Origin of the sequence: Marinobacter adhaerens HP15 (assembly GCF_000166295.1) — a bacterium.
Classification (GTDB): domain Bacteria; phylum Pseudomonadota; class Gammaproteobacteria; order Pseudomonadales; family Oleiphilaceae; genus Marinobacter; species Marinobacter adhaerens.
Window position 1 is genome coordinate 453,343 of record NC_017506.1, and the last position, 115,343, is coordinate 568,685.

Consider the following 115,343-nt stretch of genomic DNA (forward strand, 5'->3'; position numbering starts at 1 on the left):
GTGGATGCATCCTGCGTTCTGGGCTCTGGTTTGGCCATGGTGTTCCGGCATGCATTGCCGGCCTCCGTATTGCCAGGGTTCTGCGTTACCGGCGTTTGTAGAAGCCGGGGTCATTCTCGTCCGGGCGGGTCTTGAATCGTCGATGCATCCAGAGATACTGATCCGGCGCTCGCCGAACCTCTCGCTCGATAGTCTGGTTGATCAGTGTTGCATCCTGAAGATCATCGCCGCTGGGAAAATTCTCGAGGACCGGGTGGAAGTAAATGTCGTAACCCGGCCCATCGTCACGCCGGAAATGGCTGAACGGAACCACCTTGCAGCCACTGCGTTCTGCAATCCGGGAGGTGGCGGTAATGGTGCCCGCCGGTATTCCGAAAAACGGAGCAAAGACAATATCCTTGCGACCGTAATCCTGGTCCGTGGCGTACCAGACTGCCCGGTTTTTCTTCAGGCTGCGGAACAGGCCTCGCAGGTCTCTGGCGCCGAGCACGGTGCCATAGCGGCGCTCCCTGGCCCTTGTCATGACTGCGTTCATCAACGGGTTGTTATGATCCCGTTGCATGACATCGGCTTCAATGAACTCGGTTACCAGGCTCCCGCCCAGATCCAGGGTGCTGTAATGCCCCCCCAGCAATAAGACGCCTCTGCCACCGGCCAGGGCATCCTCAAAATGCTCAAGGCCATGGACTCTCGTGATGCCCGTCAGTTTGGCCGGGTTACGAAACCAGGCAATACCAAGCTCCAGCAAGCCAATCCCATTGGCAATGAAGGCTTTCCGAACCAGAGCCGATTGCTGAGCACTGGTGAGCTCCGGGAAGCACAACCTGATGTTCACTTCCGCGATGTGCCGACGACTTCGGGCAAGGCGAAAGGCCAGCAGGCCTGCCATTTTTCCCAGCCACCACTGAACGCGTATCGGCAGCCGGGACACACACCACATCAGGAAAATGCCCAGCCAGGTAGGCCACCAGCGCGGGTGGCGGTACGCCGAGTAGTCTGTGTTTCGCGGTAATTTGCGATATTTCTTTTTCACGTAATGCAGGTCCTGCGATGTCTTGGTCGATTGATGCTGGCACCGTGGCACTGGCGATCAATCGGAAGCAAATCAATAGGTTTTGCGCTATGATAGCGCACTGTTTTGCCCGGAGTCCTGTGTGCTGCAATTTATCTATTCCCAGCTTATTAGGCTGTTCCTGCCGTTCATCCTCCTGCGTCTCTGGTGGCACGGGCGCCGAGCTCCGGAGCTGAGGCGCAACTGGTACCAGCGCCTGGGCATCGTGCCGCGGGCAAGCGGTACGGTCGTCTGGGTTCATGCTGTCTCGGTAGGTGAAACCATAGCGGCTGCGCCAATGGTGCGGCGTCTGCTGGCCCGCAACCCGGGCATTACTATCCTGATGACGGCCATGACAGACACCGGCCTGTCTCAAGCGCGCAAGATGTTCGGTGATCAAGTCCAGTACGCCTACGCTCCTTACGATACGCCAGGTTCGATTCGTCGCTTCCTCGACCGCGCCAATCCCCGGATTCTGGTTATCATGGAGACCGAAATCTGGCCGAACATGATTCGCCAGTGCCGGGCCCGCCGCGTTCCCGTATTTTTGATCAATGCCCGGCTGTCAGAGCGTTCCGCTCGCGGTTACGAGCGCGTCCGCGGCCTGGCTGCGCCTATCATGCGCAGCATCAGCTGGGTGGCTGCCCAGGCCGAAAAAGACGCCGAGAGGTTTCGCCGGATCGGAGTTGCCCCGGCGAAAGTGGCCGTTACGGGAAGCGTCAAATTTGATGTGGATATTCCGGAGAATGTGAGAGCGGCGGCCGCGGCGCTTCGACAGAAGCTTGCGGGTCGGCCGGTCTGGATTGCCGGCAGCACTCATGGCAGTGAGAATGATGAGTTGCTGACCGCCCATGGCAGGGTTCTGGCAGACCACCCCAAGGCGTTGTTGATTCTGGTTCCGCGACACCCCGACCGCTTTGATCCGGTGGCGGAAAGGGCGCTGAAGGAAGGGCTGGCACTGGCCCGTCGGTCTCGTGGAGAAGACCCGGTCAAGGCCCAGGTATATCTGGGAGATACCATGGGTGAGCTGATGATGCTCTACGGTGCCAGCGACCTGGCGTTCGTTGGCGGCTCGCTGATTGAGCGCGGTGGCCATAATCCCCTGGAACCCGCCGGATGGGGTATTCCGGTGTTTTCAGGCCCGCACATCTTCAATTTTGAAACCATTTACCAACGCCTGCTGGACGATCGGGGCGTTAAGCTGGTTGCCGATTCAGATGATCTGGCCGCGCACGTGTCGTCTCTCTTTAGTGACGATACGGAACGGCAAGCAATTGGTCAGCGAGCGCTGGCAGTTGTTAACAAGAACCGCGGCGCACTCGACAAGGTGGTTGACGGCATTATCGAACGGGTCTGACCCGTCTCCCGAAAAAACAGGGCGAGCCCGCAGACCCGCCCTCGCTGTTACCGGGTCGGGTCGTCCAGGGTCTCTTCTTCGTTGGCCAGTGCCTCAATTCCCGGGGCAGCCGCGCTCAGCCAGTTGTTCAGCTCGATAAGGTCCTGGGGGCTCAGGGTGCCGGCGGCCTGTTTAAGCTGAAGGGAGTTGATCACGTAGTCGTAGCGGGCGTTGGCGTAATCCCGCAGGGCAACGTAATAGGCTCTCTCGGCATCCAGCACTTCCACAATGTTCCGGGTTCCCACCTCATATCCTGCACGGGTCGCGTCGAGTGCGCTGCGGCGGGAGACAATGGTCTGCTCCAGTGCGGATGCGGTTTCAACGTTATTGTTGACGGTCAGAAACAGACTTCTCGTGTTTACACGAACATCCCGGCGAACGGTGTTCAGCGACTGCTCGGCAACGGTTACCAGTGAGCGCTGCTGGCGGACGCCTGCTTGAGTGCCACCGCCAGAGTAGAGGGGTACATTCAGGGTAAGCCCGATGGTTCCTCGAGTCGTGGTGCCGTCTTGCTGGCTTGTGATCGGTGCGTTGGCGCCGTCAATGCCGTTCAGGTCTGTTTTGCCGTAGGAGGCGTTGAGATCCAGTGTCGGATAGTGGCCGGCCTTGGCTTCACGAAGTCCGGCCTCGTTGGCGTTGAGCTCAAACAGAGCAGACTGGATTGACCAGTTCTGCTCCAGGGCGGTTGCTTCCCAGGCAGATGGATCCATCGGATCGGGGCGGCCCAGGGGGAAATTCTGGCGCAAATTGTCCAGTTCTTCGGCGTATTCGCCGGTCAGTCGCGCCAGTTGTTCACGGGCCACGTTCAGCTGGTTTTCGGCGGCAATACGCTGGCTCTTGCTGTCGTCGTAGCTGGCACGCGCCTCATAGACCTCGGTTATGGCAATCAGGCCCACGTCAAACCGTTCCTGAGCCTGCTCATACTGGCGCTGGATAGCGGCCTCGGTTGCCCGGGCGGTGGTGACTGTGTCCCGGGCCCGCAGAACGTTGAAGTACGCGGTTGCAACATCCAGGATCAGTTGCTGCTGGGCGAGGTTGTATTCGGCCCGGGCCGATTCGGTCTGGAACTTGCTGGCGTCATAGCGAAACCAGGCGTCAGCCCGGAACAGTGGCTGGGTTAACTGGACACCGTAATTCAGTTCCTGATAGCTGTTGTCCTGGCTCGGCCCGTCAACATCAATGTAGTTGCCCTCACCAAAGGCACCAATTTGCGGCAATAATGCGCTCTGGCTGACATCGCTGGCCGCCTGTTGAGCTTCAAAACTTGCTCGCGCGGCGGCAATGCCGGAGTCGTAGGACAGTGCTTTCTCATAGGTCTCGACCAGATCCATGGAAAGGGCGGGCTGGGCCGCCATGAGGCCAATAAGTCCTGAAAGCAATCGCTTCTTCATTATGTCTCCTGAATACGGTTACGCATCTTTGCCGGGTAAACGGGGTGCGTGTCGGATTCGCGGGCACGCGTGATCCCCGTTTTCATGGGCAGACGGGTCTGGTTGGCCATTATGGACAATAATTGCCCGCAGCTCTACACTTGCAAATGGCACCCATTCTGGGTGTCACGCATTACAGATTCGCGTCTTGACGGGGTGCTGGTCTGCTTTCCGAATCATGGGAGGTGACCGGCTGAGATTGCATCGCAGAACCCGCGACCTGATCCGGATAATACCGGCGTAGGGATTTAAGACCACAGTGCTGCCTGACCAGTGTTCCCCCCAGAGGGAATCCGTGTCGAAAGCTCCGTCATACGCGACCCGAAATCCAACAATTGTTCCGGGAGCGAATGATGACCAACTTGCCTGATTACCTCAGCGATTCCGCCCAGGTGGATTCCGCCGCGATCAAACCCCTGCCAAGTTCACGTAAAATCTACGTTCAGGGTAGCCGACCCGATCTGCGTGTGCCCATGCGGGAAATCACCGTGCAGGACACACCGACGGAGATGGGCGGTGAAAAGAATCCGCCGGTGGTGGTGTATGATACGTCCGGACCCTACACCGATCCGGAAGCGACCATTGACCTTCGCAAAGGACTCAAGCCTTTAAGGGCCCAGTGGATTGCAGAGCGTGGCGATGTGGAGCAACTTCCCGGTTACTCCTCAGAGTTCACCCGCCGTCGCATGAAAGATCCGCAGCTCGACCCGCTGCGCTTTATGAACGAGCGCAAACCCTTGCGCGCCAAACCTGGCCAGAACGTCTCCCAGATGCATTACGCCCGCCAGGGCATTGTCACTCCTGAAATGGAATACATCGCCATCCGGGAGAACATGAAGCTGCAGGAAGCTCGTGAGCAGGGGCTCCTTGACGATCAGCACCCGGGTCAGTCCTTCGGCGCCAACCTGCCAGCTGAAATCACACCGGAGTTTGTTCGCGACGAGGTTGCCCGAGGACGTGCGATTATCCCCGCAAATATCAACCACCCGGAAATCGAGCCGATGATCATCGGTCGAAATTTTCTGGTAAAGATCAACGGCAATATCGGCAACTCGGCCGTCAGCTCTTCCATCGAAGAGGAAGTGGAGAAGCTGACCTGGGGCATCCGCTGGGGTGCCGACACCATCATGGACCTGTCCACCGGCAAGAATATCCACGAAACCAGGGAGTGGATCATCCGAAACTCCCCGGTTCCCATCGGCACTGTGCCGATATACCAGGCACTGGAAAAAGTCGGCGGTGTGGCCGAGGACCTGACCTGGGAAATTTTCCGGGATACGCTGGTTGAGCAGGCCGAGCAGGGCGTGGATTACTTCACCATCCACGCGGGCGTTCGCCTGCATCATGTGCCCATGACGGCGAAGCGCACCACCGGCATCGTCTCCCGTGGCGGTTCCATCATGGCCAAATGGTGCCTGGCGCATCATAAGGAAAGTTTCCTGTACGAGCACTTCGAGGATATCTGCGAAATCATGAAGGCCTACGATGTGTCCTTCAGTCTTGGCGACGGCCTGCGCCCCGGTTCCATTGCCGATGCCAACGACGCAGCGCAGTTCGGCGAACTGGAAACCCTCGGTGAACTTACCAAGATTGCCTGGAAACACGATGTGCAGTGCATGATTGAAGGCCCCGGCCATGTGCCCATGCATCTGGTGAAAGAGAATATGGACAAGCAGCTCGAATGTTGCGACGAAGCGCCGTTCTACACCCTGGGCCCGCTGATTACCGATATTGCGCCGGGCTACGATCACATCACGTCCGGTATTGGTGCCGCCATGATCGGCTGGTATGGCTGCGCCATGCTTTGCTACGTCACACCCAAGGAACACCTGGGGCTGCCCAACAAGGACGATGTGAAAACCGGCATCATCACTTACAAGATTGCCGCCCACGCCGCGGACCTGGCGAAGGGGCACCCGGGTGCCCAGATTCGCGATAATGCGCTCTCCAAGGCCCGTTTCGAATTCCGTTGGGAAGACCAGTTCAACCTCGGTCTGGACCCGGATACGGCTCGCGCCTACCACGATGAGACTCTGCCAAAGGAATCCGCCAAGGTGGCGCATTTCTGTTCCATGTGCGGACCGAAGTTCTGCTCCATGCAGATTTCCCAGGAAGTTCGGGATTATGCGAAGGAGCATGGCCTGGACGAGGTGTCGGCAGTGGATGCCGGTATGCAGGAGAAATCTCGCGAGTTCGTGGAGTCCGGGAGTAAGCTTTACGACAAGGTTTGAACTTGAAGTAATACCCAACTAAAGGCTATCGTTCCAAGTCGATTCAACGACCGGACAAAAAATGGCCAAACTGTTCCAGTTCAACGCCGACGACGTCAACGTCGAAAAACGTGAAACCGTCTTCCAGGGCTTCTTCCGCATGGATAAGCTCTGGTTGACCCATCCGCGTTTTGACGGCCGGGACATGCCGGTGTTTACCCGAGAACTCTTCATTCGTGGCGATGCCACCTGTGTACTTCCCTACGACCCGGAACGGGACGAGGTAGTCCTTCTTGAGCAGTTCCGTCTTGGTGCCCTGGGCCGTGATCAGTCGCCGTGGCTGCTGGAGCTGGTAGCTGGTATGAACGAAGACGGCGAGAGCCCTGAAGAAGTCGCTCAACGCGAGGGCCAGGAAGAGGCCGGACTTACCTTTGCGCCGCTGGAAAAAATCTGCGATTACCTGGTGTCACCCGGCGGCAGCACGGAAATGATTCACCTTTACTGCGGGCGTGTCAGCACCGCAGATGCCGGTGGTCTGTATGGTATGGAACATGAGCATGAGGATATCCGTGCCCATGTGGTGTCATCCGACGACGCCATAGCGATGATCCACGATGGTCGCATCAACAACGCGGCAGCCATTATAGCCCTGCAGTGGCTCGAGCTGAATCGGGCCCGTTTGAGGAAAGGGTGGCAGTGATGGGCGAGTGGACCATGAAACCCAGGCGGTATGTTCCGGATCTCAGGCAGCTCGGTGCCCTGTGTGACGGAAACTATCAGCGGCTCCGTAAGCTGAGGCAGCTGGAAGTGGACGGCAAGCCCGTGTGCGAGTTCGAGCTGCATCGGGAGAATCACTACCTGGGACGAGTCCGGATTCAGGTGCTCCAGACAGCAAAGTTCACCGAAACCCTGTTGCTTGAGCAGGTCCATAATTCCGGTCGTTGGTTAAACAACCCGCAAATGACCGTACGGGTCTACCACGACGCCAGCATGGCGGAAGTGATCAGCTGCTACCGTGATCGCCAGATTGCGCCCGTCAACGATTACCCAAATCGCTTCATGCACCATCCGGATGAAAAGGTTCAGGTCAACGGCTTCCTCGCCGATTGGCTGGATTACTGTCTCAGGTTTGGTCACCTGCCCATGGAACATGCAGCCTGGTCTGCCGGCGAAGGCGTCGACTGACGAGGTCCTATATACGCTTATCCTGTACTAAAGTGGTGTGGCTATGGCGCACCGATGTGCCATAGTTGTCAAAAATTGCAATATATCGTCTAAGCCTTGCCAGAATGTGACCCGGGTTCGATTCGGAAGTGATAAATCTGTGAATCGGCGTCGTACACTTGTGATCAGACCACGTATTGCCAGCGAGTAAATCCAGAACGCCATGACCACGAAGGAAAAAAACCGGCCACTGCGGGTACTGCAGCTGACTGATCCGCACCTGATGGCGCGTGCCGACGGAGATCTGTTGGGCGTTAGAACCCGGGAAAGCCTGCAGGCGGTTATTGCAGAGGTATTGAAAGTGCACGGTCAGCCGGATCTGATTCTGGCTACCGGGGATCTCGCTCAAGACGGGTCGGTGGAAGCTTACCGAGTCTTTGGTGAGAGCCTGAAGTCTTTCTCCTGTCCCTCAGTCTGGATCGCTGGTAATCACGATCATATCGATAACCTGCTCCAGGTTTCTCGCGAGTACAACGCATCTGATCGTCACGTGATTCAGGGTGGCTGGCAGTTTGTGATGCTGGATTCTTCTGTACCCGGCAAGGTTTTCGGCGCTCTGGCTGAATCCGAACTGGCGTTCCTCTCGGAGACGCTTGAGCAACATCCGGACATACCGGCAGTGATTGCACTCCATCATCATCCGGTGGATATCGGCTCCGACTGGATGGAGAAAATTGGCCTCACCAATCGCGATGCGTTCTGGCAGGTGCTAGATCGATTTCCTCAGGTCAGGATCGTGTTGTGGGGGCATATCCATCAGGAGCACGAGCGCGAGCGCAACGGCGTGCAGCTGTTGGCCACGCCGTCCACCTGCATCCAGTTTACTTCCGGTTCCAGCAAGTTTTCGGTTGAGGATTTACCGCCCGGTTACCGCTGGCTCGAATTCCACGATTCCGGCGACTTCGCAACGGAAGTCCGCCGGGCCGAAGATTTCCAGTTCGAGCTGGATCAGAACAGTTCCGGTTACTGAATAGTTTCCCTGAGTTCCCGAGCGGCGGCGACCATGCTTTTCAGGGCAGGGCGGACCTCCTCCCACTGACGGGTCTTCAGGCCACAGTCCGGGTTCACCCATAGCCGCTCTGCCGGTATCCGCTCTGCCGCCTTTATCATCAATGATCGAATCTGCTCGCTGTCGGGAATATTCGGTGAGTGTATGTCATAGACACCGGGCCCGATGTCGTTCGGGTAATGGAAGCCACGGAAGGCATCGAGAAGCTCCATGTCCGACCGGGAGGTCTCGATGGTAATCACATCAGCGTCCATCCGGGCGATGGCTTCGATAATGTCGTTGAACTCCGAATAGCACATGTGGGTGTGGATCTGGGTTTCGTCTCGAACGCCGTTGGCAGATATCCGGAATGACTCGATGGCCCAGTCCAGATAGTTCTTCCAATCGGCTTGCCGCAGCGGCAAGCCCTCCCGAAGGGCGGCTTCATCGATCTGGATAATTCGGGCGCCCGAGGCCTCCAGATCAAGCACCTCCTCCCGGATGGCCAGTGCCAGTTGAAGGCAGGTCTCTCGCCGTGGCTGGTCGTCCCGCACGAACGACCAGTTGAGGATGGTGACAGGTCCGGTCAGCATGCCCTTCAGAGGCTTTTTCGTGAGCGACTGGGCATAGCGGATCCATTCGACGGTCATGGCTTTCGGGCGCGATATGTCTCCGAACAGGATGGGTGGTTTCACGCATCGGGAGCCGTAGGATTGAACCCACCCGAACTGACTGAAGGTATAGCCGTCCAGTTGTTCGCCGAAATATTCGACCATGTCGTTTCGTTCGGCTTCGCCGTGAACAAGCACATCGAGCCCCAGGGCCTCCTGCTCGACAATGCAGCGACGAACCTCTTCGCGAATCCGGGCGTTGTATTGCGGCTCCGTTAGCTCTCCCTTTCGGAACTGCAAGCGGGTCTGGCGGATATCCCGTGTTTGGGGAAAGGACCCGATGGTGGTTGTCGGGAAGCGGGGTAGGCCAAGCTTCCGTTGCTGTATGGCGATGCGGTCCGGGAAACGGCTTTGCCGCTGACCGAGTGCCGGGCTGACGTCGGCGAGACGGGCCTGCACAGAAGCACTATGAACCCGTTCGGATTTTGCCCGACTGTTGACGGCTACCGTCGATTCCGCCAGTTGTTTGCGAACGGCCGCTCTTCCATTATTCAACGCTGTGGCGAGAGTCTTCAGTTCATCCAGTTTCTGGACGGCGAATGCCAGCCAGCTGCGGATTTCCGGGTCCAGCTTGTCTTCACTCGTTAGATCAACAGGCACATGAATCAGTGAGCAGGATGGCGCGAGCCAGAGACGATTCCCCAACTTTTCATAGACCGGTTCGAGCCAGTCGAGGGTCTTCTCCAGATCCGATCGCCAGATATTCCGGCCATTGATGACGCCCAAAGAAAGTTGCTTGTGGGGCGGTAGCCAGTCGACCACACGGGGGACTTCCTGTGGGGCACTGATGGCATCGAGGTGCAATCCGGCCACGGGTAATTCGCAGGCCAGCTGCAGATTTTCACGCAATTCACCGAAGTAAGTGGTTACCAACAACTTCGGCGTGCTGGTCTTGAGGTGGTGATAAGCGAGGCTGAAGGCGTGGCGCCAGTCCGCGTCCAGGTCGGTCACAAGCGCGGGTTCGTCTACCTGAACCCACTCAACGCCACGGTCTGCTAACAGTTCCAGAAGCTCTGAGTACACGGGCAGTAACGACTCCAGCAGCAACAGTCGGTCGCTGTCGTCTTTGGCTTTGCCAAGCCAGAGATAGGTGACGGGGCCGATAATCACCGGCTTTGGTGTAACTCCTTGGGCTCGCGCCTCGTCGATCTGATCGATTAGTCGGTTGCCATTGAGTCGAAAGCGGGTGTTCTGGTGGAACTCGGGCACGATGTAGTGATAGTTGGTGTCGAACCATTTGGTCATTTCCCCTGCCTGAACACCGCAGCAGGCTGATTCCTGCCCGGAACGCCCCCGGGCTACCCGGAAATAACGGTCGAGTTCGCTGCCTTTGGTGTCGTTCACCCGCTCGGGCAGGTTGCCCAGGGTGACACTCATATCCAGTATCTGATCGTAAAAGGAGAAGTCTCCGACGGGCACCCGGTCCAGTGGGCGTTGGTTCTGCCAATGCCTGCGCCGGAGATCGGCACCGCTAATCTGCAGATCTTCCTCGCTTATCCGGCCTTTCCAGAAGGCTTCCTGGGCAAACTTCAGCTCACGGCGGGCCCCGATTCGTGGGAAGCCGAGATTGTGGGTGGTTACCATGGTGTGTCCTCTGCTTGATTCTGTGATTTTGAAGAAAGTGCAGAATATCCACCTGGCGGAATGAAAAATAATGGTATTATTTCAGAGATCAATGAATATTGTTCATGCTAAGGGTAATAATGATCGAGCGAAGCCATCTGGAAATTCTCCGGGCAGTGAATCAGCAGGGGTCTTTGACGGCGGCCGCCGAGTGCCTGCATTTGACGCAATCTGCCCTCAGCCATTCCATCCGTAAGCTGGAACACCAGTTTGGTACCGACATCTGGGTGCGGGAAGGGCGGCAGTTGCGACTGACACAGTCGGGGGAATACCTTCTTTCGCTGGCCAACAGGCTGCTGCCGCAGATGGAGCACGCGGAGATGCTGATCGGCCAGTTTGCCAGGGGGCAGCGTGGCACGCTGCGTATCGGAATGGAGTGCCATCCCTGCTATCAATGGCTGTTGAAAGTAGTCGGGCCCTATCTGGAGGGCTGGCCCGGGGTGGATGTGGATGTAAAACAGAAATTCCAGTTTGGCGGCATTGGCGCCCTGTTCGGTCACGACATCGACATGCTGGTAACTCCGGACCCCCTGCAGCGCCCGGGCCTGGTTTTCGAGCCGGTGTTCGACTACGAGCAGGTGTTGGTGGTGGCCGCGGACCATGCTCTGGCGGACAAGGCCTGGGCTGAACCCGGGGATCTGGAGAAAGAAACCCTGATCACCTACCCGGTGGAAATCGAACGTCTGGATATCTACACGCGGTTCCTGCTTCCGGCCCACGCCAGTCCCGCGCGGCACAAAACCATCGAGACCACCGATATCATGTTGCAAATGGTCGCGGCAGGGCGCGGGGTGGCCGCGCTCCCACGCTGGCTGGTCGAGGATTACGGTGCCCGGATTCCGGTTCGGCCGGTTCAGCTCGGGGAAACGGGGATTCCGAAACAGATCTTTTTAGGACTTCGTGAGCGGGATCGGGAGGTGGATTACCTGAATTCGTTCATGAAGCTGGCACGTGAGGTTCGCTGGAATTAACCTCTTCAGTTAAACTGCGCAAAAAATTCGTTCAGGAAACCAGACTATGAGTGAGATACCCGCAGACCTGAAATACATTGAGACCCATCAATGGGTTCGCGTGTCAGACGATGGCACGGCGACTGTCGGTATTACGGATTTTGCCCAGGAGCAACTGGGTGATGTGGTATACATCGGTGTTCCGGATGTGGGCGCAACGGTTAACGGAGGAGAGGAAGCCGGGGTCGCTGAGTCTGTGAAGTCGGCTTCGGATGTGTTCAGCCCGGTGACCGGTGAGGTTATCGAGGTGAATGAGAGCCTCGAGGACGAGCCGGAGAAGGTCAACGAAGATCCCTACGGTGACGGCTGGCTTTACAAGGTGCGTCTCGAGGATGCTGGTGAGCTGGATGGCCTGATGGATTCTACAGCTTATGCGGAGCATGTGGCGGCCGAGGAATAACACTTCCGCTTGGGAGGCTGGCCTGACGGGGCGGGCCTTCCAAAACACGCTGTGAATACGTCCCTGTACGCTTGGCTCCGCGATCCCTGGCTCCGCACAGTTTTGGAAGGCCCGCCCCGTCAGCCCGTCATACATCGGTATCAGTTTCAACTCATCTTGTATAATCCCTGTCTTTCCTTTCCAGGTGGTCTTTATGAATTTTCCGGTTCTGTATCTTCGAAAAGGCGCAGAGCGCCGTCTCCGTGCTGGCCATCTATGGGTTTACAGCAATGAGGTGGACACCCGCCGCAGTCCGCTGACGGAATTCGAGGCCGGTGTTCAGGCGGAGCTTCGGGCGTCGAACGACAAGCCTCTGGGTACAGTGTTCGTTAATCCCCATGCGCTGATTTGTGGTCGGCTGATCAGTCGGGATCCGGGCCACGGCATGACGCCCCAGCGGTTGACCCAGCGGATGGAGGCTGCGCTTGCGCTCAGAGAACGGCTTTTCGACAAGCCGTTTTACCGTTGGGTGTTTGGCGACAGTGACGGGCTTTCGGGGCTGGTGATTGACCGGTTTGATTCCACGGTGGTGGTGCAGATTTCCACGGCCGGTATGGAAGCGATGAAGGAGGCAGTTGTTCGGGCAGTCCAGCGGCTGGTGCACCCTGAGGCGATCATTCTCAAGAACGATGGCAAGATGCGCAAGGTGGAGGGGCTGGATACCTACGTGGAGCAGGCCCATGGCGCTGCGGTGAGTCTGCTGGAGGTGGAGGAGAACGGTGTCCGGTTCGAGGTGCCGTTGGAAGGCGGCCAGAAGACGGGCTGGTTTTACGATCATCGGATGAACCGTGCCCGTTTGCAGGCCTATGCGCCGGGCAAGCGGGTGCTGGATGTGTTCAGTTATGTCGGTGGCTGGGGCATTCAGGCCGCTTGTGCCGGGGCCACCCAAGTGACCTGTGTCGACAGTTCGGCCGGTGCCATTGATTCGGTTCACCACAACGCCAGGCTCAATGGCCTCGACAATGTGGAAACCATTGAGGGGGATGCCTTCGAGGCCCTGAAGGCGCTGGCGGATGAGAAGGAGAAGTTTGATGTGGTGGTTCTCGATCCGCCGGCACTGATTCCCCGGCGCAGGGACCAGAAGGCGGGTGAAGAGGCCTATGCCCGGCTGAACCAGCTCGGTCTGCGGTTGCTGGAGCGCGATGGGATACTGGTTTCCGCGTCCTGTTCGATGCATCTCTCGCAGGAGAAGCTGGTGGACATCATTCGAGGCAGCGGCCGCAAGATCGACCGCTTTGTCCAGTTGCTCGAGCAGGGGCATCAGGCTCCGGATCACCCGGTGATTCCGGGCATCCCCGAGACCGATTACATCAAATCCTGCTTTGTTCGTTCACTGACGGGGTTCTTTTAAACCTGCCATTAACCCCGAAGTGACATGACTTTCCAGCCGTTGTCCCGGGCATATTGCGCCAGGGTCGGGTCCGGGTCTACGGCTACCGGGTTGTCCACTTTTTTCAGCAGCGGCAAGTCATTGTGGGAGTCGCTGTAGAACCAGGCCCCCTCGAGTGTCCTGTTATGGGCACTCAGCCAGTCATCCAGTCGCGTGACCTTGCCATCCTGAAAGCTCGGAGTGCCGGCCACTTCGCCTGTATAACGGCCGTTGACAAGCTCGGGCTCGGTGGCGATCAGATGTTCGATGCCGAGGGCCTCGGCAATGGGTTCAGTCACAAAACGGTTGGTGGCGGTGATGATCATCAGGGTGTGACCCTGCTCCCGGTGGCTGTCCAGCAGCGTATTAGCAGTGGCCTGCATCATGGGGCGTACTTTTTTCTCCATAAAGGCTTCCCGCCACGCCAGTAGCTCTTCCATGTTGTGACTGGCCAAAGGCTGAAGGGCAAACCCCAGGTAGTGCAGAATATCCAGCTCGCCGTTCAGGTATTCCTGATAGAAGCGGTCGTTGGCAAGGCGGTATTCCTCGGCATCGACAATGCCTTCCTCCACCAGAAATTCGCCCCAGGCGTGGTCGCTGTCTCCGGCTAAAAGGGTGTTGTCGAGATCAAAAATTGCGAGCGTCAAGCGGCTACCTCCGGTGATCACAGGGCTTGCAGTAAAACGCCAAGTCTATCATGACCTGTCCCCAACGGCTCCGTTTGCCGAACCCTTGGGATTCTGTAAGAATGAGAGCAACTTGGACAAATCCGACCGGTGAATTTTTGTACCGGTCAACCGACTTTTGAGAGGACTGTGCCGTGATCGATTCAGACGGTTTCAGACCCAACGTCGGAATCATTCTGGCCAATCACAGAGGAGAAGTTCTCTGGGCAAGGCGAATAGGGCAGGACTCCTGGCAGTTTCCCCAGGGTGGCATCAAACATGATGAATCCCCCGAGGATGCGCTGTACCGGGAGCTTGGAGAGGAAATCGGCCTCTGTGCAAACGATGTGGAAATCATCAGCTGCACGCGAGGCTGGCTGAGGTATCGACTCCCGAGGAGGATGGTACGCCAAAACTCCCACCCCGTTTGTGTGGGCCAAAAACAGAAATGGTTCCTGCTGAGGATGTTATCGCCGGACGCGCAGGTTTGCGTGGACGGTACGGATTCACCGGAGTTCGACGGCTGGCAGTGGGTAAGCTACTGGTATCCGTTGGGGCAGGTGGTTTCATTCAAGCGAGAAGTGTATCGACGCGCGCTGAGAGAGCTTGCGCCGCGACTGTTCTACAACATGGAGCAGTGGCATAGGGCGGAGCAGAACCGGCGTTTACAGGAACACCAGAAATGACGGACTGACACCGCCATGCTGAGCATTCTGCGAAGTCTAGTACAAGAGGTAAACAGCGCCCGCGATCTGCAGGAGGCGCTGGATATCATTGTATCGCGGGTGCAGAAAGCCATGGGAACCGAGGTCTGTTCCGTCTACCTGCTTGACCCTGCCACCAACCGCTACATTTTGATGGCCACCGAAGGCCTTTACCGCAAGGCGGTTGGCCAGGTGAGCCTGGCCTATTCAGAGGGGCTTGTCGGCCTGGTGGGCTCTCGTGAGGAGCCTATCAACCTGGAGGATGCTCCCTCCCATCCGCGCTATCGTTACTTCCCCGAGACCGGTGAGGAGCGCTTCCGCTCGTTCCTGGGTGTTCCGATCATTCACCATCGCCGGGTGTTGGGTGTGCTCGTTGTCCAGCAGAGGGAGAGTTCCCGGTGCTTTGATGAGGGCGAAGAGGCATTCCTGGTAACCGTTTCCGCTCAGCTGGCGGGGGTCATAGCCCATAGTGAAGCCACCGGCGCCATCAGTGGCCTGTCCCTGACCGGTGAGGAGGCACACGATGTCAGTTTCAACGGCGTGCCGGGTGCTCCAGGTGTTGCCATCGGCAATGGCGTTGTCGTTTATCCATCCGCTGATCTTGATGTAGTTCCGGAAAAGCCGACTGACGATATTGATCAGGAGCTGGCCCTGTTCGGAGCGTCGGTTAAGGCGGTAAGGGAAGATATTGAGCGGGTTGCCAAGCGGTTGGCTTCGCAGCTGCGTCCTGAAGAGCAGGCCCTGTTCGATGTTTATCTGAGAATGCTGGGCGATGATGCCATGCCGGGTGAGGTGTCGAACAAGATCAGGGAAGGGATCTGGGCCCAGGGCGCTCTCAAGCAGGTGGTCCAGCAGTACATCCGTCATTTCGAGATGATGGACGATCACTACCTGCAGGAACGCGCTGTTGATATCCGGGACCTGGGCCGCCGTCTGCTGTCTCATCTGCAGGAAGGTGAGCAGAAGCACCTGAACTACCCCGAGCGCACGGTCCTGGTCAGCGAAGAGCTGACACCGGCCATGCTTGGCGAGGTCCCCAAGGGGCAGCTGGTGGGTCTGGTGTCGGTCAAAGGCTCCAGTAACTCTCATGTCGCCATCCTGGCACGTGCCATGGGCGTGCCCACGGTTATGGGACTTGTCGACATTCCGGTGAACCAGCTTGACGGCAAGGAGCTGATCGTAGACGGCTTTGAGGGCCAGATTTTTGCTTCGCCATCGGCAGACCTCCGCTCCTACTACCAGGCGATCTGCGACGAAGAAGACGAACTTATTCGCGGGCTTGAAGTTCTCAAGGACAAGCCCTGTGAAACCACCGATCACCATCGGGTCTCATTGCTGGTGAACACCGGGTTGATGACCGATGTGGTGCGCTCGCTCTCGCATGGTGCCGAGGGTATCGGTCTCTACCGGACCGAAGTGCCCTTCATGATCAAGGACCGCTTCCCCTCCGAGCAGGAGCAGCGAGAGTATTACCGGGAGCAGCTCGAAGCCTTTGCGCCGAGCCCCGTTACCATGCGTACGCTGGATATTGGCGGCGACAAGGCGCTGACCTATTTTCCGATCCAGGAGGAAAACCCGTTCCTGGGCTGGCGGGGTATCCGGGTTACCCTCGACCACCCGGAGATCTTCCTGGTTCAGGTTCGGGCCATGCTCAAGGCCAGCGAGGGATTGAACAACCTCCAGATCATGCTGCCGATGATCTCCAACATCTCGGAGGTGGAGGAGTCCCTGCACCTGATTTACCGGGTGTACCACGAGGTTCGGGAAGAGGGTTACGACATTCACATGCCCAAGGTGGGGGTGATGGTCGAAATCCCCGCTGCCGTTTACCAGATCCGGGAACTGGCGGACAGGGTGGACTTCCTCTCTGTTGGTTCCAACGACCTGACCCAGTATCTGCTGGCGGTGGATCGTAACAATCCCCGGGTTGCCCAGCTCTATCACTCGTATCACCCGGCGGTACTCCAGGCGCTGGTGCGAATCGCCCAGGACGCTCACTCGGTGGGCAAGCCCGTTGGCATCTGCGGTGAACTGGCGGGTGATCCCGGCGGTGCGCTGCTGTTGATGGCCATGGGTTACGATTCCCTGTCCATGAACGCCGCCAGCTTGCCCAAGGTCAAATCGGTGATTCGCAGTGTCAGCCGTGAGTGGGCCATTCAGCTATTGGAGGATGTGTTGTTGCTGGACTCGCCTCACGTGATCAAGAGCTGTGTCGACCTGGCGTTGCGTAATGCCGGCTTCGGCCGTTACCTGCGCCCAGGCAAGTCAACGGCCATGGCTGTTTCAGAGGCTGCCGTTTCCTGATCGCAGGTGCGGGTTTGGGCAATATAGGGTGCGCACTCTAAATACGGTTGTTATCTTGAGAATGGAATTATCCGGCGGTCTGCCTGACGGACCCGCATTCTTAATCCGGAAAAGGGAAGGCTATGAGCTCGCCAATTGACCATAAACCCGCTCCCCGCATCGGGCTTGCCCTTGGTGGCGGTGGTCCTCTGGGCGGCATTTATGAAATAGGAGCGCTCCGGGCGCTGGATGAGGCGCTTGATGGTCTCGATTTCAACAACATCGATGTCTATGTTGGTGTTAATGGCGGCTCTTTTGTGGCGGCGAATCTCGCTAACCAGATGACCACGGCGCAACTTTGCCGGATTTTCGTGCGCAACGAGGCGGAAGTACACCCGTTCCATCCGGAGGTATTCTATCGCCCGGCTTTCCGGGAGATTGGCAGTCGATTGCTGGCAATTCCCGGCCTGGTTTCCACGGCGGTAAGCCGCTTCGTCAACAACCCTTACGATCAGAGCCTGCTGGAAGCCATGACCATCCTGGCCCAGGCAGCGCCGGCCGGGCTGTTTGATAACGAAGGCCTGCATGAGTATCTCAAACGGGCCTTCACCATGCTCGGGCGCACCAATGATTTCCGTCAGCTCAAGCGCAGCCTCTACATCGTGGCTGCCGATGTTGAGAGTACCGAAGCGGTCTGTTTTGGCGCTCCCGGTTTTGACCATGTGCCCATTTCCAAGGCTATTCAGGCCAGCACTGCCTCACCGGGGTTGTATGTGCCAGTGGAAATCGATGGGCGGTATTATGTGGACGGTACGCTGCGCAAGGGTTTACACGCTTCCGTGGCTTTTGAGGATGGTGCCGACCTGGTTTTCGCCGTGAATCCCCAGGTGCCGATTGATGCCAGTGCAGCGGTCCGGGCCGGCTCCATGAAGCCGGGCGAACTGACCCGCTCAGGTATGCCAAACGTTCTGTCACAGACCTTCAGGACCATGGTGTACTCAAGGATGCAGTCGGGCATTGCCCAGTATGCCCGGGATTATCCCGACAAGGATATTCTGCTGTTTGAACCCACCCGAGACGACGCCAAGCTGTTCTTCTCCAACGTATTCAGCTTCCAGTCCCGAAGAATGGTGTGTGAGCACGCCTATCAGATGACACGGCGGGATCTTTTGAGTCGCGCAGACCAGTTGGAGCCCAAGCTGGCGAAATATGGCATCAAGCTTCGCCGGGATCGCCTTGAAGACGAGCAGCGCACGATCAGTACCAGTCTTTACGGCGAAATGCTGCCACTGTATGTGGCCAAGGGCAGGAAGAAAAAAGCCGAGAAGGGCCGGTTGGCGGGTGGCTTGACTAACGTGTCGCACCTCTTTTCAAAGGCGCAATAATGTTCAGTAGGTGAGGGTGCAGATGACTGTGTCATCTGCACCGTCTCGCTCACGCCTACAGAATGTACCGGCTCAGATCCTCGTCTTCGGACAACTCTCCAAGCTTTTCATCCACGTATTCGGCGGTTACCTCGAAGCCATCGGTAACCTTGTCACCGGCATCGAAGGAAAGGGTTTCAAGCAACCGCTCAAGGACGGTGTGCAGTCGCCGGGCACCGATGTTTTCAGTGCTCTCGTTCACCTTCCAGGCAACCTCGGCGATACGCGCAATGGCATCCTCCCGGAAGGTCAGTTTCACACCTTCGGTCAGCATAAGCGCTTCGTATTGCTGTACCAGGGAGGCATCCGGTTCTGTCAGGATGCGCTTGAAATCTTCGGGTGTCAGTGCCTGAAGCTCAACGCGGATCGGCAAGCGGCCCTGCAGCTCCGGAATCAGGTCCGAGGGCTTGGACAGGTGGAACGCGCCGGAAGCGATGAACAGAATATGATCGGTGCGCACAGAACCGTATTTCGTACTCACGGTGCTGCCCTCGATTAACGGGAGCAGATCGCGCTGGACGCCTTCGCGGGAAACATCCGACGAAGTATTCTCGGATCGCTTGGCGACCTTGTCGATCTCATCCACGAACACGATGCCATTCTGCTCGACGGCCTGAATGGCTTTCTGTTTGATCTCTTCTTCGTTGACCAGCTTCGCAGCTTCTTCTTCCTTGGCCCGCTTGAGGGCGTCCGAAACCTTCATCTTCCGTGTTTTGCGCTTGTCGGAAGACAGGTTGGAGAACATGCTCTGCAGCTGATTAGTCATCTCCTCCATGCCCGGAGGCGCCATAATTTCGACTCCGGCGCTGGAATTGCGCAGGTCGATCTCGATTTCCTTGTCATCCAGTTCGCCCTCCCGGAGTTTTTTCCGGAACAGCTGGCGAGTGGATGAGTCGGAACTGCGTTGCCTGTCCTCACCGAAATCCCGGGGCGGCGGGATCAGTGCATCCAGGATGCGCTCTTCCGCCGCGTCCAGTGCCCGTTCTTCGTGACGCTTCATTTCTGCTTCGCGGAGCATCTTGACGGCCATATCCGCCAGATCACGAATGATGGATTCCACGTCGCGGCCGACGTAGCCGACTTCGGTGAATTTGGTGGCCTCCACTTTCAGAAACGGGGCATCGGCCAATTTTGCGAGGCGCCGGGCAATCTCGGTTTTACCCACACCCGTGGGACCGATCATCAGGATGTTCTTGGGAGTGATCTCATCGCGCAGGCTGCTGTCCAGCTGCATCCGGCGCCAGCGATTTCTCAGGGCGATAGCCACCGCCCGCTTGGCTTCTTCCTGGCCCACGATGTGTTTGTTGAGCTCGTGGACAATCTCACGGGGAGTCATTGCAGACATGGTCGCTCCGGATCAGTCGTTTTTGGAGAGCACTTCAAGGGTGCGATTGTGGTTGGTGTAGATACAAATATCGGCGGCGATATCCAGACCTTTCTCGACTATCTCGTGGGCGGACAGGTCTGTGTTTTCCAGCAAGGCCCGGGCTGAAGCCTGGGCAAAGGGCCCGCCAGACCCGATGGCAATCAGGCCCTGTTCCGGCTCTATCACATCCCCGTTGCCGGTGATGATCAGCGAGGCGGTTTTGTCCGCTACAGCCAGCAAGGCCTCGAGCCGGCGCAGCGCACGGTCAGTTCGCCAGTCTTTCGCCAATTCCACCGCAGCCCTGGTGAGGTTGCCCTGGTGTTTTTCAAGCTGGGCTTCGAATCGCTCGAACAGGGTGAAGGCATCAGCGGTACCGCCCGCGAAGCCGGCGATCACCTGGCCATTGTAGAGGCGGCGAACCTTCCGGGCGTTGCCTTTCATTACGGTGTTGCCGAGGGAAACCTGGCCGTCGCCACCCATGGCAACTTCGTCATCGCGCCTGACGGAAAGAATGGTAGTCATTTGGGCTCCAATTGCCTGATTGAAATTGGTATCCCGTTGTTATGGAGGCTCCTGGTGCGAATTCAAGGTGTTCGCACCAGGCCCGAAAGATCAGCCTTCCTTGGGGATCTTCCGGACCAGTGGCTGGATATTCAGGGAAACCAGTTTGTCGATAGCGGAATTCATCTGGCTTCTGGATGTGAAAGGGCCAACGTTGACACGGTACCAGACGGAGCCGTTGTCCAGATCAATCCTCTGGGTGCTTGCCCGCAAACCCTGGAAAGCGATCTGGGCGCGCTGTCGTTCCGCGTCTTCCTTGCTGCGGAAGGAGCCGGACTGAAGCAGATAATTGAAATCCGTTTGCGTTGGTCCGGGCGTGTATTCTTCGACTTTGGGCGGTACCACCTCGGATTCCGGCAGCATCTCGTAGAAGCGGAACCCGGGCTTGTCTTCTTCCTTGGCTGTTTCAGCAGGCGTCTTAGAAGATTTCTGGGCCGGCTTCTCACTGACCGCCTGCGAACCCGGGTTTGCAGGCAGGGAGTTCAGATAAAAGATAAACCCGATGAAGCCGCCCACGGCCGCCAGGGACAGAATCCACTTGAGTGACAAACTGCCGTGCTGGGCACGGGCACTGGCCTTGGGTTTTGGGCGGGCCGCTTTTGGCTTTGTCTGCCTCGCCGGTTTCGTGCGCGACGTGGCCGACGTTTTGGCGGGCCTGTCCTTGCGGGCGTAATCTCGGGACATTCGTGTTACATCTCTTCCGGTGCGCTGACGCCCAACAGGTCCAGACCGTTGGCAATAACCTGCCGAATGGCAAGGTAGAGGCTGACCCTGGCATCACGAACGGCGGTATCTTCAATCAATACCTTGTGGGCGTTGTAATACGTATGGAACTGGCCCGCCAGGTCCCGCAGATAGTGCGTGAGATGGTGCGGCTCACGTTGCGCGGCGGAATTGGCAATGAGCTCCGGATACTTGGCCAGCTGGTTGGCCAGGTCCTTTTCCTCGTCAAGCGTCAGCAGTGAGAGGTCGCCAATACATTCGTTGCGACTGCGCTCTACACCTTCCTCGGCCAGTTTTCGAAGCACGCTGCAGATGCGCGCGTGGGCATACTGAACGTAATAGACCGGGTTTTCATTGGTCTGGGAGCGAGCCAGATCGATATCGAAGGTCAATTGTGAATCGACGCGGCGCGCGGCCAGGAAGAATCGGGTGGCATCGCGGCCCACTTCATCAATCAGGTCCCGGACTGTTACATAGCTGCCCGCGCGTTTGGAGATTTTTACCTCCTGGCCGGAGCGGGTCACCATCACCATCTGGTGCAGCACGTAATCAGGCCAGCCTTGAGGAATGCCGGCATTCAGTGCCTGCAAGCCGGCGCGGACGCGGGTAACGGTTGAGTGATGATCGGCACCCTGTTCGTTAATCACGGTGGTGAAGCCCCGTTGCCACTTGTCCAGATGATAGGCGACATCCGGCAGGAAGTAGGTGTAACCACCATCCTTCTTGCGCATGACCCGGTCCTTGTCATCGCCGAACTCGGTGGTCTTCAGCCACATGGCGCCATCCTGCTCGTAGGTGTAGCCATTTTCCTGCAGGCGCTTGACCGTCGCTTCGACCTTGCCGTCTTCGTACAGGGAGGATTCCAGGAAATAGACATCGAACTGAACCCCGAAGGCTTTCAGGTCCAGATCCTGCTCCCGCCGCAGGTAGGCGACGGCGAATTCGCGGATGGCATCGCGGTCCTCCGGATCCGCCTTGGCGGTCACTTCCCGATCGTCTGCAGTAACGGTGTCGCCGGCAAGGTAGGCCTTGGCAACATCAACAATGTAATCGCCCCGGTAGCCGTCCGCCGGCCAGCTCTCGTCGTCCGGCGTAAGACCTTTCACCCGCGACTGGACTGAGAGCGCCAGGTTATCAATCTGCGCCCCGGCGTCGTTGTAGTAGAACTCCCGGGTTACATCGTAACCGTTGGCTTCCAGCAGCCGGCAAAGGCAGTCGCCGATTGCCGCGCCCCGGCCGTGCCCAACGTGGAGGGGGCCTGTGGGGTTGGCCGAGACAAACTCCACCTGAACTTTTTCGCCCTGGCCCTGATTGTTGCGACCGAAACGATCGCCTTCATCCAGTATGGTATTGACCACTTCAAAGGCACTCGCAGTGCTCATAAAGAAGTTGATAAAACCGGGCCCGGCAATCTCCACCTTCTCCACCGCACTGCTCTCAGGCAGGTTCTCGACCAGCGCCTCCGCCAGTTTGCGGGGCGCGCAGCCAGCCGCTTTCGAGGCAACCAGGGCAATGTTGCAGGCATAATCGCCGTGGGACTTGTCCTTGGTATTGCCCACCTGTGGAGTGAAGGACTGGTCCGCAGGCAGCGTGCCATCGGCTTGGAGTGCTGCCAGTGCAGACTGGAGCAGATCGGAAACGGTCTCTTTCATGCTGTCAGATGACTCGGTTTACAGGAGAATTGGATTCGGGGCAGGAGGCCCATTGAAAACAGAAGGCGGGTATTATCGCGGAAAGGGGACCTATTCTCAAACTAAAGAGCCCGAGGATTCCTGTCCCCGGGCTCTTTGTTTTCGGAGTTTGCTATTAGTTCGGATCGGAGCAAATGGCTGCTGATCCATATTTGCTCTCTATTCCTCCTGGAGGCGAGGCTTCGATGTTGTTCAGGTCCGAAGCAGAGCAGGATAGCGTAAACTCTGCGGTTCCCTGGCTCTCAGAGCCTGCGACTTCAACGGTGGCCGTCAGGCGGAAATCAGCCCAGGAGCAGTTGCTCTGTGGATAAAGTAGAGAGAAATCCGCAGAACCATCTGCTGCCGTCGTCAGGGTAGCTGGCGAGAAGGTCGCATCGTTAGACGGATCCAGTTTGCCGTTGTTATTCAAGTCTTCGCCAGGATCAAGGATACCGTTACCATTGTTGATGTCCTCGGCATCACAAGTAGCCGAGCGGTTTGGAACCCATTGGTCTGGCTCGCCATCACCATCAATGTCGGTGGCGACATATACGCCTTTGCCGTAGGAGATAGGCAGGAGCTTCAGCTCAACGTTAGCCCCACTTACCGGTGCGCCTGTAACGTCAGTCACGAAAGCAACCCACTCCCGGTCATAACGGACGCTATCCGGTTCAATGATCTCATTGCCTGTACCGAGGGTGATCCTCAACGCTTGGCCTCCAACAGTCATTGAGATTGTCGAAGATGGCTGTGTTCCCGCGCTGGTCTGAGCCTGAATGACGACTCCGTCATTGCCTGTGCCGCTATTGCCAGCACGATAGGTGACTGTCGCACGACCCAGGGAGTCAGTGGTTGCCTGTGACTCAAGCAGTTGGCCATTGCTTTCATCGGTAACGATGCTGAAGACCACGGGCTGGCCCTTTACCAAGTTGCCCTGGGCGTCCCGCAACACTGCTGTGACCTCAGTTTCCTGTTGTGGGTTCAGTTGAGTGTCGTTTGCCTGAATAATAAGGCTGGTCGGGTTGGTCGCAACAAACTCGATCTGTCGGGTCGCAGTCAGTCCGTCAGTAGTCGTGGCGGAAATGATAGACGGTCCGGCAGTTGAAGAGCTGATATCAACAGAGGCTTCGCCATTGGCGGTCGAAACCTGTGTGGCGCTTAGCGTACCACGGGTCGCGGAGAAGGTAATGGTCTCGCCGTTGACGGGGGCGCCGCCAGATGTCAGCACGACAGTCACTGTTTCAGATGTGTTCAGGTTAACTGTTTCGATCTGAGTTGGATCCGGGTCGTTGAAAAGGAAGCTATCCTGGTCAACCTGAACATCGATAGAGGCTTGCACGGTGCTGCTGCCGCTGTAGGCGGACACGGTAATCGTATCGGTACCGCCAGTGTTGGCTGTGAAACCCAATGATACTGTCCCGGTAGCGCTTGTAGTCTGAGAGGCGCTGGTCAAGGTGTTCGAGCCGCTGCTGGAGACGCTGATGGCCTCACCGCTTATGCCGTTGCCGTTCGAATCGGTCAGGCGAACTGTATAACTCGCATTGGCCCCGATTGAGACGGCTGTAGGCCCGGAAATGGATATGCCTGTGCCAGTCGCCTGAACAGATACAGTGTCAGTTTGACCGCCTGCTGTGGCTGTGACGGAGATAGTCCGGTTCTGGGGGTTGCTGGAGTTAGTTAGTATTGCCTGGGCATTGCCATTGGGGTCGGTCACCGCGTTGACCACCTGAAGTGCAGCGCCGCTGGTGCTAAATGTGACTGGAACTTCAGGGAGCAGAACGCCGTTACTATCCTGAACAGTGGCAGTAAGCGTGACCTGTGAGTTCGCTGCAGTGCCAATCTGAGGCGAGTCGGAAAGTAGGTTGATAGAGCCGGCAGTAACCTGTCCTCCGTCATCATCTCCGCCGCCACCGGTATTGTTACCGGGTCCCGCAAGGGGTGAGGAACCGCTGTCGCCGCCACAGGCAACGAGCAAAAGAGACAGAAGGCTGGCTGCCATGGTTAAGCCAAATTTCCCCGACATTGTTATCTCCACTTTCCGTAAGTGTCGTTTATCTTGGTCTCGCCCAGTCCCTTAGAGTTCAGGGAGCCTGATAAGACAAAATGCTAGTTCGCTGAAATCATAGCACATCGAAATTTATGATCGCTCAAGGTTACGCCATTTTGTGAAAAACTTTGTAACGTTTTTATGTTCGTGGCAGTAGCTCACATTTCTTGCGACGGATTTGCCTTTTTTACCCGGTCTCCTGCGGATCAACATCAATCATCCATTTGACCCCGGCAGGCAGCTTTCTCTGGTCCAGTTCCTGACAGATTCCGGTCAGCAGGCTGTTCAGCTTTTTCCGGTTGCGGGCGTTGAGGATCAGTTGCGCACGGTGCTTGTCAGCGCGCCGGGCGATCATGGCTGGCAACGGTCCCCAGGTTTCAATGCCTGTGGTATTCGCGAGGGGCTTAATTGTATCCAGCACTTGTAAGCTTTTCTCCATGGTGTCGCCTTCTGTCCTGAAAATAGCCATGGCGCGGAATGGCGGAAATTGGCCTTCTTCCCGCTCTTTCAGGAGTTGGTCGGCTATGTCGAGGTAGTGGCCTTCGCACAGTGTCTTTAACAACGGGTGGTCGCTGTGGCAGGTTTGTACAAGCACTTTGCCGGGCTTTGTGCCCCGTCCGGCGCGGCCACTGACCTGCAGAAGGGTCTGTATGAGTTGCTCGGGGGCGCGAAAGTCCACGCTGAACAGCCCCCCATCCGCGTTTACCACCACCACGAGTGTGACGTTCGGGAAGTCGTGTCCTTTCGCCAGCATCTGGGTGCCCACAAGCACGCATGGTTTGCCGGTGTTTACCTGGTTCAGGATGCCCTGGATGCTGCCTTTCCGCTGCGTGCTGTCGCGATCCACTCGCACCACCGGTGTATCCGGGAAAGCCGTTGCAAGAATGTCCTCCGTTCTCTCGGTGCCCTGCCCAACCGGTTTGAAGGCCTCACTCTTGCACTTTGGGCACTGCTCGGTGGCCGCCGTCTGGTAGTCGCAGTGGTGACATCTCATCGCCCGGTCCCGGCGGTGGTAGGTCAGCCGAGTGTCACAGCGCGGGCATTCAACCATGTGGCCGCAGTCAAAGCACATCATGACCGGGGCAAACCCTCGCCGATTGACGAAAACCAGCGCCTGCTCCCCTTTTGCCAGAATTTGTTCGATGGCGTTCAAGGCAGGACGGGAGAGGCCGCCCTCCAATGGGCGACTCCGGATATCCAGCAAACTGATGACCGGGGGCGCAGCATTGCCGGCGCGCTCTTCAAGCTTCACCAGATGGTATTTGGCCTGCTTCGCATTATGAACGGATTCCAGCGACGGAGTGGCGGATCCCAGAATGACGGGACACTTGTTCAGGTGCGCGCGGTAGACGGCCAGGTCCCGGCCGGAGTACCGAAAACCTTCACCCTGCTTGTAAGAGCTGTCGTGCTCTTCATCGACAATGATGGTTCGCAGGTTGGTGAACGGAAGCAAAGCAGCCGATCGCGTACCTACAAGGATAACGGGCTCGCCGTTTCGCACTTTCAGCCATGTCGTCAGACGTTCACTGTCGTTCAGCGCTGAGTGCCATACGACAATCCGTGCGCCAAAATAGTGCTGGAATCGGGCGACCGTTTGGGGCGTCAGATTGATCTCCGGAACCAGTACCAGGGCCTGATCCTGATTTCCCAGGTGTTCTTTCAGGTAATGAAGGTAGATCTCGGTTTTTCCGCTACCGGTGATGCCGTAAAGAAGGAAGGCGGAAAACCCTTCGTCCGGGGTAGCCAGCTGCTCTGCGGCAGATGTCTGCGCCTCGGATAATCTGGGTCGGCGGGCTAGCAGCTCGGGGGCTTCATTGAAATCCGCCGGTCGGGCTGGTGAGACAACCTCGATCAGTTGCTTCTCCTGCAGTGCCTTGAGTTGCGCCCGGTTGAATCCCGCCCTCAGAATATCGGTTGTCGGGGTGCCGTTGGATCGCTGGTTCAGCCAATCCCAAAGGGCTTTCTGTTTATGCGCATTCGCGGGGATCGTCGAGCCGCTGTCGATTGCCCGCCACCACTGATCCTTTTTTTCCTCTGCAATGCGCCCTCGTCTGAGTGCTGGGGGCAGGGCAGTGAACAGGCATTCGCCGAGCGGATGCTGGTAATAGTCGCTTGCCCAACTGAGAAGCTTGAAGGTTTCCGCGGGCAACGCAGGCCAGTTTTCCATTGCCCCTGCCACAACCTTGAGAGTGATGCCGGGAGGAGGCTCAACGCCCACCTGAACAACAAGGCCTGTTGCTTGCTGCCGGCCAAAGGGTATTCGCACCCTCTGACCAGGCGTCAGTTCAAGGCCTTCCGGGATAATGTAATCGAAGAGTCGACGCAGGGGACGATTCAAGGCAATGCGTGCGATCAACGGCACTGAGTGCTCCACGGGATGACGGGTGTCACGGTTTTTCCTTATCCTGTCTAGTCGGCGGCCTGCCGCGAAATCCAAGGTGGGCGAGTTCGGAAGTCAGTGTGGTGCTTGCCTGCAGAACTAATTGCAAGTAAGATTCGCGGTCTGTTTCCGGCAGGGCATGATTGTGCCCCGTCTTCTCAATTGATTCAAACGTGCGGTGCCTGGCGCCTGGGCAGATTCGATGCCCCGTGATCAGGTAGCGGCATGACCTAACGAGGTTCGCCATGAAAGAAGGTATCCACCCGAAGTACGAAGAGATTACTGCAACCTGCTCTTGCGGTAATACATTCAAGACTCGTTCTACCTACACCCATGATCTGCAGCTGGATGTGTGCTCCCAGTGCCACCCATTCTACACCGGCAAGCAGAAAGTTATGGATACCGGTGGTCGTATCGACCGTTTCCAGAAGCGTTTCGGTGGTCGCATCGGCGCCAAGAAAGACTGATCGAGCTGGATCCGGGAAAAGCGCCTTCGGGCGCTTTTTTTGTGCCCGGTTGTCAGAGTGTACCTATAAGATACATACGCAATTAGCCCTATTGACTGTTCACAAAATGTTCATGAGGCACTTGTCGTTTCCGGGCTGGCGGGCCATAATGGCGCGCTCCGCCGAGTAGGGGCCTTCGATTCGGAGTTGATCCGAGGCTCTTTGGCTTCGGCGGTTCACTACCTTTAAACGTGACAAACGGAACAGTGGCAATGTCTCAAGATCTGAAAGAAGCAGCCCTTGAATATCACGCCAAGCCGCGGCCTGGTAAGCTGAGTGTCGAAATCACCAAGCCAACCAAGACCTCCCGCGACCTTTCCCTGGCGTATAGCCCCGGGGTTGCCGAACCGGTCCGCGAGATCGCAAAGGACCCTGAGAACGCGTACAAGTACACCGCCAAGGGCAACCTGGTGGCTGTCATCTCTGATGGTTCTGCGATTCTTGGTCTGGGTAACCTGGGTCCGCTGGCAAGCAAGCCGGTTATGGAAGGCAAGGGCGTACTGTTCAAGCGCTTTGCCGGAATTGATGTCTTCGATATTGAAGTCAATTCCGAGAGCCCGCAGGCGTTTATCGAAACAGTTGAGCGTATTGCAGATACCTTCGGTGGTATCAATCTGGAAGACATCAAAGCGCCCGAGTGCTTTGAAATTGAGCGCGCGCTGATCGAAAAGTGCAACGTGCCCATTTTCCACGATGACCAGCATGGTACTGCTATCGTAACTGCAGCCGGCATGATCAATGCCCTCGAGCTGCAGGGCAAAAGATTGAAGAGGCGAGGGTGGTCTGCCTGGGTGCCGGTGCTGCCGCTATTGCCTGCATGAAGATTCTGATCAGCTGCGGTATTCGTTCTGAGAACATCTTCATGCTCGACCGCAAGGGTGTGATCCACTCTGGTCGTGATGATTTGAACCAGTACAAGGCAATGTTCGCCAACGACACTGACAAGCGAACTCTGGACGACGCGATTGATGGCGCTGACGTATTCCTGGGGCTGTCCGGTCCGGATCTCCTGACCGCTGAACAGCTCAAGAAAATGGCTCCCAAGCCGATCGTTTTCGCCTGCTCCAACCCGGATCCGGAGATCAGCCCGGAAATTGCCCTGGCAACCCGCGATGATCTGATCATGGCCACCGGTCGCTCTGATTATCCGAACCAGGTTAACAATGTGTTGGGTTTCCCATTCATTTTCCGTGGAGCGCTGGACGTTCGTGCCACCGCGATCAACGAGGAAATGAAGGTGGCGGCCGTCAATGCAATCCGTGAGCTGGCCAAGGAGCCTGTGCCTCAGGAAATTTGCGAGGCTTACGGTGTGGAGAGTTTCGAGTTCGGGAAAGAGTACATCATTCCCAAGCCGATGGACGTCCGCTTGCTGGAAGTTGTGCCGGCCGCCGTTGCTCGCGCTGCCGTGGATTCCGGCGTTGCACGTAATCCATACCCTGCGCACTACCCGCTGAAGTCAATGGACGACATTATCTGATCTGTCATCCAGGGTATAAAAAAAACCGGCGGTGATCCCGCCGGTTTTTTTGTGCCTGCTCCTGATGTCAGAAGATTCGCCTTGACAGGTCGTCTTCCTCGGAGCCTCCATTACGGTCGTTTTCGGTTTCGGGTGTCAGGGGCGGTGGCGCATCCTCTTCCCGGAAGACCTCGAAAATGCCATCCTCGCCTGGCCTTGCGCGCTGTCCGGTTTCGGGGTTGATCCGGATATTGACGATGCCATTGGGTCGAGGCATGAAGGAAGAGGGTGCCCCTTCGAGCGCTACTTCCATATAGTCCAGCCAGATGGGGAGCGCGGTGCTGGCGCCAAACTCGCGTCTGCCCAGAGGTGCCGGTTGGTCGAATCCGACCCAGGTGGTTGTGGCCACTTCGTGATTGAAGCCGGCAAACCAGGTGTCTTTCTGTTCGTTGGTGGTGCCGGTTTTACCGGCGATGTCATCCCGGCCAAGGGCCAGCGCCCTTCTGCCGGTACCGCGACGAATGACGTCCTGCATCATTGAATGCAGAATAAAGACCGAGCGTTCGTCCGCCAGTCTGGGCATAACCCGAACCTCGGGCGAGTCCTCACTTGTTTCAGAGACATTGGCGACGGTGTTTGGCGAGCCTTCTTGCTCGCCCGATGGTTCCTGTGCTGTATCGTCGTCGCAGTCTTTGTCGCATAGAACGGTTTTCGGCGCCTGGTAAATGGTCTCACCGCTAAAGTCAGTGATAGTCTCGATGAGGTAGGGTTCAACGTCGTAGCCTCCGTTGGCAATCACGGCCATGCCTCGGGCAAGTTCCATGGGAGTAAGCTGCCCGCTGCCCAGGGAGAGTGACAGATCGTCCGGCATGTTTTCTACCGGGATTTCCAGTTGTGCCAGGTAATCCAGCGTGTTCTGGATGCCCAGGTCGCGCAGCAGTCGGATTGAGACCAGGTTGCGTGAGCGATAGAGTGCTTCCCGCAGGCGGGTTGGGCCATAGAACTGTCCGGAGGAGTTCTGGGGGCGCCAGGCAGTCTCCAGTTCCGAGTCATCGAAGACGATCGGCGCATCGTTGTAGATGGTCGCCGGTGTCATGCCGCTTTCCAGAGCGCTCAGATAAAGAAAGGGCTTGAAGGTGGAGCCAGGCTGTCGTCTTGCCTGTATGGCACGGTTATATTTGCTCTGACCAAAACTGTAGCCTCCGCTCAGTGCCTCAATGGCGCCGGTTTTGGCTTTCAGTGAAATGAGCGCGCCTTCAACCCTCGGGATTTGAGCAAGCGCAACAGAGGCTTCAGCGAGCTGCTCCGACTGCTCATTCGGGGATTCGTTTCCGTTGGCTTCTGGCTCTGGCGAGGCCGATTCCGGGTTCTGGGCGCGCACATAGATAACGTCGCCGGGAGCCACAACATCGGAGGGCTTCTCAGGCTCAGGGCCTGTGAGATTTTCAGTTTTGTAGCGCCTCGCCCAGGTCATGGTTTCGAAAGCCATGGTGGCGGGGCCGATGTGGCGCGCGTGCACCGCCACTTTGCCGGATTCGTCGTCAACCTCTGTGACGATTGCGGGAAGCAGGGACTCCACGCGAGGGTAGTTCAGGATCAGATCTGATGGCTCACTCTCGGCGAGGGTTTCCTGATCAATCTGCCCAATGGGGCCCCTGAAGCCGTGGCGCCGATCATAGGCTTCAAGGCCGTCTCTTAATGCCTGTGTGGCAACCTGCTGTTTCTTGCCGTCAACTGTGAGGGTGACGGTGTAGCCATCGGTGTAGGCGTCCTCGCCGAACCGCCGAACCATCTCGGATCTCGCCATTTCGGCAACATAGTCGGCGTCGACTTCAGTCTCCGTGCTGTTGTAGCTGGCAGTAATGGGGGCGGAAACAGCAAGTTCGTGGGCATCCGGAGTGATGTATCCCAGGTCGCGCATTCGTCCGAGAATCCAGTTGCGCCGGATCATCGCACGGTCCGGATTGGCCAGGGGGTTGAATGCCGAGGGCGCTTTTGGCAAGCCGGCGAGCATGGCCATTTGGGCCAGGGACAGTTCCGAGACCGGCTTGTTGTAATAAACCTGTGCAGCGGCGGCAATTCCGTAGGCCCGATTGCCCAGATAGATCTTGTTCAGATAGAGCTCGAGAATGCGGTTTTTATCCAGTTCACGTTCGATCTGAAGAGCCAGAAGTATCTCGTTGAACTTCCGGATAAAGGTTCTGTCCCGTGACAAAAAGTAATTTTTTGCAACCTGCATTGTGATGGTACTGCCCCCGGACTGGATCTCGCCGGTAGAGACCAGTTCGATTGCAGCCCGCGCCAGGCCTTTGATGTCGACCCCGAAGTGCTCGTAAAAACGCGAGTCTTCAGCTGCCATAAAGGCTTGTAACTGAATTGTTGGGATCTGTTCGATTGTGATGGGTGCCCTTCTCTTTTCACCGAATTCTGCTATTAATCTGTTGTCTTTGCTATAGACCCGTAATGGCGTCTGAAGCTTGATGTCCAGAAGCTGATGTACCGGCGGAAGGCCAGGGCGAAGGTAAAGATAGAAGCCTGAGGTTACGATAACGGCGACACTCAGTCCGGTAAGAAACAACCAGGCAAAAAGGCGAGATGTGCGCAACAAATGAGACATTTTTTTCTGACAACTGTTGGATATAGGTCTATCATTTGAGAAATTGCTTTAGGATGGAAGAGGTGCTTCACCGCTGCAATAGTTCTCAACTAAAGAAGAACACGCATTGTAGACGGAATGGTGAAGAAATTCTCTTAAATAAAAAACACATAAGTTACGTAACCGGGTGCATCTAACCAGGTATAGGGTGAGCGCGTGTTTGGATTAGGAAAGAAATCCAGTGCAGTGCTGGGCGTGGATATAAGCTCCAGCTCGGTCAAACTTCTGGAGCTATCGAAGCAGGGCGACCGTTATAAGGTCGAAAGCTACGCGGTGGAGCCTTTGCCGGCCAATGCCGTGGTGGAAAAGAACATTACGGACGTAGAAGCTGTGGGCGAGGTAATGAAGCGCGTAGCTTCCAAGTCCCGTTCTGGCGTCAAACAGGTTGCTGTTGCGGTCTCAGGTTCTGCGGTTATTACCAAGCTTATCCAGATGGATGGCGGCCTGAACGAATTCGAGATGGAAGACCAGATTGCCCTTGAGGCCGATCAATATATTCCATACCCGCTGGACGAAGTGGCCATCGATTTCGAAGTTCAGGGACCTTCCGAGAGTAACCCCGACCAGGTGGATGTGCTTCTGGCTGCTTGCCGGAAGGAAAATGTCGACATCCGCGAGGATGCACTCGAGATTGCCTCGCTGACTACCAAGGTGGTTGACGTTGAAGCCTATGCCCTTGAGCGTGCCTATGCACTGATCGAGCCTCAGCTGGACTCTCAGGGAGAAGAGCTGGTGGTAGCGATCGTGGACATTGGCGCGACCATGACCACGCTGAGTGTTCTGGCCGGTGGTAAGACCGTTTACACGCGAGAGCAGATTTTCGGTGGCAAACAGCTGACCGAGGAAATCCAGCGCCGATACGGTTTGTCGCTCGAGGAAGCCGGTCTTGCGAAAAAGCAGGGCGGACTACCTGACGATTACGAGTCAGAAGTGCTTACGCCGTTCCGCGAGGCTGTCGTGCAGCAGGTTGCCCGCGCGCTTCAGTTCTTCTTTGGTGCCAGTCAATACAATGCCGTCGATTACGTGGTTCTGGCCGGGGGCACGGCCTCGATTCAGGGGCTCACTGAAATGGTCGAAGAAAAAACGGGAACGCCGACCATGGTCGCGAATCCTTTTGCAGACATGGCGGTAGGTTCAAAGGTGAACGCGTCGGCACTGAGTAATGATGCGCCTTCCCTGAGATTGCCTGCGGCCTGGCAATGAGGAGCTTCGACTGATGGCAAAGATTAACCTACGACCGTGGCGCGAAGAGCTTCGCGCCGAGAAACAGAAACAGTTCGTGGTCATGATTCTGGGCGCAGCGATCATTGCTGGCGGCCTGGTCTTCCTCTGGAAAACCGATATGGATAGCCGGATTGCCTACCAGCAGTCCCGCAACGCCTACCTCGAAACAGCGACCAAAAATCTGGATGAACAGATCAAGGAGATTGAGGACCTAAAGCGGAAAAGGGATGAACTTCTTGCCCGAATGCAGGTTATTCAGGACCTACAGGGCAAGCGCCCCGTTATTGTGCGCGTTTTCGACGAATTGGTCAGGACTTTACCTGATGGGCTTTTTTATACGGACCTCAAGCGAACTGGTGATCAAATTGACATCGTGGGAATGTCTGAATCCAACAGTCGTGTATCTACGTTGATGCGTCAGTTTGAAGAATCAGACTGGTTCACGGATCCGGATCTGTCCAATGTGTCCGCTGCTGAGAGTCGCCGCGCGGGGTATAGTCAATTCAATCTTTCAGTCCAACAAAAAACTCCTGAGCCTGAAGGGGAGGATGGTCAATGAGCCTCGCCGACTCACTTAAAAGTCTCAATGAATTCGATATCAATGATCTTGACGTAAATAATGCGGGCATTTGGCCGGCACCAATCAAGGCCATTGTTGTGCTTATCGTGTTTGCTCTTATAGCTGGCGGGGGCTACTGGTTTTTCGTGAAAGATCAGTATGTCCAACTCGAGCGTGTGGAAAAAACCGAACAGGATCTAAGGAAAAAATACGAGGAGAAAGCTTACCAGGTGGCAAACTTGGAGGTCTTCAAAGCTCAAATGGCAGAAATGGAAGAAACCTTCGGCGCGTTGGTGAGGCAGCTTCCAAGTGAAACTGAGGTCCCTGGCTTGTTGGAAGATATAACCAACACGGCTTTAGGGAATGGGCTTTCTCTTCAGGAGGTGGCTCTTCAGCCTGAGCAGCGTCGTGATTTCTATTCAGAGTTGCCGATAAATATTCGTGTGACTGGCTCTTATCATGAGCTTGCCTCTTTTGTCAGTAGTGTCGCAAGCCTGCCCAGGATCGTTACACTGCATGATTTAACCATTAAACCAACAGGCGGAGATGGAGAGCGACTTGACATGCAAGTTGTAGCTCGTACTTACCGCTACCGGGCTGGAGAGTGAGCATGACAGTAAAGCATGCGATAAGAGCCTGGCTGGGTGTTTGTCTGGTCTCCTTGCTGACGGCCTGTTCCCAGGGCAGCGGTTTTTCAGATCTTGATCAGTTCATGGCCGAGACCCGGGCAAAACCGAGAGGGTATGTTGAGCCCTTGCCGGAGTTCAAGGCTTACGAAGCTTTCAGTTATTCAGCTGCGGATCGTCGTGCCCCATTTGAGCCGCCAATCGATGTTCAATTGACCATGGTAGATGAGCGGCCTGTCAGCGATGTTGAACCCGATCTGGATCGGCCTCGAGAAGTTCTGGAGAATTTTGACCTGAAAGCGCTTCAAATGGTCGGTACTCTTCAAGGGGCATCCGGTAACCTGTTTGCTCTCATTGAGGACGATACGGGCGGCATACACAGAGTGCGTACCGGCAATTACATGGGTCAAAACTACGGTCGCATTGTGGCCGTCAGTGAAACAAGAATTGAGCTAATTGAAATCGTTCCCAATGGCCGGGGTGGCTGGGTCGAGCGTCCTCGCTCCCTGACCCTGGATGAAGGCGCAGGCTAAGGAGCGGCTGGATGAAAGTTGAAAGAAACATGCACGTACAAAAAAGTTTAGGGTCGAGGCTAGCGATGTTCAGAAAACTCAATGTATACGTCAGCGTGATTGCTTTTGGGTTGTTATCCGGCCTGGCCAACGCGGTCACGCTGGAAGACGTGTCGTTTTCGTCGCTACCAGGCGAGCGGCTTGAGGTGACACTGCAATTTGATGGGGCGCCACCGGAACCCTCTGGTTATACCATTGAGCGCCCCGCTCGAATCGCGGTGGATCTTCGGGATACGACCAGTGGTCTTGATAGCCGAAGCGTGCCTTTGGGGTCGGGTAATGCCCAGAGCATGACCGTGGTCGAGACCAAGGATCGAACGCGGTTGATTTTCAACCTTGTCGAGCTGGTTCCCTATGACACAGTTCGTTCTGGTAACTCCCTGATCATGACGATTGGTGGGCAGTCTGAGGGTGTTGTTGCGAGCCCCTCAACCTCCGTTTCGCAGAGCAGTGGAACAACCAGCGCGGCGCCTTCTGATGCTCTTGCCGGGGTCGATTTCCGTCGCGGCAAAGACGGCGAAGGCCGAGTGCTGGTGGATCTTGGCAGCTCCAGCACGCCGGTCGACCTGACAGAACGTGCCGGCAGAATTCGTCTTACGATGGATGGTATTTCTGTGCCTGCCGATCTGCGTCGCCGGCTCGACGTGACGGATTTCGCCACGCCGGTTACTCGCATTGACACCTTTGTGGAAGATGGCAATGCCGTTGTCGAGATCAGCCCTGAGGGTAACTACGACTACATTGCCTACCAGTCTGGCAGCCAGTTTACCGTCAGCGTCGAGGAGCTAAGCCAGGAAGAGGCCGAATCCCGCCGGGAAGAGAAGTTCCCGTATACCGGCGACAAGCTCTCCCTGAACTTCCAGGACATCGAAGTTCGCTCAGTGCTTCAGCTTATCGCCGACTTCACCGGATTGAACCTCGTGGCCAGTGACACTGTCGGCGGCAGCATCACTCTGCGCCTTCAGAATGTGCCCTGGGACCAGGCACTTGATCTGATTCTGAAGACAAAAGGTCTTGATAAGCGTCAGATCGGTAACGTTTTGCTCGTCGCGCCTGCAGATGAGATCGCAGCTAGGGAGAAGCTTGAGCTTGAAACTAGCAAGCAGATTGCTGAGTTGGCTCCTGTGCGCCTCGATATCGTTCAGGTCAACTATGCCAAGGCGGCTGATATTGTTGCTTTGATTAAGGAAGATGAGGAACTGATTTCTGATCGGGGTTTTGTGTCCTCTGATGTTAGAACGAACACGATCAGTGTCAGGGAGACCGCGGAAAAGTTGGAGGAAATTCGCAGGCTGGTTTCAACCTGGGATGTTCCTGTGCGTCAAGTCTCTATCGAGGCTCGTATAGTGCGGGCTCAAACGAATGTTGCCGAGAACCTGGGTGTTCGATGGGGTGGTGCTGCCTACGATGTGAGTGGCGATAACGTGTTTACAGTCGGTGGTTCCCAGGGATCGCTGCAGGAGGCTCGTGACGCAGCTGCCGGGAATAGCAACACGATTTCTTTCCCGGGAGCTCTTGCGGTTGATCTTGGTGTTAGTGGTGAGGGTACCTCCTCCTTTGCCATTGGATGGGGTAGTGACAACTTCCTCGTTGATCTGGAGTTATCCGCTTTGGAAAGCGATGGCCAGGCCGAGGTTGTTTCTCAGCCTAGGGTCGTTACTGCTGATCGCCAAACAGCATCTATCAAATCAGGTGAGGAAATCCCTTACCAAGAGGCAACTTCCAGTGGCGCGACCAATATAGAATTTAAAGAAGCGGTTCTTTCACTGGAAGTCACACCTCAAATCACGCCTGACGACAAAATCATTATGGACTTGGTAGTAAACCAGGATTCCAGAGGTGAAGTTACGGCTGGCATTCCGTCTATCAATACGAACTCTGTTACTACACAGGTTCTGGTTGGTAACGGCGAGACAGTAGTTCTGGGTGGTATTTTCCAGTCTGAGGTTGCGACTCAAACGACCAAGACGCCGTTCCTTGGAGATATCCCTTACCTGGGCCGTATCTTCAAGCGCACTGAGCACCTTGACGAGCGTAGCGAACTGTTGATCTTCATTACGCCGAAGATCATCAAGAACGATCTGCTTCGTTAATCTGTGCAGTAAAAAAGCCGCCGCTTAAAACCGGCGGCTTTTTTGTGCGCGAAATTGGCCCGAGACGGCTCCTGAACTTATGCAATCACGGGCCCTGTGATATTCTCACCCGCCTGAACAAAACTGAGCGGAAGTTATGTCTTTGCCGAAACGCGTTGTCCTGGTTGGCCCCATGGGAGCAGGGAAAAGCACGATTGGCCGGATGCTCGCCAAAGAGCTCGGCTATCGTTTTCTTGATTCTGATCGCATCATTGAAGAGCGGTGCGGGGCTAACATTCCGTGGATTTTTGATGTTGAGGGCGAGGATGGATTCCGTTTGCGGGAAACAGCCATGCTGGACGAGTTGTCCCACGAGGACCGAACCGTGCTGGCTACTGGTGGCGGAGCTGTGATGCGCCAGGAAAACCACCCGATTCTCAAGAGAGATGCAACGGTCATCTATCTGAAAACATCCATAGAGCAGCAGGTAGAGCGAACACGCAAGGACCGCAATCGGCCTTTGCTACAGAACGACGACCCTGAGGCGGTCTTGCGGAAACTTTTCTCAATCCGCGATCCGCTGTATTCAGGTCTCGCGGACATCATCATGTTCACGGACAGAAAGAGTCCCCGGCTGGTGGTACGTCAGCTGGTCAATCGGCTGAACCCGAAAACGCCGCGTCACAAAAGGCAGATACGTAAGGAAGGTCGCAACCATGTCTAATCGGTATCGGGAGCTCTCGGTAGAGCTCGGTGAACGCAGCTACCCCATATTTATCGGTGAGGGTCTTCTCGGCACTCAGGATCTATCAGCTTTTGTTTCCGGGGCGCAGGTCATGATCGTCACCAATGAGACTGTGGCACCACTCTATCTTGAGCGGGCGAAAGCCTGCTTTCCGGGGAAGCGGGTTGATACCGTCGTACTTCCGGATGGCGAGAAGTTCAAGGATTGGCAGACTCTTAACAGCATCTTTGACGGTCTCCTTGAACATCGCCACACCCGAAAAACCACTCTGGTTGCCCTCGGTGGAGGTGTGGTCGGGGATATGGCTGGTTTTGCAGCAGCCTGTTATCAACGTGGTGTGCCGTTCATCCAGATTCCAACGACGCTGCTTTCCCAGGTCGACTCTTCTGTAGGTGGGAAAACCGGCATCAATCACCCGCTTGGCAAGAACATGATTGGGGCTTTCCATCAGCCGCAAGCGGTGTTGATAGACACGGCAAGTCTACAGACTTTGCCCGCCAGAGAGGTGTCAGCGGGGCTGGCGGAAGTTATCAAATATGGGCTGATCCGGGATCAGGGCTTTCTTGGCTGGCTTGAAGAGCACATGGATGCATTGGTCAGTCTTGATCCGGAGGCGCTGGCAGAAGCCATCTTCAGGTCCTGCGCTTGCAAGGCCGAAATTGTTGCACTCGACGAGCGCGAAGGTGGCATCAGGGCGATTCTGAATCTTGGTCACACCTTCGGCCACGCGATCGAAACCTATGCCGGTTACGGCAACTGGCTGCACGGGGAAGCAGTAGGCACCGGTATGCTGATGGCCGCCGAATTATCCGCGCTTGAAGGGATGATCAGCCGTGACGATTGTGATCGTATAAACCGACTGATCCTCCGGGCCGGTTTACCGGATAAGCCCCCGGTTGCAATGACGGCCGATGATTTTATGGGTCTGATGGCTGTCGACAAGAAGAACGTGGATGGCCTTTTGAGGCTGATCCTGCTTCGTTCGGTTGGAGACGCCGTGGTCACATCCGAAGCGAGTCCTGAAAACCTTGCTCTCACCTTTGCACGTTTTTGCAGCTCGACATGATGACGGCCCGAAGGCATCAATGATTTGGTAGCGGACCAGAAGACAAGGAAGACCCGTGACTGAAGAAAGCTTGAACAGTCTTGATGGCGGAGGCCTGTTCCCCAGGTTGCAGCAGCGCTACAGCCTCCGTGCCAACCCGCTGGAAATGGAGACGCCGTTCTTTCCGGATGCCATGCGTCATCACGCTCTGGAAGCGTTGCGCCATCTATGCGGCTTCGGTGATATGGCTCTGTTATTGACCGGAGCTGCTGGCTCGGGCAAAACCCGAATACTGGCGGAGCTGGTCCGCAGCGAATCATCCAGACTCGACTTTCACCGTATACCGGCGGCAGCGCTGACCAGCGCCCAGGCCCTTGCCCGGGACCTGAAAGCGGTTTCCCGCTCAAATCTCGGCCCGGAAGACAGCCCCCGAGACCTGGTTTATGGCTTTTTCAAGTGGTCTGAATCGCGGGTCCGAAAGGGCCAGCGTATCGTCCTTTTGATTGACGATGCCGACCGGGCGCCGACGGAGTTGCTAAGGCTTATCCTGTCCGCCTATCTGGCTTCAGAGCGTGGCTCTTCTGCCGTTCCGGTGTTTGCCGGAACGGATAGCCTGGTCCAGTCGATGGGCCTGGGTGATGCGAGCACAAGTGTCCACCAGATACATCTGCGGCCTCTCACCAGGGATGAAATCGTTGCCTATCTGGAACCACGGGTTCACGCTGCCGGCGGCAAGGCAGGGGAACTTCTGAGTCCGGCCCGGGTCTCCAAAATTCACGCCCTGAGTCAGGGTAGCTTTGCGCGACTCAAGCGTGTGACTCCGGGCGTTTGGCTGGACATGGTGGCCTCGCCGAGTGTCGATCGCCCTAAGCAGGTTCCGTGGAAGCGGTTCCTTTTGCCCGGGCTGGCCCTTGTGCTCCTTGCGGGCTCCTGGTGGTTTGTGTCGCGCCAGTATGATGAATCCGTGGCCGGCGAAACTGTAAAAGCACCGGAGCCGGTGAGAAAGAGTATAACCATTGGGCCTGAAACAGAGAATTCAGTGCCATCCCCGGAAGAGCCGTCGCAGGACCAGCCTGCCGTGGAGCCTGAAACGGTATTGACAGAGCCGGTAACCGAGCCGGAAGCTGATCAGCCAGAGCCAGAGCCAGAGCCAGAGCCAGAGCCAGAGCCAGAGCCAGAGCCAGAGCCAGAGCCAGAGCCAGAGCCAGAGCCAGAGCCAGAGCCAGAGCCAGAGCCAGAGCCAGAGCCAGAGCCAGAGGCCGCGCCGAGCTTCACTCCAGCAAACCCGGCGTATTTTTCGGCGATTGATCAGGTTCGGGCGCGTGGAGGCTGGACCATTCAACTGGTGGCCGGCAATCTTGAACAGACCGCTCTGAACGTTATTTCCCGCTATTCACAGCTTGGTGATCTGGTCTACACCCGCGGGGAAAGGCAAGGCCAGCCCTGGTTTATGGTATTCTATGGGGAGTTTCCTACCCGGGAGGCGGCCAATGCCGCGGCAGCTGGTTTGCCAGAGGAGCTGGCTTCCAGGTCACCCTGGGTGCGTCCGGTCGACAATTTATAGCGCCGCTGTTTCGGCGCTAACTCGTTGTTCCATAACCTTGTCGACTGGTAATCCCGGTTTCGGCTTCCCACAATAATGTCACGCCGATTTGAGTACGTATTTCTACGTGTGTAAAATAGCCAGCCCCCATTTTCAGTGTCGAAGGGTGGTTGTTTGGCTGTGCGCCAATTAACTCTTTGATTGAAAAGCATTTCTACGCGAGAGAACGCTTATGATGACAGGTTTGTATCATCCCGATGAATTCAGGGACAACTGCGGATTCGGTCTGATTGCCCACATGAAGGGCGAGGCCAGCCACAAGTTGTTGCAAACTGCCATCGAGTCTCTGACCTGCATGACCCACCGAGGTGGTATCGCTGCAGACGGAAAGACCGGCGATGGTTGTGGCCTTCTGATCCAGAGCCCGGATGGCTTTCTGAAAAAAGCCGCCAAGGCAGCGTTTGGTAAGGAGCCGGGTGATCTTTTTGCTGTCGGCCAGGTCTTCCTGAACCCCGACGAAGCCAAGGCTTCGGCTGGTCGTGCGGCCATTGAGAAACGGTTGACCGAGCAGGGCCTGGAGATTCTCGGCTGGCGCGAAGTGCCGGTCGATGACAGCTGTCTCGGTCCTATGGCGCTTGATTGCCTGCCCCGTATCGAGCAGGTCTTCGTGGTGCCTGGTGGCAAGGCGGAGCGTGATTTTGCGATCAGTCTGTTCGTGGGCCGTCGCCATGCCGAAAGCGATATGGCCGACGATCCCGAGTTCTACATCTGCAGTCTGTCACACCGCACCCTGGCCTATAAGGGCCTGATGATGCCGGCAGATCTGGCCAACTTCTACAAGGATCTGGGTGACCCCGATCTCGAGACCGCCATCTGTGTTTTCCATCAGCGGTTCTCCACCAACACCATGCCACGCTGGCCGCTGGCCCAGCCGTTCCGGTATCTGGCTCACAACGGTGAGATCAACACCATTGACGGCAACCGTAACTGGGCCATCGCCCGGGCCGCCAAGTTCAGCTCTCCGGAATTGCCGGATCTGCAGACCCTGCAGCCTCTGGTGAACCTCACCGGTTCTGACTCATCAAGCATGGACAACATGCTGGAAGTGCTGCTTGCCGGCGGCGTTGACCTGTTCCGCGCGGTCCGCATGATGATTCCGCCAGCCTGGCAGAATGTCGATAGCATGGATTCAGAGCTGCGTGCGTTTTACGAGTACAACTCCATGCACATGGAGCCCTGGGATGGTCCTGCCGGTCTGGTCATGACGGACGGCCGCTATGCCGTCTGTATGCTCGACAGGAATGGTCTGCGCCCGGCCCGGTGGGTCATCACCAAGGATGATTTCATCACGCTGGCCTCAGAGATCGGAACTTACGGTTATCAGCCGGACGATGTGATAGCCAAAGGCCGTGTCGGGCCGGGTCAGATGCTGGCGATCGACACAGAGTCCGGTGAAGTCCTGCACACCAAGGACATTGATCAGCGTCTCAAGACCGCTCAGCCCTACAAGCGCTGGCTGCGGGAAAACGCTCTCCGCGTCGAGACCACTCTGAATCAGGACACCCCGGATTTCAGGCTGATGGATTCCGACGAGCTTCTGGTGCACCAGAAGATGTTCATGGTCTCCTTCGAAGAGCGTGACCAGGTATTGCGTCCGCTTGCGGAGAACGGCCAGGAAGCGGTTGGATCCATGGGCGACGATACCCCAATGGCCGTGCTCTCGAGCAAGGTACGCCACGTGGCGGACTACTTCCGGCAGAAGTTCGCCCAGGTGACCAACCCGGCGATTGACCCTCTGCGTGAGTCGATTGTCATGTCCCTGGAGACCTGTCTGGGTGCCGAGCGCAACGTATTCGAGGAAACCGCCGATCACGCAGACCGCATTATTCTGACGACACCGGTTCTGTCGCCTGCCAAGTTCCTCAAGATTGCCAACAATGAGCGCCCGGGTTTCGAGGTCGCGCGTATTTCCATGAGCTACCGCCCGGAACAGGGATTGGAGCAGGCGATTCGCCAGGTTTGTGAGGAAGCGGAACAGGCGGTCCGGGATGGTAAGGTGCTGCTGATCCTCACCGACAAAGATTTGAAGGAAGGTGAACTGCCGGTCAATGCCCTGATGGCAACCGGTGCGGTCCACCACCATCTGGTGAAGAAAGGACTGCGCTGCGATTCCAACATCGTTGTTGAAACCGGTTGGGCTCGCGATCCTCATCATTTCGCCGTGCTCTTCGGTTTTGGTGCAACGGCGGTCTACCCGTACCTGGCTTACCAGGTTCTGAACGACCTGATCCGTACCGGCGAACTGCTGATGGATCCGATCGATGCCAAGAATAACTACCGTAAGGGCATCAACAAAGGGTTGCTGAAGATACTGTCGAAGATGGGAATTTCCACCATCACTTCCTATCGTGGCGCCCAGCTGTTTGAGGCGGTCGGTCTGGCCGATGATGTCGTTGACCTGTGCTTCAAGGGTGTGCCCAGCCGAATTCAGGGTGCCGGGTTCTATGACTTCCAGCAGGACCAGGAGCAACTGGCGTCTGTGGCCTGGAAACCGCGCAAGCCCATCATTCAGGGTGGTCTTCTGAAGTATGTCCATGGCCAGGAGTACCATGCCTTCAACCCGGATGTGGTCGGCAAGCTCCAGGAGGCGGTCACCAGTGGCGACTATGGCCACTACAAGGAATACGCGGGTCTGGTTAACGAGCGTCCGGTTGCGACGCTCCGTGACCTTCTTGTCTTCCGGAAAGACATCAAGCCGATTGATATTTCGGAAGTAGAGCCGGTTGAAAACATCTTCCCTCGCTTTGATTCGGCCGGGATGTCACTTGGTGCCCTGTCACCCGAGGCCCACGAAGCCTTGGCGGTGGCCATGAATACCCTGGGCAGCCGGTCCAATTCGGGCGAGGGCGGTGAAGATCCCGCTCGCTATGGCACTGAAAAACGCTCGAAAATCAAACAGATCGCGTCCGGACGTTTTGGCGTTACAGCCGAATATCTGCGTAGTGCGGATGTCATGCAGATCAAGGTGGCCCAAGGTGCCAAGCCGGGCGAAGGCGGCCAGTTGCCCGGTGGCAAGGTCAATGAACTGATCGCCCGCCTGCGTTATTCGGTCCCGGGCGTAACGCTGATTTCACCGCCGCCGCATCACGATATCTATTCCATCGAGGATCTGGCCCAGCTGATTTTCGACCTCAAACAGGTCAATCCGCAGGCTCTGGTGTCTGTGAAGCTGGTCTCTGAGCCCGGCGTCGGTACGATTGCCGCAGGTGTGGCCAAGGCGTACGCCGACCTGATCACGGTGTCCGGGTACGATGGCGGTACAGCGGCGAGCCCGCTGACGTCGATCCGCTACGCCGGTTCTCCCTGGGAGCTGGGGCTTACCGAAACCCAGCAGGCGCTGCGAGCCAATGACCTGCGTGGCAAGATTCGCCTGCAGACTGATGGCGGCCTGAAAACAGGTCTGGACGTGGTAAAAGGGGCGATCCTTGGTGCCGAGAGCTTCGGTTTCGGTACCACCCCGATGGTGGCGCTGGGCTGCAAATACCTGCGTATTTGTCACCTGAACAACTGCGCGACCGGTGTGGCTACCCAGAACGACCACCTCCGTGAAGAGCACTTCAAGGGCACGGTGGAAATGGCGATGAATTTCTTCCGCTTCGTGGCCGAAGAGACCCGGGAGTGGATGGCCAAACTGGGCGTGCGTACCCTGGAAGAGCTTGTGGGTCGCGTTGACCTGCTGGAGCGCCTGCCCGGTGATACCGAACGTCAGAAGAAACTGGATCTGAGTCGCCTGCTGTCTAACGACCATATTCCTGCAGACAAGCCGCAGACCTGTCAGGTCGAACGGAATCACCCGTTTGATGAGGGCAGGCTCGCGGAACAGATGGTTCAGGATACCGCTGCGGCGATCAAAGAGAAGAGTGGAGGCGCGTGGTCCTATCGAGTCACCAACTGTGATCGCTCTATTGGCGCCCGCCTCTCTGGCGAAATCGCCCAGATCCATGGTAACCAGGGTATGGTGGATGCACCGATCACCCTGGACCTGACCGGTACCGCTGGCCAGAGTTTTGGTGTCTGGAACGTGGGTGGTCTCAACCTGATCCTTGAAGGGGATGCCAACGACTACGTCGGTAAGGGCATGACCGGTGGCAAGCTGGTTGTGAAGCCGCCCCGCGGCAGCGCGTTCAAGACTCAGGAAACCTCTATCGTCGGCAATACCTGTCTCTACGGCGCAACCGGCGGCAAACTCTTTGCTGCCGGAACCGCGGGTGAGCGATTTGCAGTTCGTAATTCCGGTGCCCATGCCGTTGTGGAAGGCGCCGGAGACCATTGCTGTGAATACATGACCGGTGGTCTGGTGACGGTGCTGGGCTCTACTGGCCACAACTTCGGTGCTGGTATGACTGGTGGCTTTGCTTACGTCATGGATATCAACAACACGTTCGTGGACAAATACAACCACGAGCTGGTGGAAATTCAGCGGATTTCCAGCGAGGACATGGAGTCCTACCGCAATCACCTGCGTGGTGTTATCCGGGAGCACATCTCGGAAACCGGCAGTGAGTGGGCAGAGCACATTCTTGAGAATTTCGACGACTACATTGGCCGCTTCTGGCTGGTGAAACCCAAGGCTGCGAATCTGCGCAGTCTGTTGGCCAGCACCCGGGCGCGTCCGGAATAAGAGGCTGAGAGGGTTTGGGGCGAGCAGCCTGGCTGCCGCCCTTGTCGAAATCGAGTTGATGAGAGCATCCAGATGAAAGAACGACTGAGTAATGACTTCCAGTTTGTCGAGGTTGGACGTGTCGATCCGAAAAAGGTCCCGGCCAAGAAGCGGAAGAAAGAGTTTGGTGAAATTTACCACCCCTTCACAGCAGATAACGCGGCGTCCCAGTCCCATCGCTGTCTTGAGTGTGGTAACCCCTATTGCGAGTGGAAGTGCCCGGTTCACAACTATATTCCGAACTGGCTCAAGCTGGTTTCCGAAGGCAATATCATGCGGGCCGTCGAGTTGTGTCACCAGACCAACTCCCTGCCTGAAGTTTGCGGCCGCGTTTGTCCGCAGGATCGCCTGTGTGAAGGTGCCTGCACCCTGAACGACGGGTATGGCGCGGTTACCATCGGGTCTGTCGAGAAGTACATTACCGACACCGCCTTTGCCCTGGGCTGGAAACCGGATATGTCCGCCGTGAAGTGGACAGACAAGAAGGTTGCCGTCATTGGCGCAGGGCCTGCTGGTCTGGGCTGCGCGGACGTTCTGGTTCGCAATGGCGTCAAGCCGGTTGTATTCGACATCTATCCGGAAATCGGTGGTCTGCTGACCTTCGGCATTCCCGAGTTCAAGCTGGAAAAATCCGTTATGACCCGCCGCCGCAAGGTGTTCGAGGAGATGGGCGTGGAATTCCGCCTGTCTACCGAGGTGGGCAAGGACGTTCAGCTGCAGGAGATCATTGACGAGTACGATGCCGTTTTCATGGGCATGGGCACCTACACCTACATGAAGGGTGGTTTCCCGGGTGAGAATCTGCCGGGCGTGTACGATGCACTGCCGTTCCTCGTTTCGAACGTCAACCGTCGTCTCGGCTTCGAGAAAGACGAAGCAGACTTCATCGACATGAAAGGCAAGCGGGTTGTTGTCCTGGGTGGCGGCGATACGGCCATGGACTGCAACCGCACCTCGATCCGTCAGCAGGCCGAGAGCGTCACCTGTGCCTACCGCCGGGACGAAGCCAACATGCCGGGTTCTCGCCGGGAAGTGGCCAACGCCAAGGAAGAGGGCGTTAAGTTCCTCTTCAATCGTCAGCCCATCGCCATTATTGGTGAAGACCGGGTTGAGGGTGTGAAGGTGGTTCAGACCCGTTTGGGCGATCCCGACGAGAATGGTCGTCGCCGTCCGGAAGTAGTCCCGGGTAGTGAGGAGGTTATTCCTGCGGACGCGGTTCTGGTCGCCTTCGGTTTCCGTCCGAGCCCGGCCGACTGGTTCGATGAGCTGAAGGTGAATACCGACGATTCGGGCCGGGTAACTGCTCCGGAAGGCGCAGAGTTCATGTTCCAGACCAGCAACGAGAAAATCTTTGCGGGCGGGGACATGGTCCGTGGTTCCGATCTGGTCGTAACCGCTATCTGGGAAGGTCGTCAGGCTGCCGAAGGCATCATGGATTACCTGGATATCTGATTGCACGGTTGATCCTGATCAGAAGGGCGGTTTCCTAAGGGAAAGCCGCCCTTTTTTATTCCCGCAAACCGGGTATTATGGCCTCCATCCAATTTTCCCCTTTGTACAGAACACGCTGGATTTCCTATGACCGAGCTGAAGAATGATCGTTTCCTGCGCGCCCTGATGCGCCAGCCCGTGGACCGCACACCGGTTTGGATGATGCGACAGGCAGGGCGATACCTGCCGGAGTACCGTGCGACCAGGGCAAAAGCCGGCGACTTTCTCAGCTTGTGCAAGAACACGCCGTTGGCCTGCGAGGTAACTCTGCAGCCTCTGGAACGTTTCCCACTGGACGCGGCGATCCTGTTTTCAGACATCCTGACGATTCCGGACGCTCTGGGTCTTGGCCTGTACTTCGAAACCGGCGAAGGCCCGAAATTCCGGAACACGATCCGCTCCGAAGCCGATGTTGCGGCTCTACCGAAGATCAACGCCGAGGTGGATCTGGACTACGTTATGAACGCGGTTTCCACCATCCGCGGAGCCCTGAACGGCAGCGTTCCCCTGATCGGTTTCTCCGGCAGCCCCTGGACCCTGGCGACTTACATGATTGAAGGTGGCTCGTCCAAGGATTTCCGGGAGGCCAAGAAACTCATGTACGGTCAGCCGGAGGTTATGCGCCGCTTGCTGGACCATTTGGCGGGTGCGGTCATTGATTACCTCAACGGCCAGATCAAGGCCGGTGCCCAGGCTGTACAGATTTTCGATACCTGGGGCGGGGTGTTGAGCAGCTGGGCTTACGAAGAGTTCTCGCTGCGCTACATGAAGAAGATCGTTGACGGCCTGATTCGCGAGAACGATGGTCGTCGGGTGCCGGTAATCCTGTTTACCAAGAATGGCGGTCAGTGGCTGGAATCCATTGCCGATTCCGGTGCCGATGCCGTCGGCCTCGATTGGACCACCGATATTGGCAATGCCCGCGCCAGAATTGGTGACCGTGTGGCACTCCAGGGCAACATGGACCCAGCCATGCTGTATGCGCCGCCAGAGCGGATTCGCCAGGAAGTGGCCGATATCCTGCGTCGCTTTGGCTCTGGCAACGGGCATATCTTTAACCTTGGTCACGGCATTACGCCGGATGTCGATCCGGAGCATGCCAAGGCGTTCATTGAGGCTGTGGTCGAGCTGAGCCCGGAGTATCACCGCTAAGACTTGGATTTTTGCGTCTCCTAGCCTGTGAATATGCGGGCTAGCCTGCTGTAGGGCCCTTTCCAAAAACCGCTACGAGCACGTCCATGTGGCTTGTCTCCGGCCGTCCATGGCCTCCGACATTTTTGGAAAGGGCCCTACAGCAGCCTTGTTGGTTCTGCAGAGATATATCTGCTCAAAAACTCCTCTGGAAGCGATCTTCTGTCCGGTCTATAGTCAGGTAAAACAAGACCGGTAAACAGGAGTAACCACTTGCCCACCAAGACCCCAGAAAAGCGCCGGTTCCACCGGATCGAGTTTGATGCGCCGTGCGAGCTCCACTGCCAGGAATCCGTCTGGACGACAGAGGTGCTGGATATTTCGCTGAAAGGCGTTCTGGTGAAGCGGCCGGAGGGTTGGCAGGTCCCCTTAAAGCAGCCCTGCGAAGTGATTATTCATCTGAATGATCATGAGGCAGGTATTGTTATGGCGGTAGAGCTTAGGCACGTGGAGCCGCACCGGCTGGGTTTCAAATGTCAGTACATTGACCTTGATAGCGCCACGCATCTTAAACGCCTAGTGGAACTGAACCTGGGCGACCAGGCGCTGTTGGAAAGAGAGTTTGCACATCTGATTGATTGACCTTAAAGGGACAGCGAATCACTGACTGTTACCAGTTTTCGACTTTTGGGATCCGTCTTCTAGAGTTTTAAAAGTCAGAGTTCTCCACTGCAGTGAGCAGGCTAGACTGGCATAGGTGCTTCCAAAAATGTCGGAGGCCAGGGATGGCCGAGGACAAGCGCACATGGACGTGCTTGTAGCGGTTTTTGGAAGCACCTATGCCAGTCTAGCCGTTAACTCCCAAACTGGCCGATAACTTAAGAAAGTGCAGGTCTAGAGTTCCTCGAGGGCCGTCAGCGCATCACTGAGCTTGATCACCGGAATCACCTTCATGCCAACGATGGTCTTCCTTGGGGCATTGGATTTTGGCACCAGGGCCCGGGTGAAGCCGTGTTTGGCGGCTTCGTAGATGCGTTCCTGGCCGCTGGGCACCGGGCGGATTTCACCAGAGAGGCCGACTTCGCCGAAGATCACCAGGTCCTGGGGTAGGGCGCGGTCTCGGAAGGAAGAGACGATGGCGGCCAGCAGGGCCAGGTCGGCGCTGGTTTCGTTTACTTTTACGCCACCAACCACGTTTACGAACACGTCCTGGTCGGAAACGTGCATGCCACCATGGCGGTGAAGAACGGCGAGGAGCATGGCCAACCGGTTCTGGTCCAGGCCAACGGCAACTCGTCGCGGGTAGCCGCCCTGGGCCATATCGACCAGTGCCTGGATTTCCACCAGCATGGGGCGGGTGCCTTCCCAGACGACCATCACCACGCTTCCCGGGGCCGCGTCTTCGCCGCGGTTCAGGAAGATCGCGCTGGGGTTCTTCACTTCCTTCAGGCCCTGTTCCAGCATGGCGAACACGCCCAACTCGTTCACCGCACCAAACCGGTTCTTGATCCCCCGAAGGGTTCGATAACGGCTGTCGCTGGAGCCTTCCAGCAGGATTGAGCAGTCAATCATGTGTTCCAGAACCTTCGGGCCGGCCAAGCTGCCGTCTTTGGTGACATGGCCGACCAGGAACAGGATGGTGCCGGTCTGCTTGGCGAAACGGGTCAGGTAAGCGGCGCTTTCGCGTACCTGGGAGACACTGCCAGGGGCGGACTCGATATCCGCCATGTGCATCACCTGAATACTGTCCACTACCAGAATCCGGGGTTTTTCGGCCTCGGCTACCTGCATGACTCGTTCGACACTGGTTTCAGACAGCATCTTCAGGTCTTTGGTTGGAAGGCCCAGCCGTTTGGCGCGCATGGCCACCTGCTGCAGGGATTCCTCACCGGTGACGTACAAAGCGGGGACGCTGGCAGCCAGATGGCAGATGGCCTGGAGTAGAAGGGTACTCTTGCCCGCGCCCGGGTGGCCGCCCATCAGAACAGCCGAGCCCTCGACGAGACCTCCGCCCAGAACCCGATCAAACTCCTGCATGCCGGAGCTGATACGAGGCTGCTCTGCCAGGCTGACATCATCCAGGCTCTGGACCTCGGACAGGCTGCCGGCAAAGCCCTCAAAGCGGCCACCGCGGGCGCCTTTGCTGTTGCTGCTGACGCCGCGGACTTCGCTGATGGTGTTCCAGGCCTGGCAGGCCGTGCACTGGCCCTGCCATTTGGAATAGTCTGCACCGCATTCGGTGCAGACGTAGGCGGTTCTCGTTTTCGCCATCAGGCCAGCTTCTTGTACTTCATGCGCTGCGGCTGCATCGCCGAATCACCCTTGCGCTTCTTGAAGTCCTCGTCGTACTCGGTGAAGTTGCCTTCGAAGTACACCACCTCGCCATCATCCTCGAATGCCAGGATGTGGCTGGCCACACGGTCGAGGAACCAACGGTCGTGCGAGATAACCAAGGCAGAGCCCGGGAAATTCAGCAGGGCTTCTTCCAGGGCGCGAAGGGTTTCCACGTCGAGATCGTTGGTCGGCTCATCCAGCAGCAGCACGTTGCCGCCCTGTTTCAGCAGCTTGGCGAGGTGCAAACGGTTGCGCTCACCGCCGGACAGGTCGCCAACCCGCTTCTGCTGGTCGCTGCCCTTGAAATTGAAGCGGCCAACGTAGGCCCGAGAAGGGGTTTCGTAGTTGCCGACCTTGATGATGTCGTTGCCGTCGGATAGTTCCTCCCAGACGGTTTTGCTGCCGTCCAGATCGCGCATCTGGTCTACATAGGCCAGTTCCACGGTTTCCCCGACGGTGATGTCGCCAGAATCCGGCTTGTCGAAACCGGCAATCATCTTGAACAGAGTGGATTTACCGGCACCGTTTCCACCGATAATGCCCACGATGGCGCCGGGCGGCACGCTGAAGGACACGTCTTCATATAGCATGCGGTCACCGAAGGACTTGCTGATACCGTCGACCTCGATCACCTTGTTGCCCAGACGGGGTCCGGGTGGAATGTAAAGCTCGTTGGTTTCGTTTCGTTTCTGGAACTCCTGGGAACTCATCTCCTCGAAACGGGCCAGACGGGCCTTGCTCTTGGACTGACGGCCCTTGGCATTACTGCGCACCCATTCCAGTTCCTGCTTGATGGCTTTCTGGTGAGAGGCTTCCTGCTTGGATTCCATTTCCAGACGCTTTTCCTTGTTCTCCAGCCACTGGCTGTAGTTACCTTCGAATGGAATGCCATGGCCACGGTCCAGTTCCAGGATCCAGCCGGCGACGTTGTCGAGGAAGTAGCGGTCGTGGGTGATGGCCACCACGGTACCTTCGTAATCGTGCAGGAAGCGCTCGAGCCAGGCCACGGATTCGGCATCTAGGTGGTTGGTGGGCTCATCGAGCAGAAGCATGTCAGGGCCGGACAGCAGCAGACGGCACAGGGCTACCCGGCGACGTTCACCACCGGAAAGTACGTTCACTTTCTGATCCCAGGGTGGAAGACGCAGTGCGTCCGCGGCAACTTCCATCTTGCGCTCGATATCGTGGCCGTCAGTGGCCTGGATGTAGGCTTCCAGCTCGCCCTGCTTCTTGGCCAGGGCATCAAAATCCGCATCCGGTTCGGCGTAGGCGGCGTACACCTGGTCCAGTTCGGCCAGGGCGTCATGGACACCGGAAACCGCTTCATCGACGATTTCCTTGACGGTTTTCTCTTCGTCCAGCTCGGGCTCCTGGGGCAGATAGCCCACGTTGATGCCGGGCTGCGGGCGGGCTTCACCGATGTAATCCTGATCCACGCCCGCCATAATGCGGAGCAGGGTGGATTTACCGGCACCGTTGAGGCCCAGAACGCCGATTTTGGCGCCAGGGAAGAAGCTCAGTGAAATGTCCTTCAGAATCTCGCGCTTGGGCGGGACCACCTTGCCCACGCGGTTCATGGTGTAAACGTATTGGGCCATATTGGCAGAATCCTTTTATCAAACAGTCGCTTGAGAAATGAATACACGTCAGGTGCCTGATCAAGGCCTTCGGGGTGGGCGGTCCGGGATCGTCAAAATCAGGGATGATTTTGTCGAGCGTACAGGGATGTATTCACAGCGTATCCTGGACCGCCCATCCCGAAGGCCGACACCACGGGTGCCAGTACCTGAGAACAGTAATCGAGTAAGGTAACGAAACGTACCTTTGATAGCAATTGAGCAGAAACCGGAGTTGGCCGCATGCCGGTATCTGCGGACGGTATAAAGGATGATTTTTCACCCGTTTGTAAGATAGAATAGCGGCCCAATTTTTCAGGGAGCCTGCGGAGATCGCCAAAGCTCTCCGGGCCAGCCAAGCACACAGGGGCAGCGCATCCATGTTTAATCGTGAAATGAAAATCGCCGGCTTTGACGACGAACTCTGGAACGCCATGCAGGCGGAAGAGAAGCGCCAGGAAGCTCACATCGAGCTGATCGCGTCCGAGAACTACACCAGCCCCCGGGTGATGGAAGCCCAGGGCAGCGTGCTGACCAACAAGTACGCGGAAGGCTATCCTGGCAAGCGCTACTATGGCGGCTGCGAGTTCGTGGATATTGCTGAAGAGCTGGCGATTGAGCGTGCCAAGGAGCTGTTTGGTGCTGCCTATGCCAACGTCCAGCCGCATTCCGGCTCCCAGGCCAACTCGGCTGTCTTCATGGCCCTGCTCAAGCCAGGTGACACCGTTCTGGGCATGAGTCTCGCCCATGGTGGACACCTCACGCACGGCGCCAGTGTCAACTTCTCTGGCAAGATCTACAATGCCGTGCAGTACGGTATTAACACCGACACCGGCCTTCTCGACTACGATGAGATAGAATCGCTGGCTCTCGAGCATAAGCCAAAAATGATCATCGCCGGCTTCTCCGCTTACTCCCAGGAGCTGGATTTTGCCCGCTTCCGCGAGATTGCCGACAAGGTGGGTGCCTATTTGTTCGTTGATATGGCCCACGTAGCGGGTCTCGTAGCCGCCGGCGTCTACCCGGATCCGGTTCCCCACGCCCACGTTGTTGCAACCACGACTCACAAGACCCTTCGCGGTCCCCGTGGTGGGCTTATCCTGGCCTGCGATGACGCTGATCTGCAGAAGAAGCTGAACTCTGCGGTATTCCCGGGCGGCCAGGGTGGCCCGCTGATGCACGTGATTGCCGCCAAGGCCGTGTGCTTCAAGGAAGCCATGAGCGACGATTTCAAGACCTACCAGCAGCAGGTTGTGAAGAACGCCTCCGCCATGGCCCAGGTGTTTGTGGATCGTGGCTATGATGTGGTTTCCGGTGGCACCAAGAACCATCTGTTCCTGGTCAGCCTCATCAAACAGGACATTACCGGAAAAGATGCGGATGCGGCGCTGGGTCGTGCCCACATCACCGTTAACAAGAACGCTGTTCCCAATGATCCGCGGTCTCCGTTTGTCACCTCCGGTCTTCGCATTGGCACCCCGGCGATCACCACCCGTGGTTTCGGCGAGTCCGAGTGTCGCGACCTCGCCGGCTGGATCTGCGACATCCTCGATAACCTGGACGACGAGGCGGTCAACAGCCGGGTTCGTGAGCAGGTAAGTGCACTCTGCGCCCGTTTCCCTGTCTACGGCTAATCGTTTTATAGCTAGACTACAGGCATGACCTGTCGGGCCGACTTTTCGGCCCGGCTTCCTCTTCGGAGCTCCTGACTATGCATTGTCCCTTCTGTGGTGAAGCAGATACCAAGGTGATTGACTCCCGGCTGGTGGCCGAGGGTGATCAGGTGCGTCGCCGCAGGGAATGTCTCTCCTGTCGGGAGCGTTTTACTACCTTCGAATCTGCCGAGTTGGTGATGCCAAGGGTGGTCAAACAGGATGGTACCCGACAACCGTTTGATGAGGAAAAGCTGCGCGCCGGGCTGATGAAAGCGCTGGAAAAGCGCCCCGTGAGCATTGAACAGATTGATGCGGCTCTCAATCGGATCAAATACCGGTTGCGGGCGACCGGAGAGCGGGAAGTGAAGTCCATGCAGTTGGGTGAAGAGGTGATGACCGAATTGCGCCAGTTGGACAAGGTTGCCTATGTCCGCTTCGCCTCGGTATATCGCAGCTTTCAGGATATCAACGAATTCAAGGAAGAGATCGAGAGGTTGTCGGCCGGCAACGGTGAGGCGGCCGTGGATGTTGCCAAAGCGCTGGCGGATAACCACGCCCCGAAAGGCAAGGCATGATCGAGAACCGCGACAGGGCCATGATGGCGCGGGCTGTCCAGCTTGCCTGGCGCGGTCGGTACTCTACCCACCCTAATCCCCGGGTTGGGTGTGTCATTGCCCGGGGAGATCTGGTCCTTGGCGAGGGGTGGCATGAACGTGCCGGAGAAGCCCACGCCGAGACCCGTGCCCTGAGCCAGGCCGGTCCGGATGCCCGGGGTGCGACAGCGTATGTAACACTGGAGCCGTGTAGCCATTTTGGCCGGACGCCGCCCTGCGCCAGGGCGCTGATTGATGCTGGTGTTGCCCACGTCTACGCCGCAACCAAGGACCCGAACCCCTCGGTGTCTGGCCGGGGGCTGGATATGCTCAGGGAAGCTGGAATCCGGGTTACTGAAGGCCTGCTGGCGGAAGAAGCTGCCCGCCTGAATCCGGGCTTCATGAAACGCATGAACACCGGCCGACCCTGGGTGCGGCTCAAAATGGCGGCAAGTCTTGATGGCCGTACCGCCATGGCTTCCGGCGAGAGCCAGTGGATTACCGGTCCTGAGGCACGTCGGGATGTCCAGCGTCTGAGAGCGATCAGTGATGCCATTCTGACCGGTGTCGGAACCGTGCTCGCCGACGACCCCTCATTGACGGTCCGGCGCGAGGAACTGGGGGATATTGGCGACGCGACGGAGCCGTCCAGGCAGCCGCTTCGGGTGATTGCCGACCGCGACGCGCGCACACCGTCGTCTGCGAAGATCCTTCAAGGCGGTAACGTGCAGGTGTTCTGTGCGTCATCCACGCTGGCCACTGCGCCGGCCCAGGATCTCGCGGCCCTGGGCATCAGCCTTACCGGTGTCGCCTGGAAAGATAACGGGATCGACCTGGCCGAGCTGCTGGACTCGTTAGGCGAGCTCGGAATCAACGAGCTGCTGGTCGAGGCGGGGCCTACTCTGGCCGGCACCTTTATTAACGAAAATCTGGTCGACGAACTCTGGCTCTATCAGGCGCCGGTTTTCCTCGGCAGCACGGGACGTCCGACCGCACATCTGCCACTGGAGACCATGGCAGACAAGGTACAATGGAAGGTGCTGGACCGACGTCAGGTAGGTGAGGATCAGCGTCTGATCCTCACTCGCCGGTAATCCATAAACTCAGGTTGTTCCGGCAGCAATTATTTGCCGGAGCGCCGCAAGGGTGCAAAACCATATGGCACTGAACAGCATTGAAGACATCATTGAAGATATTCGTCAGGGCAAGATGGTCATACTGATGGATGACGAAGATCGCGAGAACGAGGGCGATCTCGTGATGGCTGCTGAGCATTGCACGGCCGAAGCCATCAATTTCATGGCTCGTTTTGGTCGTGGCCTGATCTGTATGCCGATGACCCGGGATCGCTGCAAGCAACTGGGCTTGCCGTTGATGGTCCAGCAGAACGCCTCCGGCTTCGGAACCAAGTTTACCCTCTCGATTGAGGCTGCCGTGGGTGTGACCACTGGCATCTCGGCGGCAGACCGTGCACGCACGGTGCAGGCAGCGGTAGCACGCAATGCAAAAGCCAGTGATCTGGTTCAGCCTGGCCATATTTTCCCGTTGATGTCTGATCCCGGCGGTGTTTTGAGCCGCGCGGGGCACACCGAAGCATCCTGTGACCTCGCCGCACTGGCAGGTTGCGAGCCGGCCGGCGTGATCTGCGAGATCATGAATGACGACGGCTCTATGGCCCGCCGCGAAGACCTGGAGCGATTCGCCGAAGAGCACGACCTGAAGATTGGCACCATTGCCGATCTGATCCACTACCGCACCATGAACGAGCGAACCGTTGAGTGTGTTGAAGAAAACGACCTCGACACCGAGTACGGCGTGTTCAAGCTTCGGACATACCGCGACAATATCCAGGGAGCCACCCATCTGGCGATGTTGATGGGAGACATTTCTCCCGATGAGCCGGTATATGTTCGGGTCCACATCACGGACACCCTTCGGGACCTCCTCGGTGCGCGCCGCAAGGATTCTCGCAGCTGGCCCCTGCATCACGCCCTTGAAAAGGTGGCAGAGGAAGGCCGGGGCGCGGTCGTCCTGCTGAACAGCGCCGAGGACAGCTACAACCTGGAAGACCGGATCCAGGAATTCTTTGATGAAGGTAAGGGCTCCTCCGGCAAGGGAAGCTCCGGCGTTTACTTCACGGTAGGTACCGGCTCCCAGATTCTCCGGGATATTGGTGTTGGCAAAATGCGCCTGCTGAGCCCGCCGATCAAATTTTCCGCCATTTCCGGTTTCGATCTGGAAGTGGTCGAATACGTTCCCTACACCCCCGAATGATAAACCCGGTCGTGGCCCCGATGCCGCGACACGTGAAGGAGCCATCGATGGCAGATATCAGAGTAATTGAAGGTGATTTTACCGAGTGCAGCGGGCGCTATGCGCTTGTAGTGGGCCGTTTTAACGGCTTTGTTGTGGAAAGCCTGGTCGAGGGCGCGCTGGATACCCTGCGCCGTCACGGTATTTCCGATGACGACGTCACCATCGTCCGCGTGCCGGGAGCCTATGAAATGCCCCTGGCCGTCAAGCGCGTTGCCGAAACCGGCGAGTACGATGCGATTATTGCCCTGGGTGCAGTTATCCGTGGCGGCACTCCGCATTTCGAGTATGTTGCCGGCGAGGCCTCCAGCGGCCTTGGCGCGGTCAGTCTTGATACCGACGTGCCGGTAACCTTCGGTGTGCTGACGGTGGATTCCATCGAACAGGCCATCGAGCGTTCCGGAACCAAGGCCGGTAACAAGGGTGCCGAAGCGGCAATCACCGCCCTTGAAATGGTCAGCCTGTTCAAGAAGCTGGGTGAGTAATGAGCGAAACCGAAGGTACATCACCGCAGCCGGCTCCGTCTGGCCAACCGAAAGCCGGTGATAGACGCCGTGCCAGGGCCCTCGCTATGCAGGGGCTCTATCAGCGTCATTTCAGCAAGACGGCGATTTCTGACATTGAAGCCGAGTTCATGGTCGACAATGACATGAGCAAGGTCGACCTGCTGTATTTCCGGGATCTGCTCCGTGGGGTACATCGCGAGCAGGGCGAACTGGACAAGCTGATCGAGCCGTTCCTGGATCGGCCTATTAAAGAGGTTGATCCCGTGGAACTGGCGATTGTCCGCCTGGGAGCCTATGAGCTCAAGCATCGGCTTGATGTGCCCTACAAGGTGGTCATTAACGAGGGCATTGAAATGGCCAAGCGCTTTGGTGGCACCGAGGGCCATAAATTTGTTAACAGCATTCTCGACAAGCTGAGCGGCCGACTCCGGCTTGCCGAGACCCGCGCTCGCTAGTCGATGGGCGAATTCGAGCTGATTCGCCGTTACTTTCTGCCGCTTGCCGGGCGGCAGGAATCCGGATCCCTGATCCTGGGCCCAGGGGACGATTGCGCGATTCAGCGTATTCCCGCAGGCCGGGACCTTGTCTTTTCTGTGGACGCCCTCGTGGAGGGTGTCCACTTTCCCCGAAACTACCGTCCCGATTATCTGGGCTGGCGAGCACTTGCCGCCGCTGCCAGCGATCTTGCTGCCATGGGTGCCGACCCGGAATGTTTCACGCTTGCACTGACGCTGCCAGCCGTGGATAAGCAGTGGCTTGAAGACTTCTCGATGGGATTGCGAAAGGCCAGCGAGGCGTTTGGTCTGGAGCTGGCCGGCGGGGATACCACCTCCGGGCCGCTCACCCTGAGCCTGCAGGTGCATGGCACTGTAGAGCAGGGGGCCGGGATTCGACGCTCCGGCGCCCGTCCCGGAGATCTGATTGCCGTGTCCGGAACCCTGGGGGATGCCGGCGCCGCTTTAGACTATCTTTCGGAGCCTGCCCCTTCCGCTGACATGCTTGCCGTGCTTGAGCGCTATCACCATCCCTGGCCGAGACTGGATCTGGCAGGTGCTATACGCCAATATGCCACTGCGGCGGTTGATATCTCTGATGGCTTGCTGGCAGATCTCGGGCACATTCTTTCCGCATCAGGGGTCGGTGCCCGGATCGAGAGTGCCAGGATGCCTCTTTCGCCAGCGCTTATTCGCCTGAAGGGTGAGAAGGCCCTGGACTGTGCACTGCGCTCCGGAGACGATTACGAACTGTGCCTGTGTTTCTCGCGAGAAAACTGGGAGCGTGCCCCGGAATCACTGAAGCGCCAACTCACCGTGATCGGCTTCGTTGAAGCTGAGCCGGGCCTGTATCTCGACGGTGTCGATTGCAGTTTGGAAGCGGTGCCCGCCGGGTTTGACCATTTCAGGAGTGAATTATGAGTCAGGAAGGCGAGACCCCGGAACCGGAGGCGCCGGCAGTCATACTCCCGCCGGGATTCTTGCGTAACCCGGTGCATCTGCTCGCTTTTGGTTTTGGCAGCGGTGCAACGGCGAGGGCGCCCGGCACCTGGGGCAGCCTGGCCGCCATTCCGCTGTGGTACGTCTTCGCCTGGTTACCGCCCGTGGGCTACTGGCTGGTGGTACTGGCTGCTTTTATCGTAGGTATCTGGCTCTGCGGAAAGACGGCTGAAGACCTGAAGGTTCACGACCATGGCGGCATTGTGTGGGACGAATTCGTCGGGATGTGGATTGCCCTTGGCCTCTTCCCTGACACTATCTATGGGGTTCTGGGGGCGTTCGTTCTGTTCCGGCTTTTTGACATTGCAAAACCGTGGCCCATCAATTGGCTGGACCAACACCTGCCTGGTGGTCTGGGTATTATGGTTGACGATGTTATTGCCGGCGTCATGGCCCTGATCTGCCTTTGGGCAGTAGACGTGTGGCTGGTGCCCGTCATGGTCTAGACGGGCACGAAGGCCTGTCAATGAAGCTGTTGTTCTTCCGGCAGCATACGGACCACGTGCAGAAAGCGCTTGAGGCCTGTTTCCGCCCGCTCCCGTGAAGCGAACGGGCCACTGTCAAACCCTTCCCGGGTGGTAAAGTACCATTTGCTCCCTACGCAGAAGAATCGACTACTGCGAAAGGGAACCGGCCCTTCTTCTCCGGTCCTGCGATGGGTGTCCATGGCGTCTCCTGTACTGCCCGCTTTTCGTTCTTGCTTCTCGGGCGCCGCGTTAATATCTGCCGATCTGTTTAAAATTAACCCAATTCGGGGCGAATTCAACATTTTTTTACAATTTTACGGGTTGCGTCTCAATCGGGATCAGCAATGAAGAATCCGGAATGGGCCGCCAAAGCGCGCTGTTGTCTTGCCCTTGTCAGATGCACTCGTCAGAATGCTACGAAACTGGCGCCAGCCTGACGCCATTTCCATCCTCATGCCAAGGAGACTAAATGAACATTTCTCATGTGATCCGTGTTTTTCAATCAACAGGACAGGGTTGGCGTCGAGCTGTCGCACGCGTTCGCGCTGGACTGGTTGCAGTGGCTGTATTGTCTCTGGCGGGATGTGCTTCCAGTGTCAGCGTTGTGGAAACCTGGGAAGGCAACCCGGCGGCAGCGTCCAATGCCGCCACGCTTGAGGCGCCAGGCGAAATCCGGGTGACCCGGGTGAATGGCCGCGTTATGACCAACTTCCTGATGGACGACCTGGCGCTCGACTACGCTTTGCTTCCCGGCGAAAACGAGGTTGTTTTTGTCTACAAGACGATCTGGGCGAAAAGCACCGTGGTCAGAAACGGAGAATCGAAAGTTCACGTAATTGAGAGCGAGCCCCAGGTTGTTCGTTTCGAAGCAGAAGCCGGTGAAACCTATCGTTTCGACTTTGATCAGCCGGAGTCTCGTCAGGAAGCCGAGCAGGAAATGCCGGAGTTCTCCGCTGCTATCGTTTCTTCTGCCGGAATGACCGTGGCAAGCTCAACCGTTTGGGATGGGGAAGAGCAAATGGCCGCTTCCCGCACGCCGATTCCGGCGTCTTCGTCCGACGGCACGCCGGTTAGCGGTGATAATGCGCTTGAACTGCTCAAAGCCATCTGGGAAACAGCGAGTGATGAGGAGAAGAAGGCGTTTCTTCGTTGGGCGTTCGAATAACCCGAGACTTGCTTGAGCGTTTCCGCGGCCCGTTCAGGCCCGGAAACGTTTCAGGGCTTTCTTGAGAAGGCCCTCCATCGCGGTCATGGCATCATCTGCGAGGGTCTGTGTTGGGGAGGCTGCGATGGGTTCTTTGGTTTCCTCTGTTCCGAGCCGTTCCATGGCTGCTTCAATGGCGTTGAGGCTTTCATCCACGTGAGCCTGCAATGACTCTCCTTGGGCCACCACATCGGGGCAGGTGGTGAAATTCAGTGTCAGCCTTCCCTCATAGCTCACCGCTACAATCACCAGTCCCATACTGTCGAACAGCGGCGCCGTATTGTATTGCTGAACCAGGCGTGCACCCTGCAGATACAGTGGAACCTGTGGTCCGGGAACGTTGGTGATTGGCAGATTGAATACTGGCTGGTAACGCTGGGCAATTTGCAATTCCGAGTAAAGTCTTGCGGACAGCGCCAGCATGGTTGAAGGCAGCAGTTCCGTCAGCCGATCTGCAGCAATAGCCTCCCGGTAGGGCTCCGAGGCAACCGCGTTCCAGTGTATGCGCCGTATCCGCTGGGCAGGATTGGTTTCATCGGTCGCCAGATCCAGCAGCATGGCAGACATCTGGTTCCCGGTGGCTCGGCGCAGGCTGTTGGAACGAACCGAAATCGGTGTCATTGCCACCAGGGACTTGTCGGCATTCGCGCCCTCGCTGATCAGATAGCGCTTCAGGGCCTCGGCACAAAGGCCCAAAACCACATCGTTCAGTGTTACGTCCCCGAGAAACGCCTTGATCGCCTTCAGGCGCGAAAGCTCCACGCTGGCGGCGACAATCTGCCGATTTGCCGTAATCTGCCGATTGAAAGGGCTGTTTGGGGCGGAAAACAGGGGCAGCGGGAGGGGCAGTTTGCGTAATTGCTTCTGGATCAGTCCCCGGGCTGTCGCCTCGGCTGCGTTGAACGCCAGAGAGGTGAACTGCAGTGGCGTGCGAATGATGTTCGCACCGGCCTGAAGCATGACCCGTTCTTCCGAGGGTTCTGGTCTGGGCTGCCAGGGTCGAGGTGGCGCAATCGGGCTGGGCTCGGGCGTATACTCCAGCAGTTTGCCAATAATCTCCTCGCCACTGAATGCGTCGATGGCAGCGTGGTGCAATTTGACGATCAAAGCGAAGCCATCACTGCCGGTGTCCTCCTCGTCCAGTTTGAAACCGTCTACGAAGGTGATGTGCCACAGCGGGCGGTCCCTTTTCAGAGGTTCTTCCAGAATCCGTGAGGCCAGCGTCATCAGGCTTGCCTTGCGGCCGTGTTCGCCAAGATTAACGTAGGCGAGGTGGCGCTCGATGCTGAAATCGGGGTCATCAATCCAGTAGGGGCGGCCCAGGCGCAGGGGAATTTCTTTCAGGCGTTGCCGGAAAACCGGCACAACATGCAGGCGGCTTCGAAGGTAGGCGACAAAGGTGCTGAAGGCCAGCGGTTTCTCCCTTTCGGAAGCATCGAAGAGGTAGATGCCTCCGATGTGCATCGGTGTCGTTTCCGACTCGAGATACAGGAACGAGGCATCCAGTTCCGACAGTTGCCGCATCAGAGAGCTCCCTTCGGCGTTGGTTTCAGCTGCAGTATAAACGAAGTGTCGGGTCAAACGGTTGACTCATTTGCCTGGTATGACTCCGAGTTGGAGTCATACCATTTGCTTTATTTTCAGCCTGTTAGCCAGTCTGAAACGGCTCCCTCCGCGCTGAGTCGGTCCCAGAACCACATCAGGGCCTTGCCCTGGTCCTCGGCATGCCTGGCCAGGTGCAGTTTGATTGGTTGGCGCGATTCCTGAACTTCCTTGATGACCAGTTTGCCTTCCTTCAGTTCTGCGCTGATTCGTGCCCTTGGTAACCATCCCACGCCGAGGCCGGCTACCTGTATGGCGATCTTCTGGTCAATATTGGCCACCGTCAGGGTTCGCTGGCGGTGGAATATGCCGGCGTGGCCCGGAGGCAGGGACCTTGATGTATCTGCAGCGACGGCTGCCGGATAACGGGAGATATCTTCCTCGGAAAGCGGGGCTTGGGCATCGGCCAGGGGGTGATCGGCGGCAACGGCGAATACGAATGTCATGTCGCCCAGGGATTGGGTTGTGTAGTTTCCCGCAGGCTTGCTGAAATTATCGGCGCCGATGATCAGATCCACGCGGCGGCTTTGCAGAGCATCCCAGGTTCCGGCAAAGACCTCTTCCACAATTTGTACATCTACCGGTACGCCCAGCTCATAGAATTCCTGGATTGCCGGAAACAGGCATTCCGCCGGCAGCAGTGAGTTGAACCCGATCCGTAACCGCGTTTCCCAGCCCTGGGCGACCTGGCGTGTGGTGTGCGCGAGGTTTTCTGCCGCCTCGAGCAGTGTGCGACCCTCTTCCAGAAGGTAGCGGCCGGCCGGTGTCAGTCGGGCGCGGTGACCGGTTCGGTCGTAAATGGCGACATTCAGGTCCTCTTCCAGCTTCTGCACGGTGTAACTGATGGCGGAGGGAACCCGGAACAGTTCGTTGGCGGCACCGGCGAAACTGCCTTTGCGGTCAATGGCATCAAGGACTTTGAGGGCGTCAATGGTGATGGCTGTATGCATGTTCGAATTATCTGAGGTTGTTGGCCAGAAATGCTTGTTTGAGAGCGTAGCAGGGTCCCCGGTATTCTGCCTGTATTGATTTCATCATGTTCAGGAATTTTAACGGGAGGGCTTTATGGGCCTGCTGATTGATGGCAAATGGCACGACAAGTGGTATGACACCGACAAGACTGGTGGCAAGTTTGAACGGGAAGCAGCGCGTTTCCGGAACTGGGTGACCGCCGATGGCTCGCCGGGGCCGGATGGCGAAGGCGGTTTCAAGGCGGAATCAGGGCGCTATCATCTCTATGTTTCAATGGCCTGCCCCTGGGCGCACCGGACGTTGATTTTCCGGAAGCTTAAAGGTCTGGAGAAGCACATTTCGGTGTCAGTGGTGCACCCTGACATGGTTGAAAACGGCTGGGAATTCCGGCCGGACAGCGAGCAGCACCGGGACCATCTCCATGGATTCCGCTTCATGCATCAGGTCTACACCAAGGCTGCACCGGAATATTCTGGCCGGGTAACAGTGCCGACCTTGTGGGATAAAAAGAAAGAAACGATTGCGAGCAACGAGTCTGCCGAAATCATCCGGATGTTCAATTCGGCATTTGATGGCCTTGAGGGTGTTCGCACCGATCTGGATTTCTATCCCGGGGAGCTGCAAGAAGAGATTGATACTGTGAACGCCCGGGTTTACGACACGGTTAATAATGGCGTTTACAAGGCGGGCTTTGCCACTGCGCAGGATAAGTACGAGGAAGCCTACAATGCGCTGTTTGATTCTCTCGACTGGCTTGAGGAGCGGTTGTCTTCTCAACGGTATCTGGTCGGTGGCCGGCTGACCGAGGCTGACTGGCGGTTGTTCACCACGTTGATCCGGTTTGATGCAGTGTATTACAGCCACTTCAAGTGCAACCGCCAGCGGATCAGCGATTTCCCGGCGCTTTCAGCCTATGTTCGGGACCTCTACCAGGTGCCAGGCGTGGCGGAGACCGTGGATATTGATCAGATCAAACGCCACTACTACGTAAGCCAGAGAACCATCAACCCGACTCAGATAGTACCGGTTGGTCCGAAGCTGGACTTTGACTCACCCCACGGGCGTGAGTCGCTTAGCTAACTCTCGCGACTGCGACCTCGGTCAGCAGTTCCATGGCTTCTTTATGGCCTGAGTCTGGAAGGGATAGAAGGCAGGTCTGGGCCAGTTCCGCCTGCTCCCGCGCTTTTGCCATGGTGTATTCGATTGCGCCTGAGCGCTCAACGATATCCAGGATGCGGGGCAGATCGTCCAGGCCGCCCTTGCGGATGGCCTGACGGATCAACTGCCGTTCTTCCCCGGTGCCATGGCTCATGGCGTGGATCAGCGGCAGTGTGGTCTTGCCTTCAGCCAGATCGTCGCCCACGTTTTTGCCCATGGCTTCGGCGTCGCCCTGGTAATCGAGGACATCGTCCACCAGCTGGAAAGCCAGGCCCAGATGCTTGCCGTAGTCTTTCAGGCCCAGCTCCTGCTCTGCACTGGCGTGGGCAAGCAGTGCGCCGGTGTGGGAGGCGGCTTCGAACAGCATGGCAGTCTTGTTGTGGATGACCTTCATGTACTGCTCTTCGGTGAGGTCCGGGTTTTTCACGTTCATCAGTTGCATAACCTCGCCCTCGGCGATTACCGCCGTGGCGTGGGACAAAACGTCCATGATTCGCAGGCTTTTCAGCTCCACCATCATCTCGAAAGCGCGGGCGTAGAGGAAATCACCTACCAGAACGCTTGGCGCGTTGCCCCAGCGGGCGTTGGCGGTGCTTCGGCCGCGGCGCATGTCCGAGGTGTCTACTACATCATCGTGCAGCAGGGTGGCGGTGTGCAGGAATTCGATCACGGCTGCGAGCTTGAGGTGGTCGTTTTCCTCGTAACCGGCGGCCTGGCTGGAAAGCAGAACCAGTAACGGTCTCAAGCGCTTGCCGCCGCTTTCAATGATGTACTGGGCGATTTTCTCCACCAGGGGAACATCTGACGAAAGCCGCTGGATGATCAGATCATTAACGCGGCTGAAGTCGTCGGCCACGGTGTCGTAAATGCGCTGGGCTGTCATGCGGCTTGTGGATCCCTTGCTGGTGTTATCGTCGTTACGATCGTTGATATTAAAGGCAGGTCGCGGCAATGCTAGGTATTGCCGAAGGTAGTGTCAACTTGGCTTGTGTTGCGGTGCGTCTTTTCGTACAATCACGCGCCCAACTCATCCCAACCTGCGCTCCCTGCTATAGGGTCGCCAGAGCGCCTCCCTTAGAACCAGGTGGATAAGAGCAGGGATGGGTCAATCGTGGAGAACGAGTGAATGTACGCAGTTATTGTTAGCGGTGGCAAGCAGCACCGTGTAAAAGAAGGCGAAACCCTGAAGCTGGAAAAGCTGGAAGTTGAAACCGGTGGCAACGTTGAGTTTGATCGCGTTCTGCTGATCGCCGACGGCGACAAGGTTCAGGTAGGCGCGCCGGTAGTTGATGGTGCCAAAGTGACCGCAGAAGTGGTTAGCCACGGCCGTCACGACAAGGTTCAGATCATCAAGTTCCGTCGTCGTAAGCATCACATGAAGCGTCAGGGCCACCGTCAGTGGTTTACTGAAGTCAAGATCACGGGTATCAAGGGCTGAGGCTCTCGAATTACCCCTTAAATAAGGAGGCTGGTAATGGCTCATAAAAAGGCAGCAGGTAGTACCCGTAACGGTCGCGATTCCGAGTCGAAACGACTTGGTGTGAAGCGCTTTGGCGGCGAGACTGTATCTGCAGGCAGCATCATCATCCGTCAGCGTGGCACTCGTTTCCACGCTGGTAGCAATGTTGGCATTGGCAAGGACCACACCCTGTTTGCGAAAGCAGACGGCCAGGTGAAGTTCGAAACCAAAGGCCCGCAGAGCCGTAAGTTCGTGAGCATCGTTCCGGCTGCTTAAGCAGCGGCGATCCGGTTCTGTCGAACCTTGGGTGGCGCTGATATCCTGATATTATCAGGTTCTCAGAACCATCCGGAGCCCCGCAAAGCTTCCTAGAGGCTGCGGGGCTTTTTAGTTTATGCGCATGGCGCAAAGGGTTGATTCATGAAATTCGTAGACGAAGCCACCATCATTGTGGAAGCCGGCAAGGGCGGTCACGGCTGCCTGAGCTTCCGGCGAGAAAAATACGTTCCCAAGGGTGGCCCCGATGGCGGCGACGGGGGCGATGGTGGTTCCGTATATCTGGAAGCCGAGGAGTCGCTGAACACGCTGATCGACTACCGGTTCCAGCGCAAACACAAAGCCCAGAACGGCGAGCCCGGTTCTGGCCGCAACTGTACCGGTAATAAAGGCGAAGATCTGGTTCTGCCGGTTCCGGTCGGTACCACCGTTGTTGATATGGATACCCATGAGGTCCTGGGAGATCTGACCCACGCCGGCCAGCGCCTCAAGGTGGCCCAGGGCGGGTTTCATGGTCTTGGCAACACCCGTTTCAAATCCTCGGTGAATCGCGCCCCGCGCCAGACTACCAAGGGTTCCGAGGGCGAGTTGCGTAACCTGAGGCTGGAGTTGAAGGTGCTGGCGGACGTGGGTTTGCTGGGCATGCCCAATGCTGGCAAGTCTACCTTTATCCGTTCGGTGTCGGCGGCTCGCCCGAAGGTTGCGGACTATCCGTTTACCACGCTGGTACCCAATCTTGGTGTTGTCAGTGTACAGGCGCACCAGAGTTTCGTGATTGCCGATATCCCGGGTCTGATTGAAGGTGCCGCCGAAGGTGCCGGCCTGGGTATCCGCTTCCTGAAGCATCTCGTGCGCACCCGTCTACTGCTGCACCTTGTGGATGTGGCACCGTACGATGGCTCGTCGCCCGCCGATGCGGTTAGAGCGATCGAGCATGAGCTTGAGAAGTTCAGCGAAACTCTGGCCAACCGTCCGAGATGGCTCGTACTGAACAAGGTCGACATGGTGGCCGAAGAAGATCGCGATGCTCATTGTCAAGCCATTGTCGATGAGCTCGGATGGGAAGGGCCGGTTTTCTGGATCTCTGCGCTCAGTGGCGAGGGCACCAAGTCCCTGGCTCAGGCCGTCATGCGCTGGATCGAAGAGCAGGCTGAGGAAGAGGCCCAGAATCCGGAATTCGCGGAGCGGGAGGCCCAACGTCGCCGGCAGATGGACGACGAAGCTCGCGCCCGTATTGAAGCCGAGCGTCAGGCACGCCGCGCGGCCCGCGAAGAGGACGATGACGACGACCTTGACGATGATGATTACGATGTCGAAGTGGTCTACGCCCCGGAGTAAACCAAGGACTGATACCAGAGAGATCGCTCAAGCACCATGACTGAACGCCTACAGCTGCGCCAGGCCCGTCGCCTGGTTATCAAGATCGGAAGCGCTTTGCTGACCAACGATGGTCGTGGCCTGGATGTGGCGGCCCTGGGTTTGTGGGTGGATCAGATCGCCGAGCTTATTGAAGATGGCGTGGAGGTGGTTGTCGTTTCCTCTGGTTCCGTCGCCGAGGGAATGAGTCGTCTTGGCTGGACTGTCCGGCCAGAGCAGCTCCATGAGTTGCAGGCTGCTGCAGCAGTTGGTCAGATGGGTCTGGTGCAGACCTGGGAGGCCCAGTTCAAACGGCACGATATCCATACCGCCCAGATTCTGTTGACTCATGACGACCTCTCGGACCGCAAGCGTTATCTGAATGGCCGGGGAACCCTCAGAGCCCTGCTGAACCTCGGTGTCGTGCCCATTGTGAACGAAAACGACACTGTGGTTACCGACGAGATCCGGTTTGGCGATAACGACACCCTGGGCGCCCTGGTTGCCAATCTGATTGAGGCGGATGGCCTGATTATCCTCACTGACCAGCTGGGCCTTTTTGACAAGGATCCCAGGAAGCATTCGGATGCCTGTCTGGTGACCGAGCGCAGGGCCGGCGATCGCGAACTGGATGCCATGGCGGGTGGCGGCGCCGGTGTTCTCGGGCGCGGCGGCATGCAGACAAAGTTGCGTGCTGCGCGTCTTGCTGCCCGGTCGGGGGCTTTCACCGTCATCGTTGGTGGTCGCATTGAGGGCGTGATTGGTCGCCTGCGGCAGGGTGATGTAATCGGTACTCTGTTATTGCCGGAGCAGGGCCGGATTGCTGCCCGAAAGCAATGGCTCGCCAGCCACCTGCAGACCCGTGGCAGGCTGACTCTGGATGATGGTGCGGTGAAAGTGCTGTGCCTGGGTGGCCGCAGTCTTCTGCCGGTGGGTGTTAAAGGTGTGTCGGGGCAGTTTCGCCGTGGCGAGATGGTGTCCTGCTTCGACCAGAGTGGTCGTGAAATCGCCCGGGGGCTGGTTAATTACGACGCCGACGAAGCCAGGGCCATTGCCGGCCGCTCTAGTGACCGGATTACCGAGATCCTTGGCTATATGTCAGGCGAGGAGATGATCCACCGGGACAATCTGGTGATTGTGTGATAATCGCTCGTCCATAAAAAAACCGGCCAGATGGCCGGTTTTTTTGCCTGAATCGAGCTAATTAGGCGCTCTTCAGGGCCTTGATCTTGGCGCTCAGGCGGCTCTTGCTACGAGCAACCTTGTTCTTCGCGAAGATGCCTTTGTTGACCATGCTGTCCAGAATCGGCTGAGCCTGCTGGAAAGCGGCCTGGGCTTCTTCGTAGTTGCCGGCTTCGATCTTGGATTGGATCTTTTTCACATAAGTACGAGCCATGGAACGCAGGCTTGCATTGTGCTTGCGGTTCTTCTCGTTCTGACGTGCGCGCTTCTTGGCTTGCGGGGAATTTGCCACCGTAAAACTCCTGAAAATCTCAAATTCGTTGCTGAATGATTCGTTACATCGCGGGCGCGCCAAAACCAGCGCGTCGAAATAAATGACGCGGAACTATGCCGCTCAAACCTTCAAATGTCAAGGCTAAAACCCATTTCATGCCCCGACACAGAAGGCCTGTGGTAAACTCGCGGCTCACTGAACGCGGGCTTGACCGGGAAGCAGGTACTTCCCGAAATACGAGCGCCAAAAGGATATCCAGAATGCCAAGCAAGGGCCTGCATGTCGTCGGAACCTGAATCAACGCCTGAACAGAAGCAATTACCCAAGCCGCCAGGACTGCTCAGATCGTCGGGGCTCGTCGGTATTATGACCATGCTGTCCCGGGTGCTGGGTCTGGTTCGGGATATGGTCATCGCTCGCTATTTCGGTGCCGGTGCCGGTGCCGATGCTTTTTTTGTGGCTTTCAAGATTCCGAATTTCCTGCGTCGGCTATTTGCAGAAGGCGCCTTCTCCCAGGCTTTTGTGCCTGTCCTGTCATCCTATCGGGAGAATCAGTCGCTCTCGGACGTTCAGCGGCTGGTCAATGCGGTGGCTGGCTCCCTCGGTTTGGTGCTGTTGGGCGTCACGCTGGTGGCCATTCTCGGGGCGCCGGTGCTGACGGCGGTCTTTGCCCCTGGTTTCCTGGATGATGAGGTGAAATTTGCGCTGACCAGCGATATGTTGCGCATCACCTTTCCGTATCTGTTGCTGATATCCCTGACGGCCTTTGCTGGTGGCATCCTCAACAGTTACGATCGCTTTGCGGTACCCGCGTTTACCCCGGTTCTTCTCAATCTGGCGATGATTGCGGCGGCCATCTGGTTGACGCCGCTGATGGATGAGCCGGTGATGGCTCTGGCCTGGGGTGTTTTCATTGCCGGCGCCCTGCAGTTGTTTTTTCAGCTGCCGTTTCTGATGCGATTGGGCCTGCTGCCACGGCCTCGTGTGGATTATCGCCACGAAGGTGTCAGCCGGATTCTCAAGCTGATGGCGCCTGCGCTGTTCGGGGTGTCCGTCAGCCAGATCAACCTGTTGCTTGATACGGTTCTGGCGTCCTTTCTCCAGACCGGCAGCGTTTCCTGGTTGTATTACTCTGATCGGCTCTCGGAATTGCCCCTCGGCGTGTTCGGGATAGCCATTGCGACGGTTATTCTGCCGAGCCTTTCCCGTAAACACGCAGCGGCGTCAGCGGACCAGTTCGCCGCCACCCTGGATTGGGCGGTTCGGGCGGTCCTTTTGATTGGTCTTCCGGCTGCCCTGGCGCTTGCGCTGTTGGCCGAGCCGCTGATTGCCACCCTGTTCCACTATGGCGCGGTTACCGACCGGGATGTGGCCATGTCGGCGCAGAGCTTGCGAGCCTATTCCGCAGGATTGCTGGCGTTCATGCTCATCAAGGTTCTGGCGCCGGGGTTTTTCGCAAGAGAAGACACCAAAACCCCGGTCAAGATCGGCATCATTGCCATGGTGGCAAACATGGTGTTCAACCTGATTCTCATTTTCCCGCTGGCCCATGCCGGCCTCGCGCTGGCCACCTCAATATCGGCCTGGTTGAATGGCTACCTTCTTTGGCGCGGACTGCGTAAGGAAGGGGCCTGGCAGAGCCAGCCCGGCTGGCCCCGGTTTCTGCTACAGCTGCTTTTTGCCAACGGTGCCCTGGCGGCCGTCATTGTCTGGCTCAACGCCCCGGTGTCGGTGTGGCTGGCAAACGGAGGCTATCAGCGTGCAGCGGACATGGCGATGCTGGTAGCGGCGGGTGTCGCCGTGTACTTCGTTGCACTGGCGCTGGCCGGGGTTCGGGTAAGACATTTCCGCCACAGGTAAGGTATAATCGCGCGTTTTCTCACCAGCGTTGCGGTAAAAGTGAGCGCTGAAAGCTAGCTGGCAATTGAAGGTTCGCATTGCATGCGTCTGATCCGGGGCCTGACCAACCTGAAAATGCTTTCCCGTCGGGAGGATTCACCGCTCGCCAACGGGTGTGTCGCCACCATCGGTAACTTCGACGGTGTGCACCTTGGGCACAAGACCATTATTGATCAGGTCAAAAGCAAGGCCAAGGCTCTGGGCGTGCCCTCGGTGGTGATGATTTTCGAGCCCCAACCCCGGGAGTTTTTTCAGGGCAGGGAGGCGCCGCCGAGGCTGATGGGATTTCGTCAGAAGTTCGAGGCCCTGCTGGCGGAAGGCATCGATATTGTGCTGTGCCTGCGCTTCAACCAGGCGTTCCGTAGTTATTCGGCCATGGGCTTTATCGACGATGTTCTGATCCATGGATTGGCCGTTCGTCACCTGGTGGTCGGCGATGATTTCCGTTTTGGCTGTGATCGGGCGGGCGATTTCGCGCTTCTCGAGAAAGTTGGATACGACGCCGGATTTTCCGTCGAGAATACCCTGACAGTAACCGTCGACGGCGAGCGAGTAAGCAGCACACGTGTCAGGGATTTACTCACGGTGAATGGGCTCGAGAAAGCCGAATCGCTGCTGGGCCACCCCTACCGAATCCGGGGGAGGGTCGTGTATGGCCGCCAACTGGGGCGCCAGATTGGTGCGCCAACCGCGAATATTCTGTTACATCGGACACCCGCCCTGCGCGGTGTCTATGTGGTTGCCGCCACCCTGGACGACGGCGCCCGATTCGATGGCGTTGCCAATATTGGTGTACGTCCGACTGTTGACGGCAAGCGGCCCTCACTGGAAGTGCACCTGTTTGACTTTGCTGGCACACTTTATGGCCAGCACCTGGAGGTTGTGTTCCGGCATGGCCTGCGGGACGAGGAAAAATTCGGTTCTGTGGACGAGCTGAAAGATCAGATTGCCCGGGATTTTGACCATGCCCGAGCGTGGATTGCCGAAAACGGCTCTGTGAAAAGCGCGGATTGAAACGCCCGGCTGCGCCCCAACGAATTAATGACTGACTCAAACTGACCAAGACCAAAAGAGTACGCACACAAACCATGAGCGACTACAAGCACACCCTGAATCTGCCGGAAACCGCCTTCCCCATGCGCGGCAACCTGGCCAAGCGCGAGCCGGAAATGCTCAAGCGCTGGCAGGATCTCGACGTCTACGGCAACCTGCGCAAGCAGCGTGAAGGGCGGGAAAAGTTCATCCTTCATGATGGCCCTCCTTACGCCAACGGCAGCATTCACATTGGTCACGCGGTCAACAAGATTCTCAAGGACATGATCGTCAAGTCCCGCAGCTTCATGGGCTATGATGCGCCTTACGTGCCGGGCTGGGACTGTCATGGTCTGCCGATCGAGCACAAGGTGGAGCAGGAGATTGGCAAAGCCGGTGTGAAGGTGGATTACAAGACCTTCCGCCAGGCCTGTCGCGACTACGCCACCAAGCAGATTGCCGGTCAGAAAACCGATTTCATCCGCCTGGGCGTAATGGGGGAGTGGGATAAACCCTACCTGACCATGGATCCCAAAGTTGAGGCGGGTATTGTTCGTGCCCTGGGCAAGATTGTCGCCAAGGGCCACCTCGTGCGTGGTTACAAGCCGGTTTACTGGAGTGTGGTGGGTCAGTCCGCACTGGCAGAGGCCGAGGTTGAATACCAGGACAAGACCTCGACCCAGATCGATGTGCGCTTCACCGCGGTTGACCAGGCAAAAGCCCTGTCACTGTTCGGCACCGATAATGGCAATGGCGATGTGTCCGTGGTTATCTGGACCACCACGCCCTGGACCATTCCCGCTAACCAGGCCGTTTCCCTTAATGCCGATCTGGACTATGCATTGGTACAGACCGATGTCGGGCACGGCCCGGAGCGGATGATCCTGGCTGCCGACATGGTCGATGGCATCATGGCCCGCTGGCAAGTTGAGAGCTACGAAGTGCTGGCAACCTGCGCTGGCGCGGCTCTTGAGAATCTGGTTCTCCAGCACCCGATCTACGACAAGCAGGTGCCAGTGATCCTGGGTGATCACGTGTCCACCGACGCCGGTACCGGCGCCGTTCATACCGCGCCCGATCACGGTATGGAAGACTTTGAGGTAGGCAAGGCCTACAACATCGGCACCATCAATCTGGTTCAGGCGGATGGCACCTACACTTCGGCCGCCGGTGAGCTGGCCGGTGTACACGTTTACAAGGCCGATGAGCCGGTTTGCAGCGCCCTCGAGCGCGAGGGCAAGCTGGTCCGCTCCGAAAAGTTCCGTCACAGCTATCCCCACTGCTGGCGTACCAAGACCCCGCTGATTTACCGGGCCACACCCCAGTGGTTTATCAGCATGGATAAGGAAAACCTGCGCGCTGATGCCCTTGAAGCGATCCAGGGTGTACGTTGGGTGCCGTCCTGGGGTAAGAACCGTATCGAAGCCATGTTCAACCAGTCGCCGGACTGGTGCATCTCCCGTCAGCGGACCTGGGGCGTGCCAATCACCCTGTTTATCCACAAGGAAACCCAGGAGCTGCACCCGGACACCCAGAACCTGATTGAGCAGGTGGCCAAACAGATCGAAGAGGGTGGTATCGATGCCTGGTACGAGCTGGACGCGTCTTCCCTGCTGGGCAGTGATGCCGAGCAGTATGAGAAGGTAACGGATACCCTGGATGTCTGGTTCGATTCCGGTGTCACCCACGAGTCGGTCCTGCGGGTACGCGAGGAACTGGGCCAGTTCCCGGCGGATATGTACCTCGAAGGCTCAGACCAGCACCGTGGCTGGTTCCAGTCGTCCTTGAAAACCTCCATCGCCATGAATGGCGTGGCGCCTTACAGGCAGGTTCTGACCCATGGCTTTACCGTCGATGGCAAGGGCCACAAGATGTCCAAATCCCTGGGCAACGTCATTGCACCCCAGGAAGTCATGAACGAGCTGGGCGCCGACATCCTGCGCTTGTGGGTGGCCGCAACCGACTACAGCGGCGAAATGACCGTGTCCAAGGACATCCTGCGCCAGACCGCCGATGGTTACCGCCGGATCCGGAACACCTCCCGCTTCCTGCTGAGCAACCTGACCGGATTCGATCCGGAGCAGCATATGGTCGCGCCGGAAGACATGATCGCGCTGGATCGCTGGATGGTGGACCGTGCCCTGCAATTGCAGGAAGAGCTGGATGAGGACTATGGCAACTACGCCTTCCTGCGGATTTACCAGAAGGTGTACAACTTCTGTGAAGCCACCCTGGGCGGCTTCTATTTGGATATCATCAAGGATCGCCAGTACACCACCCAGGCCGACAGTCTGGCGCGTCGTTCCTGCCAGACAGCCCTGTACCACGTGGCCGAAGCCCTCGTTCGCTGGATCGCCCCGATTCTCAGCTTCACCGCTGATGAAATCTGGCAGCATCTGCCGGGTAAGCGCAGCGATACCGTGTTCTATGAAACCTGGTACGAAGGCCTCACCGCGTTGCCGGACAACGCAGAGCTTGGCCGCGACTACTGGCGCGAGATGTACAGTGTGAAAGAGGCCGTCAACAAGTGCCTTGAGGAAGCCCGGGCTCGGGGTGAAATCAAAGGTTCGCTCAGTGCCGAGGTGACTCTGTTCTGCGAAGGCGACCTGGCTGCCGATCTGAAGCACCTGGGTGAGGAGCTGCGGTTTGTTCTGATTACTTCCGAGGCCAGTGTCAAACCGGTTTCAGAAGCGGGCGATGCGGAAATGACCTCCCATGAAGGTCTCCGCGTGAAGGTGACGCCCGCCGCTCACACCAAGTGCGAGCGCTGCTGGCACCACCGGGAAGACGTCGGCCGTAATGCCAAGTACGACGATCTCTGTGGTCGCTGTGTGACCAACGTGGAAGGGCCCGGCGAAGCCCGCGCCTACGCCTGATGGACGCGACCATGACGGAGCAGGTCACCGGAAGCAAACTGAAGTGGCTTTGGCTGGCGGTACTGGTGATCGCTCTGGATCTCGGCACGAAGGCCATGGCCACGGCTATACTGACCTATGGCGACCCTGTGCCGGTTATACCCATGTTCAATCTGACGCTGCTTCACAACACCGGCGCAGCGTTCAGCTTCCTGGCCGAAGCTGCCGGCTGGCAACGCTGGTTCTTTGTAACCCTGGCGCTGGTGGTCAGCGTGGTACTGATCTACTGGCTGAAAAACCTCCAGCGTCATGAGACCTGGACTGCCATTGCCATCGTACTGATACTCGGCGGCGCCTTGGGCAACGTCTACGATCGGGTGGTGCACGGCTACGTGGTCGATTTCCTGCACTTTTACTGGCAGGACTGGCACTTCCCCGCCTTTAACCTGGCCGACACCGCGATCACCATCGGTGCCGCCATGATGATACTTGATATGTTCCGCAAACCCGCCGATTCGGATGGGGATGCGCAAAGGAGTGAGTAACTCTTATGAATGAACTGCCTGTCGACAAGGGTACCCGGGTAAAACTGCACTTCGCCCTGAAGTTCCCGGATGGCGAAGTGATTGATTCGACCTTTGAGAAGGAGCCGGCCTCCCTGGAAATCGGCGATGACAACCTGCCGGAGAATTTCGAGGCCTACCTGATGGGTATGAAAGCTGGCGACAGAGACAGCTTCCAGGTGCCGCCCGAGAAAGCCTTTGGCCAGCACAACCCGAATAACGTACAGACGTTCAAGCGCCATGAGTTCAGCCCCGATATGGTGCTGGAACCCGGCGTAATGATTTCCTTTGCCGACGCGCGCCAGAGCGAGTTGCCCGGTGTTGTCAGCCGTGTAGAAGGTGACGAAGTTGAGGTGGATTTCAATCACCCCCTGGCAGGGCGTACACTGACGTTTGAAGTAGAAATCATCGACGTGGAACCGGCAGGCCCGGCCCACTAACCAGAATAGCAGGTTGATATGCAGATCCGACTCGCCAATCCCCGAGGTTTTTGTGCCGGCGTGGACCGCGCCATCGAAATTGTAAACCGGGCGCTGGACGTTTTCGGGGCGCCTATCTACGTTAGGCACGAGGTGGTCCACAACAAATTTGTCGTGGATAACCTGCGCAACCGTGGCGCCGTTTTCGTGGACGAGCTGGACGAAGTGCCGGACGACAAACTCGTTATCTTCAGCGCCCACGGCGTTTCCCAGGCGGTACAGAATGAAGCTGCCCGCCGCGGCCTGAAAGTCTTCGACGCGACTTGCCCGCTGGTTACCAAAGTCCACCTCGAAGTCATGCGCTACAGTCGCGATGGCAGGGAATGCGTGCTGATCGGCCACCACGGCCATCCGGAAGTAGAAGGCACCATGGGGCAGTACGACCATAGCAATGGTGGCGAAATCTACCTCGTCGAAAACGAGGAGGACGTGGCTAACCTGGAGGTTAAAGACCCCGGTAAGCTCTCCTACGTTACCCAGACCACCCTGTCCATGGACGATACCGCCCGCGTCATTGACGCGCTCCGCGCAAAGTTCCCGGAGATCCAGGGCCCTCGCAAGGACGATATCTGCTACGCCACCCAGAACCGCCAGGATGCCGTGAAGCAGTTAGCGGGCGATTGTGATTTGATGCTGGTTGTGGGTTCTCCGAACAGCTCCAACTCGAACCGCTTGCGTGAGCTCGCCGAGAGAATGGGCACGCCGGCCTATCTGATTGATGAGGCCTCACAGATCGATCCCGCCTGGCTGGAAGGGAAGACTTCGGTTGGGGTTACTGCGGGAGCCTCTGCCCCCGAGGTTCTGGTGAATGAAGTTATTACCCGTCTGCGAGAGCTTGGCGGCAGCGTTCCGGAGGAAATTGCCGGGCGTGAGGAGAATATTGTGTTCTCTATGCCGCGGGAGCTGCGGATAGAGGCTACAGAAATAGATTAAAGCCACTCGTTGTCCTTTCGGACCCTTACCTCGTGGTCCAACTTTTCTGATGACTGGGTTCGCGCTGAAGCCAGTCATACCTCCGAACTAAGCGTCCCCGAAGCTGTGTGATTGCTGTCACATTGTGCTACATAGGACACCGTTCATCCCTGGAAAGAAGCCATTTGTCAGATGCCTGTAGAGACAGGGTGTATCCCTGGCTATTCTCATGATAGGTCAAAGTGGAAGGAAACTATGACGACAAAACGAAAAAACGCCGGGTTTACGCTGGTTGAGCTGATGGTAGTCATCGCTTTGATTGCGATTACAGCTGCTGTTGCCGTCCCTGGGTTTCGCGGGTTGATTGAAGCAAATCGCCAGACATCTGCGGCAAACAGTGTTATCGGGATTCTCAATTTTGCGCGCTCAGAGGCTGTGCGCAGGGGCGAGCCGGTTCAGGTCTTACCCGTGGGCGGAGCCTACAATAATGGCTTGCGAGTTGTCTTGGCTTCCGATGTCAATACGGTCATCCGCAGGATCGAACCAATGCCAGGGAGTGTGACCTTGTCGCGAACGGGAGGGGTCGACCCCACTTTTAGCGGTAATGGGATGAAGCAGAACGGTGCTTCAACGGTTTATCAGGTTTGCCCAGGAAACGGAGAGGCCGGTGTGTCAGTGGTTGTGAATGCTGGCGGACAGACTTCCCGCGATCAGGTTGCCCCGGCATGTTCTTAAGTCAGTTTCGAGAGGGAAGGTCGATGAGTGATTTGAATCGGCATAGAAGAGCTTCTTCCGGCTTTACGATGATTGAAGTGCTGATTGCACTGATCATTATGGCGATTGGTTTGCTTGGCGTTGCCGGGTTGCAGACGGTGTCAATGCAGCAGACTGCAGCAGCTGATAGTCGCTCAGTTGCCATCATGCACACCCAGACGATGGCGGAATACATCCGTTCCATTCGTGGCATGCCCGCCGCTGGCGAAGTTGAGGACTGGGAGTCTCAGTTGAAGAACGACTTGGGACCAGGAAGTACTGGGTCAGTTGAGGCAAATGGCGGCAATGCCGCTGTGATTTCCGTGCAGTGGGTTGAGAGAATGAACCGACTGGATCCCGGCGCAGGATCTGCGGAAGGTGGTGAGTCAGGCGAGAAAGAAGAAGTCACCGGGTCCTTCAGCTTAAATGTGAGGTACAGAGAATGACGTTTCAGCGACAGGCAGGTTTGTCGATCGTCGAGCTGATGGTCGCGCTTGTGTTGGCAACCCTGTTGACGGTTGGTCTGTTCCAGATTTTTAACTCCAATAATCTGTCATTTCGGATTACGGAGGCGACTGCACGCACACAGGAATATGGGCGAATCGCCTCAGAAATTCTGGGCCGTGAAATTCGAGGCGCCGGATACTTCGGCTGTAACATCGAAAACGTCGTTAACAATCTCGACGACACTGACGAAGCGTTCGATGCCGATGCCCATGAATTCGACATCGACGCCCCTATCTCATCCAGGAATGCGGAACGCCCAGCTGGAGCCGTTGCAGGCACTCATTTTATTCGGTTCTCCGGCATGGAAAACAACGGCAATGAGATTTCGACTATGGGGCCCGAAACGTCCGCATCTCTCGAAGTGAATGAGCGTGGTGGTTTGCAAGTCAACGATATCATTGCAATTTCCGATTGCACCGGTACGGATATTTTCCAGATTTCAAATATCCAGCAGGGTGGTGGCGGTGGCGCTGAAATTACCGTGGTCTCAAACAGCGGAGAAGATGATCCGGGCAATAACTTTTTGGACAACGGCTGCACGAACTGTCTCTCTAATAGTTATGGGGCAGGTGCTCAGATTCTGCGCCCATACAACCGGACGCTGTACGTCGGGACCAGTAATGTGACCGGTGAGAGAGCACTCATGAGGCTTGTGCCTAACCAGGCGCCAGTGGAGTTGGTAGAGGGAGTGTTCGATATGCGGGTCAGAATGGGCACCTCTAACACTGCGAACAACCCGGTGAATAACTGGACCGAGTCAACAGGTGCCGTCAACTGGAACAATGTACGGGCTGTCGAGGTAAGTTTGCTTGTGCGAGGGGGCGATAATAACCTTTTCGATGGAGCGCAATCGCTTTGTTTCCCGCGCTGGGCAGACTGTGCTGGCGGCCCCAATTTCCAGGCACCCGATAACCGGCTGTACCGGGTTTACAACTTCACCATGAACGTCCGAAACGCGTCACGCTAGAGAGGTGGTGATGAACATATCAATCAAAACACAAAGCGGCGTCGCACTGATGATGTCGCTAGTTATTTTGCTGATCATGTCGATACTCGGCGCCTCTTCCATGCAAGGGTCGATAATGCAGGAACGGATGTCCACAGCGTCAAGAGAAAGCGCTCTCGCATTGGAGGCCGCCGAGGCCGGTTTGCGGGAGGCGGAGGCCATTCTGGGTAATCTCAAAAATATGGACAACTTTGGCAATGCAGACGGAACCGGTAACAAGAATGGTTGGTATCACATTGGTTACGCGCCCCCGGTTTTCGATGATGGAACCTGGGATAACGAGGGGGGCGAAGTGCTCAGCGCCAACGCCGTCGATGGAATTACGCCGAGGTACTTTATTGAATACCGCGGACTGGTGAGTCTCAACGTTGGCGGTGCTGAGGGATCTGTCCGCAACTTGAACTACCAAGGGCGGGGGGACGCCGCTGGCGGATCCAGTTCCCTGTCCGCAGATGCGGAAACAGTGAGGGTTGTCGTTATGGCCAATGGCCCCTCAGGACAAAGTCGAAAAATGATCGAAAGCTTCTATTTCTTCGATCCGGATCAGGTTGCCGCGGGAGGTAACGAAGGATGAATTCGATGACCAAAACCAAATTGGCCCATCTGGCTGCAGGTATGCTGCTCAGCGTCCCGGCGTCCGGCTATGCCGAAGTGAATTTCGCTCAGCAACCTCTTTTTTCGGGCGGCTCAGTGGAAGCGAATATGCTCTTTATTCTGGACGACTCCGGCTCCATGAGGTGGGGGTTCATGCCAGATGAATTGGTGAATCCCGGAGTCACCGGTGGCGGCAGCCAGCTTCCCAACTGTAGCAGTTACATAGTCTATGACAGCGAGGATTTTTGCGGTCTTGATACGAGCGGCAACGAAGAGTTGGTCTCTCCGGCGACAAACACTATCTACTACAATCCCAACACGAACTATGCGCCTCCAGTTCGGAGTGATGGGACCTCATTCGCGAATGCCGATTTCTTCAATGCACCAATGGATGGCTACTCCAGTGGCAGCTCTAATGTAAACCTGTCTAACGAATATACGGCCATTATGGATGACTACTTCTATAGTGGTTGGCTGAACTATTATGGGAACTGGTATCAGATTGGTGGCTTCACCGTCAGCCCTGCCGCCAATAAAGGTCAGGCCTTCGTCTACATGCCCGATGGTTCTTGCGGCAGCAATGTGACGTCCTCCTGTCTGGATCGAAAAGCGATTCCCAATAGCGAGTTTCCAGGGGATGCTGACTCACAGCGTCAGAACTTTGCCAACTGGTTTTCTTACTACCGCACAAGGATGATGCTTGCCAAAGCCGGCACGGGTTCGGCATTTGCGGCAGCATTTGAAGAAGAGGGAGTCTCTCAGGATCTTCGATTAGGTTGGGGGGAAATCAACCGCGGTCGAAACACGGTAGATGGAGCCTCAGTTCGTGCGGTTCGCTCTGGCGTGCGGCCCTATGTAGATGTGAAAGATCAGTTTTTTACGTGGCTCTATGGACGTAATGCCTCCGGGTCGACTCCGTTGCAGCGCGCCTTGGAAGGGGCGGGGCAATATTATGAAAACAGTCTCAGAGCCTGGGTGGATGATCCTTCGCGCTCCCCAGACGCTGTGACCAATCCCGCTCGGGAATGCCGTCCTAGCTATGCTTTGCTGATGACCGATGGTTATTACAATACTGGCAGCAGTTACGATCCGGACTTGACCGTAAAAGCCGACGACACCAATGGGCCGAACATCACAACCGGTTTGAACGCGCCATACCAGTATCTCCCGTCAGCGCCATATTCTGATGGTTACAACGGTCGAGTTTCCCTTGCCGACATTGCAATGCATTACTGGAAGCGGGATCTCCGAACCGATATTGATAACTATGTTCCTGTTTCGGAAGACACCGATACTGAAGACCTCCAGAAGCCTGGTGACCCGGCCTTTTGGCAACATATGGTGACGTTTGGGGTTGGTTTGGGCGTAACTGGCTCCGTGGACCCCACAACTGCGTTTAAGAGTGCACTGACCGGAACTCAGGTTGACTGGTGGGGCGGAAGCACCAACGAAGATAAGATCAATGATCTCCTGCATGCTACGGTAAACAGCCGGGGAGGTTTCTACAGTGCCTCCAGCGCGGAGGACTATCAAAGCGCCATCAAGAGCATTCTTGATGATACGAGTGCTCGTGCTGGTTCGGCGACGGGCCTGGATTTCAGTATAACCTCCTTCAAGGAAGGCTCGCTGTTGTTTTCCGCAGCGTTTGATCCTAATGGTTGGACTGGTGACGTCAAAGCTGTCGAGCTTCAGGCGTCCGAAGAGGGCGAGCCGCAGATCCCTGGTGAAGGCGCTTCTGGCTGGTCTGCGAGAGAAAAACTGAAGAACCGCGATCTGACAGAAAACGACCGGAACATCATTACGTTTGACGGTACTAGAGGGCGACCTTTCCGCTGGAACGAATTGACCGCTGACCAGAAAGCTGACTTGGCGACCGGCAACGCCGCGTTGGCCGAGGATCGTCTGGCCTACCTGCGCGGTGACCGCTCGTTCGAGACAGATCTGACTAACTTCCGCAAGCGTGGCAGTCGCCTCGGTTCTATCGTGAACTCGACACCGCGGTTTGTTGCCGCTCCGGATTCTGAGTGGCCCAACAGTTCGGCCTTTGGCGACGGCAAGTATTCGGTGTTCCGGAAATCGAACGAGGATAGGACGCCGGTTGTTTATGCCGGCTCCAACGACGGGATGTTGCATGCCTTCAAGGGCACCAATGATGAAGACGGCGGGGAGGAGCTCCTGGCATACGTTCCTGACTTCATGTACTCCACAGAAGTCGCTGAAGGTCTTCACTACCTAACACAGCCGAGCTATGAGCATCGATACTATGTGGACCTCGAAACTCGAGTGACTGACATGTATATCCAGGGTAGAAATTCTGCGGGCGGTCTATCTGATGCAGGATGGAAGACCGTTTTGATTGGTGGTGGCAGAGGGGGGGCACCGGGTATCTTTGCTCTGGACATTACCGACCCGGACTCCTTCTCAGAGTCAAATGCGCAGTCAACCGTCCTTTGGGAATTCACCCATGAGAAACTCGGCAATCTGGTTCAGCCGCCAGTCGTTTCCCTGGCTGACTGGGGCGGCGGTGACTATCGATGGACTGCCTTTGTGCCTAGCGGCTACAACACAGGGTCAACTGGCTTCTTCATGCTGGACATGGAAGGCGGGCTGGATGGCTCCTGGGATACTGGCGACTTCGAGTATATAGAGTTTGAAAATGGAGACGGGCTGTCGGCTCTCACGGTTATCGACAATACCAGTGACTACATTGCGGACCGGGTATACGCTGGTGACCTCGACGGAAACATGTGGGTTGCTGTTGGAGGAAATGGCGGTTGGGATTCTGCATATAAGTCAGGAAGTGCGGCGCGTCCATATGTCACAGTCAACAAGCCGATTACCGGCGCCCCGACTGTTGGTCCGTCTACCTCATCAGGCAAAGACCCGAACTTGATGATTTTGTTCGGAACGGGTAAGTACCTGGAGAGAAGTGATAACAGCTCCATTTCAGAGCAATCATTTTATGGTGTACTTGAAACTGCAGACACCAAGACCACGGTTACCGAGGCGAACCTAGTAGAGCGCGATCTGGTTGTGGGAACCGGCCAAATTGATGGCGTAAGCCAGACTATTCGCTACGCGGAAGGTGATCCTGTTGATTACGAAAGCAAGTCAGGTTGGTATGCAGATCTGCCAGTCAGTGGCGAACGCATTGTGACTAACGGTGTCATTCGTGGCGATTACGTGTATGTGAGTACCCTGATCCCCAGTGTTGATCCGTGTAAAGGCGGCGGCGATGGCTGGATTATGGCATTCGACATTCAAGAAGGCCTTGTAGGGCTGGATGATGGCGAAAGCATCGGTGCCTTCGAAGATTCAACCTACAACGCAATGGGCTACAAAGTCGAAGGGGTTCCGTCGCAATTGAAAGTCTGGGATGAATACCTTGCTTACGATTGCGCTGGATGTGGTGCGCAGTTGGATGCGCTACCTCCATTCGGACTGGCACTTGGTCGGAAAGGTTGGCGGGAACTCACTCAGTAAACACCAGTTCAGGATAATAATATGATGATAAGGAATCGGGCAGCAGGGTTTACGCTAATTGAGCTGATGATCGTTGTGGCGATCATCGGCATCATCGCAGCGATTGCCTATCCTTCGTACCAGGAGAATGTCCGCCAGACCCGACGGACCAATGCTCAAGCAGACCTCCTGGAGTTGGCGCAATGGATGGAGCGCCAGTATTCTCAGGACTACTCATATCTTGAGGGAGGTAATCAGCCCGCGCTTCCTTTCACGATCTCCCCAAGGACGGGGACTACCTTCTACAACATCAGTTTCAACGGTAATGTAACGCAGAACGCCTTTGCTTTGCAGGCGCAACCGACCGGCCCCCAAACCGGGGACCGCTGCGGAACGCTGACTCTGGATAACAGTGGTGCTCGTGGAGGTGCGGAAGCGGACTGTTGGTAATATTGATTAACAGTCTACATTTTTGCCATTAGCACGGTTCGGAATCTGGTCGCCATCCAGGTCGGTTGCCAGCCGAACCCTGCCTCCTCTGCTCACAATGATATGCCCGGCCGTTTTGGGGTCCTCATTCTCTGGGCACCATGTGATGTTGCCCAGGTCGCTCAGTATCATGCCGTTGGGCCGGTATTGGAAATAGCTCCTCGAAAGTGACCGTACGACTCGCTTTCCCGTTGAGGTTGCCGGTAGGGTGCGGATAACCTGCCGATCATTGCTCAAAGCCCGGTTATTTTCGGGATCCTTGAACAGGTGTAACTCTCCGTTCCAGTCCCGTCCACATTCCTTCTTGGTATTCAGTGGGCATAAAGTGACGATTTCACCGCTCATGATGGACTCATGACGAGCCATTACCATAAAAGCAAGCAGGTCGTTTACCTCCGCATCGCGCTTGCTGGCGTTTACGAGGCTGTTGTAGGAAGGCCCCGAAAGGGCGAGAAGCAGTGAGATAATTACCAGAGTAATTAGAAGCTCGACGAGTGTGATACCCGTCTGATATTTGACGTTCATCCTTGAATCTCCGAGGGAAGGATTTCATCCTGAAATCCTGTTTACAAAAACCAAGCCCTGCAAAGGCCTGTGGCCACGCAAAGTGTAACCGCTTACTACTCCATCCCCAACTTCTTCAATCGATATCTTAACGCCCGAAAGCTAATACCCAGTCGTTTCGCAGCCGCCGTCTTGTTCCACCGTGTCGCTTCAAGAGCCTTCTCGATGGCCTGTCGTTCAATCTTTTCCAGATACCCTTCCAGATCAATCTCCCCATCGGGCACGGCAATTCCTTCCCCATCGCCAACCTGGCCCTCGGCAATGATCTGCGAGGCCGAAGCTGCATGCTGAACACCATTCCCCAGATGCAGATCATCAGCATCGATCTGGTCAGCGTCGCACAGGGTAAAAGCCCGCTCCAAGACGTTTTCCAGTTCCCGGACATTGCCCGGAAAGTCATAGCTTCGCAGTCTGTCCACGGCCGCTGGCGTTAACGAGGCAGGGTCACACTCATACTCTTTCGCAATTCGTTCAAGAATGTGATTCGAAAGCAGAGAAATATCATCTGGCCGCTCTCTCAGGGGTGGCACTGAGAGTTCGATCACGTTAATCCGGTAGAAAAGATCCTGACGAAAGCTGCCTTCCTGGACCAGCTCCGGCAGATTCTTGTGTGTGGCGCTCAGTACCCGAATGTCGACGGGCACTTCCTTGGTGTCCCCGACTGGCCGAACGGCTTTTTCCTGTATGGCGCGGAGCAGTTTCACCTGCATGGCCAGGGGCAGGTCTGCCACTTCATCAAGGAATAGGGTACCTCCGTTGGCAGAGCGGAACAGGCCGTCTTTGTTCTCCACGGCCCCGGTAAAGCTGCCTTTCTTGTGGCCGAAGAATTCGCTTTCCATCAGTTCCGAGGGAATCGCACCGCAGTTAACCGCGATGAACGGTCCTTCGCGGCGGGGCCCCTGGAGGTGGATCATTCGGGCCACCAGCTCTTTACCACTGCCAGATTCGCCACTGATAAACACGGGGGCCTGGCTTCGGGCCAGTTTTCGGGTCTGGTTCCGGAGTTTTCGAATCTCTGGTGATTTGCCGAGTAGCAGGCCTGGCTCGTCGGCTGTATCTTCCGCGTCTGCCTTGGGCTCAGCGAGTTTGAGGGCGCTATTGACCAGTTCCCTTAGTCGGGGCAGCTCCACCGGTTTGGACACGAAATCAAAAGCCCCGGCTTTGAGCGATTCAATCGCGGTGTCCATGTTGCCGTACGCTGTGATCACGGCAACAGGCGTGGCCGGAGAGTGTTTCTGAATCCACTGGACCAGTTCAATGCCATTACCGTCTGGCAGGTTCATGTCGGTCAGGCAGAGGTGGGTGGTGTTCTGTTCCAGCAATTTCTGGGCGCTGGTGAGGTCGGGTGCCGTGAGGGTTGTTATGCCCATCCGGGTGAGGGTGATCTCAAGTAACTCCCGGATGTCCGGTTCATCATCAACGATCAGCGCTGTGTATTTGGTCATCTTGTGTCGTCGGTTCCATGTCGTTGTTCAAGCGCCCGATATCCGCCGGCGCCGGTTCAGATCATCCGCCCCGGATGAGCAAATGTAATGCGAAAACAGCAGCCGGGTTTGTTATCTTCTACCAGCGAAAGATGGGCCTGATTAGCCTCGCACAGTTCCCGGGCCAGATAAAGTCCGAGCCCGGTTCCGGTCTTGTCTGTGGTGAAAAAGGGTTCGAACACAGAATTTCTGTGCTCGGGTGCAATGCCAGGGCCCTGGTCGCGGACATCAATATAGGTTCGCTCTCCGTCCTCAGTTGCCCCCGCATGGATGCCGATTCTTCGTTGCCCCGAGTGCTGTTCACTGTAGCGTAGCCCGTTGTCGCAAAGATTCACCATGACCTGTTCAATCTGGCTCTTGTCGAATCTCGCAGATGGCAGTTGGGGATCGATTTTAAGAATAATGTCGGCCTCAGCGCGGCCTTCATTCTGCGTTTGCAGAAAGTCTTCTTTGAATTCCTGTAGCCATGGAGCAACTTCGATCAGATCTGCGTTGGCAGCTCGACGCCTTGAAAGATCAAGCACGTTCTCGATGATGCCATTCACCCGCCGCGAATGGCGCCGGATGATCCCGAGCATCTGATGATCACCTGGGTCGAGGTTAGGGGATTCCTCCATGAGCTGGGCCGCGTGGCTGATCGCCCCCAGCGGATTGCGGATTTCATGGGCAATGCCGGCCGTGAGTCTGCCCAGCGATGCCAGCTTCATTTGCTGGGCCTGTTGGGTGACTTTGCTCATATCTTCGATGAATACAAGGATCTGGTCGCCTCGCTCCTGGTCCAGCTGAGTAAAGTTGACCTGCAATAGCGGCGAGGTGGGTGAGGGTTGAAAGGGTTCGATGCGCTGTGTCGGGTCCTTTAGCCATGCGTCCAGGCCCTGTTTGAGGGGCTTTGGCAAAACGGTCGCTCGCTCGTGAATCGGTGCCGAGGCTTTGGGGGCGCCGTATAAGAGCTCTTCGGCGGCGGCGTTGGCAAGGCGGATCTGGCCGAAACGGTCGAGCACCAGAATGCCGGTGCGCATGCGTTGAATGATCTGCTGGTTGATTTTCTCAAGTTCAGCGATGCTCCGGGCGCGGCTGGTAGCCAATGCCTCGCTGCGCATCATTCGCCGGGAGATGCTTTGCAGGACGAAAGCGGCTGCAAAGTAGAGGATACCCAGTGAACCGGCTCGAACAATATCGTCAGCCGACTCTCCGAGGGTCAGAACTGCCCATCCTGAGATCCCAAGGGAGCAGATGGCTGCCAGCGCTGCATAGAAGGTTCCCATGCGGCTTGGCGTCAGAATGTTGCCCGCGGCCACCGACACAATCACCAGGTTGGCAAGGCCGTTGGTAATGCCTGTGCTGGCGAGCAACAGGCCATGCATGATCAGAATGTCCAGCAGGATTGAAAGTGTTATGTGGCGCTGGCTGGGGTGAAATCCGGCGATCAGAAGCAACGCAATAAACGCGTTCAGGCCGAGGTAGGCGGAAACGCCGGCCTGATAATAATCCAGCAGTCGGAAGCGCATATCAAAGTTGACGGGATCCACGAATAGCAGTGCCACCAGCATCAGGCTCACCACTAGTCGGTAGTGGTTGTAGATCCTGAACAGCTTGGCCTGTTGGATTCCGGGCGGTGTCGAAGGGGCCGGGCCGAGCGCTTCGGCCGATCGTACTGGTGTATCTGCTGCCATGATTTACAGGAATCCGCTGTTGGTCGGAAGAAATCCACGCCTATGCGGGGTTATAATAGCCTTTTCATGGCAATGAGTTACAGGAGCCGATTTATGTCCGTGTCCGGAAACCAGGCAGCGTCCGGGGAGTCTCCCAGAAAATTGCGGGTGGTGATGGCCCAGTTGGATTTCCTGGTGGGCGATATTCCTGGCAATACCGAGCTAGTTCTGGACGCAGCCCGACGGGCATCGTCCGAGCATCAGGCGGATGTGGTGGTGTTCCCGGAGCTTTGCCTGACTGGCTATCCACCTGAAGATTTGCTCTTGCGGCCCAGCATGGAAGTTCGCGTAAATGAGGCGCTGGAAAGGCTGCAGGCGGAAAGGCTGGATCCGGTGATCGTTATCGGTGCTCCCCTTCGCCATGGCGCGCTGCTGTATAACGCGGCGGTGGTCATCGACGCCGGCGAAATTACCGGTCGGTATTTCAAGCGTTTCCCGCCCAACTATCAGGTCTTTGACGAGAAGCGTTACTTTGCCGAGGGCCGGGATGTCCTGACTCTGGATATCCGGGGCGTTCCGGTGGGAATTACTGTGTGTGAGGATTTATGGAAGGAGGGGCCGGTGGAGGACTGCGCCGCTGCAGGCGCCCGTCTTATCCTGAACCTCAATGCCTCGCCCTACGATATCGATAAACAGGCACGCAGGAAGGCGTTGCTTGAGCGGAAGTCCCGGGAGAATCTGGTCAGTATCGTTTACGTGAATCTGGTGGGCGGTCAGGACGAGCTGGTTTTTGACGGTGGCTCCATGGTGTTTGACCATTCCGGTGTGCTGACTGCAGAGGCCCCTCAGTTTGGTGAAGGATTATATCCGGTCGACTTTCTGTGCGAGCACCACTGTCAGCCGGTATCCCAGGCTTTGCCGGAAGAGCCGACGCTGGAGGCCAATGTCTACCGCGCCCTGGTGACCGGTGTGCGGGATTACGTCAACAAGAACGGATTCAAATCGGTGGTTCTGGGGCTCTCAGGCGGCATCGACTCGGCAGTAACTCTGGCAGTTGCCGTCGATGCACTGGGCAAGGATAGGGTGCGCGCGGTGATGATGCCGTTTCGCTACACCTCCAGCATGAGCCTTGAGGATGCCGAAGCGGAGGCCGTTGCCCTGGGCGTGCAGTACGATGTGTTCTCGATTGAGCCCATGTACGACGCCTTTATGGAAACTCTGGCCGGGCCTTTTGAGGGCACTACGCCGGATACAACCGAGGAAAACCTGCAGGCGCGACTGCGTGGCGTCTTATTGATGTCCCTGTCCAACAAGTTCGGTTCCCTGGTGCTGACCACCGGGAACAAGAGCGAGATGGCGGTGGGCTATTCAACGCTCTATGGCGATATGGCGGGCGGCTTTGACGTTCTAAAGGATGTGCCTAAAACCCTGGTGTTCCGTCTGGCCAAATACCGCAACACGCTTTCGGAGGGCGAAGTGATCCCCGAGCGGGTGATCACCCGTCCACCCTCGGCAGAGCTGGCGCCGGATCAGAAAGACGAGGACAGCCTGCCCGGTTATGACGTGCTCGATCAGATCCTGAATCTGTATGTAGAGCGGGATTTCAGTGCCGATGCGATCGTTGCGGAAGGTTTCGAGCGAGTCGACGTTGAGCGGGTTATTCGCCTTGTAGATATCAACGAGTATAAACGCAGGCAGGCACCGATCGGCGTCCGTATTACGGAGCGCGGGTTTGGGAAAGACCGGCGCTATCCGATCACAAATGGCTGGAAAAGCGGGAAGTAGACGCGGGAGTTTGGGGGCAGATGGCATTACCACCTGGCCCCGATTTCAGACTTTATTCGTCGCCCATCAAACCAAAGGTTACGACGTTCGTCAGTGACCGGTTTTCGCCCTTCAGCAGGTCCACATCAAACTCGCCGTCGGCATTGAAGGCGTCACTCTCCGGAAAGTTGGTGCGCAGCATGGCAATGGCATCCTGCGATCCTTTTCTCAGTTCGAGGAAGCGGAAGGTTTCCGCGAGGATAATCAGGGCCTCTTCGGTGACCGTCGCTGTCGGGTAATTCTCGATGATGTATCTTGCCCGGTTGTTGGCTGCGACATAGGCCTGGCGTTTCACATAGTAGCGGGCCGCGTAGAGTTCCAGTTCGGCCATGCGATTGCGCACCGCGATCATTCGCTGGCGGGCATCCGCGACGTACTGGCTGTCCGGATAGCGGTTCAGCAGTTCAGAAAAATCGCGGAACGACTGCAACTGCTCACCCGGATCCCGAGCCGCGACATCAATCGGGAAATAGCGGGCCGCAAGGCCGATATCGAGGTTATAGGAGGCCAGGCCGCGCATGTAGAGTGCGTAGTCTGCATGATCGCTTTGAGGGTTAAGACGCAGGAACCGGTCGGCGGCCGCACGGGAGCCTTCGAGGTCGAGGTTCTGGTAGCGGGCATAGATCAGGTCAAGTTGGGCCTGCTCTGCGTAGCGACCGAAGGGGTAATAGGTTTCCAGGGCGTCCAGGTTCTGCTCTGCCTCGTTAAAGTTTCCAGAGGTCATGGCCTCGCGGGCGTTCTCGTAATAGGTCTTCTCCGGAAGCACTTCCTCCTGCTTGTTGGAGGCGCAGGCACTGACCAGAACAACCAGTGTGGAAAGTAGGAGCAAACGAAGACCTGATCTCATTCCGGAATCCCGTATAATGTCGATTGATTCAAGGGCAGTCATTGTAGCGGGGAAGTGACGCCATGTGCAGAGCAATGCCCCGCTGTTTCCAATAATCTGACCGAAACGTAACACACACAGGCCCTGGGGGCTTAATGTCATCTGAAAAACGAATCCTCGCCAACTTTGTTGTGCCGCCGGAATTGAGCGACAGGCGCCTGGATCAGGCCGCAGCAGAGCTGATGCCCGAACACTCCCGTTCCCGCCTGCAATCCTGGATCAAAAGCGGTGCGCTAACAGTAAATGGTGAGGTGCGAAAGCCTCGGGACAAGGTGATGCTGGACGATCGCCTGGCGCTGGATGCCGAGCCGGAAGCTCAGGTGAGCTGGCAGGCCGAGGAAATCTCGCTCGATATCGTCTATGAGGACGAGCACTTGCTGGTCATCAACAAGCCCGCGGGCCTGGTGGTGCACCCGGCCGCCGGCCATGCCGATGGAACCCTGGTCAATGCCCTGCTGAACTACGCACCCGAGGTCGAGAATCTGCCGAGGGCGGGTATCGTACACCGCCTCGACAAAGACACCTCGGGCATTATGGTCGTGGCCCGTAGCCTGATTGCGCATACGTCCCTGGTCGATCAGCTGCAAACCCGAACCATGGGTCGTGAGTACGAGGCCGTCGTCGTTGGCACCCTCACCGGTGGCGCAACGGTTGATGCGCCCATCGGCCGGCATCCTCGGGAGCGCAAGAAAATGGCGGTCGTCGCCTCCGGCAAACCGGCGGTCACCCATTATCGCCTGGTGGAACGTTTTGCCGCCCACACTCACGTCCGCTGCAAACTGGAAAGCGGCCGAACCCATCAGATCCGGGTTCATATGGCCCATGTAAAACACCCGCTGGTCGGAGATCCGCTCTATGGAGGTCGGCTGAGACTGCCCAAGGGAACCACTGACGAGCTTAGAGAGGCCCTCTCGACGTTCAACCGTCAGGCCCTCCACGCCCGGCAATTGACCCTGGAACACCCGGAAACCGGTGAAATCCTGACCTGGGAGGTTCCCTTGCCTGAGGATATGGTTGCGTTGATTGAAGCTCTGCGCAAACACGCCCGGGAGCTGGAAACCCGTGACTATTGAAAGTGACGCCCTGAAACCGGACTGGCCTGCGCCCGACAGAGTGCGGGCGATCAGCACAACCCGCGCCGGTGGAGTCAGCGGTCGACCCTGGAACAGTCTTAACCTCGGTGTTCACGTCGAAGACGACCCGGATCATGTGCGACAGAATCGACGAAGACTCGCCGAGTCCACAGGGCTGAAAAGCGAGCAGATCGGTTGGCTCAATCAGGTGCACGGTATCGATGTTGTCGAACTGACCCCTGATAACGTCGGACAAATCGCCAAGGCTGACGCCAGCTACACCCGTCATCCGGGCATCGCCTGCGCCATCCTTACTGCTGACTGCCTGCCCGTTATCCTTGCCGATCGCGAAGGAACAGTTGTTGGCGCCGCCCACTGTGGCTGGCGAAGCCTGTGTGGCGGTGTTATCGAGAACCTGGTGAGCAAGATGGCCGTTGCGCCCGAAGCTCTGCAAGCCTGGCTCGGCCCGGCCATCGGTCCGGACAGCTTCGAGGTCGGCCCGGAAGTGCGTGAAGCCTTCCTTGACCATGATCCCAAAGCGGTCCACGCCTTCACAGCCGAAGGTGCTCGGCCGGGTCATTTCATGGCAGATATCTATGCCCTTGCCACTTTGAGGCTAAATCATCTCGGTGTTTCCAACGTGACTGGCGGTGGCCTGTGTACCGTTCAGGATTCAGATCGGTTTTTTTCATACCGCAGGGAGGGCCGGACCGGGCGGATGGCAACTTTGATCTGGTTGAATTAAGGGTTATCGACAACTGACCGGTTATCTTTGCGTTATTTCCAAAGATTGGGCCTGGGGCGGGAATGACTCTCTAGAACTGTCTGCAGCATGGATGCTGCAGCCAAGCCTACATGGGTGAGGCCGAGCGTATATGAAGCGAAGCTTCATGCGACAGACGAACGACTGCAATCTGTGATTGCAGGCTGGACCCCGCAGGGGTATTCACAGCGTGTTCTTGAGAGTCATTCCCGCCTCAGGCTTGCACCAAACTGAAACCTGACGGCCGTCAATTTTCTGACGAATACACCGAGCCTCCGCTTGAAGTCCCTCTACTTGCCCCTACATTAACTGTCAAAGCAATCGAATATCCGCCACCCACGGCACCACGGTATTCGCAGAAATTTGGGGAAAGTACACATGAGAATCGACAAGCTGACCAGCAAGTTGCAGACCGCCCTCGCGGACGCACAGTCCATCGCGGTCGGAAAAGATCACAACTTCATTGAGCCGGTGCACCTGATGCAGGCACTGCTTGATCAGGAAGGCAGCGCGATCAAGCCGCTGCTCAAGCAGGCCGGCGCAGAGCCCGGACGCATTCGCCAGGCGATCGCCCGGGAAATCGAAAACCTGCCCGAAGTGCAGGGATCGGCCGGCGACGTCTCCATGTCCAATGACATGGGCCGGCTGTTCAACATTGCCGACAAGCTCGCCCAGAAACGCAAAGACCAGTACATCTCCAGTGAGCTCATGTTGCTGGCCGCTCTGGAAGACCGGGGTACCCTTGGCCGGGTGCTCAGGGAGCAGGGCGTTGATAAAGCTGCCCTGGAAAAAGCGATTGACGACGTTCGCGGCGGTGAAGCCGTCAACGACGCCAGCGCCGAAGAAAACCGTCAGGCTCTGTCCAAATACACCATTGACCTTACCGAGCGAGCCGAGGCCGGCAAGCTGGACCCGGTAATCGGCCGCGATGATGAAATTCGCCGCACCATTCAGGTATTGCAGCGCCGCCGGAAGAACAACCCGGTCCTCATCGGTGAGCCCGGCGTTGGTAAAACCGCCATCGTCGAAGGGTTGGCCCAGCGTATCGTCAACGGCGAGGTGCCCGATGGCCTCAAGGACAAGAAAGTCCTGTCACTCGATATGGGTGCCCTTATTGCCGGCGCCAAGTTCCGGGGTGAATTCGAAGAACGCCTGAAAGCTGTTCTGAACGAACTGTCCAAACAGGAAGGTCAGATCATCCTGTTCATCGACGAGATTCACACCATGGTCGGTGCCGGCAAGGCCGAAGGCTCCATGGATGCCGGTAATATGCTCAAGCCGGCCCTCGCCCGCGGTGAGCTGCATTGTGTCGGTGCGACCACCCTGGACGAATACCGTGAAAATATCGAAAAGGACGCGGCTCTTGAGCGTCGCTTCCAGAAAGTGCTGGTGAGCGAACCCAGTGAGGAAGATACCATCGCCATCCTGCGGGGCCTGAAAGAGCGTTATGAGGTTCACCACGGGGTTGAGGTGACAGATGGCGCCATCATTGCCGCCGCCAAACTGTCGCATCGTTACATTGCCGATCGTCAGTTGCCGGACAAGGCCATTGATCTGGTGGACGAGGCAGCTTCCCAGATTCGTATGGAAATGGATTCGAAGCCGGAGGCCCTGGATCGCCTTGAGCGTCGCCTGATTCAGCTGAAAATCGAGCGTGAGGCTCTGAAGAAAGAGACCGATGCTGCCTCGAAAAAGCGCCTGTCGGAGCTGTCCGACGTGATCACCGGTGTCGAGCGCGAATACGCCGATCTGGAAGAAGTCTGGAATACCGAAAAGGCCGCGCTGCATGGTTCCCAGAAGATCAAGAGCCGCTTGGAACAGGCCCGCATTGATCTGGAGAATGCCCGTCGTGCCGGTGACCTCGGCAAGATGTCCGAGCTCCAGTACGGGCAGATTCCTGAGCTTGAGCGCCAGCTGGATATGGCCAGCCAGGCAGAAATGATGGAAATGAAGCTGCTTCGCAACCGGGTAACCGACGAGGAAATCGCCGAGATTGTCTCCAAGTGGACCGGCATCCCGGTGTCCAAGATGCTCGAAGGCGAGCGCGATAAACTGATGCGCATGGAAGAAGCGCTCCATGGTCGGGTTATCGGCCAGGATGAGGCGGTTGAAGCTGTGTCCAACGCCGTGCGCCGTTCGCGGGCGGGGTTGTCCGATCCCAATCGCCCCAACGGTTCGTTTTTGTTCCTCGGCCCGACCGGTGTGGGTAAAACCGAGCTTTGCAAGGCCCTGGCGTCCTTTCTGTTCGATACCGAGGAAGCCATGGTTCGCATCGATATGTCCGAGTTCATGGAGAAGCATTCCGTGGCCCGCCTGATCGGTGCGCCTCCGGGCTATGTCGGCTACGAGGAAGGTGGTTACCTCACTGAAGCGGTTCGTCGCAGGCCGTATTCCGTGTTGCTGCTGGATGAGGTGGAGAAAGCCCATCCGGATGTGTTCAACATTCTTTTGCAGGTACTTGAAGATGGTCGCCTGACGGACGGGCAGGGCAGGACCGTCGACTTCCGGAACACGGTCATTGTCATGACCTCAAACCTCGGCTCGGACATCATTCAGCAGAAGGCGGGTGAGGAGAACTACGAGGTCATGAAGAATGCCGTCATGGAAGTCGTCGGCACTCATTTCCGCCCCGAGTTCATCAACCGCGTGGATGAAGTGGTGGTGTTCCACCCACTGGCGGAGAGTCAAATCCAGGGCATTGCCCGGATTCAGATCGAGTCTCTGAGCAAGCGCCTGAAAGAGCAGGATATGAAGCTGGAGCTGGATGACGCCGCGATGGAGTTGCTGGCCGAAGTCGGGTACGACCCGGTATATGGCGCGCGGCCTTTGAAGCGGGCTATTCAGCGAATGATCGAGAATCCGCTGGCTCAGCGTCTGCTACAGGGAGAGTTCGTGCCGGGGGATGTGATCAAGGGTACGGTGGAGGATCACCACCTGAATTTTACAAAAGCTTGAACTTTGGAAAGGGTCAGATGAGTTTTCATCTGACCCTTTCTTTTAAGATTTACTGTTGGTCACTATTTTTCACTGGCCCGCAGTTTTCTTCAGCAATTCTTAGGGCTTCGGCTTTTTTCTCGGCGATTTCCTCTTGGCTCAGGTATCGTTGCTCGCCATTTTCCTCGATGCGGATGCGGGCATTGCGCTCTATCAGCTCAAGATTGGAGCGTGCCGTCGCGCAGTTTGCCTCCCGCTGTTTTCTGCGGGCCTCTTCAACTGCAGTTTCCTTTCGCTGTTCCGCCTGCTCATTCTGCTGTTCCTGCATATTCTGTAGTCGCTCCTGAGGGCTCTGTCGATTGCCGGATGCGTCTGAAGAAGTGCCGGAGCGTACATTGACTCGTTCGGCCTTCGAGCCCGTGGGCTGTCGGTCTCCGAAGTGGGTAACCCCGTTTTCATCGGTCCATTTATAGACGGAGGCGCTCATGGCGACACCAGGTACAACGGCCAGTAATAAGGTCAGCGTCAGGATTTTTCTGTTCATGGCTCAACTCGCGTATGTTCACTGCTCCCGGGCAGGCAGACAACCTGGATAGACCGGGCCCGTTTTTTTAATTTCAATGTTGCCTATCATGCCATCGCTATTGCGGATTTTCTTCTGTCTGGTTCAAATCTTTGTATCGGATTTGTTCCAAGTATGGCAGACCTTCGGCCAGTATAGGCACAGAAACCTGCAGCGGCTATTGACAGGGAGTTTCGCGCTGTCAGAATTACCGATTGCCTGAAGACTGGGGTCAATACGGCAGGCAATCCCGAGCGAGTATCCCCCATCAATTACCACACTGAACGCGCCGCGCATCCGTCGCGGGATGGTTGTTGCTTACGTGCAACCCGTTGATTGGCCGTTCTCCGCAACCCTCAGGAGGGCGGCTGGCCAGGAGACAACCTCTTAACAAGGTGTGGAGGAGCAGCCGGTTCCGCTTTCAAAAGAAGCATGGACACCGTGAATCCAGGCAACCGGGAGCCTTCCCGGCTCATTCACTCGTAGAAGAGGGTAGAAAATCGTGGAGTTATTGTCTGGCGCCGATATGCTGATCCGGTCCCTTCAAGATGAAGGCATCGAATACATATACGGCTATCCGGGTGGTGCAGCCCTTCATATTTATGATGCGCTGTTCAGGCAGGACAAAGTCAAGCACATTCTGGTAAGGCACGAGCAGGCGGCGGTCCACATGGCCGACGGTTATGCCCGCGCGACCGGAAAACCAGGTACCGTACTGGTGACCTCGGGTCCTGGAGCCACCAACACCATCACTGGCATTGCCACCGCATTCATGGATTCCATCCCCATGGTGGTTCTGTGCGGCCAGGTTGCGTCCACTCTCATCGGCGAGGACGCGTTCCAGGAAACCGATATGATGGGTGTCTCCCGTCCGGTGGTTAAGCACAACCTCAGTGTCCGTCATCCCGAGGAAATCCCGGAGATTATCCGCAAGGCGTATTACATTGCCGCGACCGGTCGCCCCGGTCCTGTGGTCGTGGACATTCCCAAGGATATGACCACGCCGAACGAGCGTTACGAGTACGCCTATCCCAAGAAGGTCAAACTGCGCTCGTACAACCCCGCTATTCGCGGCCATGCCGGTCAGATCAAGAAAGCGGTCGACATGATGCTGGCGGCGAAGCGACCAATTATCTATGCAGGTGGTGGGGTTGTTCTGGGCAAGGCGTCGGATCAGCTGACCGAGCTAGTAAGGCTGCTGGGCTATCCGATCACCAATACCCTGATGGGCATTGGCTGTTACCCGGCCAGCGATAAGCAGCACCTCGGCTGGCTTGGCATGCACGGCACCTACGAAGCCAACATGGCCATGCACCACTCGGATCTCATTCTCTGCGTGGGAGCCCGGTTTGACGACCGGGTTACCAACGCTACCGAGAAGTTTTGTCCGGGCGCGCGCATTATCCATATCGACATCGACCCGGCCTCGATTTCCAAAACCGTGGATGCCGATGTGCCCATCGTTGGCCCGGTTGACGCTGTGCTCAAGGAAATGCTGTCGCTGGTGAAGGAAGCCAACGAAAAGCCGGACGCGGACGCAATCGCTTCCTGGTGGAAGCAGATCGACGAGTGGCGGGCATTCCATGGCATGCGCTATGAGACCAGCCCGGATGTGATCAAGCCCCAGGAAGTCATTGAAATGCTGTGTCGCTTGACCAACGGCGAAGCCTTCGTGACTTCCGATGTGGGTCAGCATCAGATGTTCGCGGCCCAGTACTACAAGTTCGATAAGCCCAACCGCTGGATCAATTCCGGTGGTCTCGGCACTATGGGCTTCGGGCTGCCGGCGGCCATGGGGGTAAAACTGACCCACCCGGACGACGAAGTACTGTGCATTACCGGTGAGGGCAGTATCCAGATGAACATCCAGGAGCTGTCGACCTGCAAGCAGTACAACCTGCCGGTTAAGATCATTAACCTGAATAACCAGGCTCTGGGTATGGTCAAGCAATGGCAGGACATGAACTACGAGTCCCGCCATGCCGAGTCCTACATGGAATCCCTGCCCGACTTCATCAAGCTGGCGGAAGCCTACGGCCACAAGGGTGTCCGGATTGAGAAGAAGGAGGACCTGGAGACCAAGCTAAAAGAAGTGCTGGCCATGAAAGACGAGCTGGTATTCGTGGATATCTACGTGGATCGCTTTGAGCACGTGTATCCGATGCAGGTTGCCCGGGGTTCCATGAAAGATATGTGGCTCAGCAAGACGGAGAGGGTCTGATCATGCGTCGAATCATTTCTGTTTTGCTTGAAAACGAACCTGGCGCCCTGTCGCGGGTGGTAGGTCTGTTTTCCCAGCGCAACTACAACATCGAAACACTCACCGTGGCGCCAACCGAGGACGAGACCTTGTCCCGTCTGACGGTGACCACCACGGGTTCTGACAAGGTGATCGAGCAGATCACCAAACAACTGAACAAGCTGATTGAAGTCGTCAAGCTGGTGGATCTCACCGAAGGCGCCCATATCGAACGCGAACTGATGCTGGTCAAGCTGAAAGCCACCGGTTCCCAGCGTGCCGAGATCAAGCGTACGGTGGACATTTTCCGCGGCCAGATCGTGGATGTGACCAGCTCCGTTTACACGGTTCAGTTGGCAGGTGACAGCGAGAAGCTGGACGGCTTTATTCAGGCCGTTGGCACGTCGGGCGTACTGGAAGTGGTGCGCAGCGGTGTATCCGGTATCGCCCGGGGCGAGAAGGTGCTCAGCCTTTAACGATTTCAAACAGGGTTTGAACAATATGGCTCTTCGGGGCCATCACAAATAACAGAGGTTTCTCATGCAGGTTTACTACGATAAGGATTGCGATCTTTCCATCATCCAGGGCAAGAAAGTTGCCATCATTGGTTTCGGCTCCCAGGGCCACGCTCACGCGTGCAACCTGAAAGAGTCCGGGGTTGACGTGACCGTGGGCCTGCGCCCGGGTTCTTCTTCCATCGCCAAGGCGGAAGCCTATGGTCTGAAGACCAGCGACGTGCCGTCTGCCGTTGCCGCCGCCGACGTTGTCATGGTTCTGACTCCGGACGAATACCAGGCCCAGCTGTACAAGGCGGAAATCGAGCCGAATCTGCAGCAAGGCGCCACCCTGGCGTTCGCCCACGGCTTTGCTATCCACTACAACCAGATCGTTCCGCGTAAGGATCTGGACGTCATCATGATTGCTCCCAAGGCACCGGGCCACACCGTGCGCACCGAGTTCGCCAACGGCGGTGGTATTCCCGACCTGATCGCTATCTTCCAGGATTCCTCCGGCAACGCCAAGAATCTGGCTCTGTCATACGCCAGCGGTATCGGTGGCGGCCGTACCGGCATCATCGAAACCACGTTCAAGGATGAGACCGAAACTGATCTGTTCGGTGAGCAGGCCGTTCTCTGTGGTGGTACCGTGGAGCTGGTTAAAGCGGCGTTCGAAACGCTCGTGGAAGGCGGTTACGAGCCGGAAATGGCGTACTTCGAGTGTCTGCACGAGCTGAAGTTGATCGTCGATCTGATGTACGAGGGCGGTATAGCCAACATGAACTACTCCATCTCCAACAACGCGGAGTATGGCGAGTATGTGACCGGTCCCGAAATCATCAACGAGCAGTCCCGTGAAGCGATGCGTAACGCACTGAAGCGCATCCAGAGCGGCGAGTACGCCAAGATGTTTATCTCTGAAGGCGCTCTGAACTATCCGTCCATGACGGCGCGTCGTCGTCAGAACGCTGCCCACGAAATCGAAGTGGTTGGTGAAAAACTGCGCGGCATGATGCCCTGGATCTCCGCGAACAAGATTGTGGATAAGGACAAAAACTAAGCGGAATTCCGCCTGGTTTTGAAAAACGCGGCCCGGGTGGCCGCGTTTTTCGTATATACTCCGCCCAAACGCTTTCCGGAGTAATGGGAATGACTGAAGAAAGAAAATCCGCCGACGGCAAGCAGAACCCGGACTATGAAGTCGAGGCCGGGGAAGTGGTTGAAGAAGAGCTGGTAGGAGGTGCGCCCGTGCGCCGCAAGGGGATATACCTGCTTCCCAATGCGCTCACTACCGCTTCGCTGTTCTCAGGTTTTTACGCCATTGTTTCTGCCGCCAACGGCGTCTTTGACAATGCCGCCATCGCTATTTTTGTGTCGATGATTCTGGACGGTCTCGACGGCCGGGTCGCCCGGATGACCAATACCCAGAGTAAATTCGGTGAGGAGTACGACAGTCTGGCCGACATGGTGGCCTTCGGCGTCGCTCCCGGGCTGGTAGCCTTTTTCTGGTCACTGAACGCCTTCGACAAGGTTGGTTGGGCCATCACCTTTATCTACGTGGCTGGCGCCGCTTTGCGCCTGGCACGCTTCAATACCCAGATTGGCTCGGTCGATAAGAAATTCTTTGTCGGCTTGCCGAGTCCGGCTGCGGCTGCCTGTGTCGCGGGCCTGGTCTGGTGTTTCCATCTTTTCGAACCGTCTACCTGGCTCACCTTGTTGACCATGTTTGTGGTCGGAGGTGCCGGTGTTTTGATGGTGAGCAATATTCTGTACCGCAGTTTCAAGGATCTGGACCTGCGTGGCCGTGTACCGTTTGCCGCCATTCTGCTTGTGGTGCTGGTTTTTGTAGTGATCGCGCTGGATCCTGCAACCGTATTGTTTACTGGATTTCTGATATACGCGTTGTCCGGCCCTGTTCGTGCGCTTTTCCGTGGCAAGCCACGGAAAGCTCCAGGCGCCGCTGACTGAGCACCCCTTCCGGGCCTCCTCAGTGAGGTCCGGGAATTTTCAATACAGTCTCCGGTCAACGCCTTTGCTGGCTGATGCCCCGACGGAGACTTTCCATGCTCATCAAGAAACGCCCTTCCTGGGCTTTGCCTCATTCTGAAGTTACGCCCGAGTCTGTTTACCTGAACCGCCGTCAATTTATGTCCGGCACCCTGGCTGTGGCCGCTGGCCTTTCAGTGCCCGGTCTGTTGTCGGCAGCGAAGCTTCCTGTCCCGGGAGAAGCGCTGGATTTTGTTCCGATGCCCGGCTTTTCCACCGACGAGGAAAAAACCCCTTTTGAGGATGTAACCCGCTACAACAACTTTTACGAGTTCGGCACTGGAAAAGGGGATCCGGCGAAGTACGCCGATGAGATGACCGTTGATCCCTGGTCCGTGGTTGTTGAAGGCGAATGTGATCGGCCCGGTGCGTATGCGTTGGAAGATCTGCTGAAACCTCACGAGTATCAGGAACGGGTGTATCGGCTTCGTTGTGTCGAGGCCTGGTCGATGGTGATTCCCTGGATCGGGATCCCCTTGGTCGACATTCTTAAGCGGCTCGAACCGACTTCCAGGGCGAAGTACGTCTATTTCGAGACCCTCTATGATCCGGACCAGATGCGAGGTCAGCGCTCGCTGTTCAGCACCATCGACTGGCCTTATCAGGAAGGTCTTCGCATGGACGAGGCAATGAACGAGTTAAGCTTCCTGGCTGTTGGGCTCTACGGCAAGACCATGCCAAATCAGAATGGCGCGCCTATCCGGCTTGTCGTGCCCTGGAAGTACGGTTTCAAGAGCATCAAGTCGATCGTCAAGATTCGCTTTCAGGAGGAGCGCCCCAAGACTACCTGGGAAATGCTTGCGCCCCAGGAGTATGGCTTCTATGCCAACGTGAACCCTGAAGTTGACCATCCGAGGTGGAGCCAGAAGCGGGAGCGCAGGCTGCCCTCTGGCTTGCTCTCTCCCAACTACATGGAAACCGTCAAGTTCAATGGCTATGGAGAACAGGTTGCCGATCTGTACAAGGGCATGGATTTGAGCAAGTTCTATTGATGAACGAGAAGCGTGTGCTGAACCAACCGGGGTTTGTGCTGGCGTTTCGCCTGCTGGTAGCGCTGCTCGCCAGCGTTCCCCTGTTGGTGCTGATTGCCAGCATTGCCAGCCAGTCCCTCGGCCCGGATCCCGGGCAAGAAGTAACAGAGTCGCTGGGCATCGCGGCATTTCAGTTATTGATTGCTACCTTATGCATGACACCGCTCAAGCGTTGGACAGGGTGGGGAGCGTGGATTCGGGTCCGCCGGATGCTTGGCCTGTTTGCGTTCTTTTATGCGGTGTTGCATGTATTGGCGTTTTTGCAGTTCATTCTTGGCTGGAGCGATCTATGGGCCACGTTCACCAAGCGGCCATATATCCTGGCGGGGGCGGTGTCTTTCCTTATGCTTGTGCCACTGGCGTTAACCTCAACAAAGGGGATGATGAGGCGGATGGGCCGGCAATGGAAAGGCTTGCATAAGCTGGTGTACCCGATTGCGATAGCGGCATGGGTTCATTTCATCTGGCAGTCCCGCAGTGACGTTGGAGAAATGGTGGTGTACGGCCTGATAATTGCAGTTCTGCTGGCGCTTCGTTGGAAATGGAGCGGGAGTCGCGCGCTGATTCCGTTTGTCAGAGGCTGATTTTGAGTAAAAAGAGTACGATCTGATCACTGACTGATCAGGCGGATACGTGGAAACCGATACCGCTATAAATTAATTCAAAAACCTCGTTGACAGTTTTCCTGACGCCTGTAGAATGCGCACCACTTCTGAGGGACAAGCCACTCACAGCGGTTTTCCGATCAGAAGTAACCGTCTGAAAGTACTGAAGAAAATGAGTTTTATAATTCTTCAGATTAACGGTTGACAAGGTGGCGTAACGATGTAGAATACGCGGCCTTGATTGAGCAACAGCTCAAACGCTCTTTAAAAAGTTGACCAAGTAATTCGTGTGGGCGCTGGCCGAGGTATTTCGGATATGAAATATCAGGACAGTGACTCGTCGAAATTGAGTTTTGTCTTGAGCAAGAATAGAGAATCTTCGGATTCTTGTATGATTTAAACTGAAGAGTTTGATCATGGCTCAGATTGAACGCTGGCGGCAGGCTTAACACATGCAAGTCGAGCGGTAACAGGGGGTGCTTGCACCCCGCTGACGAGCGGCGGACGGGTGAGTAATGCATAGGAAACTGCCCAGTAGTGGGGGATAGCCCGGGGAAACCCGGATTAATACCGCGTACGCCCTTCGGGGGAAAGCAGGGGATCTTCGGACCTTGCGCTATTGGATGTGCCTATGTCGGATTAGCTAGTTGGTGGGGTAAAGGCCTACCAAGGCGACGATCCGTAGCTGGTCTGAGAGGATGATCAGCCACATCGGGACTGAGACACGGCCCGAACTCCTACGGGAGGCAGCAGTGGGGAATATTGGACAATGGGGGCAACCCTGATCCAGCCATGCCGCGTGTGTGAAGAAGGCTTTCGGGTTGTAAAGCACTTTCAGTGAGGAGGAAAACTCTGCGACTAATACTCGTAGGGCTTGACGTTACTCACAGAAGAAGCACCGGCTAACTCCGTGCCAGCAGCCGCGGTAATACGGAGGGTGCAAGCGTTAATCGGAATTACTGGGCGTAAAGCGCGCGTAGGTGGTTTGATAAGCGAGATGTGAAAGCCCCGGGCTTAACCTGGGAACGGCATTTCGAACTGTCAGGCTAGAGTATGGTAGAGGGTAGTGGAATTTCCTGTGTAGCGGTGAAATGCGTAGATATAGGAAGGAACACCAGTGGCGAAGGCGGCTACCTGGACCAATACTGACACTGAGGTGCGAAAGCGTGGGGAGCAAACAGGATTAGATACCCTGGTAGTCCACGCCGTAAACGATGTCTACTAGCCGTTGGGACTCTTGAAGTCTTAGTGGCGCAGCTAACGCACTAAGTAGACCGCCTGGGGAGTACGGCCGCAAGGTTAAAACTCAAATGAATTGACGGGGGCCCGCACAAGCGGTGGAGCATGTGGTTTAATTCGACGCAACGCGAAGAACCTTACCTGGCCTTGACATGCAGAGAACTTTCCAGAGATGGATTGGTGCCTTCGGGAACTCTGACACAGGTGCTGCATGGCCGTCGTCAGCTCGTGTCGTGAGATGTTGGGTTAAGTCCCGTAACGAGCGCAACCCCTATCCCTAGTTGCTAGCAGTTCGGCTGAGAACTCTAGGGAGACTGCCGGTGACAAACCGGAGGAAGGTGGGGATGACGTCAGGTCATCATGGCCCTTACGGCCAGGGCTACACACGTGCTACAATGGTGCGCACAGAGGGCTGCAAACCCGCGAGGGGGAGCCAATCTCACAAAACGCATCGTAGTCCGGATCGCAGTCTGCAACTCGACTGCGTGAAGTCGGAATCGCTAGTAATCGTGAATCAGAATGTCACGGTGAATACGTTCCCGGGCCTTGTACACACCGCCCGTCACACCATGGGAGTGGATTGCACCAGAAGTGGTTAGTCTAACCTTCGGGAGGACGATCACCACGGTGTGGTTCATGACTGGGGTGAAGTCGTAACAAGGTAGCCGTAGGGGAACCTGCGGCTGGATCACCTCCTTAAACGAAGCCGAATGCTTCGGTCAGAGTCCACACGAATTACTTGGTTAGCTGAATAAAGAGAGCAGATGGGTCGTTGCAGGCCCGTGTTTTTGGGTCTGTAGCTCAGGTGGTTAGAGCGCACCCCTGATAAGGGTGAGGTCGGTGGTTCAAGTCCACCCAGACCCACCAGAATTGCGTGGCTCGTCGTTGCTTCCAAGCTCACGTGCGACTCGCACGCTACGCTTGCAAGCGCCTAGATCCACACAATTCTATAGCTAAGGTTAAACGACCTGGCTTGTGTGGAAGATCGAGGGGCCATAGCTCAGCTGGGAGAGCGCCTGCCTTGCACGCAGGAGGTCGGCGGTTCGATCCCGCCTGGCTCCACCAAAAGCCTGAACGATCGATGCTTACATAACTGACTAACTTCGGTTAGCAGTGTACAGAAACAAGCTTTTCAGTTGTGTGACTCGATTAAGAGTTGTAGCTGAAGATCTTCTTTCTGATCACTGGGTCAGATTTGCTCTTTAACAAATTGGACGAGATAGAACACGATTGATGAATTCCATTATCTCCGGAATTCATTAATCAGAGTGATAACGATTTCAAGCGTTATCCGGTGTTGTCGTTGAAGTGGTTGTTATATCGCTTCAAGGAACTGTCTCCACTTATTGATGCCCTGGTTTACCAGGTTGTCGATGAATGGAACACAGTTGTCTTGGGGTTATATAGTCAAGCAACTAAGCGCATACGGTGGATGCCTTGGCAGTCAGAGGCGATGAAAGACGTGGAAGCCTGCGATAAGGTTCGGGGAGCTGGCAAACAAGCTGTGATCCGGGCATTTCTGAATGGGGAAACCCACCGACTTTCGGGTCGGTATCTTGCACTGAATACATAGGTGTAAGAGGCGAACCGGGGGAACTGAAACATCTAAGTACCCCGAGGAAAAGAAATCAACCGAGATTCCCTAAGTAGCGGCGAGCGAACGGGGACTAGCCCTTAAGCTAGACAACTGGTAGGAGAAGGCTCTGGAAAGTGCCGCCATAGTGGGTGATAGCCCCGTATCCGAAACCTGAGTCTGGTGAAATCGAGTAGGACGGGACACGTGATATCCTGTCTGAACATGGGGGGACCATCCTCCAAGGCTAAATACTCCTGACTGACCGATAGTGAACCAGTACCGTGAGGGAAAGGCGAAAAGAACCCCTGTGAGGGGAGTGAAATAGATCCTGAAACCGTATGCGTACAAGCAGTCGGAGCGGACTTGTTCCGTGACGGCGTACCTTTTGTATAATGGGTCAGCGACTTATGTTCAGTGGCGAGGTTAACCGTTTAGGGGAGCCGTAGGGAAACCGAGTCTGAATAGGGCGATTTAGTCGCTGGGCATAGACCCGAAACCGGGCGATCTATCCATGAGCAGGTTGAAGGTGCCGTAACAGGCACTGGAGGACCGAACCCACTGTCGTTGAAAAGCCAGGGGATGACTTGTGGATCGGAGTGAAAGGCTAATCAAGCCCGGAGATAGCTGGTTCTCCCCGAAAGCTATTTAGGTAGCGCCTCGGACGAATACCACAGGGGGTAGAGCACTGTTTCGGCTAGGGGGTCATCCCGACTTACCAACCCGATGCAAACTCCGAATACCTGTGAGTACTATCCGGGAGACACACGGCGGGTGCTAACGTCCGTCGTGAAGAGGGAAACAACCCAGACCGCCAGCTAAGGTCCCCAAGTACCAGTTAAGTGGGAAACGATGTGGGAAGGCTCAGACAGCTAGGAGGTTGGCTTAGAAGCAGCCATCCTTTAAAGAAAGCGTAATAGCTCACTAGTCGAGTCGGCCTGCGCGGAAGATGTAACGGGGCTCAAACTGGTCACCGAAGCTGCGGCTGCATACTTTGTATGCGGGGTAGGGGAGCGTTCTGTAAGCCTGCGAAGGTGTGTTGAGAAGCATGCTGGAGGTATCAGAAGTGCGAATGCTGACATGAGTAACGACAATGCGGGTGAAAAACCCGCACGCCGGAAGACCAAGGGTTCCTGCGCAACGCTAATCGGCGCAGGGTGAGTCGGCCCCTAAGGCGAGACCGAAAGGTGTAGTCGATGGGAAACGGGTTAATATTCCCGTACCTTGGATAGCTGCGATGGAGAGACGGAGAAGGCTAGGTGAGCCGGGCGACGGTTGTCCCGGTTTAAGCGAGTAGGGAGTGGACTTAGGCAAATCCGGGTCCACAATCTCGAGACGCGACGACGACTGCTCTTAGAGCGGGAAGTCATTGATGCCATGCTTCCAGGAAAATCTTCTAAGCTTCAGGCTATTCGAGACCGTACCCCAAACCGACACAGGTGGTCAGGTAGAGAATACCAAGGCGCTTGAGAGAACTCGGGTAAAGGAACTAGGCAAAATGGTGCCGTAACTTCGGGAGAAGGCACGCTGGTGGTAAGTGAAATCCCTGCGGGTGGAGCTGAAGCCAGTCGAAGATACCAGGCCCCTGCGACTGTTTATTAAAAACACAGCACTGTGCAAACACGAAAGTGGACGTATACGGTGTGACGCCTGCCCGGTGCCGGAAGGTTAATTGATGGGGTTAGCGCTTGCGCGAAGCTCTTGATCGAAGCCCCGGTAAACGGCGGCCGTAACTATAACGGTCCTAAGGTAGCGAAATTCCTTGTCGGGTAAGTTCCGACCTGCACGAATGGCGTAACGATGGGGGCGCTGTCTCTACCCGAGACTCAGTGAAATTGAAATCGCCGTGAAGATGCGGTGTATCCGCGGCTAGACGGAAAGACCCCGTGAACCTTTACTATAGCTTCACAGTGAACTTTGAGCATGTTTGTGTAGGATAGCTGGGAGGCTTTGAAGTGGGAACGCCAGTTCTCATGGAGCCAACCTTGAAATACCAGCCTGACATGTTTGAGGTTCTAACTTGGTCCCCTTATCGGGGATGAGGACACTGTGTGGTGGGTAGTTTGACTGGGGCGGTCTCCTCCCAAAGCGTAACGGAGGAGCACAAAGGTGGGCTAAGCATGGTCGGACATCATGCGGTTAGTGTAATGGCACAAGCCCGCTTAACTGCGAGACAGACACGTCGAGCAGGTACGAAAGTAGGTCATAGTGATCCGGTGGTTCTGTATGGAAGGGCCATCGCTCAACGGATAAAAGGTACTCCGGGGATAACAGGCTGATACCGCCCAAGAGTTCACATCGACGGCGGTGTTTGGCACCTCGATGTCGGCTCATCACATCCTGGGGCTGAAGCCGGTCCCAAGGGTATGGCTGTTCGCCATTTAAAGTGGTACGCGAGCTGGGTTTAGAACGTCGTGAGACAGTTCGGTCCCTATCTGCCGTGGACGTTGGAGATTTGAGGAAAGCTGCTCCTAGTACGAGAGGACCGGAGTGGACGAACCTCTGGTGTTCGGGTTGTGACGCCAGTCGCATTGCCCGGTAGCTATGTTCGGACAGGATAACCGCTGAAAGCATCTAAGCGGGAAGCCCCTTCCAAGATGAGATCTCCCTGGACCCTCGAGGTCCCTGAAGAGCCGTTCAAGACCAGGACGTTGATAGGTCGGGTGTGTAAGCGCTGCGAGGCGTTGAGCTAACCGATACTAATTGCTCGTGCGGCTTGACTATATAACACCCAAGACAATTGCGGATAACGCAGAGCCTAACCGCTCAATCGAAATCAACATCACTCAGTTCCTTCTCGTCCCCCAGTGATCAACCGTTTTGCCTGACGACCATAGCGGTCTGGAACCACCTGATCCCATCCCGAACTCAGAAGTGAAACAGACCAGCGCCGATGGTAGTGTGGCGTTGCCCATGTGAGAGTAGGTCATCGTCAGGCGCCTAATACCAAAACCCCAGCATCCTTGATGCTGGGGTTTTTTATTGCCTGAAATTCACGGCCTCACTCACGGCAGGCCGGTGATATACTCTCCCCATAACGAACGACATCTCAGAATGGAGCCTGCCAATGCCTGCCACTGATCACCTGGTTATCTTCGATACAACGCTCCGTGATGGCGAGCAAAGCCCCGGTGCCACCATGAACAAAGCCGAGAAGCTCCGCATTGCGAAAGCGCTGGAAAAGCTCCGGGTGGATGTTATTGAGGCAGGATTCGCGATTGCCAGCCAGGGCGATTTCGAGGCGGTGAAAGCGATCGCCGAGTCCATCAAGGACTCAACGATCTGCAGTCTAGCCCGGGCGCTCGACAAGGATATCGATCGCGCGGCAGAAGCTATCCGGCCGGCACAGCGCGGGCGTATTCATACGTTTATAGCCACGTCGCCCATTCACATGAAGCACAAGCTGCAGATGCAGCCGGATGAAGTGATTGAGCAGGCGGTTCGCTCAGTGAAACGTGCGCGGAGTCATGTCGACGACGTCGAATTCTCCTGCGAGGACGCCGGACGTTCCGAACTGGACTTCCTCTGCCGGATCATCGAGGCCGCCATCGATGCCGGTGCCAGCACGATCAATATCCCGGATACGGTCGGTTATGCCATTCCCGAGCAGTTCGGTGAAACCATCCGTCAGTTGTTGAACCGGATTCCAAACGCGGACAAGGCCATTTTTTCGGTGCATTGCCACAACGACCTGGGACTGGCTGTGTCGAACTCCCTGGCGGCGGTTTCCCAGGGAGCCCGTCAGGTAGAGTGCACCATCAATGGGCTGGGTGAGCGGGCCGGTAACGCGGCGCTCGAAGAAATTGTCATGGCGGTTCGTACCCGCCAGGATCTGTTCCATATCGATACCCGCATTGATGCCCAGCACATCGTGCCGGCGTCTCGTCTTGTTTCTACAATCACCGGTTTTCCGGTACAGCCCAACAAGGCTATCGTCGGCGCCAATGCCTTTGCCCATGAATCCGGGATACACCAGGATGGGGTTCTGAAGCACCGGGAGACCTATGAGATCATGCGGGCGCAGGACGTTGGTTGGCATACCAACAGCCTCGTCCTGGGCAAACACTCCGGTCGGAACGCCTTCCGTACCCGATTGCTGGAGCTCGGAATTCAGTTTGAGACCGAGACGGAGCTGAATGAGGCCTTTACACGGTTCAAGGCGCTGGCAGATCTGAAACATGAGATTTTCGATGAGGATCTTCAGGCGATTGCCAGCGATACCCGGCAGAAAGAGGAAGACGGCCGTTATGGCCTGGTCTGTATGCAGGTCTGCTCGGAGACCGGAGTCGTGCCCAAAGCCAATCTCACGCTGAGCGTAGACGGCAAAGAGCACAAGGTTGAAGCCGAGGGCAGCGGGCCGGTCGATGCCACGTTCAAGGCAATCGAATCTCTGGTGGATTCGGGCTGCAATCTCCAGCTGTATTCCGTAAACAACATTACCAGCGGCACCGATGCCCAGGGCGAGGTGACGGTACGCCTGGAGCGCGGTGGCCGCATCGTTAACGGCGTGGGTGCTGATACTGATATCATCATCGCGTCCGCCAAGGCTTACATTGAGGCCCTGAACCTGATCAGCAAGGGCGGAATTCGACAGCATCCCCAGGTCGCGGATGTGTGAGAATGGTTATTCGGTGAGTCGCGACAGGCGAAGGTAATGATTGGATCGGAAGCAGAGCGTCAGTTTTATCTGGGAGCAGCGGGGATACGCATGTGGTATGCCCGGCAACCGTTGCCCGGCGCGGCGCCAAGCCCGGATTTTGAGTTTCCCGAGGAGAGTCAGGTTCCGGAGCCAATGCCTGGAACTTCTGAAACCATACCCAGTCCGGCAAGAGATGCCGGTCGCCCTGCGCCGCGTAAACCGACGGGCCCAGGTAGAACCGAAGGCGTGGCCCGAATAGCGGATCTTCAGGCCTTGATGGAAGGTGAGGCTGTCGCGCCAGGCAACGCCTCCCGACAGCCTCCCCAATCGCCTGCCGTGTCGGATGACGCTGCGAACTCTCCGGAGCCCGCAGCGCCAGAGGAGATGTCAGAGCAGCCTGCCGGGATTCCCTCTGAAAGCGTTAACGTCATGATCTGGGCGGGAAAAAGGGCGGTACTGATCGGAGGCATGTCTGCGGATGCCAGCAGTCGACTGCAGGAAACCCTCGCACTGAATATTCTCAAGAGCCTTGGTGAGGAGCGGCCTCAAGTGCTCGGGCAAGTCTCCTGGCCTATCTTCAACAATCTGTTGGTGCCCGGGAACTCCGGCCATGACTTTGTTGAGGTGATGCGCAGTGTTCTGTCGGGCCTGGAACGTCAGCAGGTTGTCGTCTTGCAGGGTGGAGAGGATGCAGAAAAAAGCTGGCTGAGCGAAGCCCTTGGACACGACGCAGCAGTCCGGTTTCCGCACACCCTTGCTGAGATTGCCGGCAACCCGACATTGAAGCGCTCCCTGTGGCAACAGATACGGCCTCTGGTCGCCCGTTAATGCCTTATCCGGAAACCTACCGAAAAGTTCTTGATGCCGATCTTATTGTGCGCCCCCTGGTGCCCGAGGATGTCCCGGATGTGCTCGATATAGAGCGCCAGGGTTATTCGCACCCCTGGAGCGAATCGGTGTTTCTGGATTGTTTCAAGGACAACTACCGGCTCTGGGGTGCCTGCCATGGGGGCAAACTCACCGCGTACGCTGTCGTGGCCTACATGGTTGATGAAGCGCATTTGCTGAATATCTGCGTCCACCCGAGAGCCCGCGGTGAGGGGGTGGGGCGCTATCTTCTGAGGCATGTTCTGGCAACCGCAGCTCATGAAGGTATGGCTCAGCTGTTGCTCGAAGTCAGGGACAGCAATCATGCCGCTATCGCGTTGTACCAGAATGAAGGCTTTCACGAGATCGGCCAGCGCCCCGGGTATTATCCGTCTGCCAGTGGGCGGGAGGATGCCCGGGTCCTGATGCTTGCCCTCGGCCAGTGATCACTGCAGTGCGAGTTAGCGTCACAGCGGCATAGGGCCTATAATGGCCGCCTTTTCCAGAACTTCAGATTCAGGTTGCTTTTCGATTATGTCTAACCTTTCCCAGGAAGTGGCCAAGCGCCGCACCTTCGCCATTATCTCGCACCCGGATGCCGGTAAGACCACGATTACCGAGAAGGTGCTTTTGTTCGGGCAGGCAATCCAGAAGGCCGGTACCGTCAAGGGAAAGAAGTCTGGCCAGCATGCCAAGTCCGACTGGATGGAAATGGAGAAAGAGCGGGGTATTTCGGTAACCACCTCCGTCATGCAGTTTCCTTATGGTGGCAAGCTGGTAAACCTGCTGGATACGCCGGGCCACGAAGACTTCTCGGAAGACACCTACCGCACGCTCACGGCGGTGGACTCCTGTCTGATGGTTATTGACAGCGCCAAGGGTGTCGAGGAACGGACCATCAAGCTGATGGAGGTTACCCGGCTGCGGGATACGCCGATTATCACGTTCATGAACAAGCTGGATCGGGACACCCGGGATCCGGTGGAGCTGATGGACGAGGTTGAGGAAGTTCTGAAAATTGCCTGTGCACCGATCACCTGGCCCATCGGTATGGGCAAGAGCTTCAAAGGGGTTTATCACCTGCTTCGGGACGAGGTTATTCTGTATCAGTCCGGCCAGGGCCATATGATTCAGGACAGGCGCGTTATCTCCGGGCTGGACAATCCCGAGCTTGATCAGGCGATTGGCGCTTACGCCGGCGATCTGCGTGATGAAATTGAGCTGGTCAAAGGCGCGTCCCACGAGTTTGACCAGGAAGCTTTTCTTGCCGGTGAACTGACGCCAGTCTTCTTTGGTACCGCACTGGGTAACTTCGGCGTGGACCACATGCTCGATGGTCTGGTGGAGTGGGCCCCGGCGCCGCAACCGCGGGAAACCGACCAGAGACTGGTCCAGCCGGCCGAGGACGGGTTCTCGGGCTTCGTATTCAAGATTCAGGCAAATATGGACCCACAGCATCGTGACCGTGTTGCCTTCCTCCGCATTGTCTCCGGCAGTTACAACCAGGGTATGAAGGCCCGCCATGTCCGTATTGGCAAGGAAGTGCGGTTTTCCGACGCGCTGACGTTCATGGCCGGCGACCGCGAACACGCCGAGCAGGCGTTTGCCGGCGATATTATCGGCCTGCACAACCATGGCACCATTCAGTTGGGTGATACCTTTACCGCCGGCGACGACATGAAGTTCACCGGCATCCCCAACTTTGCGCCAGAATTGTTCCGCCGGATTCGCCTGAAGGATCCCCTCAAGGCCAAGCAGCTCCAGAAAGGGCTGATCCAGCTGTCCGAAGAGGGTGCCGTGCAGGTGTTCAGGCCGCTTCGGAATAACGATCTCATCGTCGGGGCGGTCGGTGTGCTGCAGTTCGATGTGGTGGTCAGTCGCCTGAAAAGCGAATACAAGGTGGAGGCCATCTACGAGCCAATTAACGTGGCTACTGCGCGGTGGGTCACTTGCAGCGATGAGCGCAAGCTTGACGAGTTCCAGCGCAAGAACAACGACAACCTGGCCCTTGATGGGAGTGACAGGCTGGCCTACATTGCTCCGACCATGGTCAACCTGAACCTGGCTCAGGAGCGGTATCCGGACATCCAGTTCCACAAGACCCGGGAGCATTAACGGTTCCGGGCGGAGGTGACTGTGCAGTTGATCGACGCCCATTGCCATTTCGATTTTCCCCAGTTCGATGGCCGCCGCGATAAAGAGCTTGAGCAGGGCCGATCGCGCGGACTCCGGGGGCTGGTGATACCCGGTGTCCGGCGAGCGGACTGGGACCGCGTCCGCGAGACGGCGCTGGCTCATGATGGTCTGTTTTACTGTCTCGGCATTCACCCCTGGCTTGTGGAAGAGCACTCGGAGGCAGACTTGGTCGAGCTTAGGTGGCGGCTGGAGGGTCGTCCCGACCGCTGTGTGGCAATCGGTGAATGCGGACTCGATCGAATCCGGGGAAGTCTCGAAGCGCAGTGGCCCTGGTTTGAAGCCCAGGTGGCGCTGGCTGACGAACTGAATCTGCCGCTGGTGATCCACTCCGTCAAGACCCATGACGAAGTTCACGGTGTGCTCAATCGTCGCCAGTGGCAGGGTCGAGCCCTGATTCACGGATTTAGCGGAAGCTTTCAGCAGGCCGCAAAGCTGGTCGATCTTGGGTGCTTTATCGGGGTAGGGGGCGTGATCACCCATCCCAGGGCCCGAAAGACCCGCGACGCAGTCGCAAAATTGCCACTGGAGGCGCTGGTGCTTGAGACAGACGCCCCGGACATGGCGCCGGAAGGCGTGCCACAGGGAGAGAACTCCCCACGCTATCTGCCGGATATTCTGGACGCGCTCGCGGAGCTCCGTGGCACGTCGCCGGAGCATCTGGCGCCGGCGCTTCTGGATAACGTGTCGCGGCTGTACGGTTGGGCGACTGCCGGTATAGGGGAATAACGAAACGAATCCACACAGGGTTGGCTTTCCTGGGTGGTTCGAGTATACTTCGCGCCCTGGCTTTTCAAGGCGATGTCATTATCTCAGCCCCGAATGATGGCAACGCAACACAGGTATGGAACCCCCTCCGGATGCCTTGCATTTACCGGCGGTGGTTTTTAACGTTTCTTATATAGCGTTCAAGGCGGAATCAATGAAGACTCTGAGTGCGAAACCAGAAACAGTAAAACGTGACTGGTACGTTGTAGACGCAGCCGGCAAGACGCTGGGTCGTCTGTCAACCGAAATCGCCCTTCGTCTGCGGGGCAAGCATAAGCCTGAGTACACCCCCCACGTAGACACTGGCGATTACATTGTAGTGATCAACGCCAGCCAGGTGCGGGTTACCGGCAAGAAAGCATCTGACAAGATGTACTACAGTCATACCGGCTTTCCGGGTGGAATCAAATCCATCAACTTCGAGAAGCTGGTCGACAAGGCACCCGAGCAAATCATCCAGAAGTCTGTCAAAGGCATGCTTCCGAAGGGACCGCTCGGTCGCGCCATGTTCAAGAAGCTGAAAATCTATGCCGGCGCTGAGCACCCTCACGCAGCCCAGCAGCCCAAAGAACTCGACATTTAACGGAAGGCGGATATGTCTGTAGCACAAAATTACGGTACTGGTCGCCGCAAGACATCCACGGCTCGGGTTTTTATCAAGCCGGGAAGCGGTAACATCTCCATCAACGGTCGCACCATCGAAGATTTCTTCGGTCGCGAGACCCTGCGCATGATCGTTCGTCAGCCCCTCGTGGTTGCCGAGTCTACCGATCGTTTTGATATCAACATTACCGTTAAGGGTGGTGGTATCAGTGGCCAGGCCGGCGCAATTCGCCACGGTCTGACCCGCGCTCTGATGGATTACGACGAAACTCTGCGCCCGGCGCTGCGTAAAGCGGGTTATGTCACCCGTGATGCACGTGAAGTTGAGCGTAAGAAAGTGGGTCTGCGCAAGGCGCGTAAGCGTCCTCAGTACTCCAAGCGTTAATTCCGCTGGAGCAGATCCTGGAAAACCCGGCCCTTTTCGGTCGGGTTTTTTTATGTTCCAGTGATTTGTCAGCAAATTGATCTGGAACAGGGATGGAGCGCCAGTGGCGGCTTTCCGACTTGTAAGCCCTTGGTAATTTCATTACCATTTGGGCGCTTATATTTTTGGGTTGTGAAGTCCTTTTAGATGCACATTGCCGGCTGCGTTGCGGGCTGTGACATCGCCTGATGGGAGAAAACCATAATGAGTAATGGCGACGTGAGCCAAGGCAGGCGCCGGTTTCTGATCGGTGCTACGTCTGTGGTGGGTGGAGTCGGCGTCGTCGGTGCGGCGGTTCCGTTCCTGGGGTCATGGAATCCCAGTGCAAAAGCGGAAGCGGCCGGTGCACCGGTAACCGTCAATATCAGCAAGATCGAGCCGGGCCAGCAGATTACTGTTGAATGGCGAGGCAAGCCGGTCTGGATCATCCGCCGTACCGAAGAAATGCGCGCAAATATCGAGAAGCTGAATGACCGGGTGAAAGATCCCCAGTCCGAAGCGCCGCAGCAGCCGCCGTATATCGATGGCATCCTGCGCTCGCTGAAGCCGGAATTTGCCGTGCTTGTAGGTCTGTGTACCCACCTTGGCTGTGTTCCATCCTATCGCCCGGAAGTTGCTCCGGCAGACCTGGGTGACGAGTGGCTGGGCGGCCTGTTCTGTCCGTGTCACGGTTCACGATACGATATGGCCGGCCGGGTTTTCGAAGCGCAGCCTGCTCCCCTGAACCTGGAGGTGCCGCCCTATCGTTACGACGATGATGTGACCCTCACGATTGGTCTTGATCCGGAGGCAGCGTAATGAGCAAGTTACTCAACTGGGTAGACGAACGGCTTCCGGTCATTGATGCCTGGAACAAGCACCTTGGCAAGTACTACGCGCCGAAAAACTTCAACCTGTGGTACTTCTTTGGTTCCCTCGCGATGCTGGTTCTCGTGAACCAGTTGGTCACGGGAATCTGGCTGACCATGAGCTACAACCCTTCGGCGGAAGGCGCATTCGCATCCGTTGAATACATCATGCGTGATGTCGAGTGGGGTTGGCTGCTGCGTTACCTGCATTCTACCGGTGCCTCGGCCTTCTTCATTGTGGTCTATCTCCACATGTTCCGGGGGTTGATGTACGGCTCCTATCAGAAGCCGCGTGAGCTGATCTGGATCTTCGGTATGCTGATCTACCTGATCCTGATGGCTGAAGCGTTCATGGGCTATCTCCTGCCGTGGGGCCAGATGTCCTACTGGGGAGCGCAGGTTATCGTTAACCTGTTCGGGGCTATCCCCGTGATCGGTGAGGACCTCTCTCTCTGGATTCGTGGTGACTACCTGATTTCAGGTATTACCCTCAACCGATTCTTCGCGCTGCACGTAGTGGCACTGCCGATCGTTCTGCTGGGCCTGGTAGTGCTTCACATCCTGGCACTGCACGAAGTGGGCTCCAACAACCCCGACGGTATCGATATCAAGAAGAACAAGGACGAAAACGGCATCCCCAAAGACGGAATTCCGTTCCATCCTTACTACACCGTGCACGATCTGCTCGGCGTGGGCGTTTTCTTCTTCATCTTCTTTATTGTTGTATTCTTCTTCCCGGAAGGTGGCGGGTTGTTCATCGAGAAGCCGAACTTCGAGCCGGCAAACCCGTTGAAAACACCGAATCATATTGCGCCCGTTTGGTACTTCACTCCGTTCTACGCAATGCTGCGTGCGGTGACGATCGACCTGTTCGGTCTTGACGCCAAGTTCTGGGGTGTTGTTGTAATGGGTGCGGCAATTGCCATCCTGTTCGTACTGCCCTGGCTGGACAAGAGCCCGGTACGGTCCATGCGTTACAAAGGCTGGCTGAGCCGTATTGCACTGGCCATCTTCGTGGTGAGCTTTGTGATCCTCGGCTACCTCGGTCTTGTACCCGCTACCGAAGGCCGCACAATGGTTGCCCAGGTTCTGACGGTGCTGTACTTCCTCTACTTTATCCTCATGCCGTTCTACACGCGCATGGAGAAAACCAAGCCAGTTCCAGAGAGGGTGACAGGATAATGAGAAAGCTGATTTTTGGTCTTTTCATCGCGGTCCTGCCAGCTCTCGGGCTGGCAGCGGGTTCAACCGTGCCGCTGGACAGCTTCGAGTCAGATCACTCTGACAAGGCATCTCTCCAGCGCGGAGCGGCAACCTTTACCAACTATTGCATGGGTTGTCATTCCATGGAGTACGCGCGCTACAAGCGTGTGGCTGAGGATCTCGAAATTCCCGATGAGCTGTATGAGGAAAACCTGATCTTCACCGGCGCCAAAAT

At 56.8% G+C, this 115,343-nt stretch carries 93 protein-coding genes, 2 tRNA genes, 3 rRNA genes, 2 pseudogenes and 1 riboswitch (2 of these 101 only partly in view); of the genes and pseudogenes, 76 read left to right on the forward strand and 24 right to left on the reverse strand.

Annotated features, from left to right (window positions below):
- On the reverse strand, positions 1-38 hold the 5' end (the start) of the coding sequence (locus HP15_RS02250; protein WP_014576006.1) for a mitochondrial fission ELM1 family protein. It extends 958 nt beyond the left edge of the window; the window shows 38 of its 996 coding nt (coding positions 1-38); its start codon is at positions 36-38; the stop codon falls past the left edge of the window.
- Positions 39-85: 47 nt separating this feature from the next.
- The gene (lpxL, locus tag HP15_RS02255) at positions 86-1,033 is read right to left on the reverse strand and encodes an LpxL/LpxP family Kdo(2)-lipid IV(A) lauroyl/palmitoleoyl acyltransferase (RefSeq protein WP_014576007.1); all 948 of its coding nucleotides are present in this window, start codon (positions 1,031-1,033) and stop codon (positions 86-88) included.
- Positions 1,034-1,154: 121 nt separating this feature from the next.
- On the opposite strand from lpxL, the gene waaA reads away from it, so the two are divergent.
- Positions 1,155-2,408, forward strand: coding sequence for a lipid IV(A) 3-deoxy-D-manno-octulosonic acid transferase (waaA, locus tag HP15_RS02260; RefSeq protein WP_041644938.1), 1,254 nt, complete (start codon positions 1,155-1,157; stop codon positions 2,406-2,408).
- Between the two features lie 47 nt (positions 2,409-2,455).
- Here waaA and HP15_RS02265 read toward each other — a convergent pair whose 3' ends face one another.
- On the reverse strand, positions 2,456-3,838 hold the full coding sequence (locus HP15_RS02265) for a TolC family outer membrane protein (RefSeq protein ID WP_014576009.1): 1,383 nt from the start codon (positions 3,836-3,838) through the stop codon (positions 2,456-2,458).
- 181 nt (positions 3,839-4,019) lie between these two features.
- Positions 4,020-4,142, forward strand: a riboswitch (TPP riboswitch).
- Positions 4,143-4,230: 88 nt separating this feature from the next.
- Here HP15_RS02265 and thiC point away from each other — a divergent pair.
- The 4 genes from thiC to cpdA all read left to right on the forward strand — a co-directional run bounded on the left by thiC (position 4,231) and on the right by cpdA (position 8,281).
- Entirely contained in the window at positions 4,231-6,108 is a 1,878-nt protein-coding gene (gene thiC, locus HP15_RS02270; protein WP_041644939.1) for a phosphomethylpyrimidine synthase ThiC, read from the forward strand.
- 61 nt (positions 6,109-6,169) lie between these two features.
- Positions 6,170-6,787 (forward strand): NUDIX domain-containing protein, encoded by a 618-nt coding sequence (locus tag HP15_RS02275; RefSeq protein WP_014576012.1) that lies wholly within the window; start codon positions 6,170-6,172, stop codon positions 6,785-6,787.
- Positions 6,787-7,272: a DUF1249 domain-containing protein gene (locus HP15_RS02280; RefSeq protein WP_008170830.1), complete on the forward strand. Its 486-nt coding sequence runs from the start codon at positions 6,787-6,789 to the stop codon at positions 7,270-7,272. Before HP15_RS02275 ends, HP15_RS02280 begins: the two co-directional genes overlap by 1 nt.
- A 202-nt stretch (positions 7,273-7,474) precedes the next feature.
- Positions 7,475-8,281, forward strand: a complete 807-nt coding sequence (gene cpdA / locus HP15_RS02285) for a 3',5'-cyclic-AMP phosphodiesterase (RefSeq protein ID WP_014576013.1) — start codon at positions 7,475-7,477, stop codon at positions 8,279-8,281.
- On the opposite strand, the gene metE is transcribed toward cpdA, so the two are convergent.
- Positions 8,275-10,554, reverse strand: coding sequence for a 5-methyltetrahydropteroyltriglutamate--homocysteine S-methyltransferase (metE, locus tag HP15_RS02290; RefSeq protein ID WP_014576014.1), 2,280 nt, complete (start codon positions 10,552-10,554; stop codon positions 8,275-8,277). The two genes, cpdA and metE, sit on opposite strands and share 7 nt — an antisense overlap.
- A gap of 119 nt (positions 10,555-10,673) precedes the next feature.
- On the opposite strand from metE, the gene HP15_RS02295 reads away from it, so the two are divergent.
- The 3 genes from HP15_RS02295 to HP15_RS02305 all read left to right on the forward strand — a co-directional run bounded on the left by HP15_RS02295 (position 10,674) and on the right by HP15_RS02305 (position 13,393).
- Positions 10,674-11,564, forward strand: coding sequence for a LysR family transcriptional regulator (locus tag HP15_RS02295; RefSeq protein ID WP_014576015.1), 891 nt, complete (start codon positions 10,674-10,676; stop codon positions 11,562-11,564).
- A 46-nt stretch (positions 11,565-11,610) separates the two neighbouring features.
- Entirely contained in the window at positions 11,611-12,003 is a 393-nt protein-coding gene (gene gcvH, locus HP15_RS02300; RefSeq protein WP_008170823.1) for a glycine cleavage system protein GcvH, read from the forward strand.
- Between the two features lie 193 nt (positions 12,004-12,196).
- Positions 12,197-13,393: a class I SAM-dependent rRNA methyltransferase gene (locus HP15_RS02305; protein ID WP_008170821.1), complete on the forward strand. Its 1,197-nt coding sequence runs from the start codon at positions 12,197-12,199 to the stop codon at positions 13,391-13,393.
- A gap of 8 nt (positions 13,394-13,401) precedes the next feature.
- Here HP15_RS02305 and HP15_RS02310 read toward each other — a convergent pair whose 3' ends face one another.
- On the reverse strand, positions 13,402-14,058 hold the full coding sequence (locus tag HP15_RS02310; protein WP_014576017.1) for a histidinol-phosphatase: 657 nt from the start codon (positions 14,056-14,058) through the stop codon (positions 13,402-13,404).
- Between the two features lie 173 nt (positions 14,059-14,231).
- On the opposite strand from HP15_RS02310, the gene HP15_RS02315 reads away from it, so the two are divergent.
- The 3 genes from HP15_RS02315 to HP15_RS02325 all read left to right on the forward strand — a co-directional run bounded on the left by HP15_RS02315 (position 14,232) and on the right by HP15_RS02325 (position 18,448).
- Complete coding sequence (locus HP15_RS02315; RefSeq protein ID WP_041644941.1) at positions 14,232-14,762, forward strand: RNA pyrophosphohydrolase; 531 nt, start codon at positions 14,232-14,234, stop codon at positions 14,760-14,762.
- A gap of 15 nt (positions 14,763-14,777) precedes the next feature.
- Positions 14,778-17,084, forward strand: a complete 2,307-nt coding sequence (gene ptsP, locus HP15_RS02320) for a phosphoenolpyruvate--protein phosphotransferase (RefSeq protein ID WP_014576019.1) — start codon at positions 14,778-14,780, stop codon at positions 17,082-17,084.
- 122 nt (positions 17,085-17,206) lie between these two features.
- Positions 17,207-18,448, forward strand: a complete 1,242-nt coding sequence (locus HP15_RS02325) for a patatin-like phospholipase family protein (RefSeq protein ID WP_008170814.1) — start codon at positions 17,207-17,209, stop codon at positions 18,446-18,448.
- Between the two features lie 55 nt (positions 18,449-18,503).
- Here the strand turns inward: HP15_RS02325 and hslU are convergent, their stop codons facing one another.
- The 6 genes from hslU to HP15_RS02355 all read right to left on the reverse strand — a co-directional run bounded on the left by hslU (position 18,504) and on the right by HP15_RS02355 (position 27,216).
- Positions 18,504-19,832 (reverse strand): HslU--HslV peptidase ATPase subunit, encoded by a 1,329-nt coding sequence (gene hslU, locus HP15_RS02330; RefSeq protein ID WP_014576020.1) that lies wholly within the window; start codon positions 19,830-19,832, stop codon positions 18,504-18,506.
- A 12-nt stretch (positions 19,833-19,844) separates the two neighbouring features.
- A complete protein-coding gene (hslV, locus tag HP15_RS02335; RefSeq protein ID WP_008170810.1) occupies positions 19,845-20,375 on the reverse strand; it encodes an ATP-dependent protease subunit HslV in 531 nt (176 codons plus the stop codon).
- A 90-nt stretch (positions 20,376-20,465) separates the two neighbouring features.
- Positions 20,466-21,098, reverse strand: coding sequence for an SPOR domain-containing protein (locus HP15_RS02340; RefSeq protein ID WP_014576021.1), 633 nt, complete (start codon positions 21,096-21,098; stop codon positions 20,466-20,468).
- A gap of 5 nt (positions 21,099-21,103) precedes the next feature.
- The gene (gene argS, locus HP15_RS02345) at positions 21,104-22,789 is read right to left on the reverse strand and encodes an arginine--tRNA ligase (RefSeq protein ID WP_014576022.1); all 1,686 of its coding nucleotides are present in this window, start codon (positions 22,787-22,789) and stop codon (positions 21,104-21,106) included.
- Positions 22,790-22,943: 154 nt separating this feature from the next.
- Positions 22,944-24,806 carry an Ig-like domain-containing protein gene (locus tag HP15_RS02350; RefSeq protein ID WP_014576023.1) on the reverse strand — a complete coding sequence of 621 codons (1,863 nt, stop codon included), beginning with the start codon at positions 24,804-24,806 and terminating at the stop codon, positions 22,944-22,946.
- A gap of 235 nt (positions 24,807-25,041) precedes the next feature.
- Positions 25,042-27,216: a primosomal protein N' gene (locus HP15_RS02355; RefSeq protein ID WP_014576024.1), complete on the reverse strand. Its 2,175-nt coding sequence runs from the start codon at positions 27,214-27,216 to the stop codon at positions 25,042-25,044.
- Positions 27,217-27,479: 263 nt separating this feature from the next.
- Here HP15_RS02355 and rpmE point away from each other — a divergent pair, with 263 nt between their 5' ends.
- Together rpmE and HP15_RS02365 are read left to right on the forward strand one after the other, a co-directional pair.
- Positions 27,480-27,701, forward strand: a complete 222-nt coding sequence (gene rpmE / locus HP15_RS02360; RefSeq protein ID WP_008170804.1) for a 50S ribosomal protein L31 — start codon at positions 27,480-27,482, stop codon at positions 27,699-27,701.
- A 251-nt stretch (positions 27,702-27,952) separates the two neighbouring features.
- A pseudogene (locus HP15_RS02365) lies at positions 27,953-29,217 on the forward strand (malic enzyme-like NAD(P)-binding protein).
- A 67-nt stretch (positions 29,218-29,284) separates the two neighbouring features.
- On the opposite strand, the gene HP15_RS02370 reads toward HP15_RS02365, so the two are convergent.
- The gene (locus HP15_RS02370; protein WP_041644944.1) at positions 29,285-31,813 is read right to left on the reverse strand and encodes a penicillin-binding protein 1A; all 2,529 of its coding nucleotides are present in this window, start codon (positions 31,811-31,813) and stop codon (positions 29,285-29,287) included.
- Positions 31,814-32,008: 195 nt separating this feature from the next.
- On the opposite strand from HP15_RS02370, the pseudogene HP15_RS02375 reads away from it, so the two are divergent.
- The 12 genes and pseudogenes from HP15_RS02375 to HP15_RS02430 all read left to right on the forward strand — a co-directional run bounded on the left by HP15_RS02375 (position 32,009) and on the right by HP15_RS02430 (position 48,222).
- A pseudogene (locus tag HP15_RS02375) lies at positions 32,009-33,069 on the forward strand (pilus assembly protein PilM).
- On the forward strand, positions 33,069-33,635 hold the full coding sequence (locus HP15_RS02380; RefSeq protein ID WP_014576028.1) for a PilN domain-containing protein: 567 nt from the start codon (positions 33,069-33,071) through the stop codon (positions 33,633-33,635). Before HP15_RS02375 ends, HP15_RS02380 begins: the two are co-directional and overlap by 1 nt.
- Positions 33,632-34,243, forward strand: coding sequence for a type IV pilus inner membrane component PilO (locus HP15_RS02385; protein WP_014576029.1), 612 nt, complete (start codon positions 33,632-33,634; stop codon positions 34,241-34,243). Before HP15_RS02380 ends, HP15_RS02385 begins: the two co-directional genes overlap by 4 nt.
- Before the next feature lie 2 nt (positions 34,244-34,245).
- Entirely contained in the window at positions 34,246-34,794 is a 549-nt protein-coding gene (locus tag HP15_RS02390; RefSeq protein WP_041644945.1) for a pilus assembly protein PilP, read from the forward strand.
- Positions 34,795-34,859: 65 nt separating this feature from the next.
- The gene (gene pilQ, locus HP15_RS02395) at positions 34,860-36,926 is read left to right on the forward strand and encodes a type IV pilus secretin PilQ (RefSeq protein WP_014576031.1); all 2,067 of its coding nucleotides are present in this window, start codon (positions 34,860-34,862) and stop codon (positions 36,924-36,926) included.
- A gap of 136 nt (positions 36,927-37,062) precedes the next feature.
- Positions 37,063-37,629, forward strand: a complete 567-nt coding sequence (gene aroK, locus HP15_RS02400; RefSeq protein ID WP_008170790.1) for a shikimate kinase AroK — start codon at positions 37,063-37,065, stop codon at positions 37,627-37,629.
- Positions 37,622-38,716 carry a 3-dehydroquinate synthase gene (aroB, locus tag HP15_RS02405; RefSeq protein WP_014576032.1) on the forward strand — a complete coding sequence of 365 codons (1,095 nt, stop codon included), beginning with the start codon at positions 37,622-37,624 and terminating at the stop codon, positions 38,714-38,716. Before aroK ends, aroB begins: the two co-directional genes overlap by 8 nt.
- 55 nt (positions 38,717-38,771) lie before the next feature.
- Positions 38,772-40,259, forward strand: coding sequence for an SPOR domain-containing protein (locus HP15_RS02410; RefSeq protein WP_014576033.1), 1,488 nt, complete (start codon positions 38,772-38,774; stop codon positions 40,257-40,259).
- Positions 40,260-40,470: 211 nt separating this feature from the next.
- Positions 40,471-44,919 (forward strand): glutamate synthase large subunit, encoded by a 4,449-nt coding sequence (gltB, locus tag HP15_RS02415; RefSeq protein WP_014576034.1) that lies wholly within the window; start codon positions 40,471-40,473, stop codon positions 44,917-44,919.
- A 72-nt stretch (positions 44,920-44,991) separates the two neighbouring features.
- Complete coding sequence (locus HP15_RS02420) at positions 44,992-46,410, forward strand: FAD-dependent oxidoreductase (protein WP_008170781.1); 1,419 nt, start codon at positions 44,992-44,994, stop codon at positions 46,408-46,410.
- A 126-nt stretch (positions 46,411-46,536) separates the two neighbouring features.
- Positions 46,537-47,601 carry a uroporphyrinogen decarboxylase gene (gene hemE, locus HP15_RS02425; protein ID WP_014576035.1) on the forward strand — a complete coding sequence of 355 codons (1,065 nt, stop codon included), beginning with the start codon at positions 46,537-46,539 and terminating at the stop codon, positions 47,599-47,601.
- Positions 47,602-47,853: 252 nt separating this feature from the next.
- On the forward strand, positions 47,854-48,222 hold the full coding sequence (locus tag HP15_RS02430) for a PilZ domain-containing protein (RefSeq protein WP_008170777.1): 369 nt from the start codon (positions 47,854-47,856) through the stop codon (positions 48,220-48,222).
- 252 nt (positions 48,223-48,474) lie between these two features.
- Here the strand turns inward: HP15_RS02430 and radA are convergent, their stop codons facing one another.
- Positions 48,475-49,851 (reverse strand): DNA repair protein RadA, encoded by a 1,377-nt coding sequence (gene radA, locus HP15_RS02435; RefSeq protein ID WP_014576038.1) that lies wholly within the window; start codon positions 49,849-49,851, stop codon positions 48,475-48,477.
- Entirely contained in the window at positions 49,851-51,512 is a 1,662-nt protein-coding gene (ettA, locus tag HP15_RS02440; protein ID WP_014576039.1) for an energy-dependent translational throttle protein EttA, read from the reverse strand. Before ettA ends, radA begins: the two co-directional genes overlap by 1 nt.
- Before the next feature lie 398 nt (positions 51,513-51,910).
- On the opposite strand from ettA, the gene glyA reads away from it, so the two are divergent.
- The 8 genes from glyA to HP15_RS02480 all read left to right on the forward strand — a co-directional run bounded on the left by glyA (position 51,911) and on the right by HP15_RS02480 (position 58,536).
- Entirely contained in the window at positions 51,911-53,164 is a 1,254-nt protein-coding gene (gene glyA / locus HP15_RS02445) for a serine hydroxymethyltransferase (protein WP_014576041.1), read from the forward strand.
- Between the two features lie 77 nt (positions 53,165-53,241).
- Positions 53,242-53,760, forward strand: a complete 519-nt coding sequence (gene nrdR, locus HP15_RS02450; RefSeq protein ID WP_014576042.1) for a transcriptional regulator NrdR — start codon at positions 53,242-53,244, stop codon at positions 53,758-53,760.
- Positions 53,757-54,872: a bifunctional diaminohydroxyphosphoribosylaminopyrimidine deaminase/5-amino-6-(5-phosphoribosylamino)uracil reductase RibD gene (ribD, locus tag HP15_RS02455; protein ID WP_014576043.1), complete on the forward strand. Its 1,116-nt coding sequence runs from the start codon at positions 53,757-53,759 to the stop codon at positions 54,870-54,872. Before nrdR ends, ribD begins: the two co-directional genes overlap by 4 nt.
- A 64-nt stretch (positions 54,873-54,936) precedes the next feature.
- The gene (ribBA, locus tag HP15_RS02460; RefSeq protein WP_014576044.1) at positions 54,937-56,052 is read left to right on the forward strand and encodes a bifunctional 3,4-dihydroxy-2-butanone-4-phosphate synthase/GTP cyclohydrolase II; all 1,116 of its coding nucleotides are present in this window, start codon (positions 54,937-54,939) and stop codon (positions 56,050-56,052) included.
- A gap of 47 nt (positions 56,053-56,099) precedes the next feature.
- A complete protein-coding gene (gene ribH / locus HP15_RS02465) occupies positions 56,100-56,576 on the forward strand; it encodes a 6,7-dimethyl-8-ribityllumazine synthase (protein WP_008170762.1) in 477 nt (158 codons plus the stop codon).
- Positions 56,576-57,052, forward strand: a complete 477-nt coding sequence (gene nusB, locus HP15_RS02470; RefSeq protein WP_008170760.1) for a transcription antitermination factor NusB — start codon at positions 56,576-56,578, stop codon at positions 57,050-57,052. Before ribH ends, nusB begins: the two co-directional genes overlap by 1 nt.
- 3 nt (positions 57,053-57,055) lie before the next feature.
- A complete protein-coding gene (gene thiL / locus HP15_RS02475) occupies positions 57,056-58,012 on the forward strand; it encodes a thiamine-phosphate kinase (RefSeq protein ID WP_014576045.1) in 957 nt (318 codons plus the stop codon).
- Positions 58,009-58,536, forward strand: coding sequence for a phosphatidylglycerophosphatase A family protein (locus HP15_RS02480; RefSeq protein WP_014576046.1), 528 nt, complete (start codon positions 58,009-58,011; stop codon positions 58,534-58,536). Before thiL ends, HP15_RS02480 begins: the two co-directional genes overlap by 4 nt.
- 17 nt (positions 58,537-58,553) lie before the next feature.
- Here HP15_RS02480 and HP15_RS02485 read toward each other — a convergent pair whose 3' ends face one another.
- Positions 58,554-58,757, reverse strand: coding sequence for a DUF6316 family protein (locus HP15_RS02485; RefSeq protein WP_008170755.1), 204 nt, complete (start codon positions 58,755-58,757; stop codon positions 58,554-58,556).
- A gap of 404 nt (positions 58,758-59,161) precedes the next feature.
- On the opposite strand from HP15_RS02485, the gene HP15_RS02490 reads away from it, so the two are divergent.
- The gene (locus tag HP15_RS02490) at positions 59,162-59,722 is read left to right on the forward strand and encodes a DUF2057 family protein (protein WP_373274858.1); all 561 of its coding nucleotides are present in this window, start codon (positions 59,162-59,164) and stop codon (positions 59,720-59,722) included.
- A 33-nt stretch (positions 59,723-59,755) separates the two neighbouring features.
- Here the strand turns inward: HP15_RS02490 and HP15_RS02495 are convergent, their stop codons facing one another.
- A complete protein-coding gene (locus HP15_RS02495; protein WP_041644951.1) occupies positions 59,756-61,285 on the reverse strand; it encodes a WS/DGAT/MGAT family O-acyltransferase in 1,530 nt (509 codons plus the stop codon).
- Between the two features lie 116 nt (positions 61,286-61,401).
- The gene (locus HP15_RS02500; RefSeq protein ID WP_014576050.1) at positions 61,402-62,313 is read right to left on the reverse strand and encodes a LysR substrate-binding domain-containing protein; all 912 of its coding nucleotides are present in this window, start codon (positions 62,311-62,313) and stop codon (positions 61,402-61,404) included.
- A 115-nt stretch (positions 62,314-62,428) separates the two neighbouring features.
- Between HP15_RS02500 and HP15_RS02505 the strand changes: the two genes are divergently transcribed.
- Complete coding sequence (locus tag HP15_RS02505; protein WP_014576051.1) at positions 62,429-63,415, forward strand: glutathione S-transferase family protein; 987 nt, start codon at positions 62,429-62,431, stop codon at positions 63,413-63,415.
- Here HP15_RS02505 and ispB read toward each other — a convergent pair.
- Entirely contained in the window at positions 63,408-64,376 is a 969-nt protein-coding gene (ispB, locus tag HP15_RS02510; RefSeq protein WP_014576052.1) for an octaprenyl diphosphate synthase, read from the reverse strand. The two genes, HP15_RS02505 and ispB, sit on opposite strands and share 8 nt — an antisense overlap.
- A gap of 243 nt (positions 64,377-64,619) precedes the next feature.
- Between ispB and rplU the strand changes: the two genes are divergently transcribed.
- The 4 genes from rplU (at position 64,620) to proB (ending at position 67,727) form a co-directional block, all read left to right on the forward strand.
- Positions 64,620-64,931: a 50S ribosomal protein L21 gene (rplU, locus tag HP15_RS02515; protein ID WP_008170744.1), complete on the forward strand. Its 312-nt coding sequence runs from the start codon at positions 64,620-64,622 to the stop codon at positions 64,929-64,931.
- Between the two features lie 36 nt (positions 64,932-64,967).
- Positions 64,968-65,228 (forward strand): 50S ribosomal protein L27, encoded by a 261-nt coding sequence (rpmA, locus tag HP15_RS02520; RefSeq protein ID WP_008170742.1) that lies wholly within the window; start codon positions 64,968-64,970, stop codon positions 65,226-65,228.
- Positions 65,229-65,372: 144 nt separating this feature from the next.
- On the forward strand, positions 65,373-66,566 hold the full coding sequence (gene cgtA / locus HP15_RS02525) for an Obg family GTPase CgtA (protein ID WP_014576054.1): 1,194 nt from the start codon (positions 65,373-65,375) through the stop codon (positions 66,564-66,566).
- A gap of 36 nt (positions 66,567-66,602) precedes the next feature.
- On the forward strand, positions 66,603-67,727 hold the full coding sequence (proB, locus tag HP15_RS02530) for a glutamate 5-kinase (protein WP_014576055.1): 1,125 nt from the start codon (positions 66,603-66,605) through the stop codon (positions 67,725-67,727).
- 61 nt (positions 67,728-67,788) lie between these two features.
- Here proB and rpsT read toward each other — a convergent pair whose 3' ends face one another.
- Positions 67,789-68,058 carry a 30S ribosomal protein S20 gene (gene rpsT, locus HP15_RS02535; RefSeq protein WP_008170735.1) on the reverse strand — a complete coding sequence of 90 codons (270 nt, stop codon included), beginning with the start codon at positions 68,056-68,058 and terminating at the stop codon, positions 67,789-67,791.
- A 261-nt stretch (positions 68,059-68,319) separates the two neighbouring features.
- On the opposite strand from rpsT, the gene murJ reads away from it, so the two are divergent.
- From murJ to HP15_RS02595, 12 genes are all read left to right on the forward strand, one after another.
- Positions 68,320-69,900, forward strand: coding sequence for a murein biosynthesis integral membrane protein MurJ (murJ, locus tag HP15_RS02540; RefSeq protein ID WP_081449808.1), 1,581 nt, complete (start codon positions 68,320-68,322; stop codon positions 69,898-69,900).
- Between the two features lie 81 nt (positions 69,901-69,981).
- Positions 69,982-70,953, forward strand: a complete 972-nt coding sequence (ribF, locus tag HP15_RS02545; RefSeq protein ID WP_014576057.1) for a bifunctional riboflavin kinase/FAD synthetase — start codon at positions 69,982-69,984, stop codon at positions 70,951-70,953.
- A gap of 74 nt (positions 70,954-71,027) precedes the next feature.
- The gene (ileS, locus tag HP15_RS02550; protein ID WP_014576058.1) at positions 71,028-73,847 is read left to right on the forward strand and encodes an isoleucine--tRNA ligase; all 2,820 of its coding nucleotides are present in this window, start codon (positions 71,028-71,030) and stop codon (positions 73,845-73,847) included.
- Entirely contained in the window at positions 73,847-74,371 is a 525-nt protein-coding gene (gene lspA / locus HP15_RS02555) for a signal peptidase II (RefSeq protein WP_014576059.1), read from the forward strand. The genes ileS and lspA overlap by 1 nt, the downstream gene beginning before the upstream one ends.
- Before the next feature lie 5 nt (positions 74,372-74,376).
- The gene (fkpB, locus tag HP15_RS02560) at positions 74,377-74,829 is read left to right on the forward strand and encodes an FKBP-type peptidyl-prolyl cis-trans isomerase (RefSeq protein ID WP_014576060.1); all 453 of its coding nucleotides are present in this window, start codon (positions 74,377-74,379) and stop codon (positions 74,827-74,829) included.
- 18 nt (positions 74,830-74,847) lie between these two features.
- Positions 74,848-75,801, forward strand: a complete 954-nt coding sequence (ispH, locus tag HP15_RS02565; protein WP_014576061.1) for a 4-hydroxy-3-methylbut-2-enyl diphosphate reductase — start codon at positions 74,848-74,850, stop codon at positions 75,799-75,801.
- A 234-nt stretch (positions 75,802-76,035) separates the two neighbouring features.
- Entirely contained in the window at positions 76,036-76,515 is a 480-nt protein-coding gene (locus HP15_RS02570; RefSeq protein WP_049784451.1) for a GspH/FimT family pseudopilin, read from the forward strand.
- A 23-nt stretch (positions 76,516-76,538) separates the two neighbouring features.
- Positions 76,539-76,979 carry a type IV pilus modification protein PilV gene (gene pilV / locus HP15_RS02575; RefSeq protein WP_085987841.1) on the forward strand — a complete coding sequence of 147 codons (441 nt, stop codon included), beginning with the start codon at positions 76,539-76,541 and terminating at the stop codon, positions 76,977-76,979.
- Positions 76,976-78,007, forward strand: a complete 1,032-nt coding sequence (locus HP15_RS02580) for a PilW family protein (protein WP_014576064.1) — start codon at positions 76,976-76,978, stop codon at positions 78,005-78,007. Before pilV ends, HP15_RS02580 begins: the two co-directional genes overlap by 4 nt.
- 10 nt (positions 78,008-78,017) lie before the next feature.
- Positions 78,018-78,620, forward strand: a complete 603-nt coding sequence (locus tag HP15_RS21630; protein WP_049784452.1) for a pilus assembly PilX family protein — start codon at positions 78,018-78,020, stop codon at positions 78,618-78,620.
- Positions 78,621-78,625: 5 nt separating this feature from the next.
- On the forward strand, positions 78,626-82,123 hold the full coding sequence (locus tag HP15_RS02590; RefSeq protein ID WP_014576066.1) for a pilus assembly protein: 3,498 nt from the start codon (positions 78,626-78,628) through the stop codon (positions 82,121-82,123).
- Positions 82,124-82,144: 21 nt separating this feature from the next.
- The gene (locus tag HP15_RS02595; RefSeq protein WP_041644953.1) at positions 82,145-82,552 is read left to right on the forward strand and encodes a type IV pilin protein; all 408 of its coding nucleotides are present in this window, start codon (positions 82,145-82,147) and stop codon (positions 82,550-82,552) included.
- Positions 82,553-82,558: 6 nt separating this feature from the next.
- Here the strand turns inward: HP15_RS02595 and HP15_RS02600 are convergent, their stop codons facing one another.
- From HP15_RS02600 to HP15_RS02610, 3 genes are all read right to left on the reverse strand, one after another.
- Positions 82,559-83,116: a GspH/FimT family pseudopilin gene (locus tag HP15_RS02600; RefSeq protein ID WP_014576068.1), complete on the reverse strand. Its 558-nt coding sequence runs from the start codon at positions 83,114-83,116 to the stop codon at positions 82,559-82,561.
- Positions 83,117-83,211: 95 nt separating this feature from the next.
- Positions 83,212-84,600 (reverse strand): sigma-54-dependent transcriptional regulator, encoded by a 1,389-nt coding sequence (locus tag HP15_RS02605; RefSeq protein WP_014576069.1) that lies wholly within the window; start codon positions 84,598-84,600, stop codon positions 83,212-83,214.
- A 56-nt stretch (positions 84,601-84,656) separates the two neighbouring features.
- Positions 84,657-86,312 (reverse strand): sensor histidine kinase, encoded by a 1,656-nt coding sequence (locus tag HP15_RS02610; protein ID WP_014576070.1) that lies wholly within the window; start codon positions 86,310-86,312, stop codon positions 84,657-84,659.
- A 93-nt stretch (positions 86,313-86,405) separates the two neighbouring features.
- Here HP15_RS02610 and HP15_RS02615 point away from each other — a divergent pair, with 93 nt between their 5' ends.
- The gene (locus HP15_RS02615; protein WP_041644955.1) at positions 86,406-88,076 is read left to right on the forward strand and encodes an NAD+ synthase; all 1,671 of its coding nucleotides are present in this window, start codon (positions 86,406-86,408) and stop codon (positions 88,074-88,076) included.
- A 52-nt stretch (positions 88,077-88,128) separates the two neighbouring features.
- On the opposite strand, the gene HP15_RS02620 is transcribed toward HP15_RS02615, so the two are convergent.
- Positions 88,129-88,962: an outer membrane protein assembly factor BamD gene (locus HP15_RS02620; RefSeq protein ID WP_041644956.1), complete on the reverse strand. Its 834-nt coding sequence runs from the start codon at positions 88,960-88,962 to the stop codon at positions 88,129-88,131.
- Positions 88,963-89,096: 134 nt separating this feature from the next.
- Between HP15_RS02620 and rluD the strand changes: the two genes are divergently transcribed.
- From rluD to clpB, 3 genes are all read left to right on the forward strand, one after another.
- Entirely contained in the window at positions 89,097-90,074 is a 978-nt protein-coding gene (gene rluD, locus HP15_RS02625; protein ID WP_014576073.1) for a 23S rRNA pseudouridine(1911/1915/1917) synthase RluD, read from the forward strand.
- Positions 90,064-90,819 (forward strand): peptidoglycan editing factor PgeF, encoded by a 756-nt coding sequence (gene pgeF, locus HP15_RS02630; RefSeq protein ID WP_014576074.1) that lies wholly within the window; start codon positions 90,064-90,066, stop codon positions 90,817-90,819. The genes rluD and pgeF overlap by 11 nt, the downstream gene beginning before the upstream one ends.
- 396 nt (positions 90,820-91,215) lie before the next feature.
- Entirely contained in the window at positions 91,216-93,792 is a 2,577-nt protein-coding gene (gene clpB / locus HP15_RS02635; RefSeq protein ID WP_014576075.1) for an ATP-dependent chaperone ClpB, read from the forward strand.
- A gap of 49 nt (positions 93,793-93,841) precedes the next feature.
- Here the strand turns inward: clpB and HP15_RS02640 are convergent, their stop codons facing one another.
- The gene (locus HP15_RS02640) at positions 93,842-94,315 is read right to left on the reverse strand and encodes a DUF4124 domain-containing protein (RefSeq protein ID WP_014576076.1); all 474 of its coding nucleotides are present in this window, start codon (positions 94,313-94,315) and stop codon (positions 93,842-93,844) included.
- A 520-nt stretch (positions 94,316-94,835) separates the two neighbouring features.
- Between HP15_RS02640 and HP15_RS02645 the strand changes: the two genes are divergently transcribed.
- From HP15_RS02645 to HP15_RS02745, 21 genes are all read left to right on the forward strand, one after another.
- Positions 94,836-96,554: an acetolactate synthase 3 large subunit gene (locus HP15_RS02645; RefSeq protein ID WP_014576077.1), complete on the forward strand. Its 1,719-nt coding sequence runs from the start codon at positions 94,836-94,838 to the stop codon at positions 96,552-96,554.
- 2 nt (positions 96,555-96,556) lie between these two features.
- Positions 96,557-97,048, forward strand: coding sequence for an acetolactate synthase small subunit (gene ilvN, locus HP15_RS02650; RefSeq protein ID WP_008170692.1), 492 nt, complete (start codon positions 96,557-96,559; stop codon positions 97,046-97,048).
- A gap of 64 nt (positions 97,049-97,112) precedes the next feature.
- Entirely contained in the window at positions 97,113-98,129 is a 1,017-nt protein-coding gene (gene ilvC / locus HP15_RS02655; protein ID WP_008170689.1) for a ketol-acid reductoisomerase, read from the forward strand.
- 89 nt (positions 98,130-98,218) lie between these two features.
- Positions 98,219-99,037, forward strand: coding sequence for a CDP-diacylglycerol--serine O-phosphatidyltransferase (gene pssA, locus HP15_RS02660; RefSeq protein ID WP_041644958.1), 819 nt, complete (start codon positions 98,219-98,221; stop codon positions 99,035-99,037).
- A 95-nt stretch (positions 99,038-99,132) separates the two neighbouring features.
- Entirely contained in the window at positions 99,133-100,107 is a 975-nt protein-coding gene (gene msrP, locus HP15_RS02665; protein WP_014576080.1) for a protein-methionine-sulfoxide reductase catalytic subunit MsrP, read from the forward strand.
- Complete coding sequence (locus tag HP15_RS02670; RefSeq protein ID WP_014576081.1) at positions 100,107-100,730, forward strand: protein-methionine-sulfoxide reductase heme-binding subunit MsrQ; 624 nt, start codon at positions 100,107-100,109, stop codon at positions 100,728-100,730. Before msrP ends, HP15_RS02670 begins: the two co-directional genes overlap by 1 nt.
- A 419-nt stretch (positions 100,731-101,149) precedes the next feature.
- Positions 101,150-102,689, forward strand: a 16S ribosomal RNA gene (locus tag HP15_RS02675).
- A gap of 91 nt (positions 102,690-102,780) precedes the next feature.
- A tRNA-Ile gene (locus tag HP15_RS02680) sits at positions 102,781-102,857 on the forward strand.
- Between the two features lie 122 nt (positions 102,858-102,979).
- Positions 102,980-103,055: transfer RNA gene (locus tag HP15_RS02685), tRNA-Ala, on the forward strand.
- Positions 103,056-103,395: 340 nt separating this feature from the next.
- Positions 103,396-106,287, forward strand: a 23S ribosomal RNA gene (locus tag HP15_RS02690).
- 99 nt (positions 106,288-106,386) lie between these two features.
- A 5S ribosomal RNA gene (gene rrf, locus HP15_RS02695) occupies positions 106,387-106,501 on the forward strand.
- Together the 16S, 23S and 5S rRNA genes with 2 tRNA genes alongside form the textbook arrangement of a ribosomal RNA operon.
- A 129-nt stretch (positions 106,502-106,630) precedes the next feature.
- Positions 106,631-108,181 (forward strand): 2-isopropylmalate synthase, encoded by a 1,551-nt coding sequence (locus tag HP15_RS02700; RefSeq protein ID WP_014576083.1) that lies wholly within the window; start codon positions 106,631-106,633, stop codon positions 108,179-108,181.
- Positions 108,182-108,217: 36 nt separating this feature from the next.
- Positions 108,218-109,030 carry a 2-isopropylmalate synthase gene (locus HP15_RS02705; protein ID WP_041644959.1) on the forward strand — a complete coding sequence of 271 codons (813 nt, stop codon included), beginning with the start codon at positions 108,218-108,220 and terminating at the stop codon, positions 109,028-109,030.
- Positions 109,030-109,515: a ribosomal protein S18-alanine N-acetyltransferase gene (rimI, locus tag HP15_RS02710; RefSeq protein ID WP_014576085.1), complete on the forward strand. Its 486-nt coding sequence runs from the start codon at positions 109,030-109,032 to the stop codon at positions 109,513-109,515. Before HP15_RS02705 ends, rimI begins: the two co-directional genes overlap by 1 nt.
- An 88-nt stretch (positions 109,516-109,603) precedes the next feature.
- Entirely contained in the window at positions 109,604-111,184 is a 1,581-nt protein-coding gene (gene prfC / locus HP15_RS02715; RefSeq protein ID WP_041644961.1) for a peptide chain release factor 3, read from the forward strand.
- A 21-nt stretch (positions 111,185-111,205) separates the two neighbouring features.
- Complete coding sequence (locus HP15_RS02720; RefSeq protein ID WP_014576087.1) at positions 111,206-111,991, forward strand: TatD family hydrolase; 786 nt, start codon at positions 111,206-111,208, stop codon at positions 111,989-111,991.
- Between the two features lie 193 nt (positions 111,992-112,184).
- On the forward strand, positions 112,185-112,613 hold the full coding sequence (rplM, locus tag HP15_RS02725) for a 50S ribosomal protein L13 (RefSeq protein WP_008176556.1): 429 nt from the start codon (positions 112,185-112,187) through the stop codon (positions 112,611-112,613).
- A 12-nt stretch (positions 112,614-112,625) separates the two neighbouring features.
- On the forward strand, positions 112,626-113,018 hold the full coding sequence (gene rpsI, locus HP15_RS02730) for a 30S ribosomal protein S9 (protein ID WP_008176554.1): 393 nt from the start codon (positions 112,626-112,628) through the stop codon (positions 113,016-113,018).
- A 243-nt stretch (positions 113,019-113,261) separates the two neighbouring features.
- Positions 113,262-113,855 (forward strand): ubiquinol-cytochrome c reductase iron-sulfur subunit, encoded by a 594-nt coding sequence (petA, locus tag HP15_RS02735; protein ID WP_014576088.1) that lies wholly within the window; start codon positions 113,262-113,264, stop codon positions 113,853-113,855.
- Complete coding sequence (locus tag HP15_RS02740; protein ID WP_014576089.1) at positions 113,855-115,087, forward strand: cytochrome b; 1,233 nt, start codon at positions 113,855-113,857, stop codon at positions 115,085-115,087. The genes petA and HP15_RS02740 overlap by 1 nt, the downstream gene beginning before the upstream one ends.
- A protein-coding gene (locus tag HP15_RS02745; RefSeq protein ID WP_014576090.1) for a cytochrome c1 crosses the window boundary here: on the forward strand, positions 115,087-115,343 show its 5' end (the start). Its footprint extends 499 nt past the window's final position; 257 of the gene's 756 nt are visible here — the first part of the coding sequence; its start codon is at positions 115,087-115,089; the stop codon falls past the right edge of the window. Before HP15_RS02740 ends, HP15_RS02745 begins: the two co-directional genes overlap by 1 nt.

What these genes read in the sequence shown, in the direction of transcription:
- HP15_RS02265 (WP_014576009.1), bottom strand. Translation starts at nt 3,838, where the DNA reads ATGAAGAAGCGATTGCTTTCAGGACTTATTGGCCTCATGGCGGCCCAG.
- thiC (WP_041644939.1), top strand. Translation starts at nt 4,231, where the DNA reads ATGACCAACTTGCCTGATTACCTCAGCGATTCCGCCCAGGTGGATTCC.
- HP15_RS02275 (WP_014576012.1), top strand. Translation starts at nt 6,170, where the DNA reads ATGGCCAAACTGTTCCAGTTCAACGCCGACGACGTCAACGTCGAAAAA.
- HP15_RS02280 (WP_008170830.1), top strand. Translation starts at nt 6,787, where the DNA reads ATGGGCGAGTGGACCATGAAACCCAGGCGGTATGTTCCGGATCTCAGG.
- cpdA (WP_014576013.1), top strand. Translation starts at nt 7,475, where the DNA reads ATGACCACGAAGGAAAAAAACCGGCCACTGCGGGTACTGCAGCTGACT.
- metE (WP_014576014.1), bottom strand. Translation starts at nt 10,554, where the DNA reads ATGGTAACCACCCACAATCTCGGCTTCCCACGAATCGGGGCCCGCCGT.
- HP15_RS02295 (WP_014576015.1), top strand. Translation starts at nt 10,674, where the DNA reads ATGATCGAGCGAAGCCATCTGGAAATTCTCCGGGCAGTGAATCAGCAG.
- gcvH (WP_008170823.1), top strand. Translation starts at nt 11,611, where the DNA reads ATGAGTGAGATACCCGCAGACCTGAAATACATTGAGACCCATCAATGG.
- HP15_RS02305 (WP_008170821.1), top strand. Translation starts at nt 12,197, where the DNA reads ATGAATTTTCCGGTTCTGTATCTTCGAAAAGGCGCAGAGCGCCGTCTC.
- ptsP (WP_014576019.1), top strand. Translation starts at nt 14,778, where the DNA reads ATGCTGAGCATTCTGCGAAGTCTAGTACAAGAGGTAAACAGCGCCCGC.
- HP15_RS02325 (WP_008170814.1), top strand. Translation starts at nt 17,207, where the DNA reads ATGAGCTCGCCAATTGACCATAAACCCGCTCCCCGCATCGGGCTTGCC.
- hslU (WP_014576020.1), bottom strand. Translation starts at nt 19,832, where the DNA reads ATGTCTGCAATGACTCCCCGTGAGATTGTCCACGAGCTCAACAAACAC.
- hslV (WP_008170810.1), bottom strand. Translation starts at nt 20,375, where the DNA reads ATGACTACCATTCTTTCCGTCAGGCGCGATGACGAAGTTGCCATGGGT.
- HP15_RS02340 (WP_014576021.1), bottom strand. Translation starts at nt 21,098, where the DNA reads ATGTCCCGAGATTACGCCCGCAAGGACAGGCCCGCCAAAACGTCGGCC.
- argS (WP_014576022.1), bottom strand. Translation starts at nt 22,789, where the DNA reads ATGAAAGAGACCGTTTCCGATCTGCTCCAGTCTGCACTGGCAGCACTC.
- HP15_RS02350 (WP_014576023.1), bottom strand. Translation starts at nt 24,806, where the DNA reads ATGGCAGCCAGCCTTCTGTCTCTTTTGCTCGTTGCCTGTGGCGGCGAC.
- rpmE (WP_008170804.1), top strand. Translation starts at nt 27,480, where the DNA reads ATGAAAGAAGGTATCCACCCGAAGTACGAAGAGATTACTGCAACCTGC.
- HP15_RS02370 (WP_041644944.1), bottom strand. Translation starts at nt 31,813, where the DNA reads ATGTCTCATTTGTTGCGCACATCTCGCCTTTTTGCCTGGTTGTTTCTT.
- HP15_RS02380 (WP_014576028.1), top strand. Translation starts at nt 33,069, where the DNA reads ATGGCAAAGATTAACCTACGACCGTGGCGCGAAGAGCTTCGCGCCGAG.
- HP15_RS02385 (WP_014576029.1), top strand. Translation starts at nt 33,632, where the DNA reads ATGAGCCTCGCCGACTCACTTAAAAGTCTCAATGAATTCGATATCAAT.
- HP15_RS02390 (WP_041644945.1), top strand. Translation starts at nt 34,246, where the DNA reads ATGACAGTAAAGCATGCGATAAGAGCCTGGCTGGGTGTTTGTCTGGTC.
- pilQ (WP_014576031.1), top strand. Translation starts at nt 34,860, where the DNA reads ATGTTCAGAAAACTCAATGTATACGTCAGCGTGATTGCTTTTGGGTTG.
- aroK (WP_008170790.1), top strand. Translation starts at nt 37,063, where the DNA reads ATGTCTTTGCCGAAACGCGTTGTCCTGGTTGGCCCCATGGGAGCAGGG.
- aroB (WP_014576032.1), top strand. Translation starts at nt 37,622, where the DNA reads ATGTCTAATCGGTATCGGGAGCTCTCGGTAGAGCTCGGTGAACGCAGC.
- gltB (WP_014576034.1), top strand. Translation starts at nt 40,471, where the DNA reads ATGATGACAGGTTTGTATCATCCCGATGAATTCAGGGACAACTGCGGA.
- HP15_RS02420 (WP_008170781.1), top strand. Translation starts at nt 44,992, where the DNA reads ATGAAAGAACGACTGAGTAATGACTTCCAGTTTGTCGAGGTTGGACGT.
- hemE (WP_014576035.1), top strand. Translation starts at nt 46,537, where the DNA reads ATGACCGAGCTGAAGAATGATCGTTTCCTGCGCGCCCTGATGCGCCAG.
- radA (WP_014576038.1), bottom strand. Translation starts at nt 49,851, where the DNA reads ATGGCGAAAACGAGAACCGCCTACGTCTGCACCGAATGCGGTGCAGAC.
- ettA (WP_014576039.1), bottom strand. Translation starts at nt 51,512, where the DNA reads ATGGCCCAATACGTTTACACCATGAACCGCGTGGGCAAGGTGGTCCCG.
- glyA (WP_014576041.1), top strand. Translation starts at nt 51,911, where the DNA reads ATGTTTAATCGTGAAATGAAAATCGCCGGCTTTGACGACGAACTCTGG.
- nrdR (WP_014576042.1), top strand. Translation starts at nt 53,242, where the DNA reads ATGCATTGTCCCTTCTGTGGTGAAGCAGATACCAAGGTGATTGACTCC.
- ribD (WP_014576043.1), top strand. Translation starts at nt 53,757, where the DNA reads ATGATCGAGAACCGCGACAGGGCCATGATGGCGCGGGCTGTCCAGCTT.
- ribBA (WP_014576044.1), top strand. Translation starts at nt 54,937, where the DNA reads ATGGCACTGAACAGCATTGAAGACATCATTGAAGATATTCGTCAGGGC.
- ribH (WP_008170762.1), top strand. Translation starts at nt 56,100, where the DNA reads ATGGCAGATATCAGAGTAATTGAAGGTGATTTTACCGAGTGCAGCGGG.
- nusB (WP_008170760.1), top strand. Translation starts at nt 56,576, where the DNA reads ATGAGCGAAACCGAAGGTACATCACCGCAGCCGGCTCCGTCTGGCCAA.
- thiL (WP_014576045.1), top strand. Translation starts at nt 57,056, where the DNA reads ATGGGCGAATTCGAGCTGATTCGCCGTTACTTTCTGCCGCTTGCCGGG.
- HP15_RS02480 (WP_014576046.1), top strand. Translation starts at nt 58,009, where the DNA reads ATGAGTCAGGAAGGCGAGACCCCGGAACCGGAGGCGCCGGCAGTCATA.
- HP15_RS02485 (WP_008170755.1), bottom strand. Translation starts at nt 58,757, where the DNA reads ATGGACACCCATCGCAGGACCGGAGAAGAAGGGCCGGTTCCCTTTCGC.
- HP15_RS02495 (WP_041644951.1), bottom strand. Translation starts at nt 61,285, where the DNA reads ATGCGGCAACTGTCGGAACTGGATGCCTCGTTCCTGTATCTCGAGTCG.
- HP15_RS02500 (WP_014576050.1), bottom strand. Translation starts at nt 62,313, where the DNA reads ATGCATACAGCCATCACCATTGACGCCCTCAAAGTCCTTGATGCCATT.
- HP15_RS02505 (WP_014576051.1), top strand. Translation starts at nt 62,429, where the DNA reads ATGGGCCTGCTGATTGATGGCAAATGGCACGACAAGTGGTATGACACC.
- ispB (WP_014576052.1), bottom strand. Translation starts at nt 64,376, where the DNA reads ATGACAGCCCAGCGCATTTACGACACCGTGGCCGACGACTTCAGCCGC.
- rplU (WP_008170744.1), top strand. Translation starts at nt 64,620, where the DNA reads ATGTACGCAGTTATTGTTAGCGGTGGCAAGCAGCACCGTGTAAAAGAA.
- rpmA (WP_008170742.1), top strand. Translation starts at nt 64,968, where the DNA reads ATGGCTCATAAAAAGGCAGCAGGTAGTACCCGTAACGGTCGCGATTCC.
- cgtA (WP_014576054.1), top strand. Translation starts at nt 65,373, where the DNA reads ATGAAATTCGTAGACGAAGCCACCATCATTGTGGAAGCCGGCAAGGGC.
- proB (WP_014576055.1), top strand. Translation starts at nt 66,603, where the DNA reads ATGACTGAACGCCTACAGCTGCGCCAGGCCCGTCGCCTGGTTATCAAG.
- murJ (WP_081449808.1), top strand. Translation starts at nt 68,320, where the DNA reads ATGTCGTCGGAACCTGAATCAACGCCTGAACAGAAGCAATTACCCAAG.
- ribF (WP_014576057.1), top strand. Translation starts at nt 69,982, where the DNA reads ATGCGTCTGATCCGGGGCCTGACCAACCTGAAAATGCTTTCCCGTCGG.
- ileS (WP_014576058.1), top strand. Translation starts at nt 71,028, where the DNA reads ATGAGCGACTACAAGCACACCCTGAATCTGCCGGAAACCGCCTTCCCC.
- lspA (WP_014576059.1), top strand. Translation starts at nt 73,847, where the DNA reads ATGGACGCGACCATGACGGAGCAGGTCACCGGAAGCAAACTGAAGTGG.
- fkpB (WP_014576060.1), top strand. Translation starts at nt 74,377, where the DNA reads ATGAATGAACTGCCTGTCGACAAGGGTACCCGGGTAAAACTGCACTTC.
- ispH (WP_014576061.1), top strand. Translation starts at nt 74,848, where the DNA reads ATGCAGATCCGACTCGCCAATCCCCGAGGTTTTTGTGCCGGCGTGGAC.
- HP15_RS02570 (WP_049784451.1), top strand. Translation starts at nt 76,036, where the DNA reads ATGACGACAAAACGAAAAAACGCCGGGTTTACGCTGGTTGAGCTGATG.
- pilV (WP_085987841.1), top strand. Translation starts at nt 76,539, where the DNA reads ATGAGTGATTTGAATCGGCATAGAAGAGCTTCTTCCGGCTTTACGATG.
- HP15_RS02580 (WP_014576064.1), top strand. Translation starts at nt 76,976, where the DNA reads ATGACGTTTCAGCGACAGGCAGGTTTGTCGATCGTCGAGCTGATGGTC.
- HP15_RS21630 (WP_049784452.1), top strand. Translation starts at nt 78,018, where the DNA reads ATGAACATATCAATCAAAACACAAAGCGGCGTCGCACTGATGATGTCG.
- HP15_RS02590 (WP_014576066.1), top strand. Translation starts at nt 78,626, where the DNA reads ATGACCAAAACCAAATTGGCCCATCTGGCTGCAGGTATGCTGCTCAGC.
- HP15_RS02595 (WP_041644953.1), top strand. Translation starts at nt 82,145, where the DNA reads ATGATGATAAGGAATCGGGCAGCAGGGTTTACGCTAATTGAGCTGATG.
- HP15_RS02600 (WP_014576068.1), bottom strand. Translation starts at nt 83,116, where the DNA reads ATGAACGTCAAATATCAGACGGGTATCACACTCGTCGAGCTTCTAATT.
- HP15_RS02605 (WP_014576069.1), bottom strand. Translation starts at nt 84,600, where the DNA reads ATGACCAAATACACAGCGCTGATCGTTGATGATGAACCGGACATCCGG.
- HP15_RS02610 (WP_014576070.1), bottom strand. Translation starts at nt 86,312, where the DNA reads ATGGCAGCAGATACACCAGTACGATCGGCCGAAGCGCTCGGCCCGGCC.
- HP15_RS02615 (WP_041644955.1), top strand. Translation starts at nt 86,406, where the DNA reads ATGTCCGTGTCCGGAAACCAGGCAGCGTCCGGGGAGTCTCCCAGAAAA.
- HP15_RS02620 (WP_041644956.1), bottom strand. Translation starts at nt 88,962, where the DNA reads ATGAGATCAGGTCTTCGTTTGCTCCTACTTTCCACACTGGTTGTTCTG.
- rluD (WP_014576073.1), top strand. Translation starts at nt 89,097, where the DNA reads ATGTCATCTGAAAAACGAATCCTCGCCAACTTTGTTGTGCCGCCGGAA.
- clpB (WP_014576075.1), top strand. Translation starts at nt 91,216, where the DNA reads ATGAGAATCGACAAGCTGACCAGCAAGTTGCAGACCGCCCTCGCGGAC.
- HP15_RS02640 (WP_014576076.1), bottom strand. Translation starts at nt 94,315, where the DNA reads ATGAACAGAAAAATCCTGACGCTGACCTTATTACTGGCCGTTGTACCT.
- ilvN (WP_008170692.1), top strand. Translation starts at nt 96,557, where the DNA reads ATGCGTCGAATCATTTCTGTTTTGCTTGAAAACGAACCTGGCGCCCTG.
- ilvC (WP_008170689.1), top strand. Translation starts at nt 97,113, where the DNA reads ATGCAGGTTTACTACGATAAGGATTGCGATCTTTCCATCATCCAGGGC.
- pssA (WP_041644958.1), top strand. Translation starts at nt 98,219, where the DNA reads ATGACTGAAGAAAGAAAATCCGCCGACGGCAAGCAGAACCCGGACTAT.
- msrP (WP_014576080.1), top strand. Translation starts at nt 99,133, where the DNA reads ATGCTCATCAAGAAACGCCCTTCCTGGGCTTTGCCTCATTCTGAAGTT.
- HP15_RS02670 (WP_014576081.1), top strand. Translation starts at nt 100,107, where the DNA reads ATGAACGAGAAGCGTGTGCTGAACCAACCGGGGTTTGTGCTGGCGTTT.
- HP15_RS02700 (WP_014576083.1), top strand. Translation starts at nt 106,631, where the DNA reads ATGCCTGCCACTGATCACCTGGTTATCTTCGATACAACGCTCCGTGAT.
- HP15_RS02705 (WP_041644959.1), top strand. Translation starts at nt 108,218, where the DNA reads ATGATTGGATCGGAAGCAGAGCGTCAGTTTTATCTGGGAGCAGCGGGG.
- rimI (WP_014576085.1), top strand. Translation starts at nt 109,030, where the DNA reads ATGCCTTATCCGGAAACCTACCGAAAAGTTCTTGATGCCGATCTTATT.
- prfC (WP_041644961.1), top strand. Translation starts at nt 109,604, where the DNA reads ATGTCTAACCTTTCCCAGGAAGTGGCCAAGCGCCGCACCTTCGCCATT.
- rplM (WP_008176556.1), top strand. Translation starts at nt 112,185, where the DNA reads ATGAAGACTCTGAGTGCGAAACCAGAAACAGTAAAACGTGACTGGTAC.
- rpsI (WP_008176554.1), top strand. Translation starts at nt 112,626, where the DNA reads ATGTCTGTAGCACAAAATTACGGTACTGGTCGCCGCAAGACATCCACG.
- petA (WP_014576088.1), top strand. Translation starts at nt 113,262, where the DNA reads ATGAGTAATGGCGACGTGAGCCAAGGCAGGCGCCGGTTTCTGATCGGT.
- HP15_RS02740 (WP_014576089.1), top strand. Translation starts at nt 113,855, where the DNA reads ATGAGCAAGTTACTCAACTGGGTAGACGAACGGCTTCCGGTCATTGAT.